Genomic DNA, 111,895 nt, shown 5'->3' on the forward strand with positions numbered 1-111,895 from the left:
CAGGGTTCAAAAAATTGGCATTGAACATAGTGCACGCTGTTGAGTTCTCAAGGAACGGACGCACCCGAGTTTCAGCCTCGCGGCCTGCTCTCAGGGCAACCTATCTACCATACCACTTCGCACACGGGCTCGGACACAGGTCTGAACGCCGCCGACCGTTCTCACGGTCAAGCCACGACTCGAAGGCCATGGCCCGTACTGAAGCAGGGGTTCTATCTTAGGCTTGAAATCACCGAGTCGCAATGCGACTTCGAGGCTATTTGGCTAAGAATGTCGTTCTTCGCGGCCGGCTGGCTCTCGGCCCTCCGCACCGCCGTGGCGACAAGAGAAAATCTACGTGGAACAACGTCAGAGCGCCAAATCAGCTGTGCATCCCGGGCGTGTCGCCGGCTGTGCGGCGCCACGCCCGGGACATCCGAAACCTGATCATGATCGAAATCGCAGCGATCGCGGCGAGTCAATCGGGCGCCGGCGGGTCAGTTCACCGAGTCGGGATGCGATCCGCCGCGACCCTCGCGCTCGAGGTCGCTGATCGCCTGCATCTCGTCATCGCTGAGCTCGAAGTCGAACACGTCGAAGTTCTGCGCCATACGGGCACGGTTCGTCGTCTTCGGGAACACGATGTATCCGCGCTGCAGATGCCACCGCAGCACGACCTGGGCCGGCGCCTTGCCGTGCGCAGCGGCCGGGCCGACGATCTCGGGCAGTTCGAGCAACGGGTACTTGCCCTGCCCGAGTGGACCCCACGCCTCGACGGCGATGCCGTGATCTGCCGCGAAGGCTGCGGTCGCGGGCTGTTGGTGCGCCGGATGCAGTTCGATCTGGTCGACCGCCGGCACGACCGCCGTCTCATCGAGCAGACGCTGCAAGTGGGGCACCAGAAAGTTCGAGACGCCGATCGACCGAGCGCGGCCCGACTCGCGAATCGCCTCGAGCGCCCGCCACGTCTCGACGTAGCGGTCCTGTGCGGGTACCGGCCAGTGGATCAGGTACAGGTCGACGTAGTCGAGCCCGAGCCGCTCGAGGCTCGCATCGAAGGCATCGAACGCCGATTGCATGCCGTGGTCGTCGTTCCAGACCTTGGTCGTGATGTAGAGCTCTTCTCGGGAGACGCCGGAACTCGCGACGGCTCGCCCGACTCCCTGCTCGTTGCCGTAGATGCGGGCGGTGTCGAAGTGCCGGTACCCGACCTCGAGCGCGTCGGTGACGAGGCGTTCGGTCTCGTCGGGGTCGATCTTGAACACGCCGAAGCCGAGCTGCGGGATCGAGGAGCCGTCGTTGAGCTGGATGCGGGGAACGGAAGTCATGGCCTCATCCCACCACGCGTGCCGGCCAATGCGACAGGGGGTTCGCTGCGCGCGAATCGGCGACCCCCTGGAGGAGCGCGTCAGCTTGCGAATGCCGAGTCGGGGAGGAAGACGAGCACCAGCACCGGCGCGCTCGTGAAGAGGTTCGTCAGGAAGTGCGCCACGATGATCGGCATCAGGCGCCGCTGCCACCACACGATGACGCCCGCGCCGGCGCCCCAGACGAAGAAGGCCGCGATGTAGGCGAGCGTGAGCGGGCCGGCCGGTGCGAAGAACACGTGCTGGAGGCCGAAGATCGCCGCCGGCACGACGATCGCCCAGAACGTCGGCCAGCGATGCCGTTGCAGGCCGCCCTGCGAGTAGCCGCGGTAGACCAGCTCTTCGGTCGGGGCGTTCAGGGGCGCGAACGTGAGCACGGTGACGACCGCGGTGACCGTGAGCCAGGCGCGGTCGGGCAGCTCGCCTGAAGCCGCGGGCGCGAAGAGCGTGTCGAAGCGCTCGAAGACGCCGACACCCTCGAGTCCCACGAGCACGCCGACCATCGCGAGGGCGAACGGCACCGCGAGCGCGCTGAGCCAGAGCAGTCCCCACAGCACGTCGGTGCCGAGGCGTCGCCACGAGAAGTCGATGAGGTCGCGGGTCCGGTTGCCCTCGCGGTGCAGCGCACGTCGCACGAGCCACAGCGAGATCAGGTTGATCGGCAGGATCGTGAGGGCGGCGTAGGTGAACTCGGGCGGGAAGGCGCCGGGGCCGTCGTCGCCGGCGAGCAGCAGCCAGGTGATCGCGGCGGCGAGCCCGACGAGCACGACGCGCAACAGGGGCAGGCCGAGGACCCAGGTGAGGGGCGGCACCCGGGTCGCCGACGACGGGGCGCGGGCAGGGACATCCGTCGTCATGCGGGCATCGTTGCACGGCGCGCCACGATCCGTCGACCCCCGACGCCGGATGTCGCTTACGGGCCCCGCGCGCACCGCCCGGCCGCCAGCGCCTACGATGAAGGGCTGTGCTTCCCGTGATCACCTACCCCGCCGAGCTGCCCGTCTCTGCGCAGCGCGCGGAGATCGCACGCGCCCTGCGCGACCACCAGGTCGTCATCGTCGCCGGCGCGACCGGCTCGGGCAAGACCACGCAGCTGCCCAAGATCTGCCTCGAGCTCGGGCGCGAGTCGATCGCGCACACGCAGCCACGACGCATCGCGGCCCGCACGATCGCCGAACGCATCTCGGAGGAGCTCGGGGTCGAGCTCGGCAGCCTCGTGGGCTACCAGGTGCGCTTCACCGACAAGGTGAGCGAGTCGACGCGCATCAAGGTGATGACCGACGGGATCCTGCTGAACGAGATCCACCGCGACCGCGACCTGCGCCGGTACGACACGATCATCATCGACGAGGCGCACGAGCGCAGCCTCAACATCGACTTCCTGCTCGGGTACCTCCGGCGCCTGCTCCCGCGGCGCCCCGATCTCAAGGTGATCGTCACGAGCGCGACGATCGATCCCGAGAGCTTCGCGAAGCACTTCGCGGATGCTTCGGGCCGGCCGGCGCCCGTCATCGAGGTGTCGGGGCGCACGTACCCGGTCGAGGTGCGCTACCGGCCGTTGGTCGGTGGTCTCGATACGCGTCCTCCTTCGTCGGGCGCTACTCGACCGACGGACGACTCCGACGACGAGGGCGCGGCCGCCGACGACAAGGACGTGCAGCAGGGCATTCTCGACGCCCTCGACGAGCTCGAGCGCGAGTCATCCGGTGACGTGCTCGTGTTCCTCTCGGGCGAGAGCGAGATCCGCGACGCCGAGGCGGCGGTGCGGGCGCACGCGACCCGGCGCGGCGGCGCCGGGGCCACCGAGGTGCTGCCGCTCTACGGCCGGCTCTCGTCGGCCGACCAGCACAAGGTGTTCGAGCCGTCGAAGGTGGCGGGGCTGAAGCGCCGTGTGGTGCTCGCGACGAACGTCGCCGAGACGAGCCTCACGGTGCCGGGGATCCGCTACGTCGTCGACGCGGGCACCGCGCGCATCAGCCGCTACTCGGTGCGGTCGAAGGTGCAGCGGCTGCCGATCGAGCCGATCTCGCAGGCCTCGGCGAACCAGCGATCGGGGCGGTCGGGGCGCACGAGCGACGGCATCGCGATTCGCCTCTACGCCGAGGACGACTTCGAGCGCCGCTCCGAGTTCACCGATCCCGAGATTCTGCGCACGAACCTCGCCGCCGTCATCCTGCAGATGGCCTCGCTCGGGCTCGGGGCGATCGAGGAGTTCCCGTTCCTGACGCCGCCCGACCCGCGCGGCATCCGCGACGGGCTCGAGCTGCTGCGCGAGCTCGGGGCGCTCGACGACGGCGCTCGCGGCGACGGACCACAGCTCACGCGCATCGGCCGTCAGCTGTCGCGGCTGCCGATCGAGCCGCGCTTCGCCCGCATGGTGCTCGAGTCGAAGACGCAGGGAGTCTCGCGCGAGGTGCTCGCGATCGTCGCGGGACTCACCATCCAAGACCCCCGGGAACGCCCGCTCGAGAAGCGCGAGCAGGCCGACGGTTTCCACGCCCGGTTCGTCGACCCGACGAGCGACTTCATGACGCTGCTGAACCTCTGGAACCACCTCGAGGCCCAGCAGCGCGAGCTCTCGGGCAGCGCCTTCCGCCGCATGTGCCGCGCCGAGTACCTGAACTACCTGCGTGTGCGCGAATGGCAGGATCTCTACCGCCAGCTCGTGCGGCTCGCCAAGCCGCTCGGCCTCAATGTCGGGCAGCAGGCGGGCGAGCCGGCAGCGCCGGCCCGAGCCACAGGCGACGGCATCCACCGCGCACTGCTCGCCGGGCTGCTCTCGCACATCGGGTTGCGCGACGATTCGAAGACGTCGAGCGGTCGGGGCGGCGCGGGCGCAGCGCGAGACGGCGAGCGCAAAGGCCGCCGCCCGCAGGCCGAGTTCGTCGGCGCCCGCAACGCGCGGTTCGTCGTGTTCCCCGGTTCGGCGCTCGCGAAGAAGCCGCCGTCGGCCTTGATGAGCGCCGAACTCGTCGAAACCAGCCGCCTGTTCGCCCGCACGAACGCCGCAATCGATCCGGCCTGGGCCGAGCAGCTCGCGGGCCCGCTCGCCAAGCGCAGTTACAGCGAGCCCCGGTGGGAGCGCCGGCAGGGTTCGGCGGTCGCCGACGAGAAGGTCACCCTGTTCGGCGTGCCGATCGTCGCGAAGCGGCGCATCCAGCTGGCGCGTGTCGACCAGGCGCTCGCTCGCGAACTCTTCATCCGGCACGCCCTCGTCGACGAGGACTGGGACACGAGCCGCCTCGACAAGCGGCTCTTCGCGTTCATGCGGGCGAACCGGGCGCTGCGCCGCGAACTCGGCGAGGTCGAGGAGCGCACCCGCCGTCGCGACATCCTGGCCGGCGATGAAGCCGTCGTCGCGTTCTACGAGGCGCGGGTTCCGGCGGATGTCGCGGACACGCGCTCGTTCGAACGTTGGTGGCGCGCCGCCCACCGCACGACCCCCGAGCTGCTCTCGATGCGCGCTGGCGACCTCGTCGGCGACGACGACGAGGTCGTGCAGGATGCCGGATTCCCCGACCGCTGGCGCCAGGGCGACCAGGGCCTCTCGCTGCGCTACCGGTTCGAACCCGGTGCCGACGATGACGGGGTCACCGTGCAGGTGCCGCTCGTGCTGCTGCCGCGACTCGCGCCGGCCGGCTTCGACTGGCAGGTGCCCGGCCTTCGCGACGAGCTCATCACCGCGATGCTGCGCACCCTGCCCAAGGTGCTGCGCCGGCAGGTCGTGCCCGCCGCCGAATGGGCAGCGAAGATCTCGGCCGAGTTGCCCGAAGGCCCCGAGCGCGGTGCCGAGCGGGAGTCGTTCGCGGCGGTCCTCGCCCAGACGATCCGACGGCTCACCTTCGCGCCCGTCGACCCGAGCGACTTCGACGTCGAACGCGTGCCGCCGCACCTGCGGGTGACGTTCCGCGCGGTCGACGAGCGCGGGCGCACGCTCGGCTCGTCGAAGGAACTCGGCGAACTGCAGGCCCGACTCGCCGACAAGGCGGCGAGCGCGGTCGCATCGACGTTCACCGGCGGATCGCGGGTTGAGCACCGCGCGGCGCCTCGAAGCCCGGATGCCGCAACGGCGGGTTTCGAGACGCCCCGGGCGGCTCCCCGACCGGCGAACAGCGGTATCACGGAGCGCACCGGCATCACGACCTGGGAGTGGGACGAGATTCCCGCGCACCTCGACACACGCCAGGCGGGCAACGTCATCCGCGCCTATCCCGCGCTCGTCGACGAGGGGTCATCAGTCGCCCTGCGCCTGGTCGCCACCGCCGACGAGCGCGATCGGGCCTCGCGGCGGGGCATCCGTCGCCTGATCGTGCTCGCGACGCCGTCGCCCGTCGCCTACGTACAGGAGCACCTGTCGAACGACGAGAAGCTGCAGCTCGCCGCCAGCAACTACCCCGGAACGCGAGCGCTGCTCGACGACTGCCTCGCGGCGTGCGTCGACGCCGAGCTTCGCGCTCGACACCCCGATGGGCTGTTGCGGTCGCGCGCCGAGTTCGAGGCCGTGCGTGACGCGGTCGCCGCCGGCCTCATGGATCGGATGTTCGAGACGGTCTCACTCGTCGCGCGCATCGTGAAGGCCTCGCGAGAGGCCGACCGGGCGATCGCGAAGGCGTCGAGCATGCACCTCATGTCGGCGCTCGGCGACGCGCGCTCCCAGCTCGAGGGGCTGGTGCCGGCCGGATTCGTCTCGGCGACGGGGCTCGAGCGGCTGCGACACCTGCCGCGCTACCTCGAGGGCATCACGCTGCGCGTGCGCAAGCTCGTCGAGAACCCCGGCCGCGACCGGCAGTCGATGAACCAGCTCGAAGGTTCGATCGCGGCGTTCGAGGCGGCGGGCGGACGGATCCCGATCGATGCCGAGGCGCCCGAGAGCCTGGTCAGGGTGCGCTGGATGCTCGAGGAGTTGCGCGTCGGCCTCTTCGCGCAGGAGCTGCGCACCGCCGAGACGGTGTCGCCACAACGCATCGCCAAGGCGCTCGCGGACTGACCGCGAGCGCCTCCACGGTGACTCGGCTCAGAGCACCTTCGAGAGGAACGCCCTCGTGCGCTCGCGCTGGGGGTTCGCGAGCACCTCGCGCGGGTCGCCGGTCTCGACGACGACGCCGCCGTCCATGAAGACGAGCGTGTCGGCGACCTCACGGGCGAAGCCCATCTCGTGCGTGACGACGATCATCGTCATGCCCGACGCGGCGAGGTTCTTCATGACGTCGAGCACCTCGCCGACGAGCTCGGGATCGAGTGCCGACGTCGGCTCGTCGAAGAGCATGAGCTTCGGATCCATCGCGAGCGCGCGGGCGATCGCCACGCGCTGCTGCTGCCCGCCTGAGAGGTGCGCCGGGTAGTAGTCGGCTCGCTCGGCGAGCCCCACCCGGGCGAGCAGTTCGTGGGCGCGGGCCTTCGCCTGCGCCTTCGACACGCCCTTGACCTGCACGGGCGCCTCCATGACGTTCTCGAGCGCGGTCATATGCGGGAACAGGTTGAACCGCTGGAAGACCATGCCGATGTCGCGGCGCTGCTTCGCGGCGTCTTTCGGGTGCATCTCGTAGATCTTCTCGCCGCCGTCGCGGTACCCGACGAGCTGCCCGTCGACCGAGAGGCGGCCCGACGAGACCCGCTCGAGGTGGTTGATGCAGCGCAGGAACGTCGACTTGCCCGAGCCCGACGGGCCGACGAGGCAGAGCACCTCACCGCGCTTGACCTCGAGCGAGATGTCTTTCAGCACCTCGTTGGAGCCGAAGCTCTTCGAGACCGACTCGGCGAGCACCATGGGCGTCGCGTCGGCACCGGTCGCCGTCGGTTCGGCGGATGTCGCGTGGTCGGTCATCGTGCGTCTCCTCCGTGTCGTGCGGAACCCGGATCGGCGTCGGTGTCGAGGTCGACCGCCGGCATCGCCGCGGTGGGCACCGTGCCGGCCACCGTGTCGGGCCGTGCCCCGACGCCGCGCGCATAACGCTTCTCGAGGAAGTACTGCCCGACCATGAGCACCGACGTGACCGCGAGGTACCACAGCGACGCGACGATGAGCAGCGGGATGGGGTTGAAGATCTCGACCGAGATGTCGCGCGACCTCGCATAGAGCTCGAGCGTGAACGGCACACCCGACACGAGCGACGTCGTCTTCAGCATCGAGATGACCTCGTTGCCGGTCGGCGGGATGATGACGCGCATCGCCTGCGGCAGGACGATGCGGCGCATCGTCTTCGACCAGCTCATGCCGAGCGCCGTCGCCGCCTCGTGCTGACCCGGGTCGACCGAAAGCAGGCCCGCCCGCACGATCTCGGCCATGTACGCCGCCTCGTTGAGCGAGAGCGCGATGACCGCGATCCAGAACGCGTTCAGCGCCGCCGTCGTCGGCACCGAGACCCACGGCTCCATGAACGGGACGCCGACGTCGATCGTCTGGTAGATGATGGCGATGAGGCCCCAGAACACCAGCTGCACGTAGACCGGGGTGCCGCGGAAGATCCACAGGTAGACCCACGCGACGGACTTCACGACCGGGTTCTCGGACTGTCGCATGACGGCGAGCACGACACCGAGGATGATCGCGAAGATCATCGAGAGCACCGTGAGCAGCAGCGTGAACACCGCGGCCTCGGAGATGCGACGGTCGAAGACGTACTTGCCGACGGCCGGCCAGTCATACGCGGTCCGCTGCGCCGCGTCGATGACGAACAGCGCGACGAGCAGGAGCAGGACGACCGCGAAGACCGTTCGCCACGGGTGGCGCAGCCTGACGACCTTCGCCGGGGAGCGTTCGGGCGACCCGCCGGGCGGCGGGGTCGTTCCCGCCGCCGGGCGTGTGGTGTCGGTCACGATCGACCTACGAGCCCGCGTTGATCGTGATCTCGTCGATACCGCCCGACTGCACGCCCCACGCGGTGAGGATCTCGGTGTACGTGCCGTCATCGACGAGGGATTGCAGGGCCGCCTGGAGGGCCGCCGCGAGCTCGGATCCCTTCGCCACCGGCATGCCGTACGGCGCAGAGTCGAACGTCTCACCGGCGGGCTCGAGCTTGCCGTCGGTCTGCTCGATCGCATAGAGGGTGACGGGCGAGTCGGCGCTCATCGCGTCGGCCTGGCCGAGCACGACCGCGTTGGCCGCGGCATCCTGCGAGTCGAACGGCAGGATCTCGATGGCCGGCTTTCCGGCATCGAGGCACGCCTGGTTCTTGCCGGGCAGTTCATCGGTGTGCTCGAACGTGGTCGCCTGTACGGCGACCTTCAGGCCGCACGCGTCGTCGGGGTTCACGTCGCCGCCGGCGGGCTGTGCCCACTGGATGCCCGCCTCGAAGTAGTTGACGAAGTCGACCTGCTTCTGCCGCTCGGCGTTGTCGGTGAATGAGGAGTTGCCGAGGTCGGCCTTGCCGCCCGTCACTGCCGGGATGATGTTGTCGAAGCTCGCGATCTGGTACTCGGCGGTGACTCCGAGCCTCGCGGCCATGGCGTCAGAGAGCTCGATCGCCCAGCCGATGGGGTTGCCGTCGGCATCCTTGAACTCGTTGGGTGGATACGCGGCATCGGTGCCCACGATGAGCACGCCGGCCTCGGCGATGTCGTCGGGCAGCAGCGCCGACGCCTCTTCATCGATGCCGATCTCGGTCGACGTGGTGGGCTCTTCGGATGCCGTGCCGCCACTCGTGTTGTCGACGCAGCCGGTGAACAGGAGCGCGGTCGCCGCGGCCAGGGCGGCGGGAAGGAGCAGGCTTCGGGGTTGCATGTTGATACCTCTGTCGTGTGCGGTGAGACGATCGACGGCAGGCCTCGAACTGGCCACGTCGCCGATGTCGAGCCTACTCGCAACGGCACGCGCCTTCGTGGCGAGCGGGCGGTGCCCGATTCGCCCGAGCGGCGACTGCATCGGCATGGCACGCGATCACTAGAGTGGACGAACCGTGGGAAGCTACTCCGAACTCCTGAAGACATCGGGCGTCGCTCGCATCATCGCCGCGCAGCTCACGGCACGCTTTCCCTCGGGCATGCTCTCGCTCGCCTTCCTGCTGCACGTCGAGCAGCAGACGGCCTCCTACGGCGCCGCCGGGCTCGTGCTCGCCGCCACGTCGATCGGTCAGGCCGTCGCCGGCCCGTTGACGAGCCGGCTCATGGGGCGGTTCGGCATGCGCCCGGTGCTGGTCGTCACGCTCGTCATCTGTGCGACGGCCGTGGTCGCCATCGGCGTACTGGAGCTCACCGTGCCCCTCTACATGGCCGTCGGGCTCGTCGCAGGCCTCGCGACGCCGCCCGTGCAGCCCGCGGTGCGCACGATCTACCCGAAGATGGTGAACTCCCGCCAGCTGACCCCGCTCTTCTCGCTCGATGCATCGGCGCAGGAGATCATCTGGGTCGTCGGCCCGGTCGTCACCACGTTCGTCGCGACGCAGATCGGCACCGTCTGGGCGATCCTGCTGGCCGCAGCGATGATGGTCGGCGGCGGCATCTGGTTCATCTCCTCGCCCGAGCTGGGCAGGGTGCGCATCCCGCGATCCAAGCGACGGTTCGGCACGGTGCTCGCCCGCCCGGCGGTCATGCTCGCGACGATCGTGGGGTTCCTGCTCATCGGCGCGTGCGCCGCGCTCGAGGCGGGCGTCGTCGCGGTGTTCGGCCACGACGGTGCCGAGGCGGGCATCGTGCTCGCGATCTTCTCGGTCGGCTCGCTCGCGGGCGGCCTGTTCCTCGGGCACGTGCCGATCGGACCGTGGTCGACCGCACGCCGCCTGTTCATCGTCTTCGCGGGCATGGCGCTCGCCGCGTTCGTCATGGACTTCTGGTGGCTGGCGATCACCCTGTTCGTCGCGGGCATCGGCATCGCACCAGCACTCGCGGTGCTGTTCGCGATCGTGTCGGCGAGTGTCAAGTTCAGCGACACCGCAGAGGCCTACGGCTGGGTCGGCACCGGCCAGCTCATCGGCGCCGCGCTCGGGTCGGCCCTGGCCGGGTTCCTCATCGACGCGTACAGCGCACAGGGCGCGTTCTTCGCCGCAGCAGGGCTGGCGCTGCTCGGCATGCTCGCCGCGGTTGTGGGGCGCCCGTGGCATCCCGACCTGCGTGGCCGCGACGCGAGCCCGATACCCGATACCGAACCGGTGCCCCTGCAGCCCAGTTGAGAAAGGCCCACGGATGCCGCAGCCGAACTCTCCCGCCCCGCTCCTGCCGCTCGCCGACGGCGCTGCAATCCCCCAGCTGGGCTTCGCCCTGTACAAGGTACCCGCCGCCGATGCCGTGCGGCTGAGCCTCGAGGCGATCGCGCGCTCGTGCGCCTGCAGGCCGAGGGGCGCGTGCGGTCGATCGGCGTCGCGAACTTCCACGCGCACCACATCGAGCGCATCGTCGCCGAGACCGGGGTGACGCCCGTGGTCAATCAGGTCGAGCTGCATCCGTGGCTGCCGCAGGCCGAGCTGCGCGCGTTCGACGCGGCACGGGGCATCCGCACCGAGGCGTGGTCACCGCTCGCGCGCGGTCGCATCCTCGGCGAACCGGTGCTCGACCGACTCGCCGCGGCGCACGGCCGCACGCCCGCGCAGATCGTGCTGCGGTGGCACCTGCAACTCGGCAACATCGTCATTCCCAAGGCGAGCTCAGCGGCTCGCATCCGCGAGAACCTCGATGTCTTCGACTTCGAGCTCGGTGCCGACGACCTCGCCGTCATCGCGACGTTCGAGACCGGCGAACGCACCGGGCGCGATCCCGACTTCGACTGACCACGAGGGTCTCGATACGGCGCTGGCGCGCCTACTCGACCGGCGGCGGCGCGCCTACTCGACCGGCGCTGGCGCGCCTACTCGACCGGCGGCGGCGCGCCTACTCGACCGGCGGCGGCGCCTACTCGACCGGGGCCGCGCAGCTTCTCGACCGGGGCTGAACGCACGGCCCGCGCCGAACGTCGGGGCCGTTCGGCAACACCCAGCCGGGCGCAACCCGATCGTGACACGACTCCCAGCCGGAGCCCAGACATCGGATTCCGGCGCGGCAATACCCTGTGCACATGAACCCCGTACACGCGCGACGACTCGCCCCGGCGATGGCGGCCGCAACCCTCATCGCCCTGCTTCTCGCCGGCTGTTCGATGGGGGCCGGTGAATCGACGTCCCCGAGCGTCGGCATACCCGCCGAGGTCGCGCCCGCACCCGGCGAGGCCGCCCAAGACCAGGCCGTCGAAGACGCCGCGGGCGGCGACGCCGGCTCGGAGTCGCTCGTGCCCGACCGCAGCGTCATCACGACAGGGCGGGTCTCGATCACGGTCGACGACCCCGTCGCGTCCGCCGAAGACGCCGCCGACCTCGTCGAGCAGTCGGGCGGGCGGGTCGACAGCCGCACCGAGACGCCGGGCACCGACACCCAGCAGCCGAGTGCGCAGCTCGTGCTGCGCATCCCGAGCGACGAGCTCGACCGGGTCGTCGACCAGTTGCGCGAGCTGGGCACCGTGACGTCGGTGTCGATGAACGCGTCGGATGTCACGCAGCAGCGCCAAGACGTCGAAGCACGCATCGACGCCCTCGGCGCGTCGGTCGATCGCCTGCAGCAGCTGCTCTCGACGGCGACGAGCATCACTGACCTGATCGCCATCGAGTCCGAACTGACGACCCGGCAGGCCGAGCTCGACAGCCTCACCCAGCAGCGCGACCTGCTCGTCGACCAGGTCGACTTCTCGACGGTCACGGTCGACCTCGTCACCGAAGCGGTGGCACCCGACCCGCGGCCCGACGACTTCTGGAGCGGCGTGGTCGCCGGGTGGGCCGCGCTCACCGCGTTCGCCTCGTCACTCGGCGTCGCGTTCGGCGTCATGCTGCCGTGGATCCTCGCACTGCTCGTCATCGCCGCGATCGCCGCGGTCATCATCGTGCTCGCGACACGCGGTCGTCGGCGCACGCCCACCCTGCCCGAGCAGGAGCCCCGGGCGTAGTCTGGCCGCGTGAGCGAGACGCTGGAGACCCTGCTGCACGACGACCTGCTCGAACGAATCCGTGCCCGCGCGAGCGGGTACGACCGCGACAACACGTTCTTCGACGACGACCTCGCCGAGCTCGCCGAGGCGGGATACCTGCGGGTGCTGGTGCCCGAGGAGTTCGGCGGCCTCGGGTGGAGCCTCGCCGACGCCGTGCAGGCGCAATTGCGACTCGCCGGCGCAGCCCCGGCGACGGCGCTCGCGGTGAACATGCATCTCGTGTGGACGGGCGTCGCGAAGGTGCTGCGCGACCGCGGCGACGACTCGCTCGAGTTCGTCATGCGCGAGGCCGGCGAGGGCGAGGTGTTCGGCTTCGGAATCAGCGAGGCGGGCAACGACCTCATGCTGTTCGGCTCGCGCTCGACCGCTGAACCACAGCCCGACGGCGGCTACCGCTACACGGGCCGAAAGATCTTCACCTCGCTCTCGCCCGCATGGACCCGCCTCGGCACCATGGGCCTCGACACCGAATCGGCCGACGCCCCGAAACTCGTCTACGGGTTCATCGACCGCGAAGACCCCGACGTGCGGTCGCTCGACGACTGGGACACCATGGGCATGCGGGCGAGCCAGAGCCGCACGACCGTGCTCGACGGCGCGTACGCGGCATCCGATCGCATCGTGCGCCGTCTCGAACCCGGGCCGAACGCAGACCCGTTCATCTTCGCCATCTTCGCGAACTTCGAGCTATTGCTCGCAGGCGTGTATTCGGGCATCGGCGCGCGCGCGCTCGACCTCGCCGTCGCCGCGGCCCGGCGGCGAACCTCCATGAAGAACGATGGACGACCGCTCTCGCAGGACCCCGACATCAGGTGGCGCATCGCCGACGCGGCGATCGCGCAGGACGCGCTTCTGCCGCAACTCGTCTCGCTCGCCCGCGATGTCGACGAGCAGGTCGACCACGGGCAGTTCTGGTACCCCAAGCTCAGCAGCATGAAGGTGCGCGCCACCGAGACAGCGAAGCGAGTCGTCGACCAGGCCGTTCGGGTGAGCGGCGGCTCGACGTACTTCGCCGGATCCGAGCTCGGACGCCTCTACCGCGACGTGCTCGCGGGTATCTTCCACCCCTCCGACGACGAGTCGGCGCACTCGACGGTCGCGAATGCGTGGCTCGGGCCGATCGACGCCTGAGTCCCGCGCCGGGATCGCCGTTCGGCCGTGGGGGCCACGGCTAGACTGGCGTGGGCGGCGATCGGCCGCCAGCGCACACTGGAGGTCGTTGTGAACGTCGTCGCCACCATCATCGCCATGGGATTCTTCGTCTTCGGCATGTGGCTCATGGGAACCGCGCCCGAGCTGGCGAGCTTCCAGGCGGCGGTCTTCTTCGGGGGCATCCTCAGCGTCGCGCTCGCAGTCGCGATCCCGACCACACTGCTCGGCCACTCCGAGAGCTGATTCTCGCGTGACCCTGCCCACTGCAGACACCCGCGTCACCTACCCCGTCGGCGAACTCGAGAGGACCGCGCGCGTCGTGCACGTCGCGTCGGCCGACGACGGGCGGCTCGCGATCATCACCGACGTCTCGAGCTTCCACCCCGCCGACGCGGCCTGGCCCGACCAGCCCGCCGACACCGGCACGATCAGCGCGGGAGGCGCCGACCTCGCGGTGCTCGACGCGGTCGTCGCCGCGACCGACGGCGAGGTGCTCGCGCTCGGCGCCGATATCCCGGTGCGCAAGGGCACCGAGGGCTGGGCGTTCCTCGTCGCGCATCTCATCGCCGACGGCACCGCGATCACCGAGGGCGACGAGGTCGTGATCCGAGCGGATGCCGCGACCCGCCGATCCCTCTCGCGCGGCCATACGGCGTGCCACGCGGCATCCCTCGCGCTCAATCGGGCGCTCGCAGGTCGGTGGTCGAAACTGGCGCGCACCGACGCGCTCGGCAATCCCGACTTCGACGGCATCGCGATCGCATCGAGTCGCATCGAACCCAACGGCTCTGTCGATCGCTACCGGCTCAACAAGTCCCTGCGTCGCGCCGGTTTCGATGTCGCGGGCCTCGCCGACGAACTCGAGACGCTCGCCGACGCAGTCACCCAGATGATGGCGGGGTGGGCCGCGGCCGGGGCATCCGTCGTCGTCGAACGCGACGGCGACCTGCTCACCGACCGACGCCGCTGGGTCGCAGAACTTCCCGAGGGCGTCGCGCGCATCGACTGCGGCGGCACCCACGTCACCTCGCTCGCCGAACTCGACGGCGTGCAGGTCGAGTTCGGCCTCGACGAGGACCAGGGAACCCCGATTCTCACGATGCGCACTGCGGTCGTCGCGGATCGCTGATCCCAGCAGGCCGTGACACCCCCGCACGGGGTTACGATTGCGAACGTGGGTGTTCATATCGAGAAGGTCGATCTGCCCGGAATCGGCATCAGGCACGACCTCGTCACCGAAGGCGGTCGACGAATCAGCGTGGTCTCGCACCGCGACGGCGAGCGCGACCTCGGCCTCTTCGACCTCGACGACCCCGATGCGTGCCGCTACAGCATTCCATTGAACGACGACGAGGCCGCGGCCCTGGCCGACGTGCTCGGCGCCTCGGTGATGCTCAGCCGGCTCACGAGCCTCAGCGATGAGACCGCCGGCCTGTTCACCGAGCAGATCGCCATGCCGACCGACTCGCCCTACCTGAACCGCACTCTCGGTGCCACCAAGGCCCGCACGCGCACGCACGCGTCGATCGTGGCGATCGTGCGCGACGCGGCCATCATCGCCTCACCCACGCCCGCCGAGCCGTTGCGTGCGGGCGACGTCATCGTCGCTGTCGGAACCCGTGAAGGACTCGATGGAGTAGCCCGGCTACTCGCCAACGGCCCCGACTGAGCGGCCGCGCGCATGCACGAGACGACGCTGCTCCTCATCGAAGTCGGCGCGCTGCTTCTCGCCATGAGCCTCCTCGGGCGCCTCGCGCTCAAGCTCGGCATCTCGCCGATCCCGTTCTACCTCGTCCTTGGACTCGCGTTCGGCAACGGCGGAATCGTCGAACTCGATGCGAGCGCCGAGTTCTTCCAGGCGGGTGCTGAGATCGGCGTCATCCTGCTGCTGGCGCTGCTCGGACTCGAGTACACGGCGGCCGAGCTGTTCGGCAGCCTCAAGTCGGCGCGCACCGCTGGCATCTTCGACGCGCTCCTGAACGCCCTTCCCGGTGCGGCAGTGGCGCTGCTGCTCGGCTGGGGACCGGTCGCTGCCGTCGCGCTCGCCGGCGTCACCTGGGTGTCGTCGTCGGGCGTCATCGCCAAGCTGCTGCGCGACCTCGGCAGGCTGTCGAACCGCGAGACCCCGGCGATCCTCGCGGTGCTCGTCATCGAAGATCTCGCGATGGCGTTCTACCTGCCCGTGCTCTCGGCGATCGTGGTGGGGGTGAGCCTGCTGCAGGGCGCGATCGCGGTGGCGATCGCGGTGGGCGTCGTGGCCGTCATCCTCTACATCGCACTGCGCCACGGGCACGTCGTGTCGCGACTGTTCCCCGCTGACCAATACGAGCCGTTGCTGCTCGGCGTGCTCGGGCTCACGATGCTCGTCGCGGGAGTGGCGGCCGAGGTGAGCGTGTCGGCGGCGGTCGGCGCATTCCTCGTGGGCATCGCGCTCTCGGGCAGGGTCGCCGAGAACGCCAGCACCGTGCTGACGCCGCTGCGCGACCTGTTCGCGGCGATCTTCTTCGTGTTCTTCGGCCTCACGACCGACTCGTCGGCGCTCGTCTCGGTGCTGCTGCCGGCCGTCGTGCTCGCGATCGTCACGATCATCACGAAGCTGATCACCGGGGCGTACGCCGCCCGTCGCGCGGGGGTCGGCACTCTCGGACAATGGCGCGCGGGCCTCTCGCTCGCGCCTCGCGGCGAGTTCTCGATCGTCATCGCCGGACTCGCCGTCGGCGCGGGTGTCGAGCGCGAGCTCGCACCGCTTGCCACGGCCTACGTGCTCATCACGATCCTCACCGGCACGTTCCTCGCGAGGCTGCCCGACGTCGCCTGGTTCCGCGCGATGGTGCTGCGCAAGCGCCGCGCGGGCACTGCCGCCTAGCTGCTCGCCGCGGCGGCATCGATGTCGGCGGCGTCGGCGTCGTCGGCGTCGAGCGCGAGCAGTTCGCGCACGCGAGGCACCACCTGGGTCGCGTAGCGCTCGATGCTCAGCATGAGCTCCTCATGCGGCAGCGGGCCGTTCGAGTACTTCAGGTCGAAGCGGGTCGCCCCGAGGGTGCGCATCGCCGCCGCGATCTTCTGTGCGACCGACTCGGGTGAGCCGACGTAGAGCGACCCGTTGGCCGAGGCCTCGCTCTCGAAGTGCTCGCGGGTCGCCGGCGCCCATCCGCGCTCGCGCCCGATGCGGTCGATGTACCCCTTGTAGTGCGGCCAGAGCGTGTCGCGCGCCTGATCGTCGGACTCACCGATGTAGCCCGGGGAGTGGATCGCGATCGGCTGCAGCGGCTTCTCGAACTGCTCGAGCGCCTTGCGGTAGAGGTCTGCGAGCGGCGCGAACCGCACTGGACTGCCCCCGATGATCGCGAGCACGAGCGGCAGCCCATAGTGCGCGGCGCGCACGACCGACTCGGGGCTTCCGCCGACCCCGACCCAGGTCTTCAGCTGTCCGTGCTCGACGGGCGGGTAGACGAGCTGGTCGGTCAACGGCGCGCGCAGTTCACCCGTCCAGGTCACCGGCTGCTGCGGCAGCAACGCCGAGAAGAGGTTGAGTTTCTCCTCGAAGAGCTCCTGGTACTGGCCCAGCTCGAAGCCGAACAGCGGGAACGACTCGATGAACGAGCCGCGGCCGAGGATGACCTCGGCGCGACCGTTCGAGATCGCATCGAGCGTCGAGAACCGCTGGAAGACCCGCACCGGGTCGTCGGAGCTCAGCACGGTGACCGCCGAGCCCAGGTGGATGCGCTCGGTGCGGCTCGCGATGGCCGCGAGCACGACCTCGGGCGCCGATACGGCGAACTCGTGACGGTGGTGCTCGCCGATGCCGAAGAAGTCGAGGCCGAGCCGGTCGGCGCGCACCGCCTCGTCGACCACGTTGCGCAGGGTCTGCGCGTGCGACAGCGGTGCGCCGTCGGCTCCGGCGGTGACATCGCCGAACGTATCGAGTCCGAATTCGTAGCGCGCGGTCATGTGCATCCCCATCCTTCGTATTCGATGCGTTCGCATCCATCTGCGCCCAACCCCCGACGAGGCGAGACTATTCCCTCGGGCAGGCGGCAGGGAATGACCTGAACGCCCGCTGCGTTCCAACCCATGACAACGCATCGACCGCGCGTCGGGGCATCCGATGTCGCGGTCTGCACACGGAGTGGGAGCATGGAACTGTGACAGAACGGCCGGTGATCGGAATCTTCGGAGCGGGCAAGGTGGGCACGGCGCTCGCACGCCTGCTCGTGGCATCCGGTCATGAGGTGTTGATCGCGGGCTCGCCGCGGCAGACCGCCCTCGACCTGCTGGTCGGCGTCGTCGCACCCGGTGCCCAAGTGGTGCAGCCCGACGAACTCGCCGCCCGGGCGCACATCATCATCGTCGCGGTACCGTTCGGCAAGGCGCCGACGGTGCCCTGGAGCCACTTCGACGACCGGATCGTCGTCGACGCGATGAACTACTGGCCGCCCGTCGACGGCAACATCGCCGAGGTCGACGCCGACCCGCGCACGACGAGTGAGCAGAACGCAGCCCGCAACCCCCGCGCGCGCCTCGTGAAGTCGCTCAACCACCTCGGCTACCACGAGATGGAAGACGACAGCATGCCCGCGGGCTCGCCGCTGCGCCGGGCCCTCGCCGTCGTCGGCGACGACCCCGACGCCCGCGCCGAAGTGGCCGCCATCATCGATGCGATCGGATTCGACCCGGTCGACGGCGGTGCGCTCGAGCACGGCGAAGCCCTGCAGCCTGGGCACCCGGCCTTCGGGCGCGAACTCTCGGCAGGCGAGCTCGCGGCCCTGCTCACGCCCGCGGCGCACCTCGCGGCCTGAGCTCGGCAACGGCCCGCCCCCGATCGATCCGTCGCAGATCGCATTTCCGGGCGTATCTTGGGGCAGTATCCGAGGAAGCGAGCGAGGGGGGCGCTGGTGACCGATGCTGCGACGCTCGGCGCCGCGCTCGAGGCGATGGCCACGCCCGAGCAGCGCGAGCAGTACACCCGCTACTTCGCACCCGACCCCGCCGCCCCGTTCATCGGGGTTCGCATGGGCGCCGTGTTCGAACTCGCCAAGACCGCGCTCGACCTGCCGGCCACCCACCTCGAAGCCCTGCTCGAACAGCCGACGCATGAGGTGCGCGCGCTCGCCTGCAGCATCATGGGCAAGTCCGGTGCCCATCGCCGCACCGCCGACGAGCGGCGGGCCGAGCTCTACGACCTGTATCTGCGCCGCCACGACCGCATCGACCAGTGGGACCTCGTCGACCTCGCCGCGCGCGATGTCATCGGGCGCTATCTGATCACCCGCGACCGTTCGCCACTCGTGCGGCTCGCGGCATCCGATTTCTGGCCCGAGCGACGCACCGCGCTCGTGGCGACGTTCGCGTTCCTGAAGCGCGGCGAGCTCGACGATGCGTACTCGCTCGCCGGGGCGCTCGCCGACGACCCTGAGCCGCTCGTGCAGAAGGCGCTGGGCTGGGTGCTGCGTACGGCCGGCGACCTCGACCCCGCACGTCTCATCGAGTTCGTCGAGCCGCGCGCCGCGACGATGCCTCGGGTCGCGCTGCGCGCCGCGATCGAGCACGTACCGAAGGATGAGCGCGCGCGCATTCTCGCCATCGGCTGAGCGTCAGCGATCGGCCTGCTCGACCGCGGCGGACTCCTCGGCGAAACCCCCGCCGAGCGCGCTGCGCTGGCGCCCGCGGACGCCCATGTCGAGCACGCCGATCGCGAACGCGATGGCCACGAGCACCGCGACCGCGAGCATGCCGTAGGCGTACGCATCGCGGTAGACCGCCAGGTCGGGAGTGCCGCTGGACTCGTTGTAGATGGTCGAGTAGAACAGCGACAACGTGATCGCGGTGCCGATGGCCGTGCCGACGCGCTGGCCGAGCTGTCCGACCGAGCCGGCGAGTCCGCCCTGCTTCACTGGCACGTCGGCCAACGCGAGCGTCTGGTTCGGAGAGATGACGAAGCCGCCGCCCGCCCCGCTGAAGATCATGGCGATGGCCATCGCCCACGGCGTGAGCTCGGGCGGCGTGACGAACGCGACGAGCACCGACAGGCCGATTCCGACGAGCAGCAGCACGAGGCCCCAGACGACGAGAGGTCGCCCGAGACGGTTGACGAGGTTGCCGCCGATCCACGACGTGACCGCGCTGACGAGCGCGAACCCGATCGTGACCATGCCCGCGTAGACCGCCGCGAGCCCCAGCCCATGCTGCAGGTAGAGCGTCGTGAGCAGGAACATCGGCGGCAGAGCCGTGAAGTACACGCTCGAGAGCGCGGTGCCGTTGCGATACGAGCTGATGCCGAACAGGCCGAGCGGTACGAGTGGATGCTTGCCGGTCGCCGCGTAACGCCGCTCCCACACGAGGAACGCGGTGAACGCGAACACGAACACAACGAGCACCCACCACCGGCTCGGGTCGTCGTCGGGCGAGCCCGTCGTGAACAGGAACGGCCACATGAGCGAGACGACGCTGATGCCGAAGAGCACGAGGCCGACGGGGTCGAGTGAGAGCGGCTTGCCCGACGGATGCCGCGTCACGGGCAGCAACCAGATGGCGAGGGCGATGGCGGCGAGGGAGAGGGGCACGTTGATCCAGAAGATGCCGCGCCAGCCGTCCTCGGGTCCGCCGAGCGCGATCATGAGCCCGCCGAGCGTGGGCCCGAACGCGGTCGCGAGGCCGATGGTCGCGCCGAACAACCCGAACGCCTTGCCGCGCTCTTCACCCCGGAAGAGCTCTTGGATGAGTCCGAGCACCTGCGGCATCTGGATGCCCGCCGCGACGCCCTGCACGAGTCGCGCGATGAGCAGCACCGCCGCGTTCGGCGCGAGCGCGGCGACCAGACTCGTGAGGGTGAAGAGGCTGAGGCCGACGATGAAGAGCGTCTTGCGGGAGCGCTGGTCGCCGATGCGACCGGCCGGAACGAGGGTGAGCCCGAACGTGAGCACGTAGCCCGCGACGATGAGCTGCAGCTCGGTCGAGCCGGCGTTGAACGCCTCTTCGATGGCGGGCAGGCCGACGTTGACCTTCGAAAGATCCATGATCGTGAGCGCCGCGACCGCCACGCACACCCAGTACGCACGCCAGCGGTGTTGTTCTGAGATCGGGATCGACCGGGTGGCAGGTGCGTCAGTCATCGTGATTCAGCCTACGCCCGCGCGGTGCGATGCCCGGGCGCGAGTCGCGCTCATGCATCGATCGCCGCCACGGGCACGCAGGGAACCACGAAGGCCGGCACTCAGTGAGCACCGGCCCCGGAATCTGTGGACCCAGGGGGATTCGAACCCCCGACCTTCTCATTGCGAACGAGACGCGCTACCAACTGCGCCATGGGCCCGAGCGAGAACGAGCCTATCATCCCGCGCGGGCTGACTCAGACCACCCCGCGTGCGTCACGACCGCGCCGCGAAACGCTGCTCAGCCGACCGCACGGCGACGGCGCAGCACGGCGTCGAGGTCGTTGAGCGCCGGCTCGGCATCGTCGACGATGCCCATGCGGGCGTATGGGTTGGCCGGTTCGCTCGCGGCCGGCTCGGCCGATGGCGATGCCGCTGCGGATGCCGCGGGGCGCAGCTTCGGCACGTCGGGTGCGAGCTGCTCGGCGCGGCGCGCGACCGCTGCCGCCGCCTCGGCCTTCTTGAGCTCGGCGGCCGCCTCGATCGACGCCATCGCCGTCGCCGCGATCGTGCCACGCGAGAGGTGCAGGGGGCGCGGCAACGGCTGTGGGGTCCAGCCTTCGTCGGCAGTCGACGCGGGCAGGTCGATGGGTTCGAACGACTCGGAGGCGACGGCGACGGGCGCCGTGACCGACGCACCGTGAACGCGTACCCGTGCGAGCGCGACGATGCCGGCGAATGCCGCCACCGCCACTCCCCCGGCGATCGCGGCGATGAGCAGAGTCGCCCCGAACGCCGCGGCGATGAGAGCGCCGACGAGCGTGAGCAGCGCTGTCAACAGGGTCAGCGAGCACGCCGCGCGCTTGCGCCGAAGCGAGCGCCTCGCCGCGCGTGCGGCGAGCAGCGTGGCGTCGGCACCGACGCCGGCCCCAGACCCGGCGACCGCCCCTGCGGCAGCCACGACCGCGATGGGCTCGGTGACGGGGGCATGGGCGGCCATCGCCACAGCGGCTCGCGCGCGCGCCGCCTCGGCCGCGTCTTCGGCCTCGTGCCGCTCGGCGATCGCCAGCCGCTCGGCCGCCTCGGCCGCGAGCCGCGCCGTCTGCTGCTGCTCGTGCAGGATGCGCTGCTGTGACGCGACCTCACGGGCCGTCGCCTCGATGCGCACGGGCTCGGGCGTCTCGGCGGTCTCGGCGAGGATGCGAAGGGTCTGCTGCAGACGCACCGCGTTGCGTTCGGTGGCGAGGTACTGGCGCCTGCCGAGCCAGCTCGGCAGCAGGTACGCGATCCACAAGGCAGCGGCCACCGCGACCAGGATCCCCCCGCCGATCACATCCATGCGACAACGGTAGGACACCAGCGTAGGCATGGCCTCGCAGGCACGGGCGTGTTCAGCGATCGGCGAGCGGCAGAGGATGCCCCGAGGCGGCGCGATCGCTGTCGGGGACGCGCGCGACGTCGGTCGGCACCCTGCCCTCGTGCCATCGGCGCAGCACCCCGCGGGGCACCTCTTCGGTCACGAGGCCGAACGCGAAGTGGTCGCGCCAGTCGCCATTGATGTGGATGTACCGCCGCCGGAACCCCTCGTACCGGAACCCGAGCTTCTCGACGACCCGCAGCGACGGCCCGTTCTCGGGGCGGATGCAGATCTCCATTCGGTGCAGCCGCAGCACGCCGAAGCAGTAGTCGGTGGCGAGCGCCACCGCGGTGGGAGTGATGCCGCGCCCCGCGACATCCTGCGAGACCCAATAACCGATCGTCGCCGACGACAGCGAGCCATACGCGATCGACGAGACGTTCAGCTGGCCCACCAGCTCACCGTCGGCCTCGATGATGAACGGCAGGGCGTGCCCCGAACGCGCGTGCGCCAGCAGGTTGCGGATGCTCGCGCGCGTGTCGATGACCGTGCCGCCGCCCGGGTAGGTCGCCTCCCACTGGCGCAGCCAGCTGCGATTGGCGATCAGCACCTTCTCGAGCGCCTTCGCGTCGCGCGCCCGGATGGGTCGGAGCGTGACGTCGCCGTCGCGCAGCGTCGGCACGGCGGCAGCGGACATCGTCAGTCCTTCTGCAGCTGGGCGGCGTACTCGATGAGCCAGGGCCGCAGGTCGGGCCCGAGGTCGTCGCGGTCGCTCGCGAGCTGCACGACGGCCTTGATGTAGTCGAGCTTGTCGCCCGTGTCGTAACGGCGCCCGCGGAAGACCACGCCGTAGACGCCGCCGGTGCCGGCGACGTCACCGGCCATGGTCATGAGCGCATCGGTCAGCTGGATCTCGCCGCCCTTGCCGGGTGGCGTGTTCGCGAGGATGCCGAACACCTCGGGCCTGAGCACGTACCGACCGATGACCGCGTAGTTCGACGGTGCCACCTCTTTGGCCGGCTTCTCGACCATGCCGGTGATGCGCACGACATCGGGGTCATCGGTGGTCTCGACGGCGGCGGCGCCGTACAGGTGGATGGAATCGGGGTCGACCTCGAGCAACGCCACGATCGACGCATCGCGCTTGACCTGCTCGTCGAGCATGCGCGTGAGCAGTTCGTCGCGTGCGTCGATGATGTCGTCGCCGAGCAGCACGGCGAACGGCTCGTCGCCGACGTGCATGTGCGCGCGGTGCACCGCGTGGCCGAGCCCCTTGGGGTCGCCCTGCCGCACGTAGTGCATGTCGGCGAGCTCGGTCGACTCGTTGACCTTCTCGAGCTTGGCGGTGTCACCCTTCCTCTCGAGCGTCGCCTCGAGCTCGGCGACGCGGTCGAAGTGGTTCTCGAGTGCGTTCTTGTTGCGGCCCGTGATCATGAGCACATCGGTGAGGCCGGCGTTCACGGCCTCTTCGACGACGTACTGGATGGCCGGCTTGTCGACGACAGGCAGCATTTCTTTCGGCATCGCCTTCGTGGCCGGAAGGAATCGCGTGCCGAGGCCGGCCGCCGGGATGACGGCCTTCGTGATGCGTCTGGTCATCCACACAGCGTATCCGGATGTCCCGGCGCGGCGTACGCCGTGACGCTGCGGCCTAGGATGTGTGCCATGCCCGAGGATCCCGACGTCCAGAAGCGCATCCTGCGCGCCGAGCTCCGCGAGCGCCGCCAGAACCTGTCGAGTCGCGAGCGCGAGCTCGCCACCGAGGGCTTCACGTCGCGGCTGCAGGAGCTCATCGGCTCGACCGAGGCGCAGTCGATCTCGTGCTACCTCTCGATGCCGTCCGAGCCCGACACCCGCCCGTTCGTGAACTGGGCCGAGGCACGGGGCATCCGCGTGCTGTTCCCAGTGACGCGTGAAGACGGCCTGCTCGACTGGACCGTCGGCGAGGACGAGATCGAGACCCTGGGCCTGCACGGCACGCCCGAGGCGGCCGGCGAACTGCTCGGCCCGATGGCCGTCAACGACGTCGACCTCATCATCGTGCCCGCCGCCGCGATCGATTCCAGCGGCATGCGCCTCGGCTGGGGACGCGGCTATTTCGACAAGACCCTCGGTTCGATGGGAAAATGTCCTCCGGTGTATGCCGTGGTCTTCGACAGCGAGTTCGTCGAGCACGTGCCGCGCGAAGTCCACGACCAGGCCGTGAACGGCGTCGTGACGCCGACGCGCATCATCGCGTTCTGACCGGAATCCGCCGGTCGCCGATCGGAGATCCCCATGCCCACGTATTCCTATCGCTGCACTGAGTGCGACAACGCATTCGACATCCACCAGGCGTTCACCGACGACTCCCTCACGGTGTGCGACGTCTGCGGCGGCAAGCTGCGCAAGCTGTTCAACACCATCGGGGTCACGTTCAACGGCTCGGGGTTCTACCGCACCGACTCGCGCGGCTCGTCGAACGAGGGTTCCCGGAGCCCGTCGAAGGGAAGTGACGGGTCGGGCCATTCGACAGGCTCAGGCGGCTCGGGGGGCTCGGGGGGCTCAGGCGGCTCAGGCGGCTCAGGGGGCTCAGGCGGCTCGGGCGGCACGGGCGAAAAAAGTGCGAGTTCCTCACCATCGGCGGGCGCATCCTCCACTACCGTGTGAAACGCACGGGCCGCACCCGCCGCGGCCGGGCGAACTGGGAGGGAACATGCTGCAAGGCTTCAAGGAATTCATCACCCGGGGCAACGTCATCGACCTCGCGGTCGCGGTCGTCATCGGCGCCGCGTTCACCGCGGTCGTCGGTTCGATCGTCGACGGTCTCGTCAATCCGCTGATCGGCCTGCTGTTCAACGCCGACAGCCTGAACACGGCGATGATCCTGCAGATCGGCAATGCGAAGTTCACGTTCGGTGCCGTACTCGCCGCGATCATCACGTTCCTCGCGGTCGCGCTCGTCGTGTACCTCGTGTTCGTGCTGCCCATGAACAAGTACCGCGAGCACCAGGCGGCGAAGATCGCCGCGGGCGAGCCGACCGATGAGCCGCCCACCGAGACCCAGCTGCTCGAGCAGATCCGCGACCTGCTCGCCGAGCAGCGCGGGGTGCAGCAGGGGCGTCACACCGATTAGGTCTGCCGCCAGTGAGGGGGTCGGTCTCGGGTCAGGCGATCATCGTCGGATGACCCGGGCCGGCCCTTCTTCGTCGCCGCAGGCGTCTCGGGGTCGGGCGCCGGCTCCTGCCCGACCGGTGCCTCGGGCGACGGATCGGTGCCGGGCGCGGGTGTGAGACGCGCCCGGCGAGCGCGGCCCGGGGCGCGCTCGACCCGCTGACGCGGTGCGGGCGTGTCGTCGGTCATCGCCGCGTGGTCGCGGTGGTCTCGTCGGCGGGCGTGGGTGCGTCGGGCTTGCCGAGCAGCGCTGCCACCCGAGCCGCGACCGCGTCGGGATTGCCGAACAACTCGAAGCTGTGCACGCGCAGGTAGTGCCACCCGAGACGGCGCAGCACGTCAGGGCGAAGGCGCAGCGACTCGCGCAGGCTGAGCCCGGCGAGGGCGTCATCGGTCTCGACGACCACGGCTTTGCCCGAGTAGGCGGCCGCGAGCGCCAGCCGGCCGCGGTGGCCGACACTGACCCGGATGCCGCGCTTCTCGAGCCGCCGGCCGAGATCATGCAGCATCGACGGGGCTGCCGCACTGTCGTCGGAGTCGGCCTGGCGCGCCTCGGTCTGAGTGAGGATGTTCGCGAGCGCGAGCACCCCGTGCCGCTGGCGGCCCTCATCGATGTCGTCGGGCCGGAATGCCGAGACCAGGTCCATCGAACGCCGCGCCCGCGTCATGCCGACGGCGAGCAGCCGATCTCCGCCGGGCTCTCCGAGCGAGCCGAAGTTCGAGAGCAGCCGGCCGTGCGGCGTGCGGCCGTAGCCCACAGAGAAGATGACCCGGTCGCGACTCTGGGCGACCGCCTGCTCGAGCGTGAGCACCGTGAACGGCTCGGCGCGGTCTTTCAGGATGAAATCCGAAAGGTCGGTGCGCTTGGCGAATGCCGCGAGCACTGCCTGGTGCACCCGGGCGGCGTGGCGCGCGCTCGCCGTGATCACCATGAGCGACTCGCGAGGACGCTTGACGGCATGCTCCATGACGAGCTCGACGACCTTCGTGACCTCGGAGTCGGTCGACTCGACCGTTCCGGTCACCGCATCGGGCAGCCCGTTGCCCTGCACGTAGTGCAGGCCCAGGCTGCCGTGGCCGAGGAAGCTGCCCGCCCACGGCAGCGAGACGATGCGTCCGGCGTAGAAACGCCGGTTGACGAGTTCGGCGAGGTCTTCGCCGCCCGCACGGTAGCTGCGGGTGAGGGTGAGCGTGGGGAGGAGTTCGCCGAGTCGGGCGAGCGCCGAGTCGGCGTGCAGCGCGTCGACTCCGTGATCGGTCGAGCGTTCTGTCGGATGCTCCACATCGTCGATCCCCGTCTCGAAGAGCGTGGGGGTCTGCGTGACGGGATCGCCGAACGCCACCACCTGTTTCGCCCGACGGATGGCCCCGAGGTTCTCGGCGATCGTCGTGGCCCCGGCATCGACGAGGATCACGGTGTCGAACCGGATCTCGTCGTCGACCGCGGCGACCTCGTACGGCGATGCGAGCCACACGGGTGCGAGCACACGGAAGAGGTGCGGGGTCGACTCGAGCAGTGCGTCGATGCGCACCCGCTCGCCGCGGAGTATGCGCTTCAGGGCGTGCGCCTCTTCGGGGTGGTCGACGAGCGCGACCTTCCAGTTCTCGGCCAGGCGCCACGCCAGCAGTGGCCCGGCCGCCGACGCGTGCGCTTCGTCGACCAGTCGGAAGTCGGCTTCGAGCCGGTCGAGCACCGTCGTGTTCGCGCCGAGCAGCGCCTTCTCACCGGCGAGCACCGACTCGAGCACCGATTGCCACCACGCGAGCTCGAGTTCGTCGGCGACGCCTCCCTCGCGGACGTGCCGCTTCGAGAGGTCGACGAGCAGCGGATCGAGGCCGAGATCACGCAGGCGGCTGAGGATCGCGGTGCGTTCCTGCAGGTTCGACAGCACCTCGGACTCGGCGGCGAGTCCGGCGAGCATCGCAACGAGTTCGCGAACAGGCCGAGCGGCGAGCTGGCGTGAAGTGCCGGTGATGCCCAGCGGCGCGTCGAGCACGGCGAGGTCGTTCGAGACGCGCTGGAACGCGACGTGGACGTCGTCGATGCCGACCGGCACACCCGGGATCGCCCCTGCCTCCGAGTAGCGGTGCCACAGGGTGCGCTGCTGCTGGATGCCCCGCAGCGCGGAATGCAGGTCGGTGACGTGCACCCCCGGGCGCACGTACTCGAGCGCGTGTCGACGCAGCCGCCTGCGGTTCGCGCCCGACATGCCCGCCGATTCGCGACGAGGCGCGGTCGCGGCGATGAGCTCGCCGAGCGGCCGGTCGTAGACCGACGGGTGGAATCGGTCGAGGGTCTCGCGCACGTCGAGGAGGAGCCTGAGGAACACGCCGAGTTCGGCGATCGACTCGAACTCGCGCAGTCGCGTCTGCGCGATGAGCGCTCGTCCGCGCTCGAGCAGCCGCGGCACCTCGACCTCGTTCAGACGCTGTGCGAGATGGTGGGCCTTGGTCGCCTCTTCGGACGTAGTGAACGCGGCGCCGTACCATGGCGAGTCACCCGGTCCATAGCGGAACTCGCCGAGGGCAGCGGCGCGCGCGAGATCGCGGGCCACCCGGTCGCGACCGGTCGCGAGCGCGACGAGCGCCCCATGTTCGAGCCTGGCCGTCGTCGAAGGCGGCACGGGCGACAGCGCGAGCCGGGCGAGCTCGCCCAGTGCGTCGAGCACCGACACGTGCAGCTCGGGGTCGCGGCGCGTGAGCGCCCTGCGGTAGTCGAGCAGCACCTTGCGCAGGCGCACGAGGGCATCGTCGACGTCGGCAACGCGAGCACGTTCGACCTTCTCGTTGCGCGAGATCGACTGGATCAGCTCGCGTCGCAGACCCGACGTCGTGACCGCGGCGCCCCCGAGCCCGACCTGTCCGAGGCGATGAGCGATGCCGTCGAGGCTCGCCCGGCGCGAGCCGACGATCAGTACCCGCTTGTCGCCGGCGACGAGCGCGCCGACGGCGTTCACGATGGTCTGGGTCCCGCCGGTGCCCGGAAGGGTCTTCACGACGACCGACGCGCCCGACTGGATCTCGGCGATGACCTGCTCCTGCTCAGGGTCGGCGTCGAGCAGCAGTGTGTCGGTCGAGGGGGGCCGCTCATCCTGGGCGACGGGCTTGGTGCCTTCGCCCCGTGCCGCGGTGACGGCGGCGCGTGCGGCCGGGTTGCCGGCGAGCGCGTCGATGACGGGGTGCTCGAGCTTCGCGGCATCGGCCGCCATCGCGGGCCCCACCTCGGCGAACGACGACACGACGAGCCTCGGCGCGACGCTGAACCATGGCAGGTGGCTCGTGAGACCGCGCAGCCGATCGATGACGGGCTGTGGCTTGAAGACGCCGTTCGTGATCGCAAGTGCAACGAAGGCATCGGCGTCGAGCGTGATCTGGAACTGCTCGCGCAGCTCGCGCGCGAGCGCAGGGTTCAGGAACGGCTGCCCCTTGAGCTTCAGCTCGAAGTCGCGCCCGTAACGGCGGATCGCGAGCGGGCGCAACAGCACCGGAGCGAGGAACTCGTCGCCCGAGTTGCGCCACGATGCGAGACCGATCGCCAGATGCACCGATTCGATGCCGCGCACTGAGCGCAGCTCGATGCCCTTCTGCGTGATCTCGGCCGCTGCGAGCCGCGCGTTGCGCAGCGCAAGCTCGTCGCGGATCAGGCTGGAGAGCAGCGTCGACTTGCCGGTGATGAACTGCGGCAGTCCGCCGGGATGGGTCGTTGACAGCTCGATGCGGGTGCGCGGGGTGTCGGCGAAGCGCACGAGCGGCGAGCGGCCGCCCACCGCCTCGAGCTCGGAGATCCAGCGCCGCCAGGCGGGTTCGGCGACATTGCCGGCGACGAGCTCGGGGTCGCCGAGGCTCACGGTGTGGGGGCTCGTGGTGTGTTCGGGCATGGTCTCTGGAGTCAGTTCGCCGGCGGCAGCATCGGCCCGCCCTTCGGGGATCTCGTCCCCGTCATCGTTCCGATCCAGCCGCCACACACCGACACCCTAAGTCGAAACCCGCGAAATCCTCGGAAGCATCGCCGCATGCGGCCCGGTTCCGACCTCGCCCATTTTGCATCCGCAGGCGAGGCCGCCGGTGATCGGAGGTAGCCTCGAAGTATCCGTACGACGAGAAGGATTCCGATGCGCTCCATGACCCCGGCCGACGTGAACGCCATCGACGGCGCCGTCATCGTCGATGTGCGCGAACCCCGCGAGCACGAGCAGGCACGCGTCGAGGGCACCATCGACATCCCCCTCGGCGAACTCGTCGAGCGCATCGACGAGGTGCCGCGCGACACCACCGTCTACGTGCTGTGCCACGTCGGTGGGCGCAGCGCACAGGCCGCGCAGTACCTCGAGGCGCAGGGCTTCGACGCCGTCAACATCGACGGCGGCATCGTCGAGTGGTACCGGGCGGGCCTGCCCGTCGCGGTCGGCAACTGATCACCCCGCGGCTCAGCCGGCGGCGGTGAACTCCAGGCCGTGCGCGGTCGCGACGCCCTCGTTCGTGAGCCGGCCGGCCGTCGCGTTCAGGCCCTTTGCGAGCGCGGGGTCGGCGGCGAGTGCGGCCCGCCAGCCGAGGTCGGCGATCTTCAGGGTGTACGGAAGCGTCGAGTTCGTCAGCGCCGGGGTCGAGGTCGCCGGCACCGCGCCGGGCATGTTCGCGACGCAGTAGAAGATGGCGTCGTGCACGCGGAACGTCGGGTCGGCGTGGGTCGTCGCATGCGAGCCCTCGAAACAGCCGCCCTGGTCGATCGCGATGTCGACGAGCACCGAGCCCGGCTTCATGCCGGCGACCATCTCGTCGGTGACGACCTTCGGTGCAGCGGCGCCCGGCACCAGCACGGCGCCGATGACGAGGTCGGCGTCCTTCAGCTGCCGCGCGATCTCGTAGGGCGACGAGGCGAGGGTGTGGATGCGGTGGTCGTAGCGGGCATCGATCTCGCGCAGCTTCGGCAGCGAGATGTCGAACACCGTGACGTCGGCGCCGAGGCCGAGCGCGGTCGCCGCGGCCTGCTCGCCCGCGACACCGCCGCCGATCACGACGACCTTCGCCGGGCTCGTTCCGGGCACGCCGGCCATCAGCACGCCGCGGCCGCCACGCGAGGCGAGCAGCTCGGCGGCGCCGACCTGCGGCGCGAGCCGACCCGCGACCTCGCTCATGGGGGTGAGCAGCGGCAGCGACCGGTCGGCGAGCTGCACCGTCTCGTAGGCGATCGCCGTGACGCCCGAGTCGAGGATCGCCCGGGTCAGCGGCAGGTCGGCGGCGAGGTGCAGGTACGTGAAGAGGGTGAGGTCTTCACGCAGGAACCCGTACTCGGCCGCGATCGGCTCTTTCACCTTGAGCACGAGCTCGGCCGACCACGCCTCTTCGGCCGTGGCGACGATGTGGGCGCCGGCGACGGCGTACTCGTCGTCGGAGAAGCCCGCGCCCGCTCCCGCTCCCGACTGGATGTCGACGCGGTGGCCGCGGCTCGCGAGCGCGTGCACGCCGGCGGGCGTCATGGCGACGCGGAATTCGTTGTTCTTGATCTCAGTGGGCACGCCGATGTGCATGATGACTCCGAAGACTGTGTGGATGTTGAAGACAATTTTCGCCGCATGTTCGCTTGTTCGAAACCAATTCCGTCGATAATTCGGTAATGTTGCGACATCCGATGCAATCATGCGACCTGAGGGCATTTCATTGACCGATTCACCGCAGATCAGCGCCCCGGGCACCGATCCCACCGCATACGTGCTCGACGCGATCGACCGGCAGATCATCGCCCGGCTGCACGAGAACGCCCGCACGCCCAACGTCGACCTCGCCCGCGAGGTCGGGGTGTCACCCTCGACGTGCCTCGCTCGCGTGCGGTCGCTGCGCGAGCGCGGCGTCATCGTGCGCTACACGGCCGAGATCAACCCCGAAGCGCTCGGGTATCACCTGCAGGCGCTCGTGAGCGTGCGCATCCGCCCGGGCGCGCGGCACCTCATGGAGCAGATCTCCGACGAGCTGCGCACCCAGCCCGAGGTCGCGCAGCTGTTCTTCCTCGGTGGCAGCGAAGACTTCCTCATCCACGTGCGGGTGCGCGACAGCGCCCACGTGCGCGAGTTCGTGCTGAAGAACCTCTCGGCGAACCCCGCCGTCGCACTCACTGAGACCAACCTCGTGTTCGAGCACCACACCGCACTCTCGGCGGGGCTGCGCACCGTTCTCTGACCACTGCCCACGCGACTCCGATATCGAGTGGGCACTCGTCGTCCTGAATCCACCCCGATCTGGACGACGACTGCCCACTCGGTGTCTCGACGGCATGAGCGCGACCGGTCAGCGGCGCACCGGAAGGATCTCGGACAGGTCGAGGCCCGCCGGCGACTCGAGCTGGTCGTAGGTGCAGCTCTCGGGCGTGCGATCGGTGCGCCAGCGGCGGAACTGCGCCGTGTGCCGGAACCGGTCGCCCTCCATCTGGTCGTAGGCGACCTCGACGACGAGTTCGGGCCGAAGCGGCACGAACGAGAGGTTCTTGCCCGCCGACCAGCGGCTCACCGCACCGGGCATGCGAGTGTTCGCGTGCGCTTCCTGGTCGGCCCAGTCGCCCCACGGATGCCGCGACAGGTCGGTCTCGACGAGCGGCTCGAGCTCGGCGACCAGACTCGCGCGCCGCGCCATCGGGAACGATGCGGCGACCCCGACGTGGTGCAACCGGCCGTCGTCGCCGTAGAGCCCGAGCAGCAGCGACCCGACGATGCCGCCCGACTTGTGCCACCGGAACCCGGCGACCACGCAGTCGGCCGTGCGATCGTGCTTGACCTTGAACATCGTGCGCTTGTCGGGTTGATAGGTGCCGTCGAGCGGTTTCGCGACCACTCCGTCGAGGCCTGCGCCCTCGAACCGGGTGAACCAGTCGTTCGCCTCTGCGAGGTCGGCCGTGGCAGGCGTGATGAACACCGGGTCGGCCGCACCCGACGCGGTGAGCGCCTCGACGAGCATGCGGCGCCGCTCGCCGAACGGCCGGCCCATGAGATCGTCGTCGCCGAGCGCCAGCAGGTCGAACGCGACGAACGATGCCGGCGTCGACTCGGCGAGCATCGTGACGCGACTCGCGGCCGGGTGGATGCGCTGCTGCAGCACCTCGAACTCGAGCTGGCCGTCGCGCACGAGAATGATCTCGCCGTCGACCACGCACCGCTCGGGCAGGTTCACGCGCAGCGCCTCGACGAGCTCGGGGAAGTACCGCGTCATCGGGCGCTCGTTGCGGCTGCCGAGCTCGACCTCGTCGCCGTCGCGGAAGACGATCGTGCGGAACCCGTCCCACTTGGGTTCGACGTGCCCGACGTCGGGGATCGCCTTCACCGCCTTCGAGAGCATCGGCTTGACCGGCGGCATCACGGGGAGGTCCATGCGACCATCATGCTGCGCAGCGGCCGTGAGCGCAGCCCCGGGCGACCGCCGATGTGCGCGAGGTCAGTGGAAGGTGCGAGCATTGAAGGATGCCTGTCGACTCCGCGTTCCCCCTCGTCGAGGAGTTGCAGGTGGCCCGCCTCGTGGGGCCGCTCGCGCTCAGCCGCGGGCGCACGATCCTGAAGGCCGGTGCGGTCGACTCGCTCCTCTGGGATCCGGCGCGGCTGCGGCTGACCGCCGATGTGCAGGGCACAGCGCCTTCGCCCTACCGCGTGCAGGTCAACCTCGACCTCGGCCGGCCCGACCGAGTCGCGATCCTGGGCGCCGGCTGCAGCTGCCCGGTGAGCCTCAACTGCAAGCATGTCGCCGCAGTGCTGCTGGCGAGCGGCGAACGTCACGTCGACGACCGTCGTCGAGCCGATGCCGCGCGCTCGGCCCCCGAGGTTGCGGTCGTCACCGATTGGCGTGACGAGCTCGCCGCGCTGGCCGGCGGCGGGCGCACGACGCCCTCCGTCGCCACCGCTCCCCTCGCGCTGCAGTTCGAACTGCGCGAGCGGGTCTCACGAGGGCCGAACCGTTGGCAGGGCCCGCGCGACGCGCCCGCGGCGAGCGCGGCGTCGGTCGACCGGCTGGCCGTGCGGCCCGTCACCCGCGGGGCCCGCGGCGGGTGGATCAAGGGTTCGCTCACGTGGCAGAACATCGGCTTCCAGGGCGCCGCGAACGGATTCGACCCGTCGCAGGCACGATGGTTCGCCGAGTTCTCGGCCCTGAAGGGCGCCCGGCACGCGGGCTTCGCCGACTACGGTTCGTCGTGGATCTCGCTCGACGAGTTCGAGAGCCCCACCCTCTGGCCGTTGTTCGAGCAGGCTTCGGCACTCGGCGTCGCCCTGGTCGGCACGAACGCAAGGTCGACCGTGTCGGTCGCGTCGCACGCATCGATCGGCCTCGACGCGACGCGCGAGCACGGCGACGGTGGCGACAGCGACGGGCCGCGCACGACCGGCGACAGCGGCGACAGCGGCGACGTCGGCGACCTGCTGCTGGCGACGACCGTGCGCATCGACGACCTCTCGGTGCCGACCGAGCGCGCCCGCCTCATCGGCTCGCATGGCGTGTACGCCTTCGACTTCGCACAGGGCACGATCGTGCTCGCTCCCCTTCCCGGCCGCATCACCGACGCGCAGCGCGCCGCGGTCAGCCGCCGCGAGCCGGTGCGCATTCCCGCCGACGAGGTCGCATCGTTCGTCACCGACCACTACTCGGCGCTCGCCCGATCGCTGCGCGTCGAGAGCCGCGACGCGAGCTTCGAACTGCCGCCGCTCGAGCCCGCCACCCTCGTGCTCACCGCCACGCACGAGCCGAACCACGTCATGCGACTCGATTGGGCGTGGCAGCGCGACGGCGGCGACCGCCTGCCGGTCGACGCGCCCGACGCCGAGTTCCACGACCCCGAGGGCGAGCGCGCCGTCGCCGCCCATGCCGTCGCCATCCTCGCCGACGACGATGCCGGAGCGCCGTTGCTCACCCGCGATGCCGACCCGCGCCTGCGCTCGGGCTTCGCGCTGCGCGGCCTCGAGGCGGCCGAGTTCGGCGCCCGCCTGCTCCCGATGCTCGCTGAGCTCGATCGCCTGCGGGTCGAGACCGTGGGCGAAGCGCCCGCCTACCGCGAGCTCGTCGAAGCGCCCAAGCTCACGGTGAGCGCGGTCGAGAGCGAGCGTACCGACTGGTTCGACCTCGGGGTCATCGTCACGGTCGAAGGCAAGAAGGTACCGTTCGGGCCGCTGTTCAGCGCGCTCTCGCACGGCCGCAAGAAGCTGCTGCTCATCGACGGCAGCTACCTCTCCCTGGCACATCCGGTGTTCGAGCCGCTGCGCGAGCTGATCGACGAGGCCGGCTCGCTGCACGAGTGGGAGACGGGTGTCGCCATCCATCGCTCGCAGGCGAGTCTCTGGTCGGAGTTCGAGGACCTCGCCGACGAGTCCGAATCGGCGGTGTCGTGGCGCAAGACCGTCGCAGGCCTGAACAACCCCGGCGGCATCGAGCCGGTCGCCCCGCCGGCGGGGCTCGCGCTCGAACTGCGCCCCTACCAGCTCGAGGGGTTCCGCTGGCTCGCGTTCCTGCACCGGCACGGGCTCGGCGGCATCCTCGCCGACGACATGGGCCTCGGCAAGACCGCGCAGACGCTCGCGCTGATGGCGCACGCGATCGAGCGATCGGATGTCCCGTCCCCGCCGTTCCTCGTCGTCGCGCCGACCTCGGTCGTCTCGAACTGGGCGACCGAGGCCGCCCGATTCGTGCCCGGCTTGCGCGTGACGACCGTCGGCGCGACCCAGGCAGCAAGCGGGCGGCGCATCGCCGACCTGGCCGCGGGCACCGACATCGTCGTGACGAGCTACGCCATCCTGCGGCTCGACGCCGACGCGTTCGCCGCGCTCGACTGGTCGGGGCTCGTGCTCGACGAAGCCCAGTTCGTGAAGAACGGTGCATCGAAGGCCAATGCCGCGGCACGGGACATCCGTGCGCCCTTCAGGCTCGCGGTCACCGGCACGCCCGTCGAGAACAATCTGATGGAGTTGTGGGCGCTCATGAAGATCGTGGCGCCCGGACTGTTCCCCTCTGCGCGCGCGTTCGCCGAGCGCTACCGCCGGCCGATCGAGAACGACCACAACACCGAGCGGCTGGCGCGCCTGCGGCGACGCATCCGCCCGCTCGTGCTGCGCCGCACGAAAGAGATCGTCGCCCCCGAGCTTCCCGAGAAGCAGGAGCAGGTGCTCACGGTCGCGCTCGACCCGGGCCACCGCCGCATCTACGACACGTTCCTGCAGCGTGAGCGGCAGAAGCTGCTCGGGCTCATCGACGACCTCGACCGCAACCGGTTCACCGTGTTCCGCTCGCTCACGCTGCTGCGCATGCTGAGCCTGCACGCCGGCCTCATCGACGGCGAGCAGTACGCCGAGGTGCCGTCGGCCAAGCTCGACGCACTGTTCGAGCAGCTCGACGAGGTCATCGCCGAGGGGCACCGAGCGCTCGTGTTCAGCCAGTTCACGTCGTTCCTGCAGTTGGCCGCCGCCCGACTCGACGCGGCGGGCGTGCCCTACGCGTACCTCGACGGATCGACCCGCCGGCGCAGCGAGGTCATCGACGGGTTCCGCACGGGCCGGTCGCCGGTATTCCTCATCAGCCTGAAGGCCGGCGGGTTCGGGTTGAACCTCACCGAGGCCGACTACGTGTTCCTGCTCGACCCGTGGTGGAACCCGGCCAGCGAGGCCCAGGCGGTCGACCGCGTCCACCGCATCGGACAGGCGAAGACCGTGATGGTCTACCGCATGGTCGCCGAGGGCACGATCGAAGAGAAGGTCATGGCGCTGAAGGCCAAGAAGGCCGCGCTCGTCTCGTCGCTCATGGACGACGACGAGTTGTTCAGCGAGTCGCTCTCGGCCGACGACATCCGCGGGCTCATCGAGGGGTGAGCGATCGCGCTCGGCCGGGCGATTCAAACGGGTCACCGCAGATGGGCATCTGAGACCGGTCGATTAAACCGGAGAGTGTGAGATTCTATTCAGCATGGGGCGGGAAGTGCAGTACCACGCCGCGCTGGCATCGCCGACGCGGCGGCAGGTGCTCGATGCGATCGTCGCGGCGTCGGGGCCCCTCGACGTGACGGCGGTGGCCGACGCGGCCGGCATCCACGTGACAACCGCACGATTCCACCTCGACCAGCTCGAGGCGGCGGGGCTCATCGAGCGGCGCATGGTGCCCGAGCCCCGTCGCGGGCGGCCCCGCGTGCGCTTCGTGCCGACCGGCGCGGTGCGTGATGACGACGCACGCGAGCAGCTCATCGATGTGCTCGCCTCGGTGATCGCCGATGATGCAGGCGGCGGCGACCGGTCGGCGCAGGCCGGACGACGGTGGGCCGAGGCGCTCGAAGGTCCGGCGAACTCCTCCCCCGGCCTCGCACAGCCTGTATCGGGGCTCGTCGACGCGCTCTCGCGGCTCGGCTTCGAGCCCGAAGTCTCGCCCACCGCCGACGCCATCCGCCTGCTCGCCTGCCCGTTCCGCGACGCTGCCCGCGTTCACCCCGAGGTCGTCTGCGCGGTGCATCGCGGGCTCATCGATCGCACGCTCGAGCGGGCAGGCGGGTCGATCGCGGCCGAACTCGTACCGTTCGTCGAGCCCGAGCTGTGCCTCGTCAGGCTGAAGCCGGGCGCCCGAACCTCACTCGAGTGAGCCCTCGAGTAACGCGTCACGCGTGCGAAGGGTCTCGAACTCGCTGCCGGATCGCCCGCTCAGCCGCCGCTGGATCGACCCGGCGATGCGCCGCGCCTGCGTCTTCGCGAGTTCTGCCTTCTCGCCGGCGAACCGCTCGTCGACGTTCTCGACCCAGAGGCTGAGCCACCGATCGAAGTGCTGCTGCCCGAGCGGGTGCCTGGCGTTGAGCACCAGGTGCAACTGCAATGCGTTGCGCCGGTAGAGCCCGGCACGGAACAGCACGGTCTGCCAGAAATCACACATGATCGGCAGGTGGTGCTCGAGGTCCATCTTGGCGACGTCGGTGAAGATCGGTCCGATCAACGGGTCGGCGAAGGCGCGCAGGTAGAAGCTCTCGACCAGTTCGAGCACGTCGGCACGGTCGTGGAGATCACGGGTCATGCCGCCAAGTCTAGCTATTAGACCGGAACCTGATAGTTTTTAATTCGGGATGGAGGGAACATGGCACCCGACGACTACACGCTGCTGGCGGCCGACGCATCGGCGCTGACCGAGACACGAGCACCCGAGGGCGACACCATGCGCACGCGGCGGGTCTTCTCGTCGCACGGCACGTCGGTGAGCACCATCCACCTGCGCCGGGGCGCGGCCATGCCCACCCATGCCTCGCGGTCGCCGATCCTCGTGCAGGTACTCGACGGCCACGTCGCGATGGTCATCGCACACGACCGCGTCGACCTGCCCGAAGGCGCCCTCTTGCACGTCGACGCCGGAGCACCCCACTCGGTCGAGGCCGTCACCGACGCGCACCTGCTGCTCATCGTGCTGGGCGCAGGCCGGGTCGCGCCGGCGATCGAGTCTGCGCCGGCGATCGAGGCTCGGCAGGCTGCTTCGGATGTCCCGGTGCTGCGCCCGCCGCAGGGTGCCACCACACTGAACGTGATCGGGCAGGACGACGAGCCCGTGCTCGACGTTCGCGACATCCCGCGTGCCATTCGCCACGCCACCGTGCTCGGCGCGCTCACCGCGATCGCTCCCGGCGCGGCGCTCGTCATCGTCGCGCCGCACGACCCGCTGCGACTGCTGGCAGAGATCGACGAGCGGTGGCCGAGCACGTTCGCCGTGTCGTACCTCGACCGCGGCCTCGAGCACTGGCGGCTGCGCCTCACCCACGCCCCGTCGACGGCGGCCGCGTAGACCACCGTCCCGACACATCGGCAATCGAAGTCTCGACACACCACAATGTGCCCCCGGCAGGATTCGAACCTGCGCTTCCGACTTAGGAGGTCGGCACTCTATCCCCTGAGTTACGGGGGCGGCCGTACGAGTCTACTTCCTGCGATTGCTGGTCTCGGTCTGGGCGTGACAGTTGGGGCAGAGCAGCCGGAGATTGGCGAGTTCGTTGTTGAGGCGGTCGCCGTCGACGTGATCGAGCTCAAGCGTCAGCGGCTTGCCATTCCACTCGGGTCCAAGTCCACATGCCACACAGAGCATGGGAACTCCGAGTCGACGAGTCATCCACCGCTTCAACGACTTGCTGTCTTGGGGCCGCTCAGTCCGCGTGAAGCGGGCCCGCACCTGCTCGTCGGCCAGTCTCGGTTTCACGACTCTGGCGTGCCACTCGCCCGGCCGTGCGATCGGACGCGCAACGCCGAGTCGCTCGGCGAGGTTCGCCGCGCGCCGGTAGTTGCCGCTGTACTTTGATACGCCGAGTCGATCGAGCGACCCTCGGTGACCCGGTCGACGTCGGCGAGAACCCGATGTACCTCGCCATCTCGCCTGCGACCGGTGTGCTGGGCATCGTGCACGAACTCGCCGACGGTCTCGTGTCGACGTGGACGATCGAGGGTGACACGGTGGCGCCATTCGGTCGGCCCGGCGCCACGGGTTCCGCCGACCCGTGTCACCTCGCGTTCGCCGAATCGGGCGACCTGCTCTTCGCGGCGAACTATTCGGGCGGCCGCCTGTCGGTTCACCCGGTGGGGCCCGGTGTCGTCGCCGATGCCGCGCTCACCGTCGACTTCACCGGCACCGGCCCGAACGCGTCACGACAGCTGTCGCCGCACCCGCACCAGGCGGTCGTCGACTCGGCGCGCGGGCAACTGCTCGTGCCCGACCTCGGCGCCGACCGCGTGCGCCTGCTCGACCTCGCGCTGGTGCCCGCGGCGCTCGACCACGATGATGCGACCGACATCGTGCTGCATGCGGGTGCCGGCCCGCGGCACCTCGTCGTCACCGGCGACCTCGCGGTCACAGCCAACGAGCTCGACCGCACCGCGAGCCTGCTCGACCTGGCCGAGGCTCGCGAGATCGCCTGGTTCCCGATCGGCGACGACCTCGAACCGCGCGGTCTCGGGTGCTCGGCCATCCGTCTCACGCGCAGCGGCGTCGTGCTCATCGGCGATCGCGACGCCGACGCGCTGCGTGCGCTGCGGCTCGACACCGAGGCGCGCACGCTCGAACTCGTGGCGACCGTGCCGACCGGCGGGCGGCATCCGCGCGACCTGCAGGTGACCCATGACGAGCGTTTCGCGCTCGTGGCCGATCAGGCCTCTGACTCGATCACCGTCATCACCCTCGAGGGCGGCGTGCCCACCGAAGTGGTCGCGACGCTCGAGACACCGGCGCCCGCCTGCCTTGCGCGGATGCCATGAGCAGGCGATCGGGCGTCAGTTGTAGCCGAGAATGACGATCGCCGAGGTCGTGGGGGTGAGCTCGTCGACGAACCCGATCTCCTCGAGTCGTGCGTCGTCAAAGGGCTGCGTCATCACCGTCACCTGTCTCCGCCGTTGGAATGAACTCCAACGTAATCGTCGGCCTCGCCGGGCGCATTGGTCGACTCGTCCAACAACCGGCACCGTTTTCGCCACGACGTCGACAACGACCGGCGCGAAGCGACCGGCGCGAAGCGACCAGATCGAAGCGATCAGCCGGGCGGATAGAGGTACAGCGCATCACCCGCGGCGATCGTGCGCTGGTGGTACGAGTGGTCGGAGTTCTGGTTGTATTCCTCGATGTTGACCGACCCGTCGGCGTTGATCGACTGCACGTAGGCGACGTGATTGTAGGGGAACCACGCGACAGCCCCGATGACGGGAGTGCTCGACGTGGGCCATCCGTGGCTCGCCCACTCGTCGGCCCATGCGTAGGCGCTGCCCGACGCGAGGTTCGACCAGTCCCACTTCCACGGCGCGCTCGTGACGCCGGCGTCGCGGTTGAGCCGCCAGGCGACGAAGTCGACACACTCGCGGTAGTAGTAGCGCAGCGGTGAGAGCCCTCCGCCGAAGTCGTCGGGCAACTGGTCCCACCAGGGGTAGTCGTCGCCCTCGGCGCGAACCGTGTAGACCGCGTAGCTGCCCGACCCGCGCGAAGCGAGCTCGGCAGCCCACGAGGCGCGTTCGGCGGCCTCGGCCTCGAGCCGCGCCGCTTCGATCTCGGCCTTCGTCGTCACGGCGTAGCTGTCGGCCGACAGCGGCGCGCCGGTCGCGAGGCCCGAGACGTCGACGTCTTGCGCCTGCGCGACACTGAGACTGAAGGTACCGGATGCCTCGTGCCCGGGGCCGCCCGGCATGAGGGCGTATGCCGGCAGGGCGACCGTGCCGAAGATGGCGGGGACGATGAGCATCGTCGCGAAGACACGGGCGGGCCCGTTCCGGCGCAGCGCGCCGGGCGACCGCGAGGGGCGTGGTGCCGTTGGAGTGGCTGCGGCCCGTGGCGCACCACGCGTGCTCGTGGCCCTCAGCGCGACCCGGCCGCTGCGGCCGCCGTCGGCGACGCGCCGCGCACTCGATCGTCGCCCGGAACGATCGCGTCGGGTCGCGTCGTTCGTCTCGTCACCGCTCAACTGATGGTCCTCCGGGCACCGTGCGAGCCGCAGTCGACGTCGGCACGGAGTGGCTTGGGCTGATCTCGGAGCCAGGGGGTGCTCCGGACTCGATCCACGATAGGGCACGTCCCGGCGATTGTCACGGTGCGATCCGGCCTGTCACGAGCAGCACACGCGGCGGCGCGGCCAGCCACGTCGACGGTGCCCGATCATGCAGCCATGGCGAGGTATTCGCTCCACTGCGGCAGCGGGCGGTCGACGCCGCGCACGACCCAGCCGCGACCATGCGGCATACGCGGGGTGAACCGCAGTTGCCAGCCCATCTCGGCGGGCGTTCGGTCGCTCTTCGTGTTGTTGCAGCGCAGGCAGCATGCGACGAGGTTCTCCCACGTGTCGCGGCCGCCGCGTGAACGCGGCAGCACGTGGTCGATCGTCGCCGCCGACCTTCCGCAGTACGCGCAGCGGTGCTCGTCGCGCCGGAGCACGCCGCGCCGGGTCACCGGCACCTGGTGCACGCGCGGTGATCGCACGTAGCGGGTGAGCAGGATCACGCTCGGCCTCTGCCACGAGCCGCTCGCAGCACAGACCGGATTGCCCTCGTCGTGCAGGATCACGGTGGCCTTCTGGTTCATGACGAGCAGCAGTGCCCGCTTGAACGAGACGACGGCGAGCGGTTCATATCCCGCGTTGAGCACGAGTGTGCGCATGAAGTGCCTTTCGTTCGGGGCTGGATGGCTTCCAGCCGCGTGCACGGTGCGGCGATGCGAGCGAGGCGCGACGGGCGATTCTCGCGGTCGCTCGGGCGGAGAGGACACGGCCGGGAGAACAAAAAACGGACACCGTCGTGATGACAGTGTCCGTTGGCGTGCTCGCCCGGTTCGTGCTCGGCTGACTACTGTGCCGATGATCGAAGAGCGCGCGGGCATCCGTGGAATGGATGCTGCGCGGCTGGACCATCGGCCTCCCCTACCCGGTTGCTCGGATCGTCAGGGTTTCAGGGTAGAGCACGAACGGCGCCCCGGGAAATCCCGGCGCGCCGTTCGCGGGCGTGCGTCACGCGATGTTCATCGTTCAGATGCCGATGCGAACGATGTAGTAGTCGCTCGTCCAGATGGGCTGCACACGAACGGATGCCCCTTCATAGGGCGCGTGCAGGATCATGCCGTTGCCCGCGTAGAAGCCGTCGTGGCCGTCCATGATGACGAGGTCTCCGGGCTGCGCATCGGCCTCGGAGATGCGGGTGCCCATGGCGCCCTGACCCGCCGAGGAGTGCGGCATGCTCACGCCGAACTGCGCGTACACGTACATGACGAAGCCCGAGCAGTCGAAGCCGGCGGGCGTGGCACCGCCGTAGACGTACGGCACGCCGATGTACTGCGTCGCGACGTTGTAGACGCTCGCCAGGTCGAAGTTCGGGTACGGCGGGTTGGCGAGGAAATCGCCGACCGAAGGGCCGCTGTACGAGGCTGCATACGAGACCATCGCCGACTCGGCCGCGATTCGTGCCGCTTCGGCCGCGGCAGCAGCCTCTTCGGCGGCGCGGATCTCTTCACCGGTGACGGCGGCGTAGCCGTCTTTGGTGATCGGCGCGGCGATGACGTCGTCGGTGACCTCGACCGACTGCGCCTGCGCCTTCGTGAGCTTGGTCGCAGCGGTCGCGCCGAACTGCTGGTCGAGACTGCCGGGAGCCATCGCGTACGCCGGGATGGCCAGGGTGCCGACGATACCGGCGGCGACCGCCATGACGAGCACGTTCGCAACTCCACCGCGACGGAGCCGCCGAGTCGATGGAAGCGGTTTCGCTGCGGCCCTCGTTGCGAGGTCTGCCGCGGCTGGACTTGGGGAACTCGGGGCCTTCGAGACGATGATCGCCTTCGTGGCAGCCCCTCGGGCGTATGACCTTGTCGGGCGACGCCGGGAGAATCGAGCCAAAACGTATACCTCCGTCGCCCCGCGACACCGTATGTCGCCCCACCGGATGCGCGCGTGGCGCTTCACGGGTTCCGGATCGAGCGGTGGGCTTGGGAGGCGTCTCGACCCTGTTCCTCCGACTGGCTTCGTGCCGGCGGACTCGTATGAGAGTACGCGACCCGCGCGCGAATGTCACATCCTGATAACGGTGTGGCGCGAAGCGCTGGATTACTCGGAGATGAAGATGTGCCCGGCGACCTCGGTGGGCAGCTCGAGCCCGCCGTTCTGGCCGTCGACCTGCACGAGCACGTAGCCGCCCGACTTCGTGAAGGCCGCCTGGGCGCCGGGCATGATGCCCGCCTGCTTCAGCTGGCCCAGCAGCTCGGGATCGAACTGCACGGGCTCTGCGAGCCTGCGAACCGTGCCGCGCACGGCCTGCTCGCGTTCGGCGAGCACGTCGACGACATTCGCCACACCGCTCATGAACGGCGCCGCGGCGGGCACGCCGAGCTCTTCGAGGCCGGGGATGGGGTTGCCGTAGGGCGACTCGGTCGGGCTGCCGAGGATCTCGATGAGGCGGCGTTCGACCTGCTCGCTCATGACGTGCTCCCACCGGCATGCCTCGTCGTGCACGTACTCCCATTCGAGCCCGATGACATCGGCGAGCAGGCGCTCGGCGAGGCGGTGCTTGCGCATGACGTGCACGGCCTTGCTGCGACCCTCGGGGGTGAGTTCGAGGTGCCGGTCGCCCGAGACGACGACGAGTCCGTCGCGCTCCATGCGCGCGACCGTCTGCGAGACCGTGGGGCCCGAGTGCCCGAGACGCTCGGAGATGCGCGCACGCAGCGGAACGATGTTCTCTTCTTCGAGATCGAGGATCGTGCGCAGGTACATCTCGGTCGTATCGATCAGATCGGTCACGCGGTCCTCCTGATTCGTCGCAGCCGTCATCCAGCCTACCGGGCACCACCCCCTCGGTAGACTCGGTCGCATGCCGAGCCTCGTGATCCCCAGTGACCTGCTGCCCGCCGACGGACGCTTCGGCTGCGGCCCGTCCAAGGTTCGGCCCGAGCAGGTCGCGCACCTCGCCGCCGCCGGCTCCTCGATCCTCGGCACGTCGCACCGTCAGCCCGCCGTGAAAGACCTGGTCGGCAGGGTGCGCGCCGGCTTCGGCGAGCTCTTCGCCCTGCCCGACGGATACGAGGTCGTGCTCGGCAACGGCGGCTCGACGGCGTTCTGGGACGCCGCGGCGTTCGGCCTCATCGAACGACGCGCGCAGCTCGCCTCGTTCGGCGAGTTCGGCGCGAAGTTCGCCGCCGCCGCCGCCGCACCGTGGCTGCAAGCGCCCGACGTGCGCAGGGCCGATCCCGGCCTCCGTGCGCTACCCGAGGCCGCCGAGGGCATCGATGTCTACGGTTGGCCGCAGAACGAGACGTCGACGGGTGTCATGGCGCCCGTCACGCGGGTCGACGGCGATCCCGGCGCGCTCACCGTGATCGATGCCACCAGCGCGGCGGGCGGCATCATGGTCGACCCGTCGCAGTTCGACGTCTACTACTTCGCTCCGCAGAAGAACTTCGCGAGCGATGGCGGCATCTGGTTCGCCCTCATGTCGCCCGCGGCGATCGAGCGCATCGAGCGCATCGCCGCGAGCGAGCGGTACATCCCCGAGTTCCTCTCCCTGAAGAACGCGGTCGACAACTCGCGCCTGAACCAGACCCTGAACACGCCGGCGCTCGCGACGCTGCTGCTGCTCGAGAGCCAGCTCGACTGGATGAACGCTTCGGGCGGGCTCGCCTGGGCCGACGCCCGCACGCGCGAGTCGTCGTCGGTGCTCTACGAGTGGGCCGAGCGCACGCCGGTGGCGACCCCGTTCGTCACCGAGCCCGACGCGCGTTCGCAGGTCGTCGTCACGATCGACTTCGATGAATCGACGGATGCCGCGGGGCTGGCCAAGGCCCTCCGAGCGAACGGCATCGTCGACACCGAGCCCTACCGCAAGCTCGGGCGCAACCAGTTGCGCCTCGCCACCTTCACGGCGATCGAGCCCGACGATGTGCGGGCGCTCACCGCGTCGATCGACTACGTGCTCGGGCAGATCGGCTGAGACCCGTGCGCTTCTGGCTGGGCGAGCACGAGCGTCGGCCCGATCCCGCGCCCGCACGGGCCGACGCGCGCAAGGCGGTCGCCGCTGGAACCGCTGCCTGGCTCGTCGCCCTCGTGCTGTGCCTCGTGTTCCGGGTGCAGCTCGACGAAGCGGGCTACGGCTGGTTCACGGTCGCGTCGGCCGTCGGCCTCGGCCTCGGGCTGGTCGGGCTGCTCGTGGTGCAGATGATCAGACGACGCGCAGGTCAGCGGCCCGAAGGTTCGTCGGACTGAATGCCTTCTTCGGTGTCGACGTCGTCGGCATCGGCATCGGCATCGGCAGAGTCGTCGAGCGCGTCGATGTCGATTCCGTCGAACTCGTCATCATCGTCGGTTCCGAAGTCGTCGCCGCCCGACACCCCATCGCCCAGGTCGTCGTCATCGAGCTCATCGTCGTCGCCGAACTCGTCGGCGTCGCCGAACTCATCGGCGTCGTCGAGGTCGGCGTCGTCGAGGTCGTCGTCGAGGTCGTCGGCGTCAAGTAGCTCGTCGTCGGCGCTGCCCTCGGCCTCGGTCGCCTCGCGCGCCGCCGCCGCAGCGGCGTCCTGTGCCGCCCGGTACTCGGCGAGACGCTCGGACCATGGAATCCACTCGGGAGCGAGCAGGGCCGACTCGCCGGGCATGAGCTCGGTTTCGAGTACCGTCGGCTCGCCATCGTCGACCCGGGCGATGGTCACGGTCCAGTGCCAACCGGGGTAACCCGAGAGGTCGGCGGCGAAGCGCAGGGTGAGCACATGCTCGCCCTCGGCGACATGGCCCAGGACCGATCCGACGGTCTCGGGCGCGGTCACGTCGAGCAGCGCCCGGCGCGCGAGGTCGACCGAGGCGAGCAGCACCTCGTCGGCCACGACGGGCGCGACCTCGACGCCTGGCGACGCGGTCTCGGCCGATTCGGTCTCGGGTGATTCGGTCTGGGATGATTCGGGGCCGACGACCACGACCTCGACCCCGGATTCGGGAGCCTCAGGCATCGAGGTCGTCAGCAACCTTGCGCAGCACCGCGGCGACGGTGCGGGCCTTCGACTTCTCGGGGTAGCGGCCGCGACGCAGGTCTGCGCCGATGCCGTCGAGCACCTTCACGACGTCTTCGACGATGACCGCCATGTCGTCGGCCGGCTTGCGGTGCAGCTTCGCGAGGCTCGGGGGCGCGTCGAGCACACGCACCGAGAGCGCCTGCGCCCCGCGCTTGCCGTCGGCGATGCCGAACTCGAGGCGAGTGCCCGCGCGCACGGTCGAGCCGGCGGGGAGGGCGGATGCATGGAGGAAGACCTCGTGGCCGTCATCGGAGGTGATGAAGCCGAATCCCTTCTCGTCGTCGTAGAACTTGACCTTGCCGGTGGGCATCGTGTGAACCTCGCTCGCGTCTCTGGGCGCACTGAAAGTGGCGGGCCCATCCAACCTCCAGTCTACGGTCTTGCGGCGCCCCGATCGCGGCCCGTCGGGAGGGGGAGCGCGCGGGTTCGGCCTGCGCTGTCCTATTCTGGTGAGGTGAGCGACTCCGGCCCTGTCACCGAGCATCGCGCCGAGCGCGTCCTCGCGTTCATGTTCGCGGCGGTCGTCGGCCTCTCGATCCTCGCCTTCCTCGCGGTCATCATCGGCACCGCGGCCGGGGCGGGTGCCGACAACGGCTTCAGCCAGCCACCCTGGCCGTTCATCATCATGCTGCCGTGGTTCGGCCTGCCGATCGGGTTCCTGCTGCTCATCGCGCTGCTCATCGTCAACTGGGTTCGCCGCTCACGCGAGCCCCGAGCGCGAGCGAGCTGAACAGGAGACGATGCTCGAACTGGCCGCACGACTCCGGGAGTTGCCGCGAGACGATCTCGCCGCAGCACTGCGTTCGCGCGAGTTCGAACCCAACGGCGTGCACGACCTGTTCGACCTCGCCGAGCTGCTGCTCTCGCCCGACTCGCTCGACCACGCGATCAGCCGGCTCGACCGGCGGCGCCTCGCCGTACTCGCCGCGGCTGCCGAGCTCGCCGCGGCCAACGCCACCGGAACCACGGTCGACGCGGTACACGACGAGCTGGCGCGGCTCGCAGCATCCGAAGACCTGATCGCCGAGACGAACGCACTGCTCGGCCGTCTCGCTTCGGCGTTGCTCGTCGTCATCGCCGACAGGCACGTCCACGTGCCCACCGCGCTCATTTCGCGCCTCGTGCCGCGCCTCGGCGACGACCTCCCGTCGACGGCCGAGCTCGCAGCACCCGCACCGCCCGTGCTCGTCACCGCAGACGAGGTCGACCGCAGCATCCTCGAGCGGCGCTCGTCCGAGTCCGCGTACGCGACCGTCGCGGCCACCGCCGAGCTACTCTCCGAACTCGGCACGCAGCCGGCCCGCGAACTCGCCAAGGGCGGGCTCGCGCTGCCCGACTCGAAGCGGCTCGCCGAGGCGAGCGGCACAGCGCTCGAAGACCTGCCCCGCCTGTTCCATCGCGCCGATGAGGCCGGCCTCGTCGCGCGCGAGGGCGCGTTCTGGCTCGAGTCCGATCATGGCGCTTCGTGGGCGCTCGAATCGGCGAAGGGCCGCTGGCTGCGCCTGGCCGAGTGCTGGCGCGACCGCATTCCAGCGCCGCTGCGCGAACTCGTCGCGCGCCGCACCGACACGCTCACGGCGGCCGCGCTGCGCGACGACGTGCGCTGGTTCTACCCGGCGGGCGGGCGCTGGCTCGACGACGGCCTCGACCGGCTGCTCGGCGAAGCCGATGCACTCGGACTCGCCGTCTCCGGTGAGCCCGTCGAGACCGGTCGGCTCGTGCTCGCCGGGCAGCTCGACGAGGCCGCCGATCGGGTCGCGGCGCATTTTCCTGCGCAGGTCGACAAGGTGTACCTGCAGCACGACCTCACGATCGTCTCGCCCGGCCCGCTCGAGCCGTCGCTCGACGCCCGACTGCGCGCGGTCGCCGACGTCGAGGGCCGAGATCTCGCCTCGACATATCGCGTCAGCGCGGCATCCGTCAATCGTGCACTGGCGGCCGGCGAATCGGCCGAGACGATCCTCGAGTTCCTCGGCGGGCTCTCGCTCACCGGAATTCCGCAGCCGCTCGCGTACCTCGTCGGCGAGGCGTCCGAGCGGTTCGGCGCGGTCCGCGTCAGGGCCGCCGATGAATCCGATTCCCCGGCGAAGGCCACGATACGCTCCGACGACGAGCAGCTCGTGCGCACGCTCGCGGTCGACCAGGCGCTCGCGTCGATCGGCCTGCGCCAGGCGGGGCCGCACCGGCTGCTCTCGAGGTTCAGCCCCGACGTCGTGTTCTGGGCGCTCTCCGACGCGCGCTATCCCGTCGCCGCCGAAGACCACGACGGCAACATCGTGCGACTGCGCCGACACCGGCTCGCACCCACACCCGTCGTCGCGGCGAAGGCCGACCCGATCACCGCGCTGCTCGACCGCGTGCTCGACGAGCCGGGTGGCGAGGCGACCGAGCAGGCATGGCTCGCGCGCCAGCTCGAGGCGGCCGCACGCGCCAAAGAGACCCTCACCGTCACGGTGCGCATGCCCGGCGGCGACACGGCCGACTATCTGCTCGCACCCGCGAGTGTCGCGAACGGCAGGCTTCGCGCCCGCGACCGCAAGGCAGACATCGAACGCACCCTGCCGCTCTCGGCCATCGCGTCGGTCGCGCCCGCACCCGCCGGGTGACGACGCACCGAGCGGGCGTAGACTCGAACGTCATGTCAGATGGCCCACTCATCGTGCAGAGCGATCGCACCGTGCTGCTCGAGGTCGCGCACCCCCTCGCCGAAGATGCGCGTCACGACCTCGCGGTGTTCGCAGAGCTCGAGCGCGCACCCGAGCACGTGCACACCTACCGCATCACCCGCCTCGGGTTGTGGAACGCCCGCGCGGCCGGCCACGACGCCGACGACATGCTCGGCACCCTCGAGCGGTACGCGAAGTTTCCCGTGCCGCAGACGGTTTCGGTCGACATGCGCGAGACCGTCGGCCGGTACGGCCGGCTGGTGATCGACCGCACCGACGACGGCAGGCTGCGCCTGCATTCCGATGATCTCGCGGTGCTCACCGAGGTCGCCGGCGCCCGGCGCATCGCACCCCTGCTCACCGAGCGCATCGACGACACCGGGTTCCTCGTCGAGCCGTGGGCGCGCGGGCAGCTCAAGCAGGAGCTCGTCAAGCTCGGCTGGCCCGCCGAAGACCTCGCCGGGTACACGCCCGGAACACCGCACGAGATCTCGCTCGACCAGGCCGACTGGCATCTGCGCGATTACCAGCAGAAGGCCGTCGACAACTTCTTCGACGGTGGTTCAGGCGTCGTCGTGCTGCCCTGCGGTGCCGGCAAGACGCTCGTGGGCGCGGGAGCCATGGCCACGGCCAAGACGACGACGCTCATCCTCGTCACGAACACGGTATCGGCGCGCCAATGGCGCGACGAGTTGCTCAAGCGCACGAGCCTGACTGCCGACGAGATCGGTGAGTACTCGGGTCAGGTGAAAGAGGTCAAGCCGGTCACGATCGCGACTTACCAGATCCTCACCGCGAAACGCAAGGGCGAGTACGCCCACCTCGCACTGCTCGACGCGCTCGACTGGGGCCTCGTGGTCTACGACGAGGTGCACCTGCTGCCCGCGCCGGTGTTCAAGCTGACCGCCGAGCTGCAGGCGCGCCGACGCCTTGGGCTCACCGCGACGCTCGTGCGTGAAGACGGCCGCGAGGGCGACGTGTTCTCGCTCATCGGTCCCAAGCGGTTCGACGCCCCGTGGAATGAGATCGAGGCGCAGGGCTTCATCTCGCCCGCAGCCTGCTACGAGGTGCGCATCGACCTGCCGCAGTCCGAGCGCCTCGCGTACGCGGCATCCGCCGACGACGAACGCTACCGTCTGGCGGCGACGGCGCCGGCGAAGCTCGGCGTGGTGAAAGAGCTCGTCGCGCGCCATGCGGGCGAGCGCATCCTCGTGATCGGGCAGTACCTCGACCAGATCGACGAGCTCGCCGAGGCGCTCGGCGCCCCGAAGCTCACCGGCTCGACGCCGGTCGACGAGCGCGAGCGGCTCTTCCAGGAATTCCGCGACGGGCGTACGCCCGTGCTCGTCGTCTCGAAGGTCGCGAACTTCTCGGTCGACCTGCCCGAGGCGACGGTCGCCATCCAGGTGTCGGGCTCGTTCGGCTCACGTCAGGAAGAGGCGCAGCGGCTCGGGCGGCTGCTGCGGCCGAAGGAGTCGGGCCTGTCGGCGAACTTCTACACCCTCGTCGCCCGCGACACCGTCGACCAGGACTTCGCGCAGAACCGGCAGCGGTTCCTCGCCGAGCAGGGCTACAGCTACACGATCCTCGACGCCCACGCGCTCGAGGCGGCCTGACGCACGTCGGGGCGTCACCCGCTCCCTCATCACGCGCTCGACTGCGCCGACTCAGGTCAGGTGCCCCAACCGAGGAGAATTGCGCTGAGGTCGGCTGTGACGGGTGGATGCGTCCCATTCTCCTGAGCTGACGCGGGTCGCGCGCGAGCGCGCAGCCCCGCCCGCACCGGGCGCGCTCATCCGCGGGTGTAGCGCAGGAACAGCATCTCGTCGGCCGGCAGCGCGTGCACGAGCCGCATGCGTCGCGGCGGCACCTCGATGCCGGTTGCGATACGCCCGGCGTGGCCCGACACGAGCACCGAAGACAGGCTGAGGCACAACTCGTCGACCAGGTCGGCGGCGAGCAGCGCGCCGAACAGGTGCGGTCCGCCCTCGCACAGCACCTGCGGCAGCCCTCGAGCGGCGAACTCGTCGACCGTACGCCGCAGGTCGACCGCGTCACCGGGGTGCACGATGAGGTAGGCGACCTCGGCGAGCGCCGAACGCCGGTCGGCGGGCGATGCGGAGTGGGTCACCACGATCGGCCGTACGCTCGCCTGCGTGAAGAACGGATGACCCGGATCGATGTCGAGCCGCGATGACACGACCGCGAGCGGCGGTTGGGGTGCCATGCCCCGGGCGACCCGCCATGCAGCGACCTCGGCGGGCAGGCGCACCCCACCGTACCCCTCGGCGCGCAGCGTGCCCGCGCCGATGAGGATCACGTCGGCGAGTGCACGCAGCACGCCCATGAGGCGCTGGTCGTCGGCGCTGCCGAGCCCGCCGCTGCGCCCGTCGATGGTGACGGCGCCGTCGAGGCTCATCACGAAGTTCATGCGCACGCGCGGTGTCGCCCGATCGTCGATCGCATAGGCCCCGAGCATCGCTGCACGGGTGGGCGCGGCGGGCGGGTCGGGCGCGGCGGGCGGGTCGGGCACGGCGGGCGGGTCGGGCGCGGCGGGCGGGTCGGGCGCGGCGCTCATGATTCTTCGTTCGGGCCGTCGAGCATGTTGTGCCGCAGGCGTACCGGCTCGCGCCACCCGAGGATGGCCTCGACCGTGCGTGCCGCGTCGACCGATTCGGGCACGTTGTGCATGCGCAGGATGCGCGCGCCCTGCAGCGCGCAGAACACCGCCGCCGCGAGCGATCCTGCGAGCCGCCCGTCGCGGGGTCGGTCGAGCGTCTCGCCGATGAAGTCCTTGTTCGAGACGGCGGCGAGCAGCGGGAACCCGAGCGCGGTGAGCTCGCCGAACCGGCGCGTGAGCTCGAGTGAGTGCAGCGTGTTCTTGTTCAGGTCGTGGCCGGGGTCGAGCACGATGCGATCCTCGGGCACGCCGTGCCGCACGGCGAGCGCGACCCGCTCGTCGAGGAACGCGGCGATCTCGCCGACCACGTCGTCGTACTGCGGGCGCGGGAACCACTGGCGTGGCTGCGCCCGGCTGTGGGTGATCACGAGGGTCGCGTCGCTCGACGCGACGACCTCGGCGATCGCCGGGTCGTGCACTCCCGTGGTGTCGTTCACGATGTGCGCGCCCGCTGCGATGGCCGCGGCGGCGACCTCGGCCTGGAACGTGTCGACCGAGATCGCCGCGTCGACGCCGTGCAGCGCCTCGACGACGGGCACGACCCGATCGATCTCTTCAGCCACCGGGATGGCGGGCCCGGGCCCGAACTTCGCTCCCCCGATGTCGACCCAGGCTGCGCCCTGCTCGACCGCGCGGCGCGCGGCGCCGACGGCCTGGTCGAGGCCGAAGGTCGCGCCACGGTCGTAGAACGAGTCGGGGGTGCGGTTCACGACGGCCATGACCGCGATCGTGCGGCGGAAGTCGACCTCTCGCCCGGCGATGCGGCGCACCGGGTGCGTGATCGCCGGGTCGACCCAGCCGAGCGGCGGCCCTTCGATCACCCGGACGTCCTGGCGAACGCCTCGAGCGGAACGGAGGGGTCGGCGAGCCGCGCGGGATCGACGACGACCTGTTCGCGGATGAGCCGCTGCACAGTGTCGTTCACATCCCAGACGTTCACGTTCATGCCGGCGACGACTCTTCTCGCGTCGTCGATCCAGAACGCCACGAACTCGCGCGCGTCGCGGTCGCCCCGGAACACCGGTTCGATGCCTCCGGCGAGCGTGCCGTAGCCCGAGTACTCCATGCCGAGATCGTACTGGTCGGTGTAGAAGTACGGGATCTCGTCGTACTCGACGACCTCACCGGCCATCGAGCGGCCGGCTGCCTTGCCCGCGACCTCGGCGTTGGCCCAGTGCTCGATGCGGATCGGCTGGCGGAGCACGGGATGGAACACGCTGGCGACGTCGCCGACCGCGTACACGTCGCCTGCGCTCGTGCGGAACCCCGCATCGGTCGTGATGCCGCCCGCCACCTCGAGGCCTGCCGCTTCGGCGAGCGCGGTCTCGGGGATCGCACCGATTCCCACGACGACGACGTCGGCCGGCACCACCTCGCCGCCCTCGAGCTCGACCCCGGTGACACTGCCCTCGGCGCCGACCATGCCGGCCACACTCGTCGACATGCGCAGCGTGACCCCGTGCGCGCGATGCAGGTCGCCGAATACCGAGCCGGCGGCGTCGCCGATCGCCACGTTCAGCGGGACCGTCTCGAGGCCGAGCACCGTGACGTCATTGCCGTAGTTCCTCGCGGCGGCCGCGACTTCGAGCCCGATCCATCCGGCGCCGACGATCACGACCTGTCGATCGCCGGGCGCAATCGCCTCGCGCAGGGCGATCGAGTCGTCGACCTGGCGCAGCAGGTGCACACCGGCGAGGTCTGTGCCCGGCCCACGGAACCTGCGCGGCGAGGCGCCGGTCGCGAGCAACAGCCGGTCGTAGGTGCGCACCTCGCTCTCGCCGATCGCGACCGTGTGCGCGACGGGGTCGAACGAGGTGGCCCGGCGGCCGCGCAACACCTCGACGCGCTGTTCGGCGTACCAGGCCTCGGGGTGCACGTCGATCGAGGCGCGGTCGTCGTTGCCGAGCAGGAACCCCTTCGACAGCGGCGGGCGAATGTAGGGCATCGCGTCTTCGCCCGCGACGATCGTGATCGGCCCTGCGTATCCCGCCTCGCGTGCGCCCTCGGCCGCTCGTGCGCCGGCGAGCCCGCCGCCGACGATGACGAGTCCGCGTGATGAGTTCATCTCATGCCTCCGTTCCGCGCAGACCGCAGCGGGCGAGGAACTCGCGGCGGGTGCGATCGTCGTCGCGCACCGAGCCGACGAGCGAGCTCGTCACCGTGCGCGTTCCCTCGGCCTGCACGCCGCGCAGCGACATGCAGAGATGCTCGGCCTCGAGCACCACCCCGACGCCGAGGGGCTCGAGGGTCTCGTCGATCCAGTCGGCGATCTGGCGGGTCATGCGCTCCTGCACCTGCAGGTCGCGTGCGAACAGTTCGACGACGCGAGCGAGCTTCGACAACCCGACAAGACGGTCGCCGGGCACATACCCCACGTGCGCGACGCCGCGGAACGGCAGCAGGTGATGCTCGCACAGCGAACTGAACGGGATGCCGGCGACGACGACGAGTTCGTCGTAGCGCTCGTCGTTCGCGAACGTCGTCGCGGCGAACGGATGCGGCGTGAGCAGCTCGATGAACGCGTCGGCGACGCGGCGGGGCGTCTCGGCGAGGTGCGTGGATGCGGGGTCGCGACCGAGTGCCGTGAGCAGCGCCTCGACGGCCACGATCGCGCCGGCCCGGTCGATGACGACGTCGACCGGTTCGTCGGGCGCGACCGCGTGCAGCCGTCGCATGGTGGTCGCCGATGCGGCGAGTTCGGTCGTCATGGCTGCTCCTCGGCTCGGGCCGGTTCGAATGGGGTCGAGGCCGTCAGGCGTCGCGTCCGACGATCGGATGACCCGTGCCTCGCATCTCCCGTGAAGCCGACGCTATGCCGCGCGAATTCTTTTGTCAATAGGTATTGCTTTTAGAGATACGATGAAGCCATGGCTGCTGACGAGACCCGCAACAGCGACGACCTGATCACCGTCACGGTGCTCTCCGACCCCACCCGGCGTCGCGTCTACACCGCGGTCTCACGCGCCGCCGGGCCGGTGAGCCGTGACCAGGTCGCGACGATGCTCGGCCTGCCCCGCAGCACCGCCGCCTTCCACCTCGAGCGACTCGCCGACGTCGGGCTGCTCACCGTCGAATTCCGGCGACTCAGCGGTCGCACCGGGCCGGGTTCGGGGCGTCCGGCGAAGGTCTACGTGCGTCCCGACTCCGAACTCTCGGTCTCGGTGCCCCCACGGCTCTACGAAGTGGCGGGCGAGATCATGGCCGAGGCGATCGCCCGCGCCGTCGGCGACGACGTGCCCGTACGCGACGCCCTGCGCGATGCGGCCCTGCGCACCGGGCAACGCCTCGCCGGGACATCCGCTGATCTCGACGACGCGCTCGAGCAGGCCGGTCTCGAACCCATGGCCGACGGCGACGATACCGTGCTCGGCACCTGCCCGTTCCACCGTCTCGCCCGCCAGAATCCCGCGGTGGTGTGCGAACTCAACCACGCGATGCTGTGCGGCATGGCCGAAGCGGTCGGCGACGACCCCCGCCGCGTGCACCTCGATGCGGGTTCGGGGGCATGCTGCATCCGCGTCACCGCCACGCCGTGAACAACCGCCACCCACACGACTCACAGGCAGGTTTCAGCAAACGTCAAGAGAATCGACCCATGAGCGATGGACCACGCATTCTCATCGTCGATGACGAGCCCAACATCCGCGACCTGCTCACCACGAGCCTGAGATTCGCCGGATTCGCGGTCCGCGCCGTGGGCAACGGCGCGCAGACCATCTCGGCCGTGCTCGAAGAGGAGCCCGACCTCATCATCCTCGACGTGATGCTGCCCGACATGAACGGGTTCGGCGTCACCAAGCGCCTGCGCACGGCCGGCTACACCGCGCCGATCCTCTTCCTCACCGCAAAAGACGACACCGAAGACAAGATCACCGGCCTCACTGTCGGCGGCGACGATTACGTCACCAAGCCGTTCAGCCTCGACGAGATCGTCGCACGCATCAAGGCGATCCTGCGGCGCACGATGCACGCCGAAGAAGACGCGGTGATCCGCACCGGCGAGCTCACCATGGATCAGGACACCCACGAAGTGCTCGTGGGCGACGTGCCCGTCGAGCTCTCCCCCACTGAGTTCAAGCTGCTGCGCTACCTCATGCTGAACCCCAACCGGGTGCTGTCGAAGGCGCAGATCCTCGACCACGTGTGGGAATACGATTTCAACGGCGACGCCGGCATCGTCGAGAGCTACATCTCGTACCTGCGCCGCAAGCTCGACCAGCATTCGACCGAGCCGCTCATCCAGACCAAGCGCGGATTCGGGTACATGCTGAAGTCCTCCAAGCCTTGACTCAGGCTTCGCCGCCTAGACTCGGCCCGCAATGAACCAGACCCTGTTCGAGCGGTGGAACCGCATCTCGCTGCGCACCAAGATCACCGGTGTGACGGTGCTGATGCTGACCCTCGGACTGCTGGTCTCGGGCATCGGCACGGCCGCGATGCTCCGCTCGTACGTCGAAGACCAGATGGTCGCGAAACTCGAGGCGATCGCCTCGGGCGACATGACGAAGTACTTCTCGCTCGACAGCGACGGCCCGCGCGTCCAGACCAACCTCAACCAACTCGACTTCACGCCATCCGAAGACGTGTTCGTCGCCGTCTACAGCGCGAACGGCGAGTACCAGCGCAACAACTGGGACCACCGCGACAAGGCCGAGCTGCCCGTGTTCCCGGCGACCTTCACGCAGGCGCAGGTGACCGCGCTCAACGCGGGCACCTACGTCACCTTCCCGCTGCGCGATGCCGACGGCGCGAAGACCTTCAGGGCTGTGGCGGCGCTCATGCCGGCCGATTCGCACGGCACGTTCGTGCCGATCGTCATCGCGATCTCGTCGGCAGACACCGAGCGCCTGCTCGGCGTCTACCTCACGATCTTCCTCGGGTTCGGACTCGGCGTCGTGCTCGTCGGAGCGCTGCTCACGCGCATGCTCGTGACCTCGACCTTCACCCCGTTGCGCGAGGTCGAGCGCACCGCCGCCGCGATCGCCGACGGTGACTTCGGGCAGCGACTGGGCGGTGCGACGCCCAACACCGAGGTCGGCCGGCTCAACCGGTCGCTCAACACCATGCTCAACCGCATCGATCGCGCGTTCCGCGACCGTGCGCGCACGATCGACCAGATGCGGCGCTTCGTCGGCGACGCCTCGCACGAACTGCGCACCCCGCTCGTCTCGGTGCGCGGGTACGCCGAGCTCTACCGCATGGGCGCCCTGCAGACCGACGACGACGTCACGCAGGCCATGGAGCGCATCGAGAAAGAGGCGATCCGCATGGGCGGGCTCGTCGAAGACCTGCTCGCCCTCGCACGCCTCGACGAGGCGAAGCCGCTCGAGCTGGCCGTGGTCGACCTCGTGCCGCTCGCGCGCGACGCCGCGCTCGACACCATGGCGGCGCACCCTGATCGGGTCGTCACCGTGATCGCGCCCGAGCACGAAGCGGCCGACGCCACGAGCGACGGCACCCCCCAACGCGAGGTCGAGCTCGACGCCGCCGCACAGCCCGCGAACACCGCCCCGATCTCGTTCGCCGGCGCAACGCTCGCGCGCCTGCGCGGGCGACGGGTCCGCGGCGACGCCGCCGTGGCGGCCCGCCGCGACGCCCAGGCCGCCAAGCGCGCAGCTGCTGCGGCGGCTTCGGCCAAACGCGCAGCAGCGGCATCCGCCACCGCGAAGCGGGCCGCGGCGAAGGCGCAGGGCGGCCCGCAGATCAGCGGTGGGCTGTCGAGCGACGTGGCGGCCTCGCCCGATGCGAACGCACCCGTCGCTCAGAAGCAGGTGGCCGAGCCCATGCGGCGCGCGACCGTGCTCGCCGAAGAGAACAAGATCCGCCAGGTCATCACGAACCTCATGGGCAACGCGATCCGATTCACGTCCGACGGCAGCCCCCTCGAGATCCGCGTGACGGTCGACGACGACAATGAGCGCGCCATGGTCGAGGTCGTCGATCACGGCGAGGGCATCCCGCCGCAGATCAGCGAGAAGATCTTCCAGCGGTTCTGGCGAGCCGACACGTCGCGCACACGTGAGACGGGCGGCTCGGGTCTCGGGCTCGCGATCGTCTCATCGATCGTCGCCGCGCACAACGGCACCGTCGACGTCGTCGAGACGCCCGGCGGTGGCGCGACGTTCCGGGTCATGTTGCCGCTCGCGGGCTCGTCGGCCGCGCCGCAGCCGATCACCGAGGGCTGATCGGGGCGGGCACTCGTCCTCGACAGGCTGCGCGGGGCGAGCGCTGTCCCCGGTGCGCCGTTCTCGCCGTCGCCGCCGCACAATCCTCCCTAACGTCGGTCTCACACCGAACGAAGGGACATCCCAGATGACCAGCTACCAGGTCGACGCCGAGCAGGTCTCGGCAGCCACCCACACCGTGCAGGGCACGATCGGCAGAATCCAATCCGAGGTCTCGGCGCTGCTCGGGCAGCTCACCGGCCTGCAGTCGTCGTGGTCGGGGCAGGCGTCGTCGGCGTTCCAAGGTGCGGTCGCCGACTGGCGCGCGACGCAGATGCAGGTCGAGCACAGCCTCTCGGGGCTCAACCAGGCACTGGGGGTCGCCGCGTCGCAGTACATGGACGCCGAGCAGTCGAACGCGCGGTTGTTCCTGCGTTGACGACGACCGGCGCGTTGCCCAGGCGTCGCGCAGGCCATGCGCCGCCCGGGCGGCGCGTAGCTCAGTCGGCCGTGATGTTCGCGACGACGCGCTCGGCGATCGGCACGATCGCCGAGCGCGCCGCGTCGAAGTCGACGCCCGCCGGAACCCAGGTGACCTCGTCGGGCGGGGTCGGCATCACCTCGATGCGCACCCAGTGCTCGGCGATGCGCAGGTCGAGTGCGCACGTGTCGGCGAGGTCGGCACACCGCATGAGCGCATCACCCGGGGCCACACCTTCGACCTCGGTCGCCACGGCGCCCTCGGCGAGCCACGCCTGAGCCGCGGACGCGAATCCCCAGCCCCCTTCGGGAAGCACGTGCACGGCCCCGAACGAGCCTTCGGCATCGACGAAGTTGAACGAGCATTCCATCGCGTGCTCGGTCTCGGCGGCGTACGAGTACTGGCCGACCCGCGGGCCGTCCCAGAACGGGCCGACCCAGATATCGGCGACGCCCGTCAGTTCGACGATGTCTTCGGTGGTCACCACCGACCCGCAGTCGCCGACCGGGCTCGGCGACACGGGCGGCGTCCACTCCGCCCCTCGCTCGGCATCACCGAGCGCGGCGATGGCCCGGTCGGTGAGCACGGTGAACGCGGCCAGCAGTTGCGCGTCGGTGTCGTACGAGGCGATGTCGATTCCGTGGACGACGTACTCGATCCACGAGTCGGCGAGCCAGCCCTGCAGTTCGCAGTACCCGGTCGGCATCGCGTACTCGACGCCGATGCAACGCGGACCGTGCGCTGTGGCTCCATATGCGGCATCGGGCGATGTCGGCGCATAGACGTCGACGTAGCGCTGAGCGGCCGCCTCTGCGTCGGGCACGAGCGAGAGGTGCACGCTCTGCCGGGGGTCGGGCGGAGGCCCCCAGGGCGACTCCGAGTGCTGCCCATCGGTCCAATCGCACACCAGCGAGCCGAGCTGGTCGACGGCAGCCACGTCAGGAGAGATCGTGGCGACGCGCTCCGCGGGCGTGACGAGGGCGATCGGCGCGACGCCGGCACCGACGAATGTCTGCAGTTCGGCCGGGTCGACGAGTTCGTCGCAGCCGACGGCGAACACGGGGGTCGGGCGGTCGACGACCGGCGCCACGGTCTCGGTCGGCGTGGGCGTCGGGGTCGCGACCCCGGTCGGGGCGGGCCCCGCGGTGCACCCCGTCATCAGCACGCCGAAAGCGGCGGCCGCCGCGAGGAGGGCGAAGCGACCCGGTGATGGCATACCGCGAATCTAGTGGTCGGGAATCGTTCTCAGAGGCGGCGCACGATAACGATCGGGCATCGGCGCACGGGTGTCGAACGACGACGATGGGCGCCTCCCGAAGGAGGCGCCCATCGTGTTGGTGCGTGTGCCGCGAGGACTAGAAGTCCATGCCGCCCGTGGGGTCGCCGACGGGGGCCGGCGTCTTCTCGGGCTTGTCGGCGACGACGGCCTCGGTGGTGAGGAAGAGGCCCGCGATCGACGCAGCGTTGAGCAGCGCCGAGCGGGTGACCTTCACCGGGTCGTTGATGCCCGCAGCGAGCATGTCGACGTACTCGCCGGTCGCGGCGTTGAGGCCCTGGCCGACCGGGAGGTTGCGCACCTTGTCGGCGACGACGCCGGGCTCGAGACCTGCGTTGAGGGCGATCTGCTTGAGCGGCGAGTCGATCGCGACGCGAACGATGTTCGCGCCGGTCGCCTCGTCGCCCGTGAGCTCGAGCTTCTCGAAGGCGGTCTTGCCGGCCTGGATGAGGGCGACGCCACCACCGGCGACGATGCCCTCTTCGACGGCTGCCTTCGCGTTGCGAACCGCGTCTTCGATGCGGTGCTTGCGCTCCTTGAGCTCGACCTCGGTCGCCGCACCCGCCTTGATGACGGCGACGCCGCCCGCGAGCTTGGCGAGACGCTCCTGCAGCTTCTCGCGGTCGTAGTCGGAGTCGGTGTTGTCGATCTCCTTGCGGATCTGCGAGACGCGGCCGGCGATGGCCTCTTCGTCGCCGCCACCCTCGACGATGGTCGTCTCGTCCTTGGTGATGATGACCTTGCGAGCCGTGCCGAGCAGGTCGAGCGTGACGTTCTCGAGCTTGAGGCCGACCTCTTCGGAGATGACCTGACCGCCCGTGAGGGTCGCGATGTCCTGCAGCTGCGCCTTGCGACGGTCGCCGAAGCCGGGAGCCTTGACGGCGACCGACTTGAAGATGCCGCGGATCTTGTTGACGATCAGGGTGGCGAGCGCCTCGCCGTCGACGTCTTCGGCGATGATGAGCAGCTGCTTGCCGGTCTGGATCACCTTGTCGACGATGGGGAGCAGGTCCTTGATGTTCGAGACCTTGCTGTTGACGATCAGGATGTAGGGGTCTTCGAAGACAGCCTCCTGACGGTCGGGGTCGGTCACGAAGTACGCCGACAGGTAGCCCTTGTCGAAGCGCATGCCCTCGGTGAGCTCGAGCTCGGTGCCGAACGTGTTCGACTCCTCGACCGTGACGACGCCCTCTTTGCCGACCTTGTCGATGGCCTCGGCGATGAGCGCACCGATCTGCTCGTCGGCGGCCGAGATCGACGCGGTCGCGGCGATCTCTTCCTTCGTCTCGACATCCTTCGCGTTCGCGAGGAGCTCGGTCTCGACGGCCGCGACGGCCTTCTCGATGCCGCGCTTGAGCGAGATGGGGTCGGCGCCTGCGGCGACGTTGCGAAGGCCCTCGCGCACGAGCGCCTGGGCGAGCACGACCGAGGTCGTGGTGCCGTCACCGGCGACGTCGTCGGTCTTCTTGGCGACCTCCTTGACCAGCTCGGCGCCGATCTTCTCGTACGGGTCGTCGAGCTCGATCTCCTTGGCGATGGACACACCGTCGTTCGTGATCGTGGGCGCGCCCCACTTCTTCTCGAGCACGACGTTGCGTCCGCGCGGGCCGAGGGTCACCTTGACCGCATCGGCGAGCGTGTTGAGGCCACGCTCGAGGCCGCGGCGGGCCTCCTCGTTGAAAGCAATGATCTTTGCCATGTGTGTTTCTCGTCCTTTCCCGGACGTCTTCAAAGATTCGTAGATTTAGCACTCAAAACGAGTGAGTGCTAAGACGATTCTGGCACTCTCCCGGCACGAGTGCAAGCGAGCATGACGCACGGCGCCCGAGACGGGCGAACCTGCGGCCGGCACGCGAACCCGGATCCCGACGGAAAACGACGAACGCGCGGCCGGTCGACGGCCGCGCGTTCGGATGTCGTTCGGGATCAGGCGGGACGGACGCCCTCGGCCTGTGGGCCCTTCGAGCCCGCGCCGACCTCGAACACGACCTGCTGCCCCTCTTCGAGCACCTTGTATCCGGCCATGTCGATGGCGGAGTAGTGCACGAAGACGTCTTGGCCGCCCTCGTCGACGGTGATGAAACCGTACCCCTTTTCAGCGTTGAACCACTTGACGGTTCCGTTCGCCATGCGTTGCTCCCATGTTGCTGTGTGTGGATCAGCACGTGCCTGTCGCCTGTACCGGGCCCCTGGGTCGTGCTGACGCGGCGCCGAGGGTGGCGTGGCGTGACACGGGATTCGAGCGGCCAATTCCAGATACTAACGACGTGACACGCGGGCACAAGGGGCTCGACGCAACGAATGATCGCAGAATGGCAACGATTCCGCACTGGACGAGCGCATCGATCGCCGGCGGTCAGCCGGCGATGCTCGCGGCGTAGTCGGAACCGAGCACGACGACGAGCGGGGTGCCCGTCGCCGCAAACTGCTCGGAGAGCCGCACGTCGGCCTCGGGCAGCAACTGGGCGACGCCGCGCGCAGCACCCTCGAGGTCGGCAGTGGCGTAGTAGACCACGGTCTCGGTCAGGTCGCTCGTGCTCGCGTTCGCGGTCGCCCCCACAGTCACCCCTCCGGCCGTGAGCAGCTCGGCGGCGTTCGCGGCGAGCCCAGACGTCGTGGTGCCGTTCAGCACCGTCACCGGTACTTCGGGCGCGAGCGTCGGCGCCGCGGTGACCACCGGCGAGGGAGTCGGGGTCGCGGTGGGCGCGGCGAAGTTCAGGCGATCGTTCAGCAACATGACCGCGCCGATGCCGACCGCCACGAGCACGACGGTCGCGAGCGCCGCCCAGCCGAATGCGATCCACTTGGCGCCACGGCGCGCGGGAGCACGGTGCGCGCCGACTCGATCGATGCCGTGCGGGATCGAGTCGAATCGATCGCGGGGGAACTTCTGCGCCATGTGTCCAGGTATCAGGGGTCGGGGCCGCGCTCAGTCGAGCGATCGGCCGAGCGAGAGGGAACGCCGGCTGCGGGCCTCCGCGCGTGCCGAACGCATGCGCTGCAGGCGTTTGACGAGCATCGGATCGTGCCGGAGGGCGGCCGGCGAGTCGATGAGCTCGCCGAGTATCCGATAGTAGCGGGTCGCTGAGATGCCGAACTCGTTGCGGATCGCCTCAGCCTTGCGCGCGGGCTGCTTCCAGGCTCGCGCCTCGAATGCGAGCACGTGCCGCTGCCGCTCGTCGAGGCCTGCGTCGTCGGGCCGGTCGGGTACGCGCTCTGCGCCCATGTCCACCTCCCGTTGCGGCCGCGCGATGACGCACGTCCTGTGCTGCACATCCTAGGCACCGCAGCCCGAGTGCATGCCGAGCAGCCGCGGCGTGTGCCACCGGCGGAACACGGGGCATCGGTCGTGCGTTGCAGTCGACGTACGAATCCGCAACCTCGCCGCCGACCTGCGACGATGGAAGACGAGATCCCATTCCCCGAGAGGATGCGCATGTCCTACAGCGTGAAGAAGAGCGACGGCGAGTGGCGTGCCGAACTCGAGCCCGAGCAGTACGCGGTACTGCGGGAGGCCGCCACTGAGCGCCCCTGGACGGGCGAACTCCTCGACGAGGAGCGCGCCGGTGTCTACACGTGCGCGGCGTGCAACGCCGAACTGTTCACGAGCGGCACGAAGTTCGATTCCGGCTGCGGCTGGCCGAGCTTCTACGAGTCGGTTCGTCCCGAGGCCGTCGAGCTGATCGAAGACACGACGCTCGGCATGGTGCGCACCGAGGTGCGCTGCGCCGCGTGCGGCTCGCACCTCGGTCACGTGTTCCCCGACGGGTTCGGCACGCCCACCGGCGATCGCTACTGCATGAACTCGCTCGCCCTCGGCTTCACCGCCGAGTCCTGAGCGTGGCGTCGGTGCGCGAAGCGGCGCTCGCGCGACGCTCAGCGTCGAAGGTCACGGATGCCGCTCCCGACGACGCGACGATCATCGGGTTGCTCGCAGCGGCCGAACGAGTGCCCGACCACGCGGCGCTGCGCCCGTGGCGCGTGATCGCGCTGCGCGGCGCTGCACGCTCGCGTCTCGGCGCGGCGCTTGCCGAAGCATCCGGCCTGTCGGGCGATGCGGCGGCGAAGCTCGCCGCGAAACCCGAACGCGCGCCCCTGCTGCTCGCGATCGTCGCGACGATCACTGCGCACCCGAAGGTGCCCGAGTGGGAGCAGGACGCCGCGGCGGCCGGCGTCGCCCACCTGCTGAACCTGCTGCTCGACGACGCCGGGTGGGGCGTGATGTGGCGCACCGGGCCGTACACGCGGCATCCGCTCGTGGCCGACATGCACGGGCTCGGCCCGAACGAGCACCTGCTCGGCTGGCTGTACGTCGGAGGGGTGCCCGAGCCGACGCGCGTACCGCGCGCCACGCGGCCGCTCACGCCGAACTTCAGCTCGTTCGACTGACGGCCACGCCGTCGGCGTGCGGGTCGGCGACGTGCTTGTGCTTCGTCCACCGGATCGACGCGACGACCACCGCGACGACGGCGAGCACGGTGCCGCCGATCGTCGCGAGGTCGATGGGAACGTCTGAGGTCGGCAGCAGCAGGTCGAGGGCGAGCGCGGTCGCGAGCTGACCGGCGACGCCGCAGAGGGCGAGCAGCAGCACGCCCACGACCCGCACGAGCACTGCTGTGCCCGCGATGAACACGCAGCCGATCGCACCGCCGAGGTACAGCCACGGTTCGGCGGGCAGCGACGACGGCCAGCCCGCGATGGCGGCGTGCACGACCACGACGATGGCGAGCGCCGCGCTGCCCACGGCGAAGTTGAAGAGCGTCGCGGTGAACGCGCTGCCGGCCTCGACCTTCACCCTTCCGTTCACCGCCTGCTGCCACGCGGCGCCGACCCCCGCGACGAACGGAAGCAGCATGAGCAGCAGCGGCACATCGTGCGGGAGCTGGGCCGAGACTGCCCAGGTGATGGCCGCCACCGCGAGCACGGCTCCGATGACGCGCATGGTCGTGAGCGGGCGACGCCCGCCGGGCCCGAGCCCGATGACGTCGAAGACGATGCCTCCGATCGTTTGACCCGCGACGATCGCCACGGTGAACAGCGCGACGCCGAGCACGCCCGCCGACAGGCCCTGCGTCGTGACGAACCAGGCGCCCGCGAGACCCCCGAGCAGCATCCACCACACGATGCGGCCGGTTCGCAGTCCGTCGCGAACCTTCGCGAAGCCCGCGCGGCCGGGTCGCCAGAACATCAGTACGACGAGCAGAATCACGAGGCCGGAGCCGAATGAGATCAGCGCCGCGGTGTAGGGGTCGTCGATGGCCGCGGCGAGCTCGCCGTTCACCCGCGACTGCAGGGCCACACCGCCGCCGAAGACGACGGCGAGCACGATCGCCACCCACATCGGGATGCGCGATCGCTCGGCGTGGGCGTGGCGGTGTGGTTCTCCCGAGCCCGGCGCCTGCGGCGCGGCGTCGGTGGTCGGCTGTTCTGTCAAGAGCCGGCTATGGGACTCGAACCCACAACCCCCGCTTTACAAGAGCGGTGCGCTACCAATTGCGCCAAGCCGGCATGCGTGCCCCGGTCATCTTACCGGGCTCGCGCGCACCGACCTCCGGCGGCAGCAGGAGGCGGTGACGCAGGCGAGGCTACGGCGCCGGGGTCGGCGTCGGGGTCGGCGTGGCGTTCGACTCGGAGAAGGTCTCGCCCGTGGCCTGCAGCACGAACGACTGGAACTCGGCCGGGTCGGTGAGCGAGCCGACGTACTGCTTGCCGTTCACGAGCACGGTGGGCGTGCCGGTGATCGAGGCGAGGTCGGAGTTGGGCACCGGCTGGGTGAGCGCACGGTTGGTCGCGTCCTGCACCCAGCGGTGGAACTGCTCGTCGTCGATGCACTTCTCGATCGTCGACAACGACGAGACGCCGGCCTGCTTCGCAAGCGCCGTGATCTCGTCGTTCGAGAGCCCCTCGGAGCCCTCTTCGGGCTGGTTCTCGAACATCAGGTCGTGGAAGTCGAGGAACGTTGCCGGCGACGTGTCGGCTACGCAGGCCGCCGCGTTCGCGGCGCGCAGCGAATACTGCGTGCCTGCCGACTTGTTGGTCAGGATCGCCAAGGGGTGCACCTCGAGGGTCGCAGCCCCTTCTTCGAGCATCGCGCGGATGGACTCTGCGTTGGTCGCCTCGAAGTCGCCGCAGAACGGGCAGAGGTAGTCGACGTACGTGACGATGTTCGCCACGGTGCCGCTGTCGTCGGGCACGGTCGGCGTGGGCGTCTCACCGGCGTCGAGCGCGGGCGTCTCGACGGGGGTGATGACCCCCTCGCCACCCGTGAGCACGATGCCGTTGCTCGCCATGTTCGCTGGGCCCGGGCCGTCAGGACGCACGTTGTTGAGCAGCAGTCCGGTGACCAGGCCCGCGACCGCGAGCACTGCGACGATGATGCCGCCCTGGATGAGCCACTTGTTGCGGCGCTCACGCTTCTTCTGCTCTTCGCGCAGCACCCGTGCCTTCTCGCGCGCTGCTTCGCGCTGTTCGTTACGGGAGGGGCGTGGCCTGTCTGCTCCGCCATTGCTCATCGATGGTCACTCCGGATCGCTGTGTGGGCGCGCGTGTCTGCACGCGAACGCAAACACGATAGTAGGCACGGCGTCTGGGAATCGCCCAAACGAACGCTGAACACGGATGCCCCGGCCCGGGCATGTATCGCGGACGAGCCTGCCTCCCGCCCGGGACATCCGCCGCCGGTGCAGACGACCCGTTCGCGCATGCGATACTGAGGAGGCGTCAACGACGACGCGAGTCCATTCACTACGGATCGTCCGGCACGTACCTGCCGGTGAAGGAGAACACAGAACCATGGCGTCAGTCACGTTCGACAAGGCCACCCGCCTCTACCCGGGCGGCACTCGCCCGGCCGTCGACAAGCTCGACCTCGAGATCGCAGACGGCGAGTTCCTCGTGCTCGTCGGCCCCTCGGGTTGTGGCAAGTCCACCTCGCTCCGCATGCTCGCCGGCCTCGAAGAGGTCAACGAGGGCAACATCCTCATCGGAGACCGCAACGTCACCGACGTGCCCCCGAAAGACCGCGACATCGCGATGGTCTTCCAGAACTACGCGCTCTACCCGCACATGACGGTCGCCGAGAACATGGGGTTCGCGCTCAAGATCGCGGGCGTCGGCAAAGACGAGCGCGCGGCGCGCGTGCTCGAGGCTGCGAAGCTGCTCGACCTCGAGCCCTACCTCAGCCGCAAGCCGAAGGCGCTCTCGGGCGGCCAGCGCCAGCGTGTCGCCATGGGCCGCGCGATCGTGCGCCAGCCCCAGGTGTTCCTCATGGACGAGCCCCTGTCGAACCTCGACGCGAAGCTGCGCGTGCAGACCCGCACGCAGATCGCGTCGCTGCAGCGCCGCCTCGGCGTCACCACGGTCTACGTCACCCACGACCAGACCGAGGCGCTCACCATGGGCGACCGCATCGCCGTGCTGAAAGACGGCGTGCTGCAGCAGGTCGGCACCCCCCGCGACCTCTACGAGAAGCCGCAGAACGTGTTCGTCGCCGGCTTCATCGGCTCGCCGGCCATGAACCTGTTCCACGCCGAGCTCGTCGAAGGCGGCGTCAAGTTCGGCACCGCGACGGTTCCGGTCGACCGCGACATCCTCGCCGATGCCAGCAGCGCGGTCGCCACGATCGGCGTGCGCCCCGAAGACATCACGGTGTCGCCCCACGAAGGTGAGGGCCTCGCGGTCGACGTCGATCTCGTCGAAGAGCTGGGCGCCGACGGCTACCTCTACGGCCACTCGACCGTCGAGGGCAAGCGCACCGACATCGTCGCGCGCGTCGACGGCCGCATGCACCCGAACGCCGGCGAGCGCGTGTACCTCACCGCGACCCCGAACCACGTGCACCTCTTCGACATCGAGTCGGGCCAGCGCCTGAGCGACAAGGCCGTGGTCAGCTGAACCCGGTGAACCGCGCACGATGCCGGTCGGGCCTCGGCCCGGCCGGCATCGGCGTCTCTCCCGCACGCGGGCTACGCTGAACCTCGATGACCGGCTCACTCTCGATCACGTCGGCGCTGACCGACCCCGCCCTCCTCGACCTTCCGTGGGACCTCCCGCTCGAGGCCTGGCCGAGCGAGACGATCGCCGCGCTGCCCAAGGGCATCTCGCGCCACCTCGTGCGCTTCGCGCATCTCGGATCCCACGTCGTCGCCGTCAAAGAGACCACGGCCGAGATGGCCAAGGGCGAGTACGAGATGCTGCGAGCGTTGCAACGACTCGACATCCCGTGCGTCGATCCGATCGCCGTGATCACGAACCGCACCGATGACGAGGGCGACACGCTGAAGCCGGTGCTCGTCACACGGCACCTGCGCTTCTCCCTGCCGTACCGGGCATTGTTCTCGCAGACACTGCGGCCCGACACCGCCACCCGCCTCGTCGACGCGCTGGCGGTGCTGCTGGTGCGATTGCACATCGTCGGGTTCTTCTGGGGTGACGTCTCACTCTCGAACACCCTGTTCCGGCGTGACGCCGGCGCATTCGCGGCGTATCTCGTCGATGCCGAGACCGGAAAGCTCTACGAGGGCGGACTCTCCGACGGACAGCGCGAGAACGACCTCGAGATCGCCCGCGTCAACATCGCCGGCGAGCTGCTCGACCTCGAGGCCGGCGGCAAGGTCGCCGACGAACTCGACCCGGTCAACATCTCGAACGGCATCATCGATGCGTACCGCAGCCTGTGGACCGAGCTCACGGGCTCGCAGATCTTCTCGTCGGCCGAACGCTGGCGCATCCTCGAACGGGTCAACCGGCTCAACGAACTCGGGTTCGACATCGAGGAGCTCGCCATCAAGACCGACGAGACCGGCACGCGCGTGCGCATCCAGCCCAAGGTCGTCGACGCCGGGCACCACCAGCGCCGACTGCTGCGACTCACCGGGCTCGATGCCGGCGAGAACCAGGCACGTCGCCTGCTCAACGATCTCGACTCGTACCGTGCGGCCTACGGCAAAGACCGGCTCGATGAAGAGATGGTCGCGCACGAGTGGCTCATGCGCGTCTTCGAGCCGGTCGTGCGGGCGATCCCGCTCGACCTGCGGCGCAAGCTCGAGCCCGCCGAGGTGTTCCACCAGCTGCTCGAGCACCGCTGGTTCATGGCGCAGCAGGCCGGGCACGACATTCCGCTCGCCGAGGCGGTGACCTCGTACATCAACGAGGTGCTGCGTCATCGCCGCGATGAGGCCACGGTGATCGACCCGGTGACGAGCTCGTTCACCGCGGTGCTCGACGTCGTTCCGACCGAGACGGCGGCGATCAGCGCGATCGATCCCGACGACGAGAACGACTGGCGTCTGAAGGTCTGAGGGCGGCGCGCGCGACGTGCGCGGCCCCTCCCTCGCCGTCCCCGCGCCACTTCCGCGCTCACTGCGCCACTTCGGCTGGCGCGGAGGGCGGCGAAGTGGCGCAGCGCGCGTCCGCTACTGGGACGCCGCGCGCAGTTTCGAGATCTCGTAGAGCGTGACGGATGCCGCGATGCCGGCATTGAGCGACTCGGTCGCGGCTTCGATCGGAATCGACACGATGGCGTCGCACGTCTCGGCGACGAGGCGCGAGAGACCCTTGCCCTCGCTGCCGACGACGATGACGATCGGACGGTCGGCCCACGACAGGCCGGGCAACGAGACGTCGCCGCCGCCGTCGAGGCCGAGCACGAAGACCCCGCGCTCCTTGAGCGACTTCAGCGTTTGGGTGAGATTGGGCGCCATGGCGACGGGAATGCGGGCGGCGGCACCGGCCGAGGTCTTCCAGGCCGCGGCATTGACGCCGACCGAGCGACGCTGCGGCACGATGACCCCCTGACCTCCGAACGCGCCCGTGGATCGCAGGATCGCGCCGAGGTTGCGAGGGTCGGTGATGCCGTCGAGCGCCACGAGCAGCGGGGTCTCGTCGCGTGCGAGCACCTCGTCGAGCATCTCGATGGGGTGCGCGTACTCATAGGGCGGCACCTTGAGCGCGATGCCCTGGTGCACCGAGTCGGGGCCGGCCAGGCGGTCGAGCTCGGGACGCATGATCTCGAGCATGGGGATGCCGCGGTTGTTGGCGAGCTTCATCGCCTCTTTCACGCGGTCGTCGATCTCGACCCGGGCGGCGATGTAGAGCGTCGACGCGGGGATGCGCGCGCGCAGCGCCTCGACAACCGAGTTGCGGCCGGTGACGATCTCGGCCTCGTCGCCCGACTTCGAACGTCGCGCCGCACCCGATGCACCGCGCGGCGCGCCCGGGCGCCCCGCCCCACCCTTGCCGGCGACACGCTTGCCCCCGGCGGCGGCGTAGCGCTCTTGGGCGGCCTTGCGCTTGCCCGCGGGGTGCCAGGCCCGGTCTTCGGCCTTCGGCGTGGGGCCCTTGCCTTCGAGGGCCTGACGCCCCTGGCCGCCCGAGCCGACCTGCTTGTTCTTCGCCTTGCGTACTGCTCCGGCGCGCGACTTGCCGCTGCTGCCCTTCATGATCCCAAGCTCCAATGCGTGCCGGTCTGACTGTCTTCGATGGTGATGCCCGCAGCCGAGAGCTCGGCGCGGATGCGGTCGGCCGCGGCGTAGTCCCTCGCCTCACGGGCGGCCTGGCGATCTTCGATGAGCCGCGTCACGAGGGCGTCGAGCGCTGATGTCGCGGGTCCGGCGTCGCCCGAGGCCCAGTGCGGATCTCGCGGGTCGATGCCGAGCACCTCGACCATCGCGACGACCTGCCCGTGCGCGACGGCGGCGTCGTGCAGCTCCTCGTCGTCGAGGGATTGGTTGCCCGCCCGCACGGTGTCGTGCAGCACGGCGAGCGCCTGCGGCACGCCGAAATCGTCGTCCATGGCGTCGGCGAAGGCATCGGGAATCACCGGGCTGCCCACGCCCGCGTACCTGGTGCCGGCGAGCCGGCGCTCGACGCGCTCGAGGAACCCGCGGATGCGGTCGACCGTGGCCTCGGCCTCGGTGAGCGAGCTCGGCGCGTAGTCGAGCGTCGAACGGTAGTGCGCCCCCCCGAGCAGGTAGCGCACCGCGAGCGGCGAGGCGAGGCCGAACAGTTCGGCGGCGTACACCGAGTTGCCGAGGGACTTCGACATCTTCTGCCCGCCGACGTTCACGAGCCCGTTGTGCACCCAGTAGTGCGCGAAGCCGTCGCCGGCCGCGGTCGACTGGGCGAGCTCGTTCTCGTGGTGCGGGAATCGCAGGTCGAGCCCACCTCCGTGGATGTCGAACTCGGCGCCGAGGTAGCGCGCGGCCATCGCCGAGCACTCGATGTGCCAGCCCGGCCGCCCGTCGCCCCATGGCGAGTGCCAGCTCGCCGACTCGGGCTCGGACTGCTTGTGGCCCTTCCAGAGCGCGAAGTCGCGCGGGTCGCGCTTACCGCGCGGGTCGGCGTCGGCCGCGGCCTCCATCTTGTCGCGGGACTGCCGGGTGAGCTCGCCGTAGGCCGGCCAGCTCGAGGTGTCGAAGTAGACGTCGCCTGTGCCGTCGGGTGCAGGATACGCGTGCCCGCGTTCGATGAGCCGCGCGATGATCTCTTGCATCTGCGCCACGCTCGCCGTCGCCCGCGGTTCGTAGGTCGGCGCGAGAATGCCGAGCGAGGCATAGGCCGCCGTGAACTCGAGTTCGACACGGTAGGCGAGGGCGTACCACTGCTCGTCGCCGGCCGCGTTCAGGATCTTGTCGTCGATGTCGGTGACGTTGCGGATGAACGCCACGTCGTTGCCGCGGTAGGCGAACCATCGACGCATGATGTCGTAGACGAGGGCGCTGCGCAGGTGCCCGATGTGCGGGCTCGACTGCACGGTCGGCCCGCAGACGTACATGCCGACGTGCCCCTCGCGAAGGGGCACGAAGTCACGCAGGGCCTGGGCCTTCGAGTCGTAGAGTCGCACGGTCACCCGCCAAGCCTACCGGCGCGCCCCCGTCCTTCCGCTGTGCCGCCCGTTCAGGGCTCAGGCGGGGAGGATGAGGGCCGTCGCGATCGCGGCGATGCCCTCGCCCCGGCCCGTGAAGCCGAGCGCGTCGCTCGTGGTCGCGCTCACGCTCACCGGCGCGCCGAGCACCCGTGAGAGCAACGCCTCGGCCTCGGCTCGGCGGGGCGCCAGCTTGGGCCGGTTGCCGACGACCTGCACGGTGACGTTTCCGATCGAGAATCCGGATGCCTCGACGAGGCGTCTCGTCTCGGCGAGGAAGACCTCGCCGTGGGCGCCGTCGAATCGGGGGTCGTCGGTGCCGAAGACCTGGCCGACGTCGCCGATTGCCGCCGCCGCGAGCAGTGCGTCGCAGATCGCATGTGCTGCGACGTCGCCGTCGCTGTGCCCCGAGAGCCCTCGCTCGCCGGGCCAGTGCAGGCCGGCCAGCCAGAGCGCGGTTCCTGCGTCGGCGGCGAAGGCGTGCACGTCGGTGCCCGTGCCGATGCGCGGCGGCGCGCCGAACCGGGGTGTTCGCCCCGTGCGTTCCGCGACGAGCTGCTCGGCGCGGTGAAGGTCGGCCGGCACGGTGATCTTGAACGCTCGAACGTCGCCCGGCACCATGTCGACGGCGAGGCCGGACGATGCCACGAGCGCCGCGTCGTCGGTGAACTCGCCGCGCGCCGTCGCATAGGCGTGGTCGAGCGCCCGGCGCGGGAAGCCCTGCGGCGTCTGCACCGCGCGCAACTGCGACCGGTCGACGGTCTCGACGACGCTGCCGTCGCCACCGACCCGCTTGATGGTGTCGACGACGTCGAGGGCGGGAACGATGCCGCGATTGCGGGCCCGCACGGCGCCGGCGACCTCGTCGAACACGAGGCTCGGCGTGAGGGCACGCGCCGCGTCGTGCACGAGCACCGTGTCGATTCCCGGCGGAAGCACGGCCAGCCCGCGCGAGACGGATTCCTGCCGGCTCGCGCCGCCGGCGACGACGTCGAGCACGGCGGATGCCGCGACCACGGCAGACCCGAACGACGACCGGGTCGAGTCGACCCGATCGTCGGGAACCACCAGCACGAGGTGCGGCGGCGATGCCATTCCGAGCACGCCGGCGACGGCCGCAGCGAGCACGGTGCCGTCGCCGAGCGGCACGAATGCCTTCGGTTCAGGGTGCCCGAGACGCGTGCCGCTTCCGGCCGCGACGATGATGACGGCGATCGTGGGCGTGCTCATGGCACGAGCGTAGCTAGGAGGCGAGCACCTCGTCGAGCACGGTCGAGGCCGCCTCTTCGTCGGTCTTCTCGGCGAGCGCCAGCTCGGAGATGAGGATCTGACGTGCCTTCGCGAGCATGCGCTTCTCACCGGCCGAGAGCCCGCGGTCTTGGTCGCGACGCCACAGGTCGCGCACGACCTCGGAGACCTTGATCACGTCACCCGAGGCGAGCTTCTCGAGGTTCGCCTTGTAGCGGCGCGACCAGTTGGTGGGCTCTTCGGTGAAGGGGGCTCGAAGCACCTCGAAGACCTTGTCGAGGCCTTCTTTTCCGATGACGTCGCGCACGCCGACGAGGTCGACGTTCTCGGCAGGAACCTCGATGACGAGGTCGCCCTGCGTGACGTTCAGCTTGAGGTAGAGCTTCTCTTCACCTTTGATGATTCGTTTCTTCACTTCGGTGATCGTTGCGGCACCGTGGTGGGGGTAAACGACGGTTTCGCCAACCTCAAAAAGCATGAATATGTGTCCTTTCGGCAACTCTCAGGATATCACATTCGAGATCGTGCTAAGGTTCCGCCTCCCCTTCGGGTGGGCACCGCGGCCGTAGGATATGCTCGGATTCGATTCTTCGCGCGCGCCCGAAACGGCCGCGTGCCCGCTCGCTCTTGGAGGTTCTGTGAAGGCGCGTCTCGCGGCATCGGCTGCTCTGGCTCTCGGCATCGCGCTCGGCGCGAGCGGTTGCGCGATGCTCACCTATCAGGCCACGACCGAGCCCTACGCCGCGAGCGACGGCGTCGCCGCCGACGTCGGCGACCTCGACCTGCGCAACATCCTCGTCGTGAGCGACGACGGCGACGCCGGCAACCTCGTGCTCACCGCCGTCAACAACGGCGAAGACGACGTCGAACTGAACGTGCAGATCGTCGACAGCGGCCAGACGCAGACCATCGAGGTCGCGGCCGGGTCCACCGTCGGTCTCGGCGTCTCCGACGTCGAGGGCATCGACGTGCTCGAGCCGGTGCTGCTCGAGGGCCTCGACACGCGGCCCGGCGCCCTCGTCGACCTCTACTTCCAGTACGGCTCGGCCGAGGGCATCGAGATCGGCGTCCCCGTGCTCGACAGCAGCCTGCCCGAATACGCCGACCTCGCCCCGTGACGCGTCGGGTGCCGCCGCCCGGCGACACCCCGCATGACGAAACGAACGGATGCCCCGGGGCATCCGCTCGTTCGTTTTCGCGCGCCTACGCCTCGAATCGGTAACCGAGCCCGCGCACGGTGACCAGCTGCACGGGTTCCGACGGCTGCGACTCGATCTTCGAACGGATGCGCTTGATGTGCACGTCGAGCGTCTTGGTGTCGCCGAAGTAGTCGGAGCCCCACACTCGGTCGATGAGCTGGCCCCGCGTGAGCACCCGACCGGGGTTGCGCATGAGCAGTTCGAGCAACTCGAATTCCTTGAGCGGCATGGGCACGGCCGTGCCGTCGACCTCGACCGTGTGCCGGTCGACGTCCATGCGCACCCGGCCGCCCTCGAGGATCGCCTCGTCGTAGTCGTCGACCTCGGTGCGCCGCCGCAGCACCGCCCGGATGCGGGCGAGCAGTTCGCGGGTGGAGTACGGCTTGGTGACGTAGTCGTCGGCGCCGAGCTCGAGGCCCACGACGATGTCGATCTCGGAATCCTTGGCCGTGAGCATGATGATGGGCACCGTCGAGCGCGACCGGATCTCACGGCAGACCTCGGTGCCCGGAAGGCCCGGCAGCATGAGGTCGAGCAGCATGAGGTCGGGTTCGGTCCGGTCGAACGCGGTGATCGCCGACGGTCCGTCGGCGGCCACCTCGACCTCGTAGCCCTCACGTTCGAGCAGGAAGCTGAGGGGGTCGCTCAACGCGATCTCGTCTTCGACGAGCAGGATTCGAGTCACGTACGGTCTCCTCGGTCGGATGCTGCGACCTTCGCAGCGCGTCGGCTGCCGCGACGCACGGCGGGCATCGGGTCTTGGGGCATGGGGTCGGCGGGTCGGTCGACGGGTCGGTCGCCGGTCGGCGACCCCGTCGCGTCGGACGCCTCGATGGGCGGCTCGGCGAGCGGAAGCCGGATCATGAAGGTCGACCCCCTGCTGGGCTGCGACCACACCCGCACATCGCCGCCGTGATTCTGAACGGTGTGCTTGACGATGCTGAGCCCGAGACCCGAGCCGCCGGTGTTGCGAGAGCGCGCCTGGTCGATGCGGTAGAACCGCTCGAACACCCGCTCGAGCTCATCGGCCTCGATGCCGATGCCCTGGTCGGTGACGGCGATCTCGACGGCGCCGTCGACGACCTTCGCGCCGACGCCCACGCGTCCACCCTCGCTCGAGTAGGCGATCGCGTTCGCGATGAGGTTGTGCACGGCGACGACCAGCAGCGACCGATCGCCGTAGACCTCGGCCTTCGACGACGCCTTCACGGCCACGTCGATGCCCTTCGCGGTGGCGACGACACGGTTCTGCTCGACCGCAGCCGCCACGATCTCATCGACCCTGAGCAGCACGTCGGTGCGCAGCGCCCCACGCGCCTGCAACCGGGAGAGCTCGATGACCTCGCTCGAGATGTGCGCGAGCCGGCTCGCCTCGACAGACAGGCGGCCGGCGAAGCGCCGCACCTGGTCGGGCTCGTCGGCGGCCTGATCGAGCGCCTCGGCGAGCAGGCTGACCGAGGCGATCGGGGTCTTCAACTCATGGCTGATGTTGGCGACGAAGTCGCGTCGCACCTCGTCGAGGCGGAACGACTCGGTGCGGTCCTCGGCGAGGAGCAGCACGAAACGCGTGCCGAGGCGTGCCGACCGCACGCGCAGCCGCAGGGGAGAGTCGGCGAACGGGCCGCGCGAGACCACGAAGTCCTCGCCGACGACCGGCTCACCCGTGCGGCGCACCGACGCGACGATCTCGAGCAGCTCGGGATGCACGAGCTGCTGGTTGCGCACAAGCCCCATGGCGACGGCACCGGGCGAAGCGCGCAGCACATTGTTGGACGGGTCGAGCACGATTCCCGCCGACTCCATGACGTCGAGCACCTGGTCGACGCCGTCGGGAATGGTGGGTGCGACGACCTTCGCCGCGCTGGCCCCGCGACGCTCGGCCATGTGCAGCACGATCATGAAGGCGGCCCCCAAGAAGAGGCCGAAGGCCAGCGCGGTGAGCACCAGCCACGTGGAGTCCATGCATTCAAGACTAGCCAGCCGATCAGTCCGTCTCGGCCGTTGACCGCCTGTGCGGCGGTACGTTAGGGGTTGTTCAGCATTCCGGCACCTGCTGTTCACCTGCCGCCGGAAAGATGTGCCGGGGCCGCAATGCCCCTGTCGCCCCGCGCCCGCCGCGCGCGACACCGAGAGACAAGGATTCGTACATGCGTGAGGTGTTCCAGCAGGAACTGGCCGAGGTTCAGGACCGACTCGTCGAGCTGGCCGAACTCGTGGCCGAGTCGATCGACAAGGCCACGCGCGCGTTCCACCAGTCCGAGGTGAGCCTCGCCGAAGAGGTGATCGCGAGCGACAACTTCATCGACCAGCGCACGGTGGCCCTCGATGAGCTGGCGATCACGATCCTGGCCCGCCAGCAGCCGGTGGCCCGCGACCTGCGCATCGTCGTGAGCGCACTGCGCATCAGCGCCTCGCTCGAACGCATGGGCGACATGTCGACCCACATCGCCCAGCTCGCCCGCTATCGCTTCCCCGACAAGGTGGTGCCCAAGTCGCTGCGGTCGACCTTCGCCGAGATGGGCCAGCTCGACGTCGAGATCGCGCGCAAGCTCGTCGAGCTGCTGCGCACCGAAGACGCGCAGCTCGCCGAAGAGATCCGCAACGACGACGACAAGGTCGACGCCCTGCACCTCGTGGTGTTCGACAAGGTGCTCGGCGAGACCTGGAAGGGCGAGGCCGTCGACACCGTCGACGCCACGCTCGCGAGCCGCTACCACGAGCGATTCGCCGACCACGCGGTGTCGATCGCCAAGAAGGTGCAGTACCTCGTGACCGGCGACTGGGATCCCGAGAAGTCCGCGAACTGACGCGGGACACGCCGGTGGTCGAGTCGCGACGCAGGAGCGTATCGAGACCGTCACCCGATCTCGATACGCTCGCTGGCGCTCGCTACTCGATCGGCGGAGGGGGTTACTTCTTGCCCTGCGCGGCCACAGCTGCGGCACCCGCGGCGGCAGCCTCGGGGTCGAGGTACTCGCCGGGCCCGAGCGGCATGAAGTCGTCGCCGAGGCGATACACGAGCGGGATTCCCGTGGGGATGTTGAGCTCGGCGATGTCGTCGTCGCTGATGCCGTCGAGGTGCTTCACGAGCGCGCGCAGCGAGTTGCCGTGGGCGGTGACGAGCACGACGTTGCCGGCCGCGAGGTCGGGGATGATGTCGGACTCCCAGTAGGGCAGCATGCGCGCGATGACGTCTTTCAGGCACTCGGTGCGCGGCATCTCGGCGTCGGTGAGGTTCGCGTAGCGCGGGTCACCGACCTGCGACCACTCGGCGTCGTCGGCCAGCACGGGCGGCGGCGTGTCGAACGAACGACGCCACAGCTGGAACTGCTCGGGCCCGTACTTCTCGAGGGTCTCGGCCTTGTCGAGGCCCTGCAGCGCACCATAGTGACGCTCGTTGAGCCGCCACGAGCGACGCACGTCGATCCAGGCGCGGTCGGCGACGTCGAGGGCGATGTTCGCCGTCTGGATCGCGCGCGTGAGCACCGAGGTGTGCTGCACGTCGGGCAGCAGCCCCGACTCGCGCAGCAGCTCGCCGGCGCGTGCGGCTTCGGTCTCGCCGAGCTCTGAGAGCCTGACGTCGACCCAACCGGTGAACAGGTTCTTCTGGTTCCATTCGCTCTGGCCGTGGCGCAGCAGCACGAGGGTGTGAGGCATGCGAACCAGCCTAGCGGCGAGGCATCCGCTCGCCTGATCGCATGAATCCCGATGACGGCGACGGATGCCGCGACCCGCCCCGCGGGCCTGCGAGACTTGCACCATGCCGGTCGGATCCATCACGCGCGGGACGACGAACACGAATCGCCTGCGGCGCATCGACCGATGGATCGGCGCCCAGTCGGCGCTGCGTCACGCCACCGACGCGTTCGTCGTCGACCTGGGCTACGGCGCGAGCGGCGTGACCGCGCTCGAGCTCGCGGCGCGGCTCGCGCACGTGCGGACCGACGTCGACGTGCTCGGGCTCGAGATCGACCCCGCCCGCGTGCGCACCGCCCGGCAGCAGCTGGCGCAGGTGCGCGCCGGCGAGACGCACTTCGACGCGGGCCTGCGGGTCGACTTCGCGCGCGGCGGGTTCGAGGTGCCGACTCCCGGCGACCGGCGCCCCGCGATCATCAGGGCGTTCAACGTGCTGCGACAGTACGACGAGCGCGACGTCGCGGCCGCCTGGGCGCGCATGGCCGCTCGGCTCGCGCCGGGCGGGCTGCTCGTCGAGGGCACTTGCGACGAGCTCGGGCGCGTCGCGAGCTGGGTGGGCGTCGACGCATCGGGACCGCGCACGTTCACCATCAGCCTGCGCCGCTCGGGGCTCGAGACTCCGTCAATCGTCGCCGAGCGACTGCCGAAGGCGCTCATCCATCGCAACGTGCCCGGCGAGCGCATCCACGAACTGCTCGCCACCCTCGACCGGGCCTGGCGCGTGCATGCGCCGACGTCGGTCTACGGGCCGTCGCAGCGATGGATCGCGACCATCGCCACCGTGCGGCACGAGGGGTGGCACGTGATCGGCGGACCGCGCCGGTCGCGGCTCGGCGAGATCACCGTGCCGTGGAGTGCGGTGGCTCCCGCCTGACGGCCCCACCCCGCGCCTCCGCACGTGTGCGCAATTCAGGTGCGGAGGTGTGTCGTGCCCCGCATCCTCGGCGTGTCAGGACGACACGCCGAGTGCCAACCTGAATTGCGCACATGACGAGCGGCGAGGAGGCGCATCGGGTGGATGAGGCGTGGTCGGGTCGGGCCGGGTCGGGCCGGGTCGGGTCGGGTCAGGGCTTGCGCACGCCGAGGCGCGGCAGGCGTGGCACGTCGACGGCCGCACCGGCGCCGGCAGGGACGATCTCGACCTGCGCCGCCGCGACCTCGATGCCGTGGCTGAGCACGATGAGCGGCAGGTCGGCCGGCACCGCGCGCTTGACGACCGCGAGCGCGATGGGCCCGAGCTCATGGTGCATCGCGCTCGACGTGATGCGGCCGACCGCGCGGCGCTCGGGCGCCTCGCCCGGCGAGGGTTCGGGACGCACCTTCTCGCCGATGACCTCGTCGCCGGGCGCGGGCAGCACCGTGTCGCTGCCATCGAGGTGCAGCAGCACGAGTCGGCGCGGCGGACGCCCGAGGTTCAGCACCTTCGCGACCGTCTCTTGGCCCTTGTAGCAGCCCTTGCCGAGGTCGACGGCGCTGCGCAGCCAGTCGAGCTCGTGCGGGATCGTCTTCTCGTCGACCTCGGTCGCACGGCGCGGACGCCACGCGGCGATGCGCAGCGCCTCGGCGGCGAGCGATCCGGCGACGGCCACGCGGCCGGCCGCCACGGCGGCGGCTGCGTCGGCGAGCGCGGTGCGCGGCACGATGCGCTCGATCCAGTGCCAGTCGGATGCCGGGTGGCCGGACGGATCGGCGTACTGGTGGGCACCCGGCCGGGGCGAGGCCCAGGGGTCGGTCCAGTCGAGGGCCACTGCGGCGGGCGCCGCCGCGGGTACGGCGGCATCGAGCGCGGCCGCGGACATCGCGGCGATCACCGCGTACTCGGCGCTGCGGTCGGCGACTTCGACACGAAGCATGAAGCGCATGCGGTCGAGGAACGCCGCCAGCGGTGCGGCCTCGTCGCCCTCGACGATGAGCCAACTCGATTCGCCGTCGTCGACGAGGTGCACGGCATGTTCGATGTGGCCCGATGCGTCGAGCAGCAGCGCCTCGGCACTCTCGCCGGGGGCGAGGTGGTCGACGGCCTGGCTCGCCATCGAGTGCAGCCACGACAGTCGGTCGGGGCCGGTGATGACCACGAGACCGCGGCCCGAGAGGTCGACGATGGCGTCACCGCCTTCGAGCTTGCGCTGCTCGACGATGGGATTGCCGTAGTGGCCTGCTACTCCGAGGTCGAGCGCCTCGGCCGGAACGGCCCCCGAGAGGGCGAGGAACGGTGACACGGTCATCAGTCGACCTTCGCGAGTCGGGCCGACGCGTGGGTGCGCAGGTCTTGGCCGAGCGCCGCGATGTCCCACGCCCAGAGCAGGTGCGCGTCGACGAGGCCGTAGAGCCGGGTCGCCGCCGCGTAGTCTTTCGCGCCGGCAGCTCGCATGACGGCGTCGGTGGCGAGGTCGATGCGCGGACCCTTAACCCGGCCGAGGTAGAGCTCGCTGACCCCGCCCGGATGCACGATCGACACCTCGAGGTCGAAGCCCCCGTCGGTGTTGCGCAGCTGCTCGACGGCCTCGGCGTCGGGGTAGCGCGCATCACCCACCGCGGGCAGGAGCGCCGGCCCGGGATCGCCCTCGCCCTGCTCGCGGGCGAGCCGCCAGTAGCCGGTCTCGGTCGCGAGCGGCGTCGGCTCACCGCCGTCATCGGCGGGGAACAGCCATGTGTACGACGTGTAGTTCAAGTGCGGGAGCCCGTCGTGGCTGAAGCTCACGCGCTGCCCGAACTCGTGCGTGACCGACGCCTCGCCGACCTTGTAGTCGATGACGCCCGACCCCTCCCAGACCCCGAGGAGCCACGAGAGGGGCACCAGCTCGGCCGGCAGGTCGAGAGGGAGCTCGATCATCGCCACGCCTTCACCGGCACCTAGCGCTGACCCTTGAAGAGCTTGTAGACGACGACGCCGCTGACCCACGCGATCGCGAGGCTCGCGAGGCCGAGCAGGCCGATGAAAAGGAGTTCGAGGGCGAGCAACTCAGACATGCTCCGAGTCTATCGGCTCACCGCAGGGCGACCGGCGCGACGACCGCCGCCGCGAGCACGACCATCACGACCGCGCCCGCGATGCTCGCCGCGACCCGGCCGACGAACCCCTCGGGCCGGCGGGTGGCCAGCTGAACGGCGAGGGTCATGATCACCACCACGGCGAGTACCACGCCGAGCGCGGCGAAGATGCCGAGCGCGCCCAACCCGGCGAACCAGTCGGCGCCGCGCGCGAAGGCGAGACCCACCACGACACCGACCCCGACGAGGGCGATCGCCCAGACCGACGCGATGCCGGGCCATCCGCTGCTCACTGCCGGCTTCTCGGCCATCGTCGCTCCCCAGGGTTCGATGTCGCGGACGGGGTCGGCCCGTCCCGTAGTATTGACCGCACCTTACTACTGGAGGGTGTGGCGTGGCGCAGCTGCTGATCTTGACGCCGGCAGCCAACGATGACGTTCTTCCGGCTCTTCCGCTCCTGTCTCATCGAGTCCGGGTCATCCCGGCCTCGCCCGAGCAGCTGGTCAAGGCGCCCGAATCCGATCTCGTGTTCCTCGACGCGCGCACCAACCTGGCGGGCGCGAAGGCGCTCTGCCAGATCCTTCGCACGACCGGGCTCTCGGTGCCGCTCGTGCTCGTCGTGACCGAGGGCGGGCTCACGGCCGTCACGCCCGACTGGGGCGTCGACGACGTCGTGCTCGAGCACGCCGGCCCCGCCGAGGTCGATGCGCGCATCAGACTCGCCATCGGCCGATCGCAGCGTTCGACGCCGAATGAGCGCATCCAAACTTCGGGGGTTGTCATCGACGAGGCCAGCTACTCCGCCAAGGTGCACGGTCGACCGCTCGACCTCACCTACAAGGAGTTCGAGTTGCTGCGCTTCCTCGCCGCCCATCCGTCGCGCGTGTTCACTCGCGAGCAGCTGCTGAGCGAGGTATGGGGCTATGACTACTTCGGTGGCACGCGCACGGTCGACGTGCACGTGCGGCGCCTTCGGGCCAAGCTCGGCGACCTCGAAAGCCTCATCGGCACCGTGCGCAACGTCGGCTACCGCTTCAACGTGCACGAAGACGACGAGGGCGCCCCGGCCGTACCGGCCCGCTGATCCGAGCCTCATATCCGGTTCTCACCGGATGGCATGATGAGGGCATGACCTCTGACAGCCTCATCGAGGACGAGCGCACCTCCGACCGGACGGCGAGCGACTTCGACGATGACTTCGAGCCGTTCGATATCGAGGGCGCGCCCGAGCTGCCCGCCGAGCGGTACCTCGATCGCGAGCTCAGCTGGCTGGCGTTCAACCAGCGGGTGCTCGAATTGGCTGAAGACCCGACGCTTCCGGTGCTCGAGCGGGCGAATTTCCTCGCCATCTTCGCGTCGAACCTCGACGAGTTCTTCATGGTGCGCGTCGCCGGCCTGAAGCGCCGCATCATGACCGGGCTCGCGGTGCCCACCAACGTCGGCCGCGCCCCGATGGACGTGCTCGTCGACATCTCGACGAAGGCGCACGAACTGCAGGAGCGGCACGCCGCCGCGTATCAGGAACTCGTGAAGCCCGCCCTCGAAGCGGCGGGCATCCAGGTGGTGACCTGGGACGAGCTCGGCGACGACGAGCACGCCCACCTGCGCGCCTACTTCGGCGCCCAGATCTTTCCGGTGCTGATGCCGCTCGCGGTCGACCCGGCGCATCCGTTCCCCTACATCTCGGGGCTCTCGCTCAACCTGTCGGTGCGCGTGCGCAACAGCCGCACCGGGCGACAGGAGTTCGCTCGCGTGAAGGTGCCGCAGATGCTGCCCCGCTTCGTGCGCGTCGACCCCAGCGAATCGGTGCAGCGGGTGCGCTTCATCACCCTCGAAGACCTCATCGCCAACCACCTCGGCGACCTCTTCCCCGGCATGGAGATCGTCGAGCACCATGTGTTCCGCGTCACCCGCAACGAAGACGTCGAGATCGAGGAGGACGAGACCGAGAACCTCATCAAGGCGCTCGAGAAAGAGCTGTTGCGGCGCCGGTTCGGCCCGCCGATCCGGCTCGAGATCACCGACGACATGGACGAGGTGACGCTCGGCCTGCTCGTGCGCGAGCTCGACGTCACCGAGCAGGAGGTCTATCGGCTTCCCGCGCCGCTCGACCTCGGCGGCCTCTTCGACCTGGCCCGGATCGATCGGCCCGACCTGCACTACGGCACTCACGTGCCCACCACCGCGTTGCAGTTGCAGCCCTCCGAGCCCAACCGGCGCGCCGACATCTTCAAGGCGATCTCGCGCCAAGACGTCTTGGTGCACCACCCTTACGAGTCGTTCGCGACGAGCGTGCAGGCCTTCCTCGAGCAGGCCGCCGCCGACCCCGACGTGCTCGCCATCAAGCAGACCCTCTACCGCACGTCGGGCGACAGCCCCATCGTCGAGGCGCTCATCGACGCGGCCGAGTCGGGCAAGCAGGTGCTCGCGCTCGTCGAGATCAAGGCCAGGTTCGACGAGCAGGCCAACATCACGTGGGCACGCAAGCTCGAGAAGGCCGGCGTGCACGTCGTCTACGGGCTCGTCGGGCTCAAGACGCACTGCAAGCTCGCGCTCGTCATCCGGCAGGAGAAAGACGGCCTGCGCCACTACAGCCACATCGGCACCGGCAACTACAACCCGAAGACGAGCCGCATCTACGAAGATCTGGGGCTCTTCACCACCGACGACCAGGTGGGCAAAGACCTCACGCGCCTGTTCAACGAACTCTCGGGCTATGCGATCGAGAAGAAGTTCAAGCGCCTGCTCGTGGCTCCCCTGCACCTGCGCAAGGGATTGCTGAAACTCATCACCACAGAGATCCGCAACGCAGAAGCAGGCCGGCCCAGCGGCATCCGCATCAAGGTCAATTCGATGGTCGACGAGGCGATCATCGACGCGCTCTACCGGGCATCGAACGCGGGCGTGCCCGTCGACGTGTGGGTGCGGGGCATCTGCAGCCTGCGTCCCGGCATCCCGGGGCTCAGCGAGAACATCAGGGTGCGCTCGATCGTGGGCCGCTACCTCGAGCACTCGCGCATCTTCACGTTCGTGAACGACGGCGACGTGCAGACCTACATCGGCTCCGCCGACATGATGCACCGCAACCTCGATCGCCGCGTCGAGGCGCTCGTACGACTCACCGACCCGGCGCACCTCGCCGAGATCAGCGCGCTCTTCGACCAGGCCATGGACGACTCGACGAGCACGTGGCACCTCGCCGGCGACGGCGTGTGGACCCGGCATTCGACCGATGAATCGGGACTCCCCCTCACCGACCTGCAGAATAGGCAGATGCTCGAGATCGGTCAGCGCAAGCGCAGCGGAAAACGCCGGTGACGTCGACGGCGATCTATGCGGCGGGCGCCGTCTGCTGGCGCATCATCGACGGCAAGTTGCACGTGCTGGTCATCCACCGCACGGTGTACGGCGATGTCACCATTCCCAAGGGCAAGGTCGACCCCGGCGAGTCGCTGCCGCAGACCGCGGTGCGAGAGATCGCTGAAGAGACCGGGCTCGCCGTCGCGCTCGGGGTGCCGCTCGGCGTCTCGCGCTACCCACTTTCGAGCGGGCGCGAGAAGATCGTGCACTACTGGGCGGCCGAGGTGAGCGAGCGCGCCGTGCAGCAGTCGACGTTCAAACCGAATTCCGAGGTAGCTGCCATCGAGTGGGTGACGCTCAAACGAGCGCGTGGCTACCTGAGCTACGAACCTGACGTCGAGATCCTCGACAACTTCGCGAAGCTCGTCGACCAGGGCGTGACCTCGACCTTTTCGCTCACGCTCCTGCGCCACGGCAAGGCCGTCGGACGCAGCGGCTGGTCGGGCACCGACACGTCGCGCCCGCTGACCGAGCGCGGCGTCGAGCAGGCCGCCGGCCTCGTGCACACGCTGACCGCGTGGGGCCTCAAGCGCATCGTTTCGAGCCCGGCGGTTCGCTGCGTCACCACGGTCGCCCCGCTCGGGGCAGCCACCGGCATCACGGTCAAGCGCGAGGCCGGCATCAGCCAGGACGCGTGGGAGGCGGGCGACGGCGAGGTGCGCCGCGTTGTCGGCAAGCGGGTGCGGTCGGGCAAGAACGCGGTGCTCTGCAGCCACGGTCCGGTGCTTCCCGAGATCATGCGCGAGATCGCGCTGGCGACGGGCACTCCCCTCGGTTCGTACGTGACCGCTGCCGCGGGACTCGAGCCGGGCGCGTTCAGCGTCGTGCACCTTTCGGCGACGAATTCGGGTTCGGGCATCATCGCCATCGAGACGCACGCGCCCCGCGCATAGCCGGCGGTTTCTGCGAGCCTCCTGCGAGACATCCGGAGCGACAGCGCTCGTTCACCTCCCGTTTACCGACGCAGCCCAAGCTCGTAAGGCGCGCTGATTAGCGTCGCAGGCGGGTCGGCACCGGCCCGAGAATCCTGCAATCGAACCCCGGAAGGGAATTCACGTGAACCTCAAGCGTTTCGGCGTGCCTGCCGTCATCGCCGTCACCGCGGCACTCGCACTCAGCTCCTGTGCCGCGAACGAAGGCGGAGCTGCGCCCGCGGAGTCCGCCTCGAGCCTCTCGGGCAACCTCGTCGGCGCAGGCGCCTCGTCGCAGGACGCCGCGCAGCAGTCGTGGATCGCCGGCTTCCAGACCGCGAACCCCGACGTCACGATCGACTACGACCCGTCGGGCTCGGGCGCAGGCCGCGAGACCTTCATCGAGGGCGCGAGCGACTTCGCCGGCTCCGACCGTGCGTTCAAGGACGACGAGCTCGCCGCCGGCGGCTTCGCCAAGTGCGCCCCCGACTCGACAATCGTCGAACTGCCGCTCTACATCTCGCCGATCGCCGTGATCTTCAACGTCGAGGGCGTCGACACGCTCAACCTCGACGCGGCGACCATCGCGGGCATCTTCGCCGGCACGATCACCAACTGGAACGACCCGGCCATCGCCGCGACCAACCCCGACGCGACCCTGCCCGACCTGGCGATCACGCCCGTGCACCGCTCCGACGACTCGGGCACCACCGAGAACTTCACCGAGTACCTCGGCGCCACTGCCGCCGATGTGTGGACCTACGAGGCAGACGGCGTCTGGCCGTTCGAGGGCGGTGAGGCTGCGCAGGGCACCTCGGGCCTCGTCGACGCCGTCACCAACGGCACCGGCACCATCGGCTACGCCGACGCCTCACGCGCCGGTGACCTCGGCACCGTCGCGGTGCAGGTCGGCGACGAGTTCGTCGAGTACTCGCCCGAGGCCGCAGCCGCCATCGTCGACGCCTCGCCGTTCGTCGAGGGCCGCGCCGACGGCGACCTCGCCATCGAGCTCGACCGCATCTCGACCGAAGCCGGCGTCTACCCGATCGTGCTCGTGAGCTACCTCATCGCCTGCGGCACCTACGCCGAGCCCGAGAACGTCGAGCTCGTGAAGTCGTACCTCTCGTACATCGCCAGCCCCGAGGGCCAGGACGCCGCGGCGGCCGACGCCGGCTCGGCTCCCATCTCGGACTCGCTCCGCGAGAAGATCACGGCTGCGATCGACTCGATCGGCTAGTAGGTTCGTGCCCGACCCCGAGTGTTCGCCGAGAACGACACGGGGTCGGGCACGGCCGTGTCCCCCATTCCACACCCGACACCGAGGATTGCGCCCCATGAGCACCACCACCGCGATCAAGGCGAAACAACGGCCCGGCGACCGGGTCTTCTCCGGCTCCGCCGTCTTCGCGGGGTCGATGATCCTCGTGACCCTGGCAGCCGTCGCGATCTTCCTGATCGTGCAGAGCCTCCCGGCCTTCTTCGCAGACAGCGAAGACGCCTCCATCCTGCCGACCAACTTCTGGGCCTACGTCGGCCCGCTCGTCTTCGGCACGGTCTGGGCGGCGACGCTCGCGCTCATCATGGCCATCCCGGTCTCGATCGGTATCGCCCTCTTCATCTCGCACTACGCGCCTCGTCGCCTGGCCTCGGTGCTCGGGTACATCGTCGACCTGCTCGCGGCCGTGCCCTCCGTCGTGTTCGGCCTCTGGGGCATCGGCGTGCTCGCCCCGGCCGTCCAGCCGCTCTACTCCTGGCTCGTCGACAACCTCGGCTGGTTCCCGTTGTTCGCCGGACCCGTCTCGGGCACCGGCCGCACGATCCTCACCGCCGGCATCGTGCTCGCCGTCATGGTGCTGCCCATCATGACGGCCATCTGCCGTGAGGTGTTCCTGCAGACCCCCGTGCTCCACGAGGAGGCGGCGCTCGCGCTCGGCGCGACCCGCTGGGAGATGATCCGCACCGCGGTGCTCCCGTTCGGCCGCTCGGGCATCATCTCGGCGGCGGTGCTCGGCCTCGGCCGTGCGCTCGGCGAGACCATGGCGGTGGCCATGGTGCTGTCCGCCTCGGGCGCGGTCACGTTCCAGCTGCTGACCTCGGTGAACCCCTCGACGATCGCCGCGAACATCGCCCTCAGCTTTCCCGAGGCGTACGGCATGAACGTCAACGTGCTCATCGCGACGGGCCTCATCCTCTTCATCGTGACCTTCGTCGTCAACGCGTTCGCCCGCTGGATCGTCAGCCGCCGCAAGGAATTCTCGGGAGCCAACTGATGACCACGACGACGAACAAGCCCGAACCCACGATGGTCGCCCCGATCGAGAACTCGCTCACGGCGGGTCGGTTGCCCAAGCCCGCGCCGTGGATCATCCTCGGCGCGGCGATCGCCGTGGGGGCAGCCATCTTCGGCGTCCTCGCCCTCGGCGGCGGCGACTTCAACTGGGGCGGCGCGATCGTCGTGGGCGCCCTGCTCTACATCCCGTCGATCTGGCTCTTCTCGATGCTCGTCGAGGGCCGGCGCCGCGCGATGGACCGCCTGGTCACCGCCCTCGTCACCGGCGCTTTCGTGCTCGCGATGATCCCGCTCATCTCACTGACGATCACGGTCGTGACCTACGGCGTCTCCCGGTTCGACGCGGAGTTCTTCACGTACTCGATGCGCAACGTCACGGGTGAGGGCGGCGGCGTGCTGCACGCCATCGTCGGCACGCTCCTCATCACCGGCGCGGCGGCGATCATCTCGATCCCGATCGGCCTCATGACCTCGATCTACCTGGTCGAGTACGGTCGCGGCCGGCTCGCCCGCGGCATCACCTTCCTCGTCGACGTCATGACCGGCATACCGTCGATCGTCGCCGGCCTGTTCGCGTACGCGCTCTTCTCCATCTTCTTGGGCCCGGGCACCCGCACCGGCATCGCCGGCGCGGTCTCGCTCGCGGTGCTCATGATCCCCGTCGTGGTGCGCTCGAGCGAGGAGATGCTGCGGCTCGTGCCGAACGAGCTGCGCGAGGCGGCCTACGCGCTCGGCGTGCCCAAGTGGCTGACGATCGTCAAGGTCGTGCTGCCCACGTCGATCGCCGGCATCACGACCGGCATCACGCTCGCGATCGCCCGCGTCATCGGCGAGACCGCACCGTTGCTCATCGCGGCCGGGTTCACCGCGAGCATGAACTACAACCTGTTCGACGGCCGCATGTCGTCGCTGCCCGTCTTCGTGTACACGCAGTACGCCAACCAGGGAAACCCTCCCGAGGCCTACCTCGACCGCGCGTGGGCCGCCGCCCTCACGCTCATCCTCATCGTCATGGCGCTGAACCTCATCGCCCGACTCGTCGCCCGCTTCTTCGCACCGAAGTTCGGCCGCTGATCCGCACGCCCAGTTAGGAAACCCGTGTCCAAGCGCATCGAAGTCAGAGACCTCAACGTCTACTACAGCAAGTTCCTCGCGGTCGAGGGCGTCAGCCTCGAGATCGAGCCGCGCAGCGTCACCGCGTTCATCGGCCCGTCGGGCTGCGGCAAGTCGACGTTCCTGCGCACGCTCAACCGCATGCACGAAGTCATCCCCGGCGCCCGCGTCGAGGGTGAGGTGCTCATCGACGGCAACAACCTCTACGACGCCGACGTCGACCCGGTGCTCGTGCGCCGCCAGGTCGGCATGGTGTTCCAGCGACCGAACCCGTTCCCCACGATGTCGATCAAGGAGAACGTGCTCGCGGGCGTGAAGCTCAACAACAGCCGCATCTCGAAGTCCGACGCCGACGACCTCGTCGAGAAGTCGCTGCGGGGCGCCAACCTCTGGAACGAGGTCAAGGACCGCCTCGACCGCCCGGGCTCGGGCCTTTCGGGCGGCCAGCAGCAGCGCCTCTGCATCGCCCGCGCGATCGCGGTCTCGCCCGAGGTCATCCTCATGGACGAGCCATGCTCGGCGCTCGACCCGATCTCGACCCTCGCGATCGAGGACCTCATCGAGGAGATGAAGCAGCAGTACACGATCGTGATCGTGACGCACAACATGCAGCAGGCCTCGCGCGTCAGCGACAAGACCGCGTTCTTCAACATCGCGGGCACCGGCAAGCCGGGCAACCTCATCGAGTACGACGACACCACGACGATTTTCTCGAACCCGTCGGTCAAGGCCACCGAGGACTACGTCTCGGGCCGATTCGGCTGACCGGGCTGCGGCCGGGTAGGGGCCGGCCGCACGCGACGGGCACCGAGGTGGGGGATCTCGGTGCCCGTTCTGCGTTTCGCGGCGTATGCAGGGCTGCGTCAGACGCGCGGACTCCGCAGGTATGCGTTGAACTCGCGGGTCGCGTCGGCGTCGAAGGGCACGGATGTCCCGTCGAGCGCCGTGACGCCGACGGCGAGCCGCACACTCGAGACGAGCCAGATCGCATCTGCCGGGCCGAGCTCGGCCGCGGGGATGTCACGGTACTCGGTGCGGCGGCCGGTGCGAGCGAGGTACCCGAAGAGGCTCAGCTGCGTGGTGCCGTGCAAGATGGCGCCGCTCGGGGCCGGCGTCGAGTACACGTCGCCGCTGCGCAGGATCACGCTCGATGTCGGTCCCTCCATGACGTACCCGTCTGAGGAGATGAAGATCGTGTCGTCTGCTCCGCGTCGCTTGGCCTCGCGCAGCGCAGCCATGTTCGTGGCATAGCTCAGCGTCTTCGCACCGAGCAGCAACCACGGCGCGTTCGCCGCCGCATCGCGCGCGTACCCGCGGTCGAGCGTGACGACGCGAATGCCATGCTCGCGCGGGCCGCTGAAGTCGGCAGCAGGCGAGGCGTGCAGCCACGCCGTCGGCGCAGGGCCGTGTTCGACGCCGCGACTCAGCACGAGCTTCAACCCGAACTGGCCGCTGCTCGGCAGCGCGGCGACGGCGCGCGCGATCGCCGCCTCCCACTGCGGCAGGTTCGGCTCGGGCAGCTCGCAGATGCGCGCGGAGTTGCGCAGCCGCTCGAGGTGGGCGCGCGCCTCCTGTGCGTGGCCGTCTGCGATCGCGAGCGTCTCGAAGATGCCGTCGCCGCGCTGGGTCGACAGTTCGCCGACGCGCAGGGCGGGCTCGGCGGCATCGACCTCACGGAACGTCGCCTCGAGATCGGTGTCGGTGTCGCCGGCGGGCAGCGGCTCGATGAGGAGGGTGACGGTGTCGGGCATGCTCCGATGTTACGGGCACCGCGGCATGAGTAAGGCCGGCCGCAGAACGCCTCTCGGCGCGAGGCCGCTCGCAGCGGCGAATATTGGAGCCCGGGGTTACTGCGGCCGGCCTCGACAAGTGTAAACGAGGTCGACCCCCTCGGCATTCCCGAGCGAGCCGAACGGCTGCAGATCGATCAGTCGAGCGCGTCGCGGCGCCAGAGTCGCGCACACGATGCGAATTCGTCGGCGAGCTGCGTGAGGCGAAGTGCGCGGGTGGTGAGCGCGGCCGAGCGTTCGGGATGCGTCGCGTCCGAGGCATCGGCGTCGTCTGCCAGGCTCGCCAACCCGGCCGCCGACACCCGCGCGAACGCGGCCGCCCGATCGAGTGCGACGGCGAAATCGCCCGTGAACAGCCCGTGCAGGATGCGGTCGGCGAGCTCGACGACCTCGTCGGGGCCGGCGGGGATCGCCGCGCCGGCGACGACCTGGTCGATCGTGTGCGACACCTCGGTGCCGCGTTGGAACGCGAGCGCCTGCCCTTGGGGATCTTGGCGGATGAGCGCCCGCAACAGGTAGACGCGCCAGAGCGCGCCCGGCAGGCTCTTCGCCGACGCGTGCGACCAGAGCTCGGCGATCGCGTCGATGCCGTGTTCGTCGGTGTACGCCACCAGCCGCGCGACGACCTCGGGATCGGGGTCTTCGCGCACCCGGGCCAGCAACGCGGTCGCGGTGTCGTGCGCGACGCGGCTGATGTGCGCCGGATCTTCTGCGCCCAGATAGCCCTCGAACATGCCGGGCGGGAAGCGAGTGGGACGGTGGAAATCTGAAGCCATCGCGCGCCACCTTACTCCGCCGGGCTGTATGCAAGCCGACGGATTCTGGTGCCGACCACCGACATCCGATCGGGCACGTCGACACCGGCGAACAGTGCCCCCAGAGAGGCTCGAACTCTCGACCCACGGATTAACTACCTGCACTGGGTTTCCCCAGCCACCGCTCGCGCGGCTTGCAGGTCTGGACTATCTCACCACCTTCGGCCGGGCCGGTCAGGTGCGCCGCGTATAGTCTCTGAGGTTCCCTCTCGGTTACCTGCTGATTGCCCAATCCCTCGGATTGTCACTGCCTTGCGGCGAGTACCTCGGGCTCTCAGGGTGTTCCAGCATACAGCGGCGTTCATTCGACGCATTTCTGCGCCGACGCTCCTATTTTCTGTTGAAGTCCGTTGCTCTAACCAACTGAGCTATGGGGGCATCGACCACCCTACCAGCGGCGCTCCACGAGCGCTGGCACGAGGGCGGCCGCAGGGCCCGCTCACCGCGCCACGAGCCCGTGTTCGTATGCCCAGATCACCACGTGCACGCGATCGGGCAGGTCGAGCTTCGCGAGGATCGCCTTGATGTGCGTCTTCACGGTGTTGCCGGTCAGGTAGAGGCGCCCGGCGATCTCGTCGTTCGAGGCGCCGGTCACGAGCAAGGCGAGCACCTCGCGCTCACGCGTGGTGAACGGCGCGAGCAGCGCCTCGACATCGACGGGCTGGGGTGCCTCCGCGACGAAGTCGACGAGGCTCGCCGTCGCGCGCGGCGCGAGGGTCGCGTCGCCCGCGTGCACGGCGCGGATCGCCGTGGCGAGTTCCTCCGCAGAGGCATCCTTCGTCAGGAATCCGCTCGCCCCGGCCCTGATGGCTGCGAACACGTATTCGTCGAGGTCGAAGGTGGTCAGCACGAGCACCCGGGTGGCAGGATGCTCCGCCCGCACCCGCCTCGTCGTCTCGATGCCGTCGAGCCGGGGCATCCGCACATCCATGACGACGACGTCGGCGCGGCGCGCCCGCAACCGCTCGAGAAGTTCGACGCCGTCGGCGGCCTGCGCGACCAGCTCGAGGTCGGGTGGCCCCTCGAGCATGACCTCCACGGCCGAGCGCATGAGCTCCTGGTCGTCGGCGAGTGCGACGCGGATGCGCGCGCCGCTCATTGCGCCTCCTCGGGTGCACCCGCACGGGTGAGCGGCAGTCGTGCGACGACGCGCCAACCCGTGGCATCGGTTCTCGGGCCGGCGTCGAAACCGCCGCCCGCCTGTTCGACCCGTTCGCGCATGCCGCGCAGTCCCCGTCCGGGGACGCGGTCGACGCTGTCGGGTGCCGCGCGTCCGTCGTCGTCGACGGTGACGGTGAGCGCATCGCCCCAGTCGAGCCGCACCCGCGAATGCGTCGGCGGCGGGGCGTGCCTGATCGTGTTGGTAAGCGACTCCTGCACCACCCGGTAGACGGTGAGGCCGACGCCCGGCCGCACCTCGGCGGGCGAGCCCGCGACGATCAGCTCGGCGGTGCGCCCGGGGGCCTGCGACCGCTCGACGAGCGTAGGCACGCCGTCGAGGCCGGGACTCGGCTCGAGCGGCGCGGCGATACCGGCGCCGTCGGCAGGAGCATCCGGCGACGCCGCCGGCCCGTCGGGCGAGGACTCGTCACCGACATGGGGCACCGCGGCGAGCGCCCCGAGCAGCCCTCGCATGTCGGCCATCGCGGCGCGCCCGGTCGCGACGACATGCTCGATGGCGCCGCGAGCGCGGTCGTCGTCGCGCCCGACGAGCAGCCGCGACGCCTCGGCTTGCGCGACCATCACGGCGAGCGAGTGCGCGATGACGTCGTGCAGCTCGCGGCCGATCCGGCGGCGCTCCTCGGCGACGGTGCGCAGCTCGCCCTGCAGCCGCAGCTCGGCGGCCTGCGCGATCGCGAGCTGTTGCGCCGCTCGCTTGCGGAGCGTCTCGCGCCGGTACCGGCCGAGCGCCCAGGCTGCGCCGATGCCGCCCGCCAGCGAACCGAACAACGCGAGCACCGCCCCGGGGCTCGCGACCATCGCCGCGTCGCTTCCCCGACCCGAGAGAAACACCGTCGCTGTGGTGAGGCCGGCGCCGACGAGCCCGAAGACGAGCGCGGCGACCCCGGCGAGCCGGTCGTCGCTCGCCGCGGCCGCATAGACGAAGGCGAGGTAGACGAGCGAACTCGCCTGCAGCACAGCCAGACCGGGCATGCCCGGGAGGCTCGCGACCGCGAGTCCCAGCATGATGACGGACGCGGCGACGATCGCCGTGCGCGGCCACTGCCGCCGAACGGCGACGGCGAGGTGCAGCAGGCCGTAAAGCGAGAGGACGATGACCGACCATGCGACCCCGCCCGAGCCCGCCTCGTCGAACACCTCGACGACGGTGAACGGCAGCAGTGCGGCCGCCGCCACGGCGGCCCACGCCCAGTCGGCGAGGGTCGGGCCCGCCGATGCCGGCGCGGTCGTGGCAGCTGTCATCGGCCCCACGCTACCGGCCGTGCCGTGCCAGTCGGGTCACCCGCACGGGTGAGGCGAGGACGTGCGCCGTGCGGGGAGGCTGACCGGTGCGGGCCGAACCCGGTCCCGCCGAGCGGTCGCCGAACGGCGGCCTCGCCCGAGCGAATGAAGAGGAGCATCACGATGACGTCCGTCCGTCGACAGGCCACCGGTTCCATGGCGTCGCCCCCGGAACCGCGCACGCGATCGCCGCGCGCGGTCGCCGTGCTCGCCCTGCTCGCCTCCGCGGCGATCGCGGCGTTCGGGCTCACCTGGTGGCTCGTGCCCGAGTCGAACCCGTTCGCGACCGCGACGTCGCAGAGCCCCGCGAGCGCCCTGCTCGGCCCCGCGCAGTTCGCGGCGACCGTCGTCGCGACCGGCGCGGTCGGCCTCGTCGTCGCCGTGGCTGCAGCGGCCCCCGGAGCGCTCGCCCGGCGGGCCCCGCTCATCGCCGGCGCGGCCGCGTTCTGCGCCCTCGCTGTGACGTTGGTGCTCGGCGACGCCGGCACGATCACCTTCGCCGGCTACCTGTTCGGCTTCGCCGCAGTCGTCGCCGGCATCGTGACGACCGCCGTGCTCGTCGTGCGGGCGCCCCGACTCGGCGTGCCGCTGCTCGCACTGCTCGCAGCGCTCGTCGGCATCGCGGTCTGGTCGGCGGGACTCACCTGGACCGGGGTGACGACCTTCCTCACGAAGTTCGGTGCAGCGCTCGCCGCCAACGGCGTGCTCGTGCTCATCTCGGCCGTCTCTGTCGCCGCCGTGCTCTCGTGGACGGCGATGGCGATCCTCGCGGGCCGCACCACCCGCGAGGTGCGCCGTTTCGAGGGCTCGCTCGTGCGGCACCGACGCGCACTCACCGTGCTCGCTGCGCTCGGCCCGCTGCCGTACGCGGTCATGCGAGCGAGCTGGCTCACCCCCTGGCCGCTGTTCGCCCCCGCGAGCGACGAGCTCGACCCGGCCATGCTCACGACCGGTCTCATGCTCGGCGCCGGCGCAGTGGCAGCGATTCTCCTGACGCTCGGCCTGATCCTGCCGTGGGGCCGCGAGTTCCCGGCCTGGATGCCCCGCATCGGCGGCCGATCGGTACCGGCACGACTCGCCGTCGTGCCCGGGTTCGCCGCGGCGAGTGTGATCACGATCTCGGCGGTGCCGTTGTTCCTCGTGTCGCTCGACGCGGAGTCATTCGGCGAGATCATCGTGTTCGACCTCGTGCTGCCGATGTGGTTCTGGGGCCCGATGCTGGCACTCGCGGTCTGGGCGTACGCGGCCTGGCGGCGCGGCGACACCACCGGGGACGCGGCTCGCTGAGGGGGGCCGCCGCGAACATCTCCCCATCGAGTGGGCGCTCGTCGTCCGCATTCGGTCGTCTTCAGGACGACGAGTGCCCACTCGATTCGGCGTCCGATGGACGCGTCAGCCGATGAGGCGGCGGAACCCCGACATGAGCGCGACGCGCTCGGCCGACGACCGCGCGAGCGGGGTCACGTTGAGGGTGGTGACCCCGGCCTCGGCGAACGCCGCCACGCGCTCGGCGACGTACGAGGCCGGACCGATGAGCGAGATCGCCCGCACGAGCTCGTCGGGCACCGCGGCGATCGCCTCGTCGCGGCGGCCAGAGAGGTAGAGATCCTGGATAACGGCGGCCTCGGCTTCGAAGCCGTAGCTCGCGATGAGGTCGTTGTAGAAGTTCTTGCCGCGGGCGCCCATGCCGCCGATGTAGAGCGCGAGGTTGGGCTTGACCGACGCGAGCGCGCCCGCCGCGAGCTCGGGCTTCTCGGTGATGGCGAGCGCGGGGCTCGCGAAGACGTCGAGCGGCCCCAGCTCGGGTGCCCGTTTCGCCGCGCCGGCCGCGAGGGCTTCGCCCCAGACCCCCGCGGCGCGCTCAGGGTGGAAGAACATCGGCATCCAGCCCTCGGCGATCTCGGCGGTCTGCTCGACCGATTTCTGGCCGAGCGCGGCGATCGTGATGGGGATGCGCTCGCGCACGGGGTGGTTGATGAGCTTCAGCGGCTTGCCGAGTCCGGTACCCTCGCCCGCGGGCAGCGGGATGTGGTATTTCGAGCCGTGGTGCACCACCGGCTCGCGCCGCCACGTCATGCGGCAGATCTCGATGATCTCGCGCGTGCGGCCGAGCGGCGCGTCGTAGCGCACGCCGTGGAAGCCCTCGATGACCTGCGGCCCGGATGCCCCGATGCCGAGCTCGAACCGCCCGTCGGAGACGTAGTCGAGTCCCGCCGCCGTCATCGCCGTGAGCGTCGGCGTGCGGGTGTAGAGCTGCAGGATGCCCGACGCCAGGGTGATCTTCGACGTGCGCGCAGCGAGGAAACCGAGCTGGCTGACCGCGTCGAACGAGTACGCCTCGGGCACCGCGATGCGGTCGACGCCCGCCTGTTCGAGTTCGGCGACCTCGTCGGCCGCCTCGCGGAATCCGCCCGCGTAGTTCAGGAACATGCCGACGCGCATCGTCACTCCTCGTCGTGTGATGGGGTGCCCCGGCAGATCGGCCGCGAGCACTCAGACCCTATCCGAGCAGGTCGCGGCCGGGACATCCGTTTGTGGGCCGTCGACTACGTCGGGATGACGACGATCGGTTCGGTGGTGGGTTGCGGCGAACCGCCCGCGGGTTCGACGGTGACGCCGACGGCGACGCCCGGGATGAACTCCCCCTCGAGCACGCGCCGCGTCTCGTCGCCCGAGACGTCGAACGTGCCGGCCGATGCCGCACCCGAGTCGTCGAGGTACCAGAGCTCGTAGGTCTGGTCGGCGGCGAGCTCGGGCAGGCCCGAGACGACCACGCCCGAGCGTCCCCGCTCGGCCGATGAGACGAGCGTGATCTCGCCGCCGCCCGCGACCTCGTGCGTCTGCGACCGCGCATCGGGTGCCGCGGCGATCGCCGCCATCTCGAGCTGCGCGCCCCAGCCGTTGGGGCCGGGCCATCCGACGCCGATGACGACGCCCGCGATCAGGATGATCGCCGCGGCGGCCGCTCCGAGGATCGCACCCGGGCGTTCGAACCAGCGGCGGCGGGCGTGCGCCAGCGCGCGCGATGCCGGCTGCTGCTGGGGCAGCCCGTCGAGTTGCGCCACGAGCCGCTGCTTGAGGCCCGGCGGCGGCTCGACCGGTTCGGCGAGCGCGCCGAGCACCGCGGCCGACTCGGCATAGGAGTCGGCCTCGGCGCGCAGTTGGGGCGACGCGGCGGCCGCGGCCTCGAACGCGGCGCGCTCCTCGGCGTCGAGCGCGTCGAGCGCATGCGCCGCGGCGAGTTCGTGCATCGCCTCGAGCGCGGCGACATCGCGCGCGACTCGTTCGTCGTCGTGCTCGCGGTCGTGCTCGCGGTCGTGGTCTCGCGGCTCGGTCATGTCGTCACCGCCGGTCATGTCGTCACCCCCAGCGCGGATCTCAGCCGGATCATGCCGTCGCGCAGTCGAGTCTTCACCGTACCCAGGGGACCTTCGAGACGCTCCGAGATCTCGCGCTGCGTGAGTCCTTCGTAATAGGCGAGCGTCACGCACTCGCGCTGCAGCTGGGTGAGGTCGGCGAGCGCCTCGTGGACGCGCTCGTGCTCGACCCGCACCTCGACCGTCTCGGCAACAGTGTCGACGGGGACGTCGAGATCGCGGGCGCCGATGCGCAGGTCACGGTCGTGGGCGGCCTGAGCCGCGCGGATGCGGTCGACCGCGCGCCGGTGAGCGAGCGTGAACATCCAGGAGAGCGCGCTGCCGCGGCCCGCATCGAACCGAGGTGCGGTCTGCCAGATCTCGAGATACACGTCTTGCGTCACCTCTTCAGCCTGCGCCGGATCGACCACGAGCCGCCGCACAAGCCCGAAGACCCGCGCAGCGGTGACGTCGTAGAGCGCGGCGAACGCCTCCCGGTCACCGATTCCGACCCGAGCGAGCAGTTCGTCGGGAGTCGGCGCCGGTGCGGGTGCGGGTGTCCCGCCGCCGTCGACCACGACTCCAAGCATGTCAGAGTCGAGGGCGAGGGTGAGCACGGGGTCCTGCTTTCTCGGGTCGATGAGTGATTCGACGCCGACGCCCCGTTCGATTGGTCGGGTGCCCCGATTCGAACGGGTCGCGCGGCGCATTCAGCACTCTCGAAGTCGGATGCCGCAGGCTGGGGGTTTCCCGCTGGTCGATCGAACGGAGCCGCACATGGGCTGGAGCCTCGCGCTCGACATCGTGCTCGTGCTCGTCTTCATCGGCGCGATCGTCAACGGCTGGCGGTCGGGCCTGCTGCGCACCGCCGCGGGCCTCATCGGACTCATCGCCGGTGCGATCGCCTCGTATTTCGTGATGCCGTGGGTCGCCTCGCTCGTGCCCTGGCCCGACTGGCGGGCGCCCACCGCGATCGCCTCGGCACTCGTGCTGCTCGGGCTCGGCGCCTGGCTCGGCGCGATCATCGGCCGTGCGCTGCGCACCGGCGCCCACGCGGTGAAGCTCGGCACGCTCGACCGCGTGCTCGGCTCGATCGGCAACCTGCTCGTCACCGCGTTCGTCGTCACCCTCGTCGCTTCGGGCGTCTCGGCGATGGGCGTGCCCGTGCTCTCGCCCGCGGTCGCGGGCTCGCGCGTGCTGCAGACCCTCGACACGGTCACCCCGGCGCCCACCCGGTCGCTGCTCGCACAGCTGCGCACGGCCGCGCTCGGCGAGGCCATCCCGTGGCTCGTCGACGTGCTCGACGCCCCGAATGTCGCGGGTGAGCCGCCGACCGGCCCGGTCGACACGGCAGCCCTCGCCGAGGCCTCGCAGTCGGTGGTGCGCATCACCGGAAACGCCTTCGAGTGCGGCAGCAACCTGTCGGGCAGCGGCTTCGTCGTGGCATCCGATCGTGTGGTCACCAACGCGCACGTCGTCGCCGGCGTCACCGAACCCATCGTCGAGGCGCCCGGCCAGCCGGCCCTCCCGGGGCGGGTCGTGGCGTTCGACCCCGAGAACGACCTCGCCCTCATCGCCGTCGACGGGCTCGCGACACCGCCGCTCACCATCGACGAGCCTGCGATAGGCGACGACGTCGCGGTCGCCGGCTACCCGTTCGGCGGGCCGCTCGAGCTGCGTCCGGGGCGCGTCGCGGCGAGCGGACCGCTCACGATCGCGACCGACGGGTCGTCGTCGACCCGCGAGATCGTCACACTCTCGGCCGATGTCGACCACGGCAACTCGGGCGGGCCCGTACTGTCGCAGGACGGCGAGGTGGCCGGCGTCGTCTTCGCGCGCTCCGACACGTCTGACCTCGTCGGGTTCGCGATCCCGGTGTCGACGCTGACGCCGCTCGCCGACGCCGCGCCCGCACTCGACGCGGCGGTCGGCTCGGGGACGTGCGTGCGGTGACGCCGGAGCTCAGCCGGCGCTGAAGCCCGCGAAGCGGATGCCCCAGCTCAGTTCCCACTGCTCGCCCGGGCCGAGCCAGCGCAGCCCGCGCTCGGAGTTGAACGCCTCGGCAGGAGCGGTCATCGGCTCGATGGCGATCGCCACGTCGCCGTCTTCGCCGGGGAACGCGCGCGTCGTGTAGACCTGCACATAGCCGAACTCGTCGTCGGCCCAGATAGAGACGCTGCGCCCGTCGGGCGCTGTGAGCGTGTGCTCGACGAACCCCTCGTCGCCCGAGAGCTCGCCGAACGCGTCATCGAGCGAGACGTCGCCGACTCGGCGACCTTCGCGGAAGTCCCATTCGGTGCCGTCGACGGGCACCTCGCCGGTCGGGAGCAGCCGGTCGTCGACCTCGATGTGGCTCGCTGCGTCGAGGCGCAGGGTGAGATCTGCCGTGGGGACACCGCCGATCTTGAGGAACGGGTGCGTGCCGATCGCGACGGGGGCAGAGTCGGCGCCGAGGTTCTCGATGAAGTGCGTGACGCGCAGCCCGTCGGCGACGAGCTCGTAGTGCACGGCGGTGCCGAGCAGGAACGGGTAGCCGAGCTGCGGGTAGATGCGCGCCGACAGGGTGACCGAGTCGCGCTCGCGCGAGATGGCGGTGTATTCGGTGTATCGCAGCAGCCCGTGGATGGCGTTGTGGTACTTGGGCTCGGTGATCGCGAGCTGGTGGTCGACTCCGTCGTGGCTCCACCGGCCGTCGCGGATGCGGTTGGGCCACGGCACCAGCACGATGCCGGCGCCCGACGGCGGCGACTGGTCTTCGCCGTACGCCGGCACGAGGTCGATGCCGTTGATGCTGAGGGTGCGGATGCCGGCTGCGACGGCGGTGATGGTCGCTTGGATGTCCCCGCTCGCGGTCGACGTCTCGAGGACGAACTGCTCGCCCGTGGGTACGCTCATTCCTCCACTCTAGGGTCTCAGGCGCACGTCACTGCGAGCCCGGCGTCCTCGAGCTCGGCGACGATCGCCCTCGGCGCCGAGGCATCGGTCACGAGTGCATCGAAGGCGTCGACCGGGGCGACCCGGCCGAGGTGCACCTCCCCGATCTTCGTGCCGTCGGCGACGACGACGGCCCTCGCCGCACGCGCCAGCATGAGCGACTTCACGGCGGCCTCAGGAAGGTTCGCGTTGGTCACTCCGTGCGCGAGGTCGACGCCGTTGCAGCCGATGACCGCGAGGTCGACGTGCACGTCGCGCAGCATCGACGCGGCGAGCGGGTCGACGAGCGAGTGCTGGCGCGGGCGCAGGGTTCCGCCCGTGACGACGACCTGGAAGCGCGGGATCTCGGGCTCGAGTTCGAGCGCGATCGAGAGGCCGTTCGTGAAGATCACGACGTCGGCGAGGTCGTCGCGACGCCGCAGCGCCCGGGCGACCTGCAGCGTCGTCGTGCCGACATCGAGGATCAGGCTCTGCCCGCTTTTCACGAGCGAGGCGACGTGCTCGCCGATGCGCCGCTTCGGCTCGACCGACGCCTCGAGGGCCTCCTCGAAGCTCGGCTCCCGCTCGGGCCGGTCGGCACCGATGACGGATGTCGCGGGCACCGCGCCGCCGTGGACCCGGCGGATGGCGCCCTGGCGTTCGAGTGCGTCGAGGTCGGCCCGCGCCGTGACGGTGGTCACGCCGAACGCGCGGCTGAGCTCGGCGACCCGCACGAACCCGCGTTCGGCGACGAGCGCGAGGGCGAGCTCGCGGCGACGCGGTGCGTCGTGCTGCGGGGTCGTCGGCCCGGCGTCGGTCATACGGCCATGATCTCCTCTGCGCGCCAGCTTTGCAATACGAAACTCGCTTGTTTGCAAAACGAAAGTCGCGTATCGTGTGCGACGTGAACGACACGACCGAGGCCGTTGCCGCGGCATCCGCGCTCGAAATCGACCCGCGCATCGCGGTGCACCCGACGATGCTCGCCGACGGCCGCGAGCTCATCTACTTCGACGACGCCGACACGGCGCTCACGGGCGAGCGCGCGGTCGACTCCCGCACGCTCGACCCGCGTCCGGCGACCGCAGAGATGCGGCAGGACCTGTTGACCGGCGAGTGGGTCTCGATCGCGGCGGCACGACAGAACCGCGTCGTGCTGCCGCCCGCGAACCTCGACCCGCTGGCGCCGCAGTCGCCCGGCAACCCCTCCGAGATCCCGGGAGACTACGACGTCGCGGTCTTCGAGAACCGATCGCCGTCATTCGGGCCGTCACTGGCTGAACCGGGCGCGCCGAGCGCACTCGCGTCGCTGCGCGAGGTCGGGCTCGAGCGCACCCATACCTCGGTGGGGCGCTGCGAAGTCGTGTGCTTCAGCCCCGAGCACGAGGGCTCGTTCGGCACGCAGACCGTCTCGCGGGCGCGCACCGTCATCGAGGCGTGGGCGCAGCGCACCGCGGCGCTGTCGGCGCTGCCCGGCGTCGAACAGGTGTTCCCGTTCGAGAATCGCGGCCGTGAGATCGGCGTGACCCTGGGCCACCCGCACGGCCAGATCTACGCCTACCCCTACGTGACGCCGCGCACCGAGCGGCTGCTCGCCTCGATCGACGCCTACGGCCCCGGCCTCTTCGCCGACCTCGTCGAGCGCGAGCGCAGCGGCCCGCGGGTGCTGCTCACGGGCGAGCACTGGACGGCGTTCGTGCCGTTCGCGGCGCGGTGGCCGATCGAGGTGCACCTGCTCCCCCACCGGCATGTGCCCGACCTGGCGGCCACGACGCTCGTCGAACGTGACGAGCTCGCGTCGCTCTACCTGAGGCTGCTGCGCGGCATCGACCTGCTCTACGCCACCCCCACGCCGTACATCGCGGCCTGGCACCAGGCGCCGGTGCGCGAGCGGCGCGACGACGTGCGGCTCATGCTGGCGCTGACGAGCCCGCGCCGGGCCGCAGACAAGTTGAAGTTCCTCGCCGGCTCGGAGGCCGCGATGGGAGCATGGATCGGGGACGTCACCCCTGAGGCGCAGGCCGAGGCGCTTCGCACGGCGATCGGGAGGGTAACGGTATGAGCGAGGACGCGGTTGCCGGAGTGGCTCACGGGTTCGCCGAGTGGTTCGGGCGCCGGCCCACGGGAGTCTGGTCTGCGCCCGGGCGGGTCAACCTCATCGGCGAGCACACCGACTACAACGACGGGTTCGTGTTCCCCTTCGCGATCGACCGTCGCACGGTCGTGGCGCTCGGCGATCGTGACGACCGGGTGCTGCGCGTCGCGACGAGCCACGACCCCGAGGCCGTCTCCATCCATATCGACGAACTGTCGCCCGACGCCGTCGAGGGCTGGGCGGCCTACCCGCTCGGCGTGGCCTGGGCGCTCAGTGAGTTCGGCGCCGACCTCGCACACGCGCGCGGGGTCGACCTCTACGTCGACTCCGACGTGCCGATCGGTGCGGGGCTTTCGTCGTCGGCGGCGATCGAGTGCGCGGTGGCGCTGGCACTCGACGAGCATTGGGGTCTCGGCTTCGACCGCCCGACGCTCGCGAAGATCGGCCGCCTGGCCGAGAACCGCGCTGTCGGCGCCCCCACCGGCATCATGGACCAGACCGCGTCGCTGCTGGGCGAACCCGACTCCGCCGTGTTCCTCGACTGCCGCAGCCTCGACGCCGACGTGATCCCCCTCGGGCTCGAGGCCGACGGCCTGTCGCTGCTGGTCATCGACACCCGGGTCTCGCACGCGCACGCCACCGGCGGGTATGCGGCGCGCCGAGCCTCGTGCGAGGCGGGTGCCCGCATGCTCGGAGTCGAATCGCTGCGCGAGGTGCGCGTCGACGACCTGGACCGTGCTCGCGAGTTGCTCGACGGCGAGACGTTCCGCCGGGTGCGGCACATCGTCACCGAGAACCAGCGCGTGCTCGACACCGTGCGTACGCTGCGCGAACACGGGTCGGATGCGATCGGCCCCTTCCTCGACGCGTCGCACGTATCGATGCGCGACGACTTCGAGATCTCCGTGCCCGAACTCGACCTCGCGGTCGACACCGCGCAGGGCACTGGCGCGATCGGTGCCCGCATGACCGGCGGTGGCTTCGGCGGCGCGGCGATCGCGCTCATGATCGACGCCCTGGTTCCCGTGGTGACGCGCGAAGTGATCGCCGCGTTCGCCGAACAGGGCTTCCGCGAGCCGGTTATCTTCACCGTGCGGCCGAGCGCGGGAGCGCGTCGCGACATGTGACCACGGCAGACGCTACGACTCGCACCGGCATGCGCAACTCGGCGCGCAACCGGCGTGCTCCCAGCACACGGGAAGGCAGGTGCAGTCGTCGTCGAGCCGCGCCGGCGCCTGCCGCCGCGCCGCCTCGAGGCGAGTTGCCAGCAGGTCGCGCTCGATCTGTGCAATCTCACCTCGCGTGGGCTGATCGTCGCCCGGACCGAGGCCGAGCTCGCCGCGACGCCGATCGCGCTGCACCCGGTGGTGATACCAGGCCTTCGGCGTCGGGCGCTGCCGGTACCCGTCGACGAGGGCGGCCCGCGGAGGGTCGAACGGCGGTCGAACGTCGAGATGCGCTGGCAACCTACGCCCTGCGTGGTCACGCACCGCGTCGGACGATACCGGCTCTGCTTCGACGTCGTCCGCGTCCACCACGACGATTCGCATGCCGGCGAGCGAGAGCATCTTCTCGAACGTCATGACATCGACAGACCGCGATCCCGATTCGACACGAGCGACCTGTGACTGGGAAAGCCCGACGACATCTGCGAGTTCCCGCTGACTCAGGTCGCAGCTGCGGCGAACGCGCAACACCAACCCGGCGACATCGATATTCGTCATGCACCGCCCTCCTCACCGCAGCCCGCCGCGTTCAGTATCACGTCACCCACCGACACGCATCGGCTGGGTGCGAGACGTCGGCCGAGACTCCGACACTGATGCCAGGTGGCATCAGTGTCGGAGTCACCGGAGAGCGGGTCGCGCCCGTGGCTGCGTTCGGCCAGCAGGGAGTTGAACGAGTCGGTCTCCCTCGAGGGTTGACGAGGCGCGGGGCGTCACGGCGCCGGGGCGAACTCCTCGGCGAGGATGGCGTAGGTGAAGCCGTCGATCCAGCCGAGCTCGGCGTGCCACGAGTCGCGTACGCCGTGCTGCTCGCGGCGCATGCCCGCCTTCTCCATGACGCGCCACGAGGGCACGTTTTCGGCGAAGCACTCAGCCACGACGCGGCGCAGGCCGAGGTCGGTGAACGCGATCTCGAGCAGGGCGCTGGTGATCGCGGTCGCGTAGCCGCGTCCCGCGTGCGCGGGATCGATGAGGTAGCCGAGCAGGCCCTCGGCCCCCCGCCAGGCATCGCCGTCGAACTGGCCGATGCCGTCGCGCACGTCGAGTGATCCCGTACCGACGACGACGCCGTCGAGCACGGCCACCGCGGTGTGCTGGTCGGGGTCGTCGACGCTGTCGAGCCACGCGGCGCGGAACCTCTCGGGGTCGACCGTCGTACGCAGCAGCCACCGGGTCACGGCGGGGTGGTTTCGCCACACGAGCACCTGGTCGAGGTCGTCGTTCGTCGGCGGACGGAGCTCGAGCGAGCCGGCGGTGCGCGGCCACGCGACGCGGTCCGACGTCACGCGGATGCCTCGAGCGACGGCTCGACCGCGCGCGGCACGCCCCCCGTGATGCGAACGAGTTCGTCGAACGAAGTGGGGAAGACGGTCTTCGCGTGGCCCGCGGCGGCCCAGACCACGGGGTACCGCGCGAGCTCGGTGTCGACGATCGTGCGCACGGGGGATGGATGGCCGACGGGAGCCACGCCGCCGATGACCTGGCCGGTCGCGTGCTTCACCGTCTCCTTCGAGGCCCGGCCGATGATGCCGCCGAGCTCTGCGCCGAGCCACTCGGTGTCGACGCGGTGAGCCCCCGACGTGAGCACCAGGATGGGCTCGTCATCGAGGGTGAACACGAGCGAGTTGGCGATCTGGCCGACCTCGATGCCGAGTGCCGCTGCCGCGAGTGGGGCAGTGGTCACAGCGTCGTCGAACCAGAGGATCTCGGGGTCGAGGCCGTGCCGGGCCAGGGCTTCGGCGACCCGGTCGACGGCGGGGTGCGAGGGATCGGTCATGCTCCGATCCTACGATCGGGCGCCTGGCTCGAGTGCCGACGGCATCCCGCCGCGAGCGCCCTCCACCGACCCGCAACCCGCGTCGGCTAAGGTGCGGTCGTGACCGCAGCCGCACCGCATGACCGCCTCGCCCGACGGCTCGGACTCGGCGACGCCGTGGCGATCGGGCTTGCTGCGATGATCGGAGCCGGCGTCTTCGCCGTCTGGGCGCCGGCCGCACAGGCTGCCGGGGCGGGGCTCATCGTCGGCCTCGCGATCGCCGCGTTCGTCGCGCTCGCGAATGCCGCCTCGACCGCGCAGCTCGCGGTGCGCTACCCCGAGTCGGGCGGCGCCTACCGCTACGGACGCGAACAACTCGGCGAGTGGCATGGGTTCCTCGCGGGCTGGGGGTTCGTGGTCGGCAAGACCGCGAGTTGCGCGGCCATGGCCCTCACGGCGGCCGCCTACCTCGTGCCGGACGCGTGGCAGCGGCCGGTCGCCGTTGCCGGGGTCGTCGTGCTCGTCGGCGTGAACCTGTTGGGCGTGACCCGCACGGCGCGGGTCGGCGCAGCGCTCGTCGCCGTAGTGCTCGCGGTGCTCGTCGTAGTCATCGTCGCGGGCTTCGTCGCTGGGAACTCCAGTCAGGGTGCCGACGCCGGATTCAGCACGATCGACGGGGAGTCAGTGATGCCGCCGATCGCGCCGGGAGTGACCGGTACTGCGTACGGCATCCTGCAGTCGGCCGCGCTCTTGTTCTTCGCCTTTGCGGGCTACGCACGCATCGCGACGCTCGGCGAAGAGGTCCGCGAGCCCTCGCGCACGATCCCCCGGGCGATCGGCATCGCGTTCGCGGTCGTCATCACGGTGTACGTCGCCGTCGGTTCAGCCGCCCTCGTCGCCCTCGGCCCACGAGTGCTCGCCGCCTCGGGCGCACCGCTCGTCGACGTCGTCGCGGCAGCCGGGTGGGGCTGGGCCGAGCCCGTCGTTCGGGTCGCCGCCGGTGTCGCCGCGCTCGGGTCGCTGCTCGTGCTCATCGCCGGCATCGCCCGAACCGAACTCGCCATGGCGCGCGATCGTGAATTGCCGGCGCGGCTCGCCGCGGTGCATCCGCGAACCGCCTCGCCGTACGTCGCCGAACTCGTGACGGGCGCCGCTATCATCGTGCTCGTGCTCGCCGTCGACCTTCGCGAGGCGATCGGATTCAGCTCGTTCGGGGTGCTCTGCTACTACCTGATCGCCAACCTGTCGGCGATCACGCAGCCACCTGCCGAGCGTCGAGTGCCGCGCGCACTGTCGGCGGCAGGCGCGATCGGATGCGTCGTGCTCGTCGCCACCCTGCCGCCCGTGTCGATCGGCATCGGGCTCGCGGTGTTCGCGGCTGGGGCACTCGGCCGCCTCATCGTCGGAGGCATTCGCCGCCGACGCCGGCGCTAGGCTGGCCGCATGCCAGCAGACCCCTCCGCCCGCATCCTCACCCTGGCGGGCATCGACGCCCCCGTGCTCGCCGACTCCGCTTTCGTCGCCGCCGGCGCCGTCATCGTGGGCAACGTGCGCCTCGAGGCCAACTCGAGCGTCTGGTACAACGCGGTGTTGCGCGCCGAGGCCGAGCCCATCGTGCTGGGCGAGGGGTCGAACCTGCAGGACACCGTGGTCTGCCACGTCGACGCGGGCTACCCGCTCACCGTCGGACGCAACGTCTCGGTCGGGCACGGCGCGGTGCTGCACGGATGCACCGTGGAAGACGATTCGCTCGTCGGCATGGGCGCGCGAGTGCTGAACGGCGCCGTGATCGGCGCGGGTTCGCTCGTCGCCGCCGGCGCCGTCGTGCTCGAGGGCACCGTGGTGCCGCCCGGCTCGCTCGTCGCGGGCGTGCCGGCGAAAGTGCGCCGCGAGCTCACCGAAGCCGAGCGCGACGGCATCCGGCACAATGCCGCCGCCTACCTGCGGCATGTCGAAGAGCACACCGCCCCGGTCGACTGAGCCGACCGGCACGCTCAGTCCGCGAGGCCCTTCGACGCGTCGACGAGCTCGCTTGCGCGCACCTGACGGGCCCCGAGTTGCGGCGTCATAGGCTCGCGAGCAGCCGGCGCACCTTGTGCACGCGGCGCACGAGCCACCGGGACGGCACCGCGAACACGACCGACACGGATCCCGCGAACGAGCGGTCGAACTCACCGAGCATGCGCTTGCGCTCGAACGCACGCCGCAGCAGGCCGCCGGTGAGGTTGTAGCGGCGCTCGCGCAGGGCCAACGGCGCCTCGGCACGACGCTCGAGCAGCTCATCGACACGGGCGGCCCAGTCGTCGTGCTCGCGGCCGTGGAAGTAGTTGTCGTCGAGCCATTCGGCGCTCGGGCGTCGCGCATCCCACCTGGCGATCGCCTCGGCGCCGCCGAACAGTCCGCTGCCCTCGAACACCGTGTTGATGAGCTTCGGCGAGACGCCGAACTCGTCGACGACCACGGCGGGCACACCTGTGGCGATCGCCTCGAGCACCGCGGTCGAGCTCACGGTGACGAGCGCCGCGGCGCGCTCGAGGTGCCCCGCCATCGGGCCGTCCTCGACGACGAGGTTGGGCGGCAGGCTGCCGCCCAGCTCGTTGCGGACCTCGGGATCGTCGAGCAGCTCGCCGAAGTCGTAGGCCTCGTCGTGGGTCTGCGCCTCGCCGCGACGAGCGCGCACCTTCACGACGACCCGCCGCGACGGACGTCGGCGTGCGGCGTCGACCAGCCAGCCGAGCAGGCGCACGCGGTCTTCACGCGCCGCCGGCACCTTGGCCTGCGCGGCGAAGACGAGGTCGGTGCGCCCGGGCGCCGGCGCTACGTCGATGCCTGGGCCCGGGACATCCGCTCGCCCGTCGTCGGAAAGGAACGGCAACGTCGCGAGCCCGAACCCGACCGGGACGCCGAGCTGCCGCGCGTTCGCCCGGAACTCGCGCACCTCGCGCCGGCTCTGCAGCACGATGAGGTCGACCTGCTCGCGGTAGATGATCGCCTTCGGCTCGGCGGGAATGGTCAGGCCGGGGAATCCGCTCACGAGCACCGGCCGGTCGGCGGCGCGGCCGATGATCGGCGACACCACCCGCACGAGCGGGCCGCGCATCGCGAGCAGCATGACGTCGGGGCGGCGCACCGCGAGGTGCCGCTCGAGCTCGTGCAGCTCGAGGAAGGTCACGTCGGACACGTCGAATGCCGATCCGGCCAGCGCCGCGCGCAGCTGCCGGTCGCTCGGGGCCACGGGCGTCGACAGGATGACGAGTTCGGCCCGCCAGCCTTCCGGGATGCGTGACGCGAACGCCGCGCCCCATTTGACGTACGAATCGGAGTCCGCGAGGACGAGGAGCCTCGGCCTCACAGGGCGGGCACCCCTCACAGGGCGGGCACCCGCCGCAGCTTCGCGCGCGGCGCCTCTTCGCCCGGGTACACGCGCTTGACGCCGTCACCCATGGCGTCGCCGATGACGCGGATGTCGCGCACGAGGTGCTCGAACCCGGCGGGCTCGAGCGAGGCCGCCTGGTCGGATCCCCACATGGCGCGATCGAGGGTGATGTGGCGCTCGACGGCGACCGCACCGAGGGTGACGGCGGCGAGCGAGATCTGCAGCCCGCGCTCGTGACCCGAGTAGCCGATCGGGACGCCGTGGTATCGGGCCTGCAGCGTCGGGATCATGCGCAGGTTCGCCTCTTCGGGCGGCATCGGGTAGCTCGAGGTGGCGTGCATGACGATGAGGTTCGCGGTGCCGAGCGTCTCGACGGCGCGGTCGATCTCGTCGAGCGTCGACATCCCGGTCGAGAGGATCACCGGCTTTCCGGTGCGGGCCATCGCCTCGAGCAGCTCGAGGTCGGTGAGCGACGCCGATGCGACCTTGTAGGCGACGACGTCGAGCGCTTCGAGGAACTCGACCGACGGGACATCCCATGGCGACGCGAACCAGTCGATGCCCGCACGCATCGCATGCGAGGCGATCTCGAGGTATTCGGCCTCGCCGAACTCGACGCGGTGCCGGTATTCGAGGTAGCTCATCGTGCCCCACGGCGTCTCGCGGGGCACGTCGCGCATGTGCTCGGGCGTTGCGATCTCGGGTGTGCGCTTCTGGAACTTGACGGCCTGCGCGCCCGCCTCGACGGCCACGTCGATGAGCCTCTTGGCAATCTCGACGTCGCCGTTGTGGTTGAGGCCGATCTCGCCGATGACGTAGACCGGGTGGCCCGGGCCGATCATCGATCGGCCGATGCGGACTGACGTCATGCGAGTGCTCCCTGCTTGTGGACGACCCCGTCGGCGTATGCCGATTCGGGAATGGCTCGTGCGCCGACGATGAGTTCGGCGAGCTCGCGCACCGCGCCGGTGCCGCCGCGGCGGTCGAGCACGAGGCGGGCGACGCTGCGCACCGATGCCACGGCGTCGGCCACCGCGACGGGCCAGCCGACGAGCGCGAGCGCGGGAAGGTCGCCCTCGTCGTTGCCGAGGTAGGCGATGCGATCGAGGCGGATGCCCCGTGCCGCGGCCCACTCGGCGAGCACGACGCCCTTCTCGGCGACGCCGTGACGCACCTCGACCTGCAGCTTCGCGGCGCGCGCGGCGACGACGGGGTTCGTCTCGGCCGAGAGGATCAGCACGGGAATTCCCGCCTCGCGCAGCCGGGCGACGCCGTGACCGTCGCTGCGGCTCACGCGCACGAGCTCACGGCCCTCGGCGTCGACCCACGCGGTGTCGTCGGTGTGCACCCCGTCGAAGTCGGTGACGACGGCATCGACGTCGATGCGGGGCTTCGGGCGGCGACGCGCACTGCCTTGGCTGTCGCGGCTGTCCTGCGCCGCCGAGACGTGGTGGCGCGCCGGCCGCGGCGGCACGACGACAGGCCCGGTACCGACGGGGTCGTCGTCGCCGAGACCGCCGCGCGCGATCACGCGCGCGAGCGCGAGGTCGGCGGGGTCGTCGATCTCGATCGCGTGCGCATCGGGCACGCGCAGCATGCCGATGCGGCCGAAGAACCGATGGCCGGCTTCGCGGAACCCGTCGGTGCGCATCACGTAGAACGCGCCGGTCTCGCGGAACTCGGGCTCGCGCTCCTGCCGGCGCGGGCGAACGGATGACTCGTGGTTGACGCCCTCGGCGCCCTTGGCGACGTCGACCGATTCGCGCCAGAGGAACGTGTGGCTCGGCACGACCGAGAAGACCACGTCGTCGTCACCTTCAACGACCCGCCGCACGGCCTCGTCGAGGTCGGCGGAGTCGACGAACGGTGACGTCGCCTGTAGGAACACCGTGACGCCGGGAAGGTTGCCGGCGCCGACGGCGATCTCGTCGAGCGCGTGCAGCAGCGCCGACTCCGAGCTCGCGGTGTCGCCCGCGAGCTCGACCGGACGGCGGATCACGCCGGCGCCCTCGGCGTGCGCCGCATCGGCGATACGGTCGTCGTCGGTCGACACGAACACGGCGTCGATGCGGCTCGCGCCGATCGCCGCGCGGATCGTACGGGTGATCAGCGGCACGCCCGCCACGGGCGCGAGGTTCTTGCCCGGAAGCCCCTTCGAGCCTCCACGGGCGGGCACGATCGCGACGACCCCCGCCGCGGGGGGAATGGCGCGTCCGATGGGTCGCCCTTCAGGGAGCATGCCGCGAAGCTACGCGCGCCGACTTGCCGCCCGGTGAGCAACGGGTGAACGCCGGGCGACCGGGAGGAGGACGGCCGGGCGGGCGCGCCGATGCCGCGCCCCCGCCGCGCCCTTTGGCGCCGCCCGGGGCTACCCGTCGAGCCTGAGCTCGGCCGCCTTCACCACGTTCGCGAGCAGCATGGCCCGCGTCATCGGACCCACGCCGCCGGGGTTCGGCGAGAGGTGCCCCGCGACCGATGCGACGGCGGGGTCGACATCGCCCGTGAGCCGGCCCTTGCCGGTCTCCTCGTCTTGCACGCGCGTGATGCCCACGTCGAGCACGGCTGCACCGCGCTTGATCCACTCGGGCTTCACGAGGTGCGGCACGCCCACGGCGGCGACGACGATATCGGCTCGGCGCACCTCGGCGGCGAGGTCGACGGTGCGCGAGTGCGTAAGTGTCACGGTCGCGTCGAGCCCCTTGCGGGTGAAGAGCAGCCCGAGGGGGCGCCCCACGGTGAGCCCCCGACCGATGACCGTGACGTGCCTGCCCCTGATGGGCACGTCGTAGCGGCGCAGCATCTCGACGATTCCGGCCGGGGTGCACGGCAGCGGCGAGTGCAGTTCGCCCTCGATGCCGAGCACGAGCCGACCGAGGTTCGTGGGGTGCAGTCCGTCGGCGTCTTTGTCGGGGTCGATGAGCTCGAGCATCGCGTTCTCGTCGTGTCCGGCGGGCAGTGGCAACTGCACGATGTACCCGGTCACCTCGGAGGCGGCATTGAGGTCGCGGATCGCGGAACGCACGTCGGCGGTGGTCGCCGAGGCGGGCAGGTCGACGCGGATGGACTCGATACCCACCTCGGCGCAGTCGCGGTGCTTGCCCGCCACGTACGACTTCGAGCCCGGGTCGTCGCCGACGAGCAGCGTGCCGAGCCCGGGCACGACCCCGTGTGCGCGCAGCAGCGCGATGCGCGAGGCGAGCTCGTGCTTCACGGCCGCCGCGGTGGCGACGCCGTCGAGGGTGATGGCGGTCATGTCGTCTCCTGCCGTGCCTGTCGCAATGCAGGAAGAATCGGATGACTCGCCGGGCTCACGTTGCCGCGCCCCGGCGTGTCGGGCCGTTCTTCCTGCATTGCGTCATGTGGTGATGCTCCAATGCGGGTGGGATGACCCGCCGACCGGGTTACTGCGCCAGGCCCGGGTAGAGCGGGAACCGCGCCGTGAGGGCCTCGACCCGGGCGCGCAGCGCCGGGACATCCGCTTCGCCCTTCAGGGTGAGCGCGATGATGTCGGCGACCTCGGTGAACTCGGCGTCGCCGAACCCGCGGGTGGCGAGCGCGGGCGTGCCGATGCGCAGGCCAGACGTGACCATCGGGGGGCGGGGGTCGAACGGCACCGCATTGCGGTTCACCGTGATGAGCGCCTCGTGCAGCAGGTCTTCGGCCTGCTGGCCGTCGATCGCGGAATTGCGGAGGTCGGCGAGCACGAGGTGCACGTCGGTGCCGCCCGTGAGCACGTCGACGCCGGCGGCACGCGAGTCGTCGGCCGTGAGGCGCTCGGCGAGGATCTTCGCGCCGCGCACGGTGCGCTCCTGGCGGTCCTTGAACTCGGCCGAGGCCGCGATCTTGAACGCCGTGGCCTTGGCCGCGATCACGTGCATGAGCGGTCCGCCCTGCTGGCCGGGGAACACGTTCGAGTTGAGTTTCTTCGCGAGCTCCATGTCGCGCGCGACGATGAAGCCCGAGCGCGGGCCGCCGATCGTCTTGTGCACGGTCGAGCTCACGACGTCGGCGTGGGGCACGGGGTTCGGGTGCAGGCCGGCCGCCACGAGGCCGGCGAAGTGCGCCATGTCGACCCAGAGCTTGGCCCCGACCTCGTCGGCGATCTCACGGAACGCGGCGAAGTCGAGCTGGCGGGGGTACGCCGACCAGCCGGCGATGATGACCTGCGGCTTGTGCTCGAGCGCCTTGTCGCGCACGACGTTCATGTCGACCACGAAGCTCTCGGGGTCGACGCCGTACGAGACGGCGTTGTACAGCTTGCCCGAGAAGTTGAGCTTCATGCCGTGGGTGAGGTGGCCGCCGTGCGCGAGTTCGAGGCCGAGGATGGTGTCGCCGGGGGTGGCGATGGCGCTCAGCACGGCCGCGTTGGCGGTGGCGCCCGAATGGGGCTGCACGTTCGCGTACTCGGCGCCGAAGAGCGACTTCGCGCGCTCGATGGCGAGCGACTCGGCCACGTCGACGTACTCGCAGCCGCCGTAGTAGCGGCGGCCCGGGTAGCCTTCGGCGTACTTGTTCGTGAGCACCGAGCCCTGCGACTGCAGCACCGAGACGGGCACGAAGTTCTCGCTCGCGATCATCTCGAGGTAGTCGCGCTGGCGACCGAGCTCGAGCTCGAGCACCTCGGCGATCTCGGGATCGACCTCGG

The 111,895-nt window shown here is 70.1% G+C and carries 109 protein-coding genes and 3 tRNA genes (1 of these 112 cut by a window edge); 50 read left to right on the forward strand and 62 right to left on the reverse strand.

The features are described from left to right. Positions 1–476: 476 nt before the first annotated feature. Both ABD164_RS08825 and ABD164_RS08830 read right to left on the reverse strand, forming a co-directional pair. Positions 477–1,307, reverse strand: a complete 831-nt coding sequence (locus tag ABD164_RS08825) for an aldo/keto reductase (RefSeq protein ID WP_344295488.1) — start codon at positions 1,305–1,307, stop codon at positions 477–479. A gap of 80 nt (positions 1,308–1,387) precedes the next feature. Next, a complete protein-coding gene (locus ABD164_RS08830; RefSeq protein ID WP_344295489.1) occupies positions 1,388–2,203 on the reverse strand; it encodes a CPBP family intramembrane glutamic endopeptidase in 816 nt (271 codons plus the stop codon). A 107-nt stretch (positions 2,204–2,310) separates the two neighbouring features. Between ABD164_RS08830 and hrpA the strand changes: the two genes are divergently transcribed. Continuing rightward, the gene (gene hrpA / locus ABD164_RS08835; RefSeq protein WP_344295491.1) at positions 2,311–6,333 is read left to right on the forward strand and encodes an ATP-dependent RNA helicase HrpA; all 4,023 of its coding nucleotides are present in this window, start codon (positions 2,311–2,313) and stop codon (positions 6,331–6,333) included. Between the two features lie 27 nt (positions 6,334–6,360). Here hrpA and ABD164_RS08840 read toward each other — a convergent pair whose 3' ends face one another. From ABD164_RS08840 to ABD164_RS08850, 3 genes are read right to left on the reverse strand one after another with little or no spacing between them, the layout of a single operon-like run. Beyond that, positions 6,361–7,170 (reverse strand): amino acid ABC transporter ATP-binding protein, encoded by an 810-nt coding sequence (locus ABD164_RS08840; RefSeq protein ID WP_425545929.1) that lies wholly within the window; start codon positions 7,168–7,170, stop codon positions 6,361–6,363. Then, on the reverse strand, positions 7,167–8,162 hold the full coding sequence (locus ABD164_RS08845) for an amino acid ABC transporter permease (protein ID WP_344295492.1): 996 nt from the start codon (positions 8,160–8,162) through the stop codon (positions 7,167–7,169). The genes ABD164_RS08840 and ABD164_RS08845 overlap by 4 nt, the downstream gene beginning before the upstream one ends. A gap of 7 nt (positions 8,163–8,169) precedes the next feature. After that, positions 8,170–9,066 (reverse strand): ABC transporter substrate-binding protein, encoded by an 897-nt coding sequence (locus ABD164_RS08850; protein ID WP_344295494.1) that lies wholly within the window; start codon positions 9,064–9,066, stop codon positions 8,170–8,172. Positions 9,067–9,241: 175 nt separating this feature from the next. Here ABD164_RS08850 and ABD164_RS08855 point away from each other — a divergent pair, with 175 nt between their 5' ends. The 8 genes from ABD164_RS08855 (at position 9,242) to ABD164_RS08890 (ending at position 16,306) form a co-directional block, all read left to right on the forward strand. Then, on the forward strand, positions 9,242–10,450 hold the full coding sequence (locus tag ABD164_RS08855; protein WP_344295495.1) for an MFS transporter: 1,209 nt from the start codon (positions 9,242–9,244) through the stop codon (positions 10,448–10,450). Between the two features lie 147 nt (positions 10,451–10,597). Continuing rightward, positions 10,598–11,044 (forward strand): aldo/keto reductase, encoded by a 447-nt coding sequence (locus ABD164_RS08860; RefSeq protein WP_344295497.1) that lies wholly within the window; start codon positions 10,598–10,600, stop codon positions 11,042–11,044. A 284-nt stretch (positions 11,045–11,328) separates the two neighbouring features. After that, positions 11,329–12,246 carry a DUF4349 domain-containing protein gene (locus tag ABD164_RS08865; protein ID WP_344295498.1) on the forward strand — a complete coding sequence of 306 codons (918 nt, stop codon included), beginning with the start codon at positions 11,329–11,331 and terminating at the stop codon, positions 12,244–12,246. A gap of 9 nt (positions 12,247–12,255) precedes the next feature. Beyond that, positions 12,256–13,419, forward strand: coding sequence for an acyl-CoA dehydrogenase family protein (locus ABD164_RS08870; RefSeq protein WP_344295499.1), 1,164 nt, complete (start codon positions 12,256–12,258; stop codon positions 13,417–13,419). A 90-nt stretch (positions 13,420–13,509) separates the two neighbouring features. Next, positions 13,510–13,683, forward strand: coding sequence for a hypothetical protein (locus ABD164_RS08875; protein ID WP_344295500.1), 174 nt, complete (start codon positions 13,510–13,512; stop codon positions 13,681–13,683). A 7-nt stretch (positions 13,684–13,690) separates the two neighbouring features. Beyond that, on the forward strand, positions 13,691–14,569 hold the full coding sequence (locus ABD164_RS08880; RefSeq protein WP_344295502.1) for a metal-dependent hydrolase: 879 nt from the start codon (positions 13,691–13,693) through the stop codon (positions 14,567–14,569). Positions 14,570–14,614: 45 nt separating this feature from the next. After that, positions 14,615–15,109, forward strand: coding sequence for a cation:proton antiporter regulatory subunit (locus ABD164_RS08885; RefSeq protein ID WP_344295503.1), 495 nt, complete (start codon positions 14,615–14,617; stop codon positions 15,107–15,109). Between the two features lie 12 nt (positions 15,110–15,121). Next, complete coding sequence (locus tag ABD164_RS08890; protein ID WP_344295504.1) at positions 15,122–16,306, forward strand: cation:proton antiporter; 1,185 nt, start codon at positions 15,122–15,124, stop codon at positions 16,304–16,306. Here ABD164_RS08890 and ABD164_RS08895 read toward each other — a convergent pair. Then, the gene (locus ABD164_RS08895; protein WP_344295506.1) at positions 16,303–17,391 is read right to left on the reverse strand and encodes an LLM class flavin-dependent oxidoreductase; all 1,089 of its coding nucleotides are present in this window, start codon (positions 17,389–17,391) and stop codon (positions 16,303–16,305) included. The genes ABD164_RS08890 and ABD164_RS08895 overlap by 4 nt on opposite strands. A gap of 194 nt (positions 17,392–17,585) precedes the next feature. Here ABD164_RS08895 and ABD164_RS08900 point away from each other — a divergent pair, with 194 nt between their 5' ends. Next, positions 17,586–18,239, forward strand: coding sequence for an NADPH-dependent F420 reductase (locus ABD164_RS08900; RefSeq protein ID WP_425545930.1), 654 nt, complete (start codon positions 17,586–17,588; stop codon positions 18,237–18,239). A 96-nt stretch (positions 18,240–18,335) separates the two neighbouring features. After that, the gene (locus tag ABD164_RS08905) at positions 18,336–19,031 is read left to right on the forward strand and encodes a DNA alkylation repair protein (RefSeq protein ID WP_344295507.1); all 696 of its coding nucleotides are present in this window, start codon (positions 18,336–18,338) and stop codon (positions 19,029–19,031) included. A 3-nt stretch (positions 19,032–19,034) separates the two neighbouring features. Here the strand turns inward: ABD164_RS08905 and ABD164_RS08910 are convergent, their stop codons facing one another. From ABD164_RS08910 to galU, 5 genes are all read right to left on the reverse strand, one after another. Beyond that, positions 19,035–20,552: an MFS transporter gene (locus tag ABD164_RS08910; RefSeq protein WP_344295508.1), complete on the reverse strand. Its 1,518-nt coding sequence runs from the start codon at positions 20,550–20,552 to the stop codon at positions 19,035–19,037. 127 nt (positions 20,553–20,679) lie between these two features. Then, positions 20,680–20,752, reverse strand: a tRNA-Ala gene (locus tag ABD164_RS08915). An 80-nt stretch (positions 20,753–20,832) separates the two neighbouring features. After that, the gene (locus ABD164_RS08920) at positions 20,833–21,870 is read right to left on the reverse strand and encodes a hypothetical protein (protein ID WP_344295509.1); all 1,038 of its coding nucleotides are present in this window, start codon (positions 21,868–21,870) and stop codon (positions 20,833–20,835) included. A 52-nt stretch (positions 21,871–21,922) separates the two neighbouring features. Further along, positions 21,923–22,585 carry a GNAT family N-acetyltransferase gene (locus tag ABD164_RS08925; RefSeq protein WP_344295510.1) on the reverse strand — a complete coding sequence of 221 codons (663 nt, stop codon included), beginning with the start codon at positions 22,583–22,585 and terminating at the stop codon, positions 21,923–21,925. A gap of 2 nt (positions 22,586–22,587) precedes the next feature. Further along, the gene (gene galU / locus ABD164_RS08930) at positions 22,588–23,487 is read right to left on the reverse strand and encodes a UTP--glucose-1-phosphate uridylyltransferase GalU (RefSeq protein WP_344295511.1); all 900 of its coding nucleotides are present in this window, start codon (positions 23,485–23,487) and stop codon (positions 22,588–22,590) included. 66 nt (positions 23,488–23,553) lie between these two features. Here galU and ABD164_RS08935 point away from each other — a divergent pair, with 66 nt between their 5' ends. The 3 genes from ABD164_RS08935 to mscL are packed head-to-tail and all read left to right on the forward strand — an operon-like array spanning position 23,554 to position 25,003. After that, positions 23,554–24,132: a 5-formyltetrahydrofolate cyclo-ligase gene (locus ABD164_RS08935; RefSeq protein WP_344295512.1), complete on the forward strand. Its 579-nt coding sequence runs from the start codon at positions 23,554–23,556 to the stop codon at positions 24,130–24,132. A gap of 33 nt (positions 24,133–24,165) precedes the next feature. Further along, positions 24,166–24,537: an FmdB family zinc ribbon protein gene (locus ABD164_RS08940; RefSeq protein WP_344295513.1), complete on the forward strand. Its 372-nt coding sequence runs from the start codon at positions 24,166–24,168 to the stop codon at positions 24,535–24,537. Positions 24,538–24,583: 46 nt separating this feature from the next. Continuing rightward, on the forward strand, positions 24,584–25,003 hold the full coding sequence (gene mscL / locus ABD164_RS08945) for a large conductance mechanosensitive channel protein MscL (protein ID WP_344295514.1): 420 nt from the start codon (positions 24,584–24,586) through the stop codon (positions 25,001–25,003). Here the strand turns inward: mscL and ABD164_RS08950 are convergent. Continuing rightward, positions 25,000–25,230 (reverse strand): hypothetical protein, encoded by a 231-nt coding sequence (locus tag ABD164_RS08950; protein ID WP_344295516.1) that lies wholly within the window; start codon positions 25,228–25,230, stop codon positions 25,000–25,002. The two genes, mscL and ABD164_RS08950, sit on opposite strands and share 4 nt — an antisense overlap. Continuing rightward, the gene (locus ABD164_RS08955; RefSeq protein WP_425545931.1) at positions 25,227–29,006 is read right to left on the reverse strand and encodes an AAA family ATPase; all 3,780 of its coding nucleotides are present in this window, start codon (positions 29,004–29,006) and stop codon (positions 25,227–25,229) included. The genes ABD164_RS08950 and ABD164_RS08955 overlap by 4 nt, the downstream gene beginning before the upstream one ends. Positions 29,007–29,153: 147 nt before the next feature. On the opposite strand from ABD164_RS08955, the gene ABD164_RS08960 reads away from it, so the two are divergent. Then, positions 29,154–29,456, forward strand: coding sequence for a rhodanese-like domain-containing protein (locus tag ABD164_RS08960; RefSeq protein ID WP_344295517.1), 303 nt, complete (start codon positions 29,154–29,156; stop codon positions 29,454–29,456). Positions 29,457–29,468: 12 nt separating this feature from the next. Here ABD164_RS08960 and ald read toward each other — a convergent pair whose 3' ends face one another. Continuing rightward, positions 29,469–30,569, reverse strand: a complete 1,101-nt coding sequence (gene ald, locus ABD164_RS08965; RefSeq protein ID WP_344295518.1) for an alanine dehydrogenase — start codon at positions 30,567–30,569, stop codon at positions 29,469–29,471. Positions 30,570–30,699: 130 nt separating this feature from the next. Between ald and ABD164_RS08970 the strand changes: the two genes are divergently transcribed. Then, positions 30,700–31,215, forward strand: coding sequence for an Lrp/AsnC family transcriptional regulator (locus ABD164_RS08970; RefSeq protein ID WP_344295520.1), 516 nt, complete (start codon positions 30,700–30,702; stop codon positions 31,213–31,215). Between the two features lie 108 nt (positions 31,216–31,323). Here ABD164_RS08970 and ABD164_RS08975 read toward each other — a convergent pair whose 3' ends face one another. Then, entirely contained in the window at positions 31,324–32,397 is a 1,074-nt protein-coding gene (locus ABD164_RS08975; RefSeq protein ID WP_344295522.1) for an ATP-dependent DNA ligase, read from the reverse strand. Positions 32,398–32,486: 89 nt separating this feature from the next. Here ABD164_RS08975 and ABD164_RS08980 point away from each other — a divergent pair, with 89 nt between their 5' ends. Together ABD164_RS08980 and ABD164_RS08985 are read left to right on the forward strand one after the other, a co-directional pair. After that, positions 32,487–35,867 (forward strand): DEAD/DEAH box helicase, encoded by a 3,381-nt coding sequence (locus tag ABD164_RS08980; RefSeq protein WP_344295524.1) that lies wholly within the window; start codon positions 32,487–32,489, stop codon positions 35,865–35,867. Between the two features lie 94 nt (positions 35,868–35,961). Beyond that, positions 35,962–36,624 (forward strand): helix-turn-helix transcriptional regulator, encoded by a 663-nt coding sequence (locus tag ABD164_RS08985; RefSeq protein ID WP_344295525.1) that lies wholly within the window; start codon positions 35,962–35,964, stop codon positions 36,622–36,624. Here ABD164_RS08985 and ABD164_RS08990 read toward each other — a convergent pair. Beyond that, the gene (locus tag ABD164_RS08990; RefSeq protein WP_344295526.1) at positions 36,613–37,047 is read right to left on the reverse strand and encodes a group III truncated hemoglobin; all 435 of its coding nucleotides are present in this window, start codon (positions 37,045–37,047) and stop codon (positions 36,613–36,615) included. The genes ABD164_RS08985 and ABD164_RS08990 overlap by 12 nt on opposite strands. A 60-nt stretch (positions 37,048–37,107) precedes the next feature. Here ABD164_RS08990 and ABD164_RS08995 point away from each other — a divergent pair, with 60 nt between their 5' ends. Further along, a complete protein-coding gene (locus ABD164_RS08995) occupies positions 37,108–37,803 on the forward strand; it encodes a DUF2249 domain-containing protein (RefSeq protein ID WP_344295528.1) in 696 nt (231 codons plus the stop codon). 48 nt (positions 37,804–37,851) lie between these two features. Here the strand turns inward: ABD164_RS08995 and ABD164_RS09000 are convergent. Further along, positions 37,852–37,923: transfer RNA gene (locus ABD164_RS09000), tRNA-Arg, on the reverse strand. A gap of 314 nt (positions 37,924–38,237) precedes the next feature. On the opposite strand from ABD164_RS09000, the gene ABD164_RS09005 reads away from it, so the two are divergent. Continuing rightward, a complete protein-coding gene (locus ABD164_RS09005) occupies positions 38,238–39,260 on the forward strand; it encodes a lactonase family protein (RefSeq protein WP_344295529.1) in 1,023 nt (340 codons plus the stop codon). A 272-nt stretch (positions 39,261–39,532) separates the two neighbouring features. Here ABD164_RS09005 and ABD164_RS09010 read toward each other — a convergent pair whose 3' ends face one another. Beyond that, positions 39,533–40,231: a CHAP domain-containing protein gene (locus ABD164_RS09010; RefSeq protein WP_344295530.1), complete on the reverse strand. Its 699-nt coding sequence runs from the start codon at positions 40,229–40,231 to the stop codon at positions 39,533–39,535. Between ABD164_RS09010 and ABD164_RS09015 the strand changes: the two genes are divergently transcribed. Continuing rightward, on the forward strand, positions 40,224–40,454 hold the full coding sequence (locus ABD164_RS09015; protein ID WP_344295531.1) for a hypothetical protein: 231 nt from the start codon (positions 40,224–40,226) through the stop codon (positions 40,452–40,454). The genes ABD164_RS09010 and ABD164_RS09015 overlap by 8 nt on opposite strands. Before the next feature lie 187 nt (positions 40,455–40,641). On the opposite strand, the gene ABD164_RS09020 is transcribed toward ABD164_RS09015, so the two are convergent. The 3 genes from ABD164_RS09020 to ABD164_RS09030 form a co-directional block, all read right to left on the reverse strand. Then, entirely contained in the window at positions 40,642–41,139 is a 498-nt protein-coding gene (locus tag ABD164_RS09020; protein ID WP_344295533.1) for an HNH endonuclease, read from the reverse strand. A 364-nt stretch (positions 41,140–41,503) separates the two neighbouring features. Next, on the reverse strand, positions 41,504–42,175 hold the full coding sequence (locus ABD164_RS09025) for a C40 family peptidase (protein ID WP_344295534.1): 672 nt from the start codon (positions 42,173–42,175) through the stop codon (positions 41,504–41,506). A gap of 396 nt (positions 42,176–42,571) precedes the next feature. Next, complete coding sequence (locus ABD164_RS09030) at positions 42,572–43,264, reverse strand: iron-dependent transcriptional repressor DtxR (RefSeq protein WP_344295535.1); 693 nt, start codon at positions 43,262–43,264, stop codon at positions 42,572–42,574. A gap of 70 nt (positions 43,265–43,334) precedes the next feature. On the opposite strand from ABD164_RS09030, the gene serC reads away from it, so the two are divergent. After that, entirely contained in the window at positions 43,335–44,450 is a 1,116-nt protein-coding gene (gene serC, locus ABD164_RS09035; RefSeq protein ID WP_344295537.1) for a phosphoserine transaminase, read from the forward strand. Positions 44,451–44,455: 5 nt separating this feature from the next. After that, positions 44,456–44,722, forward strand: a complete 267-nt coding sequence (locus ABD164_RS09040) for a DUF2530 domain-containing protein (RefSeq protein ID WP_344295538.1) — start codon at positions 44,456–44,458, stop codon at positions 44,720–44,722. Here ABD164_RS09040 and ABD164_RS09045 read toward each other — a convergent pair. Then, positions 44,695–45,459, reverse strand: coding sequence for a DUF3027 domain-containing protein (locus tag ABD164_RS09045; protein ID WP_344295540.1), 765 nt, complete (start codon positions 45,457–45,459; stop codon positions 44,695–44,697). The genes ABD164_RS09040 and ABD164_RS09045 overlap by 28 nt on opposite strands. Further along, entirely contained in the window at positions 45,452–45,832 is a 381-nt protein-coding gene (locus ABD164_RS09050) for a cold-shock protein (RefSeq protein WP_344295541.1), read from the reverse strand. The genes ABD164_RS09045 and ABD164_RS09050 overlap by 8 nt, the downstream gene beginning before the upstream one ends. A gap of 144 nt (positions 45,833–45,976) precedes the next feature. Here ABD164_RS09050 and ABD164_RS09055 point away from each other — a divergent pair, with 144 nt between their 5' ends. The 3 genes from ABD164_RS09055 to ABD164_RS09065 are packed head-to-tail and all read left to right on the forward strand — an operon-like array spanning position 45,977 to position 49,804. After that, a complete protein-coding gene (locus tag ABD164_RS09055; protein ID WP_344295542.1) occupies positions 45,977–46,252 on the forward strand; it encodes a hypothetical protein in 276 nt (91 codons plus the stop codon). A 10-nt stretch (positions 46,253–46,262) separates the two neighbouring features. Next, complete coding sequence (locus ABD164_RS09060) at positions 46,263–48,128, forward strand: helicase-associated domain-containing protein (protein WP_344295544.1); 1,866 nt, start codon at positions 46,263–46,265, stop codon at positions 48,126–48,128. Between the two features lie 32 nt (positions 48,129–48,160). Continuing rightward, positions 48,161–49,804, forward strand: a complete 1,644-nt coding sequence (locus ABD164_RS09065; RefSeq protein ID WP_344295545.1) for a DNA repair helicase XPB — start codon at positions 48,161–48,163, stop codon at positions 49,802–49,804. Positions 49,805–49,980: 176 nt separating this feature from the next. Here the strand turns inward: ABD164_RS09065 and ABD164_RS09070 are convergent, their stop codons facing one another. Genes ABD164_RS09070 through folE form a run of 4 tightly spaced genes read right to left on the reverse strand, consistent with a single transcriptional unit; the run spans position 49,981 to position 53,576 of the window. After that, on the reverse strand, positions 49,981–50,766 hold the full coding sequence (locus ABD164_RS09070; protein WP_344295547.1) for a pyrimidine reductase family protein: 786 nt from the start codon (positions 50,764–50,766) through the stop codon (positions 49,981–49,983). Next, positions 50,763–51,689, reverse strand: coding sequence for a dihydropteroate synthase (gene folP / locus ABD164_RS09075; RefSeq protein WP_425545932.1), 927 nt, complete (start codon positions 51,687–51,689; stop codon positions 50,763–50,765). Before folP ends, ABD164_RS09070 begins: the two co-directional genes overlap by 4 nt. Next, entirely contained in the window at positions 51,686–52,933 is a 1,248-nt protein-coding gene (locus tag ABD164_RS09080; protein ID WP_344295548.1) for an NAD(P)/FAD-dependent oxidoreductase, read from the reverse strand. Before ABD164_RS09080 ends, folP begins: the two co-directional genes overlap by 4 nt. Before the next feature lies 1 nt (position 52,934). Continuing rightward, complete coding sequence (gene folE, locus ABD164_RS09085) at positions 52,935–53,576, reverse strand: GTP cyclohydrolase I FolE (RefSeq protein WP_344295550.1); 642 nt, start codon at positions 53,574–53,576, stop codon at positions 52,935–52,937. Between the two features lie 159 nt (positions 53,577–53,735). Here folE and ABD164_RS09090 point away from each other — a divergent pair, with 159 nt between their 5' ends. The 4 genes from ABD164_RS09090 (at position 53,736) to ABD164_RS09105 (ending at position 57,471) form a co-directional block, all read left to right on the forward strand. Further along, positions 53,736–54,404: a helix-turn-helix transcriptional regulator gene (locus ABD164_RS09090; RefSeq protein WP_344295551.1), complete on the forward strand. Its 669-nt coding sequence runs from the start codon at positions 53,736–53,738 to the stop codon at positions 54,402–54,404. Between the two features lie 59 nt (positions 54,405–54,463). After that, entirely contained in the window at positions 54,464–55,156 is a 693-nt protein-coding gene (locus ABD164_RS09095; RefSeq protein ID WP_231048755.1) for a response regulator transcription factor, read from the forward strand. 31 nt (positions 55,157–55,187) lie between these two features. Next, on the forward strand, positions 55,188–57,053 hold the full coding sequence (locus ABD164_RS09100) for a sensor histidine kinase (RefSeq protein ID WP_344295553.1): 1,866 nt from the start codon (positions 55,188–55,190) through the stop codon (positions 57,051–57,053). A gap of 127 nt (positions 57,054–57,180) precedes the next feature. Beyond that, the gene (locus ABD164_RS09105) at positions 57,181–57,471 is read left to right on the forward strand and encodes a WXG100 family type VII secretion target (RefSeq protein WP_344295554.1); all 291 of its coding nucleotides are present in this window, start codon (positions 57,181–57,183) and stop codon (positions 57,469–57,471) included. A 61-nt stretch (positions 57,472–57,532) separates the two neighbouring features. Here the strand turns inward: ABD164_RS09105 and ABD164_RS09110 are convergent, their stop codons facing one another. The 5 genes from ABD164_RS09110 to ABD164_RS09130 form a co-directional block, all read right to left on the reverse strand. Further along, positions 57,533–58,729: a hypothetical protein gene (locus tag ABD164_RS09110; protein ID WP_344295556.1), complete on the reverse strand. Its 1,197-nt coding sequence runs from the start codon at positions 58,727–58,729 to the stop codon at positions 57,533–57,535. A 139-nt stretch (positions 58,730–58,868) separates the two neighbouring features. Continuing rightward, positions 58,869–60,488, reverse strand: coding sequence for a chaperonin GroEL (gene groL, locus ABD164_RS09115; RefSeq protein WP_344295557.1), 1,620 nt, complete (start codon positions 60,486–60,488; stop codon positions 58,869–58,871). Positions 60,489–60,715: 227 nt separating this feature from the next. Then, positions 60,716–60,919, reverse strand: coding sequence for a cold-shock protein (locus tag ABD164_RS09120; RefSeq protein WP_344295558.1), 204 nt, complete (start codon positions 60,917–60,919; stop codon positions 60,716–60,718). A 226-nt stretch (positions 60,920–61,145) separates the two neighbouring features. Continuing rightward, positions 61,146–61,688 (reverse strand): LytR C-terminal domain-containing protein, encoded by a 543-nt coding sequence (locus tag ABD164_RS09125; protein ID WP_344295560.1) that lies wholly within the window; start codon positions 61,686–61,688, stop codon positions 61,146–61,148. 30 nt (positions 61,689–61,718) lie between these two features. Then, the gene (locus ABD164_RS09130) at positions 61,719–62,015 is read right to left on the reverse strand and encodes a DUF3263 domain-containing protein (RefSeq protein WP_344295561.1); all 297 of its coding nucleotides are present in this window, start codon (positions 62,013–62,015) and stop codon (positions 61,719–61,721) included. Positions 62,016–62,225: 210 nt separating this feature from the next. On the opposite strand from ABD164_RS09130, the gene msrB reads away from it, so the two are divergent. Both msrB and ABD164_RS09140 read left to right on the forward strand, forming a co-directional pair. After that, positions 62,226–62,627 (forward strand): peptide-methionine (R)-S-oxide reductase MsrB, encoded by a 402-nt coding sequence (msrB, locus tag ABD164_RS09135; RefSeq protein ID WP_344295562.1) that lies wholly within the window; start codon positions 62,226–62,228, stop codon positions 62,625–62,627. Positions 62,628–62,629: 2 nt separating this feature from the next. Continuing rightward, the gene (locus ABD164_RS09140; RefSeq protein ID WP_344295564.1) at positions 62,630–63,178 is read left to right on the forward strand and encodes a nitroreductase family protein; all 549 of its coding nucleotides are present in this window, start codon (positions 62,630–62,632) and stop codon (positions 63,176–63,178) included. Here the strand turns inward: ABD164_RS09140 and ABD164_RS09145 are convergent. From ABD164_RS09145 to ABD164_RS09155, 3 genes are all read right to left on the reverse strand, one after another. Beyond that, entirely contained in the window at positions 63,162–64,223 is a 1,062-nt protein-coding gene (locus tag ABD164_RS09145) for a DMT family transporter (protein WP_344295565.1), read from the reverse strand. The genes ABD164_RS09140 and ABD164_RS09145 overlap by 17 nt on opposite strands. 1 nt (position 64,224) lies before the next feature. After that, positions 64,225–64,297 (reverse strand) — tRNA-Thr (locus tag ABD164_RS09150). Between the two features lie 77 nt (positions 64,298–64,374). Further along, complete coding sequence (locus ABD164_RS09155; RefSeq protein ID WP_344295566.1) at positions 64,375–65,226, reverse strand: DsbA family protein; 852 nt, start codon at positions 65,224–65,226, stop codon at positions 64,375–64,377. Between the two features lie 355 nt (positions 65,227–65,581). Between ABD164_RS09155 and ABD164_RS09160 the strand changes: the two genes are divergently transcribed. Further along, the gene (locus ABD164_RS09160) at positions 65,582–66,682 is read left to right on the forward strand and encodes an ABC transporter ATP-binding protein (RefSeq protein ID WP_344295568.1); all 1,101 of its coding nucleotides are present in this window, start codon (positions 65,582–65,584) and stop codon (positions 66,680–66,682) included. Positions 66,683–66,768: 86 nt separating this feature from the next. Then, the gene (locus ABD164_RS09165) at positions 66,769–68,088 is read left to right on the forward strand and encodes a DUF4032 domain-containing protein (RefSeq protein ID WP_344295569.1); all 1,320 of its coding nucleotides are present in this window, start codon (positions 66,769–66,771) and stop codon (positions 68,086–68,088) included. A 114-nt stretch (positions 68,089–68,202) separates the two neighbouring features. Here ABD164_RS09165 and rlmB read toward each other — a convergent pair whose 3' ends face one another. The 4 genes from rlmB to ABD164_RS09185 are packed head-to-tail and all read right to left on the reverse strand — an operon-like array spanning position 68,203 to position 72,378. Then, positions 68,203–69,228 (reverse strand): 23S rRNA (guanosine(2251)-2'-O)-methyltransferase RlmB, encoded by a 1,026-nt coding sequence (rlmB, locus tag ABD164_RS09170; RefSeq protein ID WP_344295571.1) that lies wholly within the window; start codon positions 69,226–69,228, stop codon positions 68,203–68,205. After that, positions 69,225–70,637, reverse strand: coding sequence for a cysteine--tRNA ligase (cysS, locus tag ABD164_RS09175; RefSeq protein ID WP_344295572.1), 1,413 nt, complete (start codon positions 70,635–70,637; stop codon positions 69,225–69,227). The genes rlmB and cysS overlap by 4 nt, the downstream gene beginning before the upstream one ends. Before the next feature lie 54 nt (positions 70,638–70,691). Then, positions 70,692–71,882 (reverse strand): 2-C-methyl-D-erythritol 4-phosphate cytidylyltransferase, encoded by a 1,191-nt coding sequence (ispD, locus tag ABD164_RS09180; RefSeq protein WP_344295573.1) that lies wholly within the window; start codon positions 71,880–71,882, stop codon positions 70,692–70,694. A 13-nt stretch (positions 71,883–71,895) separates the two neighbouring features. Then, positions 71,896–72,378 (reverse strand): CarD family transcriptional regulator, encoded by a 483-nt coding sequence (locus tag ABD164_RS09185; protein ID WP_022889889.1) that lies wholly within the window; start codon positions 72,376–72,378, stop codon positions 71,896–71,898. A gap of 160 nt (positions 72,379–72,538) precedes the next feature. Between ABD164_RS09185 and ABD164_RS09190 the strand changes: the two genes are divergently transcribed. Beyond that, a complete protein-coding gene (locus tag ABD164_RS09190) occupies positions 72,539–73,018 on the forward strand; it encodes a DNA modification methylase (RefSeq protein ID WP_344295575.1) in 480 nt (159 codons plus the stop codon). A gap of 85 nt (positions 73,019–73,103) precedes the next feature. Here the strand turns inward: ABD164_RS09190 and ABD164_RS09195 are convergent, their stop codons facing one another. Next, positions 73,104–73,784, reverse strand: coding sequence for a winged helix-turn-helix domain-containing protein (locus tag ABD164_RS09195; protein ID WP_344295576.1), 681 nt, complete (start codon positions 73,782–73,784; stop codon positions 73,104–73,106). After that, entirely contained in the window at positions 73,781–75,061 is a 1,281-nt protein-coding gene (locus ABD164_RS09200; protein ID WP_344295577.1) for a sensor histidine kinase, read from the reverse strand. The genes ABD164_RS09195 and ABD164_RS09200 overlap by 4 nt, the downstream gene beginning before the upstream one ends. A 185-nt stretch (positions 75,062–75,246) precedes the next feature. Here ABD164_RS09200 and phoU point away from each other — a divergent pair, with 185 nt between their 5' ends. Continuing rightward, positions 75,247–75,906: a phosphate signaling complex protein PhoU gene (gene phoU / locus ABD164_RS09205; protein ID WP_344295578.1), complete on the forward strand. Its 660-nt coding sequence runs from the start codon at positions 75,247–75,249 to the stop codon at positions 75,904–75,906. A 103-nt stretch (positions 75,907–76,009) separates the two neighbouring features. Here phoU and ABD164_RS09210 read toward each other — a convergent pair whose 3' ends face one another. Continuing rightward, a complete protein-coding gene (locus ABD164_RS09210; RefSeq protein WP_344295579.1) occupies positions 76,010–76,756 on the reverse strand; it encodes a phosphoglyceromutase in 747 nt (248 codons plus the stop codon). Positions 76,757–76,859: 103 nt separating this feature from the next. Between ABD164_RS09210 and ABD164_RS09215 the strand changes: the two genes are divergently transcribed. Then, on the forward strand, positions 76,860–77,669 hold the full coding sequence (locus tag ABD164_RS09215; RefSeq protein WP_344295580.1) for a class I SAM-dependent methyltransferase: 810 nt from the start codon (positions 76,860–76,862) through the stop codon (positions 77,667–77,669). A 190-nt stretch (positions 77,670–77,859) separates the two neighbouring features. Here the strand turns inward: ABD164_RS09215 and ygfZ are convergent, their stop codons facing one another. From ygfZ to ABD164_RS09230, 3 genes are all read right to left on the reverse strand, one after another. Next, positions 77,860–79,020: a CAF17-like 4Fe-4S cluster assembly/insertion protein YgfZ gene (gene ygfZ / locus ABD164_RS09220; protein WP_344295582.1), complete on the reverse strand. Its 1,161-nt coding sequence runs from the start codon at positions 79,018–79,020 to the stop codon at positions 77,860–77,862. Further along, positions 79,020–79,628: a nitrobindin family protein gene (locus ABD164_RS09225; protein ID WP_344295583.1), complete on the reverse strand. Its 609-nt coding sequence runs from the start codon at positions 79,626–79,628 to the stop codon at positions 79,020–79,022. The genes ygfZ and ABD164_RS09225 overlap by 1 nt, the downstream gene beginning before the upstream one ends. Before the next feature lie 154 nt (positions 79,629–79,782). Beyond that, a complete protein-coding gene (locus ABD164_RS09230) occupies positions 79,783–80,097 on the reverse strand; it encodes a hypothetical protein (RefSeq protein WP_344295586.1) in 315 nt (104 codons plus the stop codon). Between the two features lie 83 nt (positions 80,098–80,180). Between ABD164_RS09230 and ABD164_RS09235 the strand changes: the two genes are divergently transcribed. The 7 genes from ABD164_RS09235 to pstB all read left to right on the forward strand — a co-directional run bounded on the left by ABD164_RS09235 (position 80,181) and on the right by pstB (position 88,225). Further along, positions 80,181–80,870, forward strand: coding sequence for a response regulator transcription factor (locus tag ABD164_RS09235; protein ID WP_344295587.1), 690 nt, complete (start codon positions 80,181–80,183; stop codon positions 80,868–80,870). Between the two features lie 44 nt (positions 80,871–80,914). Beyond that, the gene (locus ABD164_RS09240; protein ID WP_344295589.1) at positions 80,915–83,104 is read left to right on the forward strand and encodes an RNA degradosome polyphosphate kinase; all 2,190 of its coding nucleotides are present in this window, start codon (positions 80,915–80,917) and stop codon (positions 83,102–83,104) included. Further along, entirely contained in the window at positions 83,101–84,039 is a 939-nt protein-coding gene (locus ABD164_RS09245) for an NUDIX hydrolase (protein ID WP_344295590.1), read from the forward strand. The genes ABD164_RS09240 and ABD164_RS09245 overlap by 4 nt, the downstream gene beginning before the upstream one ends. A gap of 163 nt (positions 84,040–84,202) precedes the next feature. Further along, positions 84,203–85,294: a phosphate ABC transporter substrate-binding protein PstS gene (locus ABD164_RS09250; protein ID WP_344295591.1), complete on the forward strand. Its 1,092-nt coding sequence runs from the start codon at positions 84,203–84,205 to the stop codon at positions 85,292–85,294. A 97-nt stretch (positions 85,295–85,391) separates the two neighbouring features. Next, positions 85,392–86,327, forward strand: coding sequence for a phosphate ABC transporter permease subunit PstC (gene pstC, locus ABD164_RS09255; protein WP_344295593.1), 936 nt, complete (start codon positions 85,392–85,394; stop codon positions 86,325–86,327). Continuing rightward, positions 86,327–87,421, forward strand: a complete 1,095-nt coding sequence (gene pstA / locus ABD164_RS09260; protein ID WP_344295594.1) for a phosphate ABC transporter permease PstA — start codon at positions 86,327–86,329, stop codon at positions 87,419–87,421. The genes pstC and pstA overlap by 1 nt, the downstream gene beginning before the upstream one ends. A gap of 24 nt (positions 87,422–87,445) precedes the next feature. Next, positions 87,446–88,225 carry a phosphate ABC transporter ATP-binding protein PstB gene (gene pstB, locus ABD164_RS09265; protein WP_344295595.1) on the forward strand — a complete coding sequence of 260 codons (780 nt, stop codon included), beginning with the start codon at positions 87,446–87,448 and terminating at the stop codon, positions 88,223–88,225. Positions 88,226–88,323: 98 nt separating this feature from the next. On the opposite strand, the gene ABD164_RS09270 is transcribed toward pstB, so the two are convergent. The 4 genes from ABD164_RS09270 to ABD164_RS09285 form a co-directional block, all read right to left on the reverse strand. After that, on the reverse strand, positions 88,324–89,211 hold the full coding sequence (locus ABD164_RS09270; protein ID WP_344295597.1) for an aminodeoxychorismate lyase: 888 nt from the start codon (positions 89,209–89,211) through the stop codon (positions 88,324–88,326). A gap of 176 nt (positions 89,212–89,387) precedes the next feature. Continuing rightward, positions 89,388–90,026 (reverse strand): DNA-directed RNA polymerase subunit beta, encoded by a 639-nt coding sequence (locus ABD164_RS09275; RefSeq protein ID WP_344295598.1) that lies wholly within the window; start codon positions 90,024–90,026, stop codon positions 89,388–89,390. Positions 90,027–90,504: 478 nt separating this feature from the next. Then, on the reverse strand, positions 90,505–91,164 hold the full coding sequence (locus ABD164_RS09280; RefSeq protein ID WP_344295600.1) for a response regulator transcription factor: 660 nt from the start codon (positions 91,162–91,164) through the stop codon (positions 90,505–90,507). Beyond that, positions 91,161–92,489, reverse strand: a complete 1,329-nt coding sequence (locus ABD164_RS09285; protein WP_344295601.1) for a sensor histidine kinase — start codon at positions 92,487–92,489, stop codon at positions 91,161–91,163. Before ABD164_RS09285 ends, ABD164_RS09280 begins: the two co-directional genes overlap by 4 nt. Positions 92,490–92,651: 162 nt before the next feature. Here ABD164_RS09285 and ABD164_RS09290 point away from each other — a divergent pair, with 162 nt between their 5' ends. Further along, the gene (locus tag ABD164_RS09290; RefSeq protein WP_344295602.1) at positions 92,652–93,815 is read left to right on the forward strand and encodes a hypothetical protein; all 1,164 of its coding nucleotides are present in this window, start codon (positions 92,652–92,654) and stop codon (positions 93,813–93,815) included. A gap of 105 nt (positions 93,816–93,920) precedes the next feature. Here ABD164_RS09290 and ABD164_RS09295 read toward each other — a convergent pair whose 3' ends face one another. From ABD164_RS09295 to sigK, 3 genes are all read right to left on the reverse strand, one after another. Continuing rightward, positions 93,921–94,970, reverse strand: a complete 1,050-nt coding sequence (locus tag ABD164_RS09295; RefSeq protein WP_344295603.1) for an LLM class F420-dependent oxidoreductase — start codon at positions 94,968–94,970, stop codon at positions 93,921–93,923. A gap of 104 nt (positions 94,971–95,074) precedes the next feature. Beyond that, on the reverse strand, positions 95,075–95,884 hold the full coding sequence (locus ABD164_RS09300) for an anti-sigma factor (protein WP_344295604.1): 810 nt from the start codon (positions 95,882–95,884) through the stop codon (positions 95,075–95,077). Further along, complete coding sequence (gene sigK, locus ABD164_RS09305; protein ID WP_344295870.1) at positions 95,881–96,474, reverse strand: ECF RNA polymerase sigma factor SigK; 594 nt, start codon at positions 96,472–96,474, stop codon at positions 95,881–95,883. The genes ABD164_RS09300 and sigK overlap by 4 nt, the downstream gene beginning before the upstream one ends. Before the next feature lie 187 nt (positions 96,475–96,661). Between sigK and ABD164_RS09310 the strand changes: the two genes are divergently transcribed. Next, complete coding sequence (locus tag ABD164_RS09310) at positions 96,662–97,837, forward strand: MarP family serine protease (protein WP_344295606.1); 1,176 nt, start codon at positions 96,662–96,664, stop codon at positions 97,835–97,837. Between the two features lie 9 nt (positions 97,838–97,846). Here the strand turns inward: ABD164_RS09310 and ABD164_RS09315 are convergent, their stop codons facing one another. Beyond that, complete coding sequence (locus ABD164_RS09315; protein WP_344295608.1) at positions 97,847–98,779, reverse strand: aldose 1-epimerase family protein; 933 nt, start codon at positions 98,777–98,779, stop codon at positions 97,847–97,849. Between the two features lie 17 nt (positions 98,780–98,796). Continuing rightward, positions 98,797–99,618, reverse strand: a complete 822-nt coding sequence (locus ABD164_RS09320) for a DeoR/GlpR family DNA-binding transcription regulator (RefSeq protein ID WP_344295609.1) — start codon at positions 99,616–99,618, stop codon at positions 98,797–98,799. A gap of 158 nt (positions 99,619–99,776) precedes the next feature. On the opposite strand from ABD164_RS09320, the gene galT reads away from it, so the two are divergent. After that, positions 99,777–100,859 (forward strand): galactose-1-phosphate uridylyltransferase, encoded by a 1,083-nt coding sequence (galT, locus tag ABD164_RS09325; RefSeq protein ID WP_344295871.1) that lies wholly within the window; start codon positions 99,777–99,779, stop codon positions 100,857–100,859. Continuing rightward, positions 100,856–102,019, forward strand: coding sequence for a galactokinase (gene galK, locus ABD164_RS09330; RefSeq protein ID WP_344295611.1), 1,164 nt, complete (start codon positions 100,856–100,858; stop codon positions 102,017–102,019). Before galT ends, galK begins: the two co-directional genes overlap by 4 nt. Positions 102,020–102,031: 12 nt before the next feature. Here the strand turns inward: galK and ABD164_RS09335 are convergent, their stop codons facing one another. The 3 genes from ABD164_RS09335 to ABD164_RS09345 all read right to left on the reverse strand — a co-directional run bounded on the left by ABD164_RS09335 (position 102,032) and on the right by ABD164_RS09345 (position 103,895). Further along, positions 102,032–102,616, reverse strand: coding sequence for a helix-turn-helix domain-containing protein (locus ABD164_RS09335; RefSeq protein WP_344295612.1), 585 nt, complete (start codon positions 102,614–102,616; stop codon positions 102,032–102,034). Between the two features lie 215 nt (positions 102,617–102,831). After that, positions 102,832–103,404, reverse strand: a complete 573-nt coding sequence (locus tag ABD164_RS09340; RefSeq protein WP_344295613.1) for a GNAT family N-acetyltransferase — start codon at positions 103,402–103,404, stop codon at positions 102,832–102,834. Next, positions 103,401–103,895 (reverse strand): YbaK/EbsC family protein, encoded by a 495-nt coding sequence (locus ABD164_RS09345; RefSeq protein ID WP_344295615.1) that lies wholly within the window; start codon positions 103,893–103,895, stop codon positions 103,401–103,403. Before ABD164_RS09345 ends, ABD164_RS09340 begins: the two co-directional genes overlap by 4 nt. Positions 103,896–103,994: 99 nt before the next feature. Between ABD164_RS09345 and ABD164_RS09350 the strand changes: the two genes are divergently transcribed. Further along, positions 103,995–105,308: an APC family permease gene (locus ABD164_RS09350; RefSeq protein WP_344295616.1), complete on the forward strand. Its 1,314-nt coding sequence runs from the start codon at positions 103,995–103,997 to the stop codon at positions 105,306–105,308. A 9-nt stretch (positions 105,309–105,317) separates the two neighbouring features. Then, positions 105,318–105,854: a gamma carbonic anhydrase family protein gene (locus ABD164_RS09355; protein WP_344295618.1), complete on the forward strand. Its 537-nt coding sequence runs from the start codon at positions 105,318–105,320 to the stop codon at positions 105,852–105,854. 85 nt (positions 105,855–105,939) lie between these two features. Here the strand turns inward: ABD164_RS09355 and ABD164_RS09360 are convergent, their stop codons facing one another. From ABD164_RS09360 to glyA, 5 genes are all read right to left on the reverse strand, one after another. Further along, the gene (locus tag ABD164_RS09360; RefSeq protein WP_344295619.1) at positions 105,940–107,226 is read right to left on the reverse strand and encodes a DUF6716 putative glycosyltransferase; all 1,287 of its coding nucleotides are present in this window, start codon (positions 107,224–107,226) and stop codon (positions 105,940–105,942) included. A 14-nt stretch (positions 107,227–107,240) separates the two neighbouring features. Continuing rightward, the gene (locus ABD164_RS09365) at positions 107,241–108,119 is read right to left on the reverse strand and encodes an N-acetylneuraminate synthase family protein (RefSeq protein WP_344295620.1); all 879 of its coding nucleotides are present in this window, start codon (positions 108,117–108,119) and stop codon (positions 107,241–107,243) included. Then, positions 108,116–109,489 (reverse strand): cytidylyltransferase domain-containing protein, encoded by a 1,374-nt coding sequence (locus ABD164_RS09370; RefSeq protein ID WP_344295622.1) that lies wholly within the window; start codon positions 109,487–109,489, stop codon positions 108,116–108,118. Before ABD164_RS09370 ends, ABD164_RS09365 begins: the two co-directional genes overlap by 4 nt. A 129-nt stretch (positions 109,490–109,618) precedes the next feature. Next, the gene (locus ABD164_RS09375) at positions 109,619–110,503 is read right to left on the reverse strand and encodes a bifunctional methylenetetrahydrofolate dehydrogenase/methenyltetrahydrofolate cyclohydrolase (RefSeq protein WP_344295623.1); all 885 of its coding nucleotides are present in this window, start codon (positions 110,501–110,503) and stop codon (positions 109,619–109,621) included. Between the two features lie 148 nt (positions 110,504–110,651). Then, positions 110,652–111,895 carry the 3' portion of a serine hydroxymethyltransferase gene (glyA, locus tag ABD164_RS09380; RefSeq protein ID WP_344295625.1) on the reverse strand. 46 nt of this gene lie beyond the right edge of the window, so 1,244 of the gene's 1,290 nt are visible here — the last part of the coding sequence; the start codon falls outside the window, past its right edge — the gene reads right to left on this strand; the stop codon is at positions 110,652–110,654.

This window comes from Agromyces neolithicus (assembly GCF_039529735.1).
GTDB lineage: Bacteria > Actinomycetota > Actinomycetes > Actinomycetales > Microbacteriaceae > Agromyces > Agromyces neolithicus.

Excerpts from the sequence above, each read along its gene's own strand:
- ABD164_RS09295 (WP_344295603.1), bottom strand. The coding sequence starts at position 94,970 with ATGCGCGTCGGCATGTTCCTGAACTACGCGGGCGGATTCCGCGAGGCG.
- ABD164_RS08950 (WP_344295516.1), bottom strand. The coding sequence starts at position 25,230 with ATGACCGACGACACGCCCGCACCGCGTCAGCGGGTCGAGCGCGCCCCG.
- ygfZ (WP_344295582.1), bottom strand. The coding sequence starts at position 79,020 with ATGACCGTGTCACCGTTCCTCGCCCTCTCGGGGGCCGTTCCGGCCGAG.
- ABD164_RS08910 (WP_344295508.1), bottom strand. The coding sequence starts at position 20,552 with ATGACTGACGCACCTGCCACCCGGTCGATCCCGATCTCAGAACAACAC.
- ABD164_RS09015 (WP_344295531.1), top strand. The coding sequence starts at position 40,224 with ATGAGCATCGTCGCGAAGACACGGGCGGGCCCGTTCCGGCGCAGCGCG.
- ABD164_RS09095 (WP_231048755.1), top strand. The coding sequence starts at position 54,464 with ATGAGCGATGGACCACGCATTCTCATCGTCGATGACGAGCCCAACATC.
- ABD164_RS09090 (WP_344295551.1), top strand. The coding sequence starts at position 53,736 with ATGGCTGCTGACGAGACCCGCAACAGCGACGACCTGATCACCGTCACG.
- ABD164_RS09210 (WP_344295579.1), bottom strand. The coding sequence starts at position 76,756 with ATGCCTCACACCCTCGTGCTGCTGCGCCACGGCCAGAGCGAATGGAAC.
- phoU (WP_344295578.1), top strand. The coding sequence starts at position 75,247 with ATGCGTGAGGTGTTCCAGCAGGAACTGGCCGAGGTTCAGGACCGACTC.
- mscL (WP_344295514.1), top strand. The coding sequence starts at position 24,584 with ATGCTGCAAGGCTTCAAGGAATTCATCACCCGGGGCAACGTCATCGAC.
- ABD164_RS08940 (WP_344295513.1), top strand. The coding sequence starts at position 24,166 with ATGCCCACGTATTCCTATCGCTGCACTGAGTGCGACAACGCATTCGAC.
- ABD164_RS09215 (WP_344295580.1), top strand. The coding sequence starts at position 76,860 with ATGCCGGTCGGATCCATCACGCGCGGGACGACGAACACGAATCGCCTG.
- rlmB (WP_344295571.1), bottom strand. The coding sequence starts at position 69,228 with ATGAAGGGCAGCAGCGGCAAGTCGCGCGCCGGAGCAGTACGCAAGGCG.
- ald (WP_344295518.1), bottom strand. The coding sequence starts at position 30,569 with ATGCACATCGGCGTGCCCACTGAGATCAAGAACAACGAATTCCGCGTC.
- ABD164_RS08995 (WP_344295528.1), top strand. The coding sequence starts at position 37,108 with ATGGCACCCGACGACTACACGCTGCTGGCGGCCGACGCATCGGCGCTG.
- ABD164_RS08890 (WP_344295504.1), top strand. The coding sequence starts at position 15,122 with ATGCACGAGACGACGCTGCTCCTCATCGAAGTCGGCGCGCTGCTTCTC.
- ABD164_RS08980 (WP_344295524.1), top strand. The coding sequence starts at position 32,487 with ATGCCTGTCGACTCCGCGTTCCCCCTCGTCGAGGAGTTGCAGGTGGCC.
- ABD164_RS08920 (WP_344295509.1), bottom strand. The coding sequence starts at position 21,870 with ATGGATGTGATCGGCGGGGGGATCCTGGTCGCGGTGGCCGCTGCCTTG.
- ABD164_RS09370 (WP_344295622.1), bottom strand. The coding sequence starts at position 109,489 with ATGCTCCCTGAAGGGCGACCCATCGGACGCGCCATTCCCCCCGCGGCG.
- ABD164_RS09375 (WP_344295623.1), bottom strand. The coding sequence starts at position 110,503 with ATGACCGCCATCACCCTCGACGGCGTCGCCACCGCGGCGGCCGTGAAG.
- ABD164_RS09315 (WP_344295608.1), bottom strand. The coding sequence starts at position 98,779 with ATGAGCGTACCCACGGGCGAGCAGTTCGTCCTCGAGACGTCGACCGCG.
- galK (WP_344295611.1), top strand. The coding sequence starts at position 100,856 with ATGAGCGAGGACGCGGTTGCCGGAGTGGCTCACGGGTTCGCCGAGTGG.
- ABD164_RS08925 (WP_344295510.1), bottom strand. The coding sequence starts at position 22,585 with ATGTCCGCTGCCGCCGTGCCGACGCTGCGCGACGGCGACGTCACGCTC.
- ABD164_RS09285 (WP_344295601.1), bottom strand. The coding sequence starts at position 92,489 with ATGACAGCTGCCACGACCGCGCCGGCATCGGCGGGCCCGACCCTCGCC.
- ABD164_RS09230 (WP_344295586.1), bottom strand. The coding sequence starts at position 80,097 with ATGGCCGAGAAGCCGGCAGTGAGCAGCGGATGGCCCGGCATCGCGTCG.
- msrB (WP_344295562.1), top strand. The coding sequence starts at position 62,226 with ATGTCCTACAGCGTGAAGAAGAGCGACGGCGAGTGGCGTGCCGAACTC.
- ABD164_RS09120 (WP_344295558.1), bottom strand. The coding sequence starts at position 60,919 with ATGGCGAACGGAACCGTCAAGTGGTTCAACGCTGAAAAGGGGTACGGT.
- ABD164_RS09080 (WP_344295548.1), bottom strand. The coding sequence starts at position 52,933 with ATGAACTCATCACGCGGACTCGTCATCGTCGGCGGCGGGCTCGCCGGC.
- ABD164_RS08865 (WP_344295498.1), top strand. The coding sequence starts at position 11,329 with ATGAACCCCGTACACGCGCGACGACTCGCCCCGGCGATGGCGGCCGCA.
- ABD164_RS09165 (WP_344295569.1), top strand. The coding sequence starts at position 66,769 with ATGACCGGCTCACTCTCGATCACGTCGGCGCTGACCGACCCCGCCCTC.
- groL (WP_344295557.1), bottom strand. The coding sequence starts at position 60,488 with ATGGCAAAGATCATTGCTTTCAACGAGGAGGCCCGCCGCGGCCTCGAG.
- ABD164_RS09355 (WP_344295618.1), top strand. The coding sequence starts at position 105,318 with ATGCCAGCAGACCCCTCCGCCCGCATCCTCACCCTGGCGGGCATCGAC.
- ABD164_RS09125 (WP_344295560.1), bottom strand. The coding sequence starts at position 61,688 with ATGGCGCAGAAGTTCCCCCGCGATCGATTCGACTCGATCCCGCACGGC.
- ABD164_RS08960 (WP_344295517.1), top strand. The coding sequence starts at position 29,154 with ATGCGCTCCATGACCCCGGCCGACGTGAACGCCATCGACGGCGCCGTC.
- ABD164_RS09130 (WP_344295561.1), bottom strand. The coding sequence starts at position 62,015 with ATGGGCGCAGAGCGCGTACCCGACCGGCCCGACGACGCAGGCCTCGAC.
- ABD164_RS09025 (WP_344295534.1), bottom strand. The coding sequence starts at position 42,175 with ATGGCGGTCGCCGCCGGTATCGTCGGCACCCTGGCCATCCCGGCGTAC.
- ABD164_RS09290 (WP_344295602.1), top strand. The coding sequence starts at position 92,652 with ATGACGTCCGTCCGTCGACAGGCCACCGGTTCCATGGCGTCGCCCCCG.
- ABD164_RS09270 (WP_344295597.1), bottom strand. The coding sequence starts at position 89,211 with ATGCCCGACACCGTCACCCTCCTCATCGAGCCGCTGCCCGCCGGCGAC.
- ABD164_RS09225 (WP_344295583.1), bottom strand. The coding sequence starts at position 79,628 with ATGATCGAGCTCCCTCTCGACCTGCCGGCCGAGCTGGTGCCCCTCTCG.
- ABD164_RS08985 (WP_344295525.1), top strand. The coding sequence starts at position 35,962 with ATGGGGCGGGAAGTGCAGTACCACGCCGCGCTGGCATCGCCGACGCGG.
- ABD164_RS09050 (WP_344295541.1), bottom strand. The coding sequence starts at position 45,832 with ATGCCCACCGGCAAGGTCAAGTTCTACGACGACGAGAAGGGATTCGGC.
- serC (WP_344295537.1), top strand. The coding sequence starts at position 43,335 with ATGCCGAGCCTCGTGATCCCCAGTGACCTGCTGCCCGCCGACGGACGC.
- galU (WP_344295511.1), bottom strand. The coding sequence starts at position 23,487 with ATGACCAGACGCATCACGAAGGCCGTCATCCCGGCGGCCGGCCTCGGC.
- sigK (WP_344295870.1), bottom strand. The coding sequence starts at position 96,474 with ATGCTTGGAGTCGTGGTCGACGGCGGCGGGACACCCGCACCCGCACCG.
- ABD164_RS09100 (WP_344295553.1), top strand. The coding sequence starts at position 55,188 with ATGAACCAGACCCTGTTCGAGCGGTGGAACCGCATCTCGCTGCGCACC.
- ABD164_RS09185 (WP_022889889.1), bottom strand. The coding sequence starts at position 72,378 with ATGCTTTTTGAGGTTGGCGAAACCGTCGTTTACCCCCACCACGGTGCC.
- galT (WP_344295871.1), top strand. The coding sequence starts at position 99,777 with ATGCTCGCCGACGGCCGCGAGCTCATCTACTTCGACGACGCCGACACG.
- pstC (WP_344295593.1), top strand. The coding sequence starts at position 85,392 with ATGAGCACCACCACCGCGATCAAGGCGAAACAACGGCCCGGCGACCGG.
- ABD164_RS09070 (WP_344295547.1), bottom strand. The coding sequence starts at position 50,766 with ATGAGCGCCGCGCCCGACCCGCCCGCCGCGCCCGACCCGCCCGCCGTG.
- ABD164_RS08935 (WP_344295512.1), top strand. The coding sequence starts at position 23,554 with ATGCCCGAGGATCCCGACGTCCAGAAGCGCATCCTGCGCGCCGAGCTC.
- ABD164_RS09200 (WP_344295577.1), bottom strand. The coding sequence starts at position 75,061 with ATGGACTCCACGTGGCTGGTGCTCACCGCGCTGGCCTTCGGCCTCTTC.
- ABD164_RS09110 (WP_344295556.1), bottom strand. The coding sequence starts at position 58,729 with ATGCCATCACCGGGTCGCTTCGCCCTCCTCGCGGCGGCCGCCGCTTTC.
- ABD164_RS09310 (WP_344295606.1), top strand. The coding sequence starts at position 96,662 with ATGGGCTGGAGCCTCGCGCTCGACATCGTGCTCGTGCTCGTCTTCATC.
- ABD164_RS09275 (WP_344295598.1), bottom strand. The coding sequence starts at position 90,026 with ATGGCTTCAGATTTCCACCGTCCCACTCGCTTCCCGCCCGGCATGTTC.
- ABD164_RS09320 (WP_344295609.1), bottom strand. The coding sequence starts at position 99,618 with ATGACCGACGCCGGGCCGACGACCCCGCAGCACGACGCACCGCGTCGC.
- ABD164_RS09335 (WP_344295612.1), bottom strand. The coding sequence starts at position 102,616 with ATGACGAATATCGATGTCGCCGGGTTGGTGTTGCGCGTTCGCCGCAGC.
- ABD164_RS08895 (WP_344295506.1), bottom strand. The coding sequence starts at position 17,391 with ATGACCGCGCGCTACGAATTCGGACTCGATACGTTCGGCGATGTCACC.
- ABD164_RS09240 (WP_344295589.1), top strand. The coding sequence starts at position 80,915 with ATGACCTCTGACAGCCTCATCGAGGACGAGCGCACCTCCGACCGGACG.
- ABD164_RS08840 (WP_425545929.1), bottom strand. The coding sequence starts at position 7,170 with ATGACCGACCACGCGACATCCGCCGAACCGACGGCGACCGGTGCCGAC.
- ABD164_RS09300 (WP_344295604.1), bottom strand. The coding sequence starts at position 95,884 with ATGACCGGCGGTGACGACATGACCGAGCCGCGAGACCACGACCGCGAG.
- ABD164_RS08850 (WP_344295494.1), bottom strand. The coding sequence starts at position 9,066 with ATGCAACCCCGAAGCCTGCTCCTTCCCGCCGCCCTGGCCGCGGCGACC.
- ABD164_RS09365 (WP_344295620.1), bottom strand. The coding sequence starts at position 108,119 with ATGACGTCAGTCCGCATCGGCCGATCGATGATCGGCCCGGGCCACCCG.
- ABD164_RS09065 (WP_344295545.1), top strand. The coding sequence starts at position 48,161 with ATGTCAGATGGCCCACTCATCGTGCAGAGCGATCGCACCGTGCTGCTC.
- pstA (WP_344295594.1), top strand. The coding sequence starts at position 86,327 with ATGACCACGACGACGAACAAGCCCGAACCCACGATGGTCGCCCCGATC.
- ABD164_RS09020 (WP_344295533.1), bottom strand. The coding sequence starts at position 41,139 with ATGCGCACACTCGTGCTCAACGCGGGATATGAACCGCTCGCCGTCGTC.
- ABD164_RS09345 (WP_344295615.1), bottom strand. The coding sequence starts at position 103,895 with ATGACCGATCCCTCGCACCCCGCCGTCGACCGGGTCGCCGAAGCCCTG.
- ABD164_RS09105 (WP_344295554.1), top strand. The coding sequence starts at position 57,181 with ATGACCAGCTACCAGGTCGACGCCGAGCAGGTCTCGGCAGCCACCCAC.
- ABD164_RS09045 (WP_344295540.1), bottom strand. The coding sequence starts at position 45,459 with ATGCCTGAGGCTCCCGAATCCGGGGTCGAGGTCGTGGTCGTCGGCCCC.
- ABD164_RS08825 (WP_344295488.1), bottom strand. The coding sequence starts at position 1,307 with ATGACTTCCGTTCCCCGCATCCAGCTCAACGACGGCTCCTCGATCCCG.
- ABD164_RS08990 (WP_344295526.1), bottom strand. The coding sequence starts at position 37,047 with ATGACCCGTGATCTCCACGACCGTGCCGACGTGCTCGAACTGGTCGAG.
- ABD164_RS09010 (WP_344295530.1), bottom strand. The coding sequence starts at position 40,231 with ATGCTCATCGTCCCCGCCATCTTCGGCACGGTCGCCCTGCCGGCATAC.
- ABD164_RS09280 (WP_344295600.1), bottom strand. The coding sequence starts at position 91,164 with ATGAGCGGCGCGCGCATCCGCGTCGCACTCGCCGACGACCAGGAGCTC.
- folE (WP_344295550.1), bottom strand. The coding sequence starts at position 53,576 with ATGACGACCGAACTCGCCGCATCGGCGACCACCATGCGACGGCTGCAC.
- ABD164_RS09060 (WP_344295544.1), top strand. The coding sequence starts at position 46,263 with ATGCTCGAACTGGCCGCACGACTCCGGGAGTTGCCGCGAGACGATCTC.
- ABD164_RS08830 (WP_344295489.1), bottom strand. The coding sequence starts at position 2,203 with ATGACGACGGATGTCCCTGCCCGCGCCCCGTCGTCGGCGACCCGGGTG.
- ABD164_RS08975 (WP_344295522.1), bottom strand. The coding sequence starts at position 32,397 with ATGGACCTCCCCGTGATGCCGCCGGTCAAGCCGATGCTCTCGAAGGCG.
- ABD164_RS09160 (WP_344295568.1), top strand. The coding sequence starts at position 65,582 with ATGGCGTCAGTCACGTTCGACAAGGCCACCCGCCTCTACCCGGGCGGC.
- ispD (WP_344295573.1), bottom strand. The coding sequence starts at position 71,882 with ATGAGCACGCCCACGATCGCCGTCATCATCGTCGCGGCCGGAAGCGGC.